Annotated in this window: 97 protein-coding genes and 1 pseudogene (2 of these 98 only partly in view); 50 read left to right on the top strand and 48 right to left on the bottom strand. The window is 60.5% G+C overall.

Going from position 1 to position 113,587, the window contains the following annotated elements:
• Together macA and QYQ93_RS17230 are read left to right on the top strand one after the other, a co-directional pair.
• A protein-coding gene (gene macA, locus QYQ93_RS17235; RefSeq protein ID WP_217882291.1) for a macrolide transporter subunit MacA crosses the window boundary here: on the top strand, window positions 1–630 show its 3' portion. It extends 522 nt beyond the left edge of the window; only the last 630 of its 1,152 coding nucleotides appear in the window; its start codon lies off the left edge, out of view; the stop codon is at window positions 628–630.
• 3 nt (window positions 631–633) lie between these two features.
• Window positions 634–2,592 carry a MacB family efflux pump subunit gene (locus tag QYQ93_RS17230; RefSeq protein ID WP_043051793.1) on the top strand — a complete coding sequence of 653 codons (1,959 nt, stop codon included), beginning with the start codon at window positions 634–636 and terminating at the stop codon, window positions 2,590–2,592.
• Window positions 2,593–3,099: 507 nt separating this feature from the next.
• On the opposite strand, the gene QYQ93_RS17225 is transcribed toward QYQ93_RS17230, so the two are convergent.
• Both QYQ93_RS17225 and QYQ93_RS17220 read right to left on the bottom strand, forming a co-directional pair.
• Entirely contained in the window at window positions 3,100–3,771 is a 672-nt protein-coding gene (locus QYQ93_RS17225) for a helix-turn-helix transcriptional regulator (RefSeq protein ID WP_338475130.1), read from the bottom strand.
• A 228-nt stretch (window positions 3,772–3,999) separates the two neighbouring features.
• Window positions 4,000–5,244 carry a methionine gamma-lyase gene (locus tag QYQ93_RS17220; RefSeq protein ID WP_043051795.1) on the bottom strand — a complete coding sequence of 415 codons (1,245 nt, stop codon included), beginning with the start codon at window positions 5,242–5,244 and terminating at the stop codon, window positions 4,000–4,002.
• Window positions 5,245–5,367: 123 nt separating this feature from the next.
• Between QYQ93_RS17220 and QYQ93_RS17215 the strand changes: the two genes are divergently transcribed.
• Entirely contained in the window at window positions 5,368–5,838 is a 471-nt protein-coding gene (locus QYQ93_RS17215) for an Lrp/AsnC family transcriptional regulator (protein ID WP_043051796.1), read from the top strand.
• A gap of 516 nt (window positions 5,839–6,354) precedes the next feature.
• Here the strand turns inward: QYQ93_RS17215 and QYQ93_RS17210 are convergent.
• The 4 genes from QYQ93_RS17210 to QYQ93_RS17195 all read right to left on the bottom strand — a co-directional run bounded on the left by QYQ93_RS17210 (window position 6,355) and on the right by QYQ93_RS17195 (window position 14,978).
• Window positions 6,355–7,907, bottom strand: a protein-coding gene (locus QYQ93_RS17210; protein ID WP_124421718.1) for an IS3 family transposase whose coding sequence is annotated in 2 segments (ribosomal slippage) — window positions 6,355–7,445 and window positions 7,445–7,907 — 1,554 coding nt in all. Because the reading frame shifts where the segments join, the coding sequence is not laid out codon by codon here.
• Window positions 7,908–8,710: 803 nt separating this feature from the next.
• The gene (locus tag QYQ93_RS17205; RefSeq protein ID WP_338475129.1) at window positions 8,711–11,278 is read right to left on the bottom strand and encodes a M10 family metallopeptidase C-terminal domain-containing protein; all 2,568 of its coding nucleotides are present in this window, start codon (window positions 11,276–11,278) and stop codon (window positions 8,711–8,713) included.
• Window positions 11,279–11,335: 57 nt separating this feature from the next.
• The gene (locus QYQ93_RS17200; RefSeq protein ID WP_080889138.1) at window positions 11,336–13,237 is read right to left on the bottom strand and encodes a M10 family metallopeptidase C-terminal domain-containing protein; all 1,902 of its coding nucleotides are present in this window, start codon (window positions 13,235–13,237) and stop codon (window positions 11,336–11,338) included.
• Between the two features lie 334 nt (window positions 13,238–13,571).
• Window positions 13,572–14,978 carry a PLP-dependent aminotransferase family protein gene (locus tag QYQ93_RS17195; protein WP_338475128.1) on the bottom strand — a complete coding sequence of 469 codons (1,407 nt, stop codon included), beginning with the start codon at window positions 14,976–14,978 and terminating at the stop codon, window positions 13,572–13,574.
• Between the two features lie 158 nt (window positions 14,979–15,136).
• Between QYQ93_RS17195 and QYQ93_RS17190 the strand changes: the two genes are divergently transcribed.
• The 5 genes from QYQ93_RS17190 (at window position 15,137) to QYQ93_RS17170 (ending at window position 19,333) form a co-directional block, all read left to right on the top strand.
• Window positions 15,137–15,319, top strand: coding sequence for a rubredoxin (locus tag QYQ93_RS17190; protein WP_217882282.1), 183 nt, complete (start codon window positions 15,137–15,139; stop codon window positions 15,317–15,319).
• Window positions 15,320–15,346: 27 nt separating this feature from the next.
• A complete protein-coding gene (locus tag QYQ93_RS17185; protein ID WP_338475127.1) occupies window positions 15,347–16,216 on the top strand; it encodes a sugar phosphate isomerase/epimerase family protein in 870 nt (289 codons plus the stop codon).
• A 68-nt stretch (window positions 16,217–16,284) separates the two neighbouring features.
• Window positions 16,285–16,917 (top strand): LysE family translocator, encoded by a 633-nt coding sequence (locus QYQ93_RS17180; protein ID WP_338475126.1) that lies wholly within the window; start codon window positions 16,285–16,287, stop codon window positions 16,915–16,917.
• A 78-nt stretch (window positions 16,918–16,995) separates the two neighbouring features.
• Window positions 16,996–18,054, top strand: coding sequence for a diguanylate cyclase (locus QYQ93_RS17175; RefSeq protein ID WP_338475125.1), 1,059 nt, complete (start codon window positions 16,996–16,998; stop codon window positions 18,052–18,054).
• A 49-nt stretch (window positions 18,055–18,103) separates the two neighbouring features.
• Window positions 18,104–19,333, top strand: coding sequence for a M20/M25/M40 family metallo-hydrolase (locus tag QYQ93_RS17170; protein WP_338475124.1), 1,230 nt, complete (start codon window positions 18,104–18,106; stop codon window positions 19,331–19,333).
• 226 nt (window positions 19,334–19,559) lie between these two features.
• Here the strand turns inward: QYQ93_RS17170 and QYQ93_RS17165 are convergent, their stop codons facing one another.
• The 6 genes from QYQ93_RS17165 to QYQ93_RS17140 form a co-directional block, all read right to left on the bottom strand.
• Entirely contained in the window at window positions 19,560–19,976 is a 417-nt protein-coding gene (locus tag QYQ93_RS17165) for a hypothetical protein (RefSeq protein ID WP_124378308.1), read from the bottom strand.
• Window positions 19,970–20,254, bottom strand: coding sequence for a hypothetical protein (locus QYQ93_RS17160; RefSeq protein WP_080889140.1), 285 nt, complete (start codon window positions 20,252–20,254; stop codon window positions 19,970–19,972). Before QYQ93_RS17160 ends, QYQ93_RS17165 begins: the two co-directional genes overlap by 7 nt.
• Before the next feature lie 21 nt (window positions 20,255–20,275).
• On the bottom strand, window positions 20,276–20,653 hold the full coding sequence (locus QYQ93_RS17155; RefSeq protein ID WP_043051556.1) for a hypothetical protein: 378 nt from the start codon (window positions 20,651–20,653) through the stop codon (window positions 20,276–20,278).
• A gap of 2 nt (window positions 20,654–20,655) precedes the next feature.
• A complete protein-coding gene (locus QYQ93_RS17150; protein WP_338475123.1) occupies window positions 20,656–25,446 on the bottom strand; it encodes an RHS repeat-associated core domain-containing protein in 4,791 nt (1,596 codons plus the stop codon).
• Between the two features lie 146 nt (window positions 25,447–25,592).
• Window positions 25,593–28,667 carry an efflux RND transporter permease subunit gene (locus tag QYQ93_RS17145; RefSeq protein WP_338475122.1) on the bottom strand — a complete coding sequence of 1,025 codons (3,075 nt, stop codon included), beginning with the start codon at window positions 28,665–28,667 and terminating at the stop codon, window positions 25,593–25,595.
• 2 nt (window positions 28,668–28,669) lie between these two features.
• Complete coding sequence (locus QYQ93_RS17140) at window positions 28,670–29,776, bottom strand: efflux RND transporter periplasmic adaptor subunit (RefSeq protein ID WP_338475121.1); 1,107 nt, start codon at window positions 29,774–29,776, stop codon at window positions 28,670–28,672.
• A 100-nt stretch (window positions 29,777–29,876) separates the two neighbouring features.
• On the opposite strand from QYQ93_RS17140, the gene QYQ93_RS17135 reads away from it, so the two are divergent.
• The 4 genes from QYQ93_RS17135 to QYQ93_RS17120 all read left to right on the top strand — a co-directional run bounded on the left by QYQ93_RS17135 (window position 29,877) and on the right by QYQ93_RS17120 (window position 34,125).
• Complete coding sequence (locus tag QYQ93_RS17135) at window positions 29,877–31,082, top strand: Bcr/CflA family efflux MFS transporter (protein WP_338475120.1); 1,206 nt, start codon at window positions 29,877–29,879, stop codon at window positions 31,080–31,082.
• 75 nt (window positions 31,083–31,157) lie between these two features.
• Complete coding sequence (locus QYQ93_RS17130; RefSeq protein WP_338475119.1) at window positions 31,158–32,024, top strand: pirin family protein; 867 nt, start codon at window positions 31,158–31,160, stop codon at window positions 32,022–32,024.
• Window positions 32,025–32,148: 124 nt separating this feature from the next.
• Window positions 32,149–33,594: a mechanosensitive ion channel family protein gene (locus tag QYQ93_RS17125; protein WP_124378300.1), complete on the top strand. Its 1,446-nt coding sequence runs from the start codon at window positions 32,149–32,151 to the stop codon at window positions 33,592–33,594.
• Window positions 33,595–33,687: 93 nt separating this feature from the next.
• Complete coding sequence (locus QYQ93_RS17120; protein ID WP_057014381.1) at window positions 33,688–34,125, top strand: carboxymuconolactone decarboxylase family protein; 438 nt, start codon at window positions 33,688–33,690, stop codon at window positions 34,123–34,125.
• Between the two features lie 19 nt (window positions 34,126–34,144).
• Here the strand turns inward: QYQ93_RS17120 and QYQ93_RS17115 are convergent, their stop codons facing one another.
• The gene (locus QYQ93_RS17115) at window positions 34,145–36,295 is read right to left on the bottom strand and encodes a TonB-dependent siderophore receptor (protein ID WP_338475118.1); all 2,151 of its coding nucleotides are present in this window, start codon (window positions 36,293–36,295) and stop codon (window positions 34,145–34,147) included.
• Window positions 36,296–36,486: 191 nt separating this feature from the next.
• On the opposite strand from QYQ93_RS17115, the gene QYQ93_RS17110 reads away from it, so the two are divergent.
• Window positions 36,487–37,266, top strand: coding sequence for an acetoin reductase (locus QYQ93_RS17110; protein WP_043051567.1), 780 nt, complete (start codon window positions 36,487–36,489; stop codon window positions 37,264–37,266).
• 686 nt (window positions 37,267–37,952) lie between these two features.
• Here QYQ93_RS17110 and QYQ93_RS17105 read toward each other — a convergent pair.
• Window positions 37,953–39,809, bottom strand: coding sequence for a sigma-54-dependent Fis family transcriptional regulator (locus QYQ93_RS17105; protein ID WP_338475117.1), 1,857 nt, complete (start codon window positions 39,807–39,809; stop codon window positions 37,953–37,955).
• Window positions 39,810–40,118: 309 nt separating this feature from the next.
• On the opposite strand from QYQ93_RS17105, the gene QYQ93_RS17100 reads away from it, so the two are divergent.
• The 3 genes from QYQ93_RS17100 to QYQ93_RS17090 are packed head-to-tail and all read left to right on the top strand — an operon-like array spanning window position 40,119 to window position 43,242.
• Complete coding sequence (locus tag QYQ93_RS17100; protein WP_043050379.1) at window positions 40,119–41,096, top strand: thiamine pyrophosphate-dependent dehydrogenase E1 component subunit alpha; 978 nt, start codon at window positions 40,119–40,121, stop codon at window positions 41,094–41,096.
• 26 nt (window positions 41,097–41,122) lie between these two features.
• Complete coding sequence (locus QYQ93_RS17095) at window positions 41,123–42,142, top strand: alpha-ketoacid dehydrogenase subunit beta (RefSeq protein WP_338475116.1); 1,020 nt, start codon at window positions 41,123–41,125, stop codon at window positions 42,140–42,142.
• Window positions 42,139–43,242 carry an acetoin dehydrogenase dihydrolipoyllysine-residue acetyltransferase subunit gene (locus QYQ93_RS17090; protein WP_338475115.1) on the top strand — a complete coding sequence of 368 codons (1,104 nt, stop codon included), beginning with the start codon at window positions 42,139–42,141 and terminating at the stop codon, window positions 43,240–43,242. Before QYQ93_RS17095 ends, QYQ93_RS17090 begins: the two co-directional genes overlap by 4 nt.
• Before the next feature lie 219 nt (window positions 43,243–43,461).
• Here QYQ93_RS17090 and QYQ93_RS17085 read toward each other — a convergent pair whose 3' ends face one another.
• Window positions 43,462–44,358 (bottom strand): helix-turn-helix domain-containing protein, encoded by an 897-nt coding sequence (locus QYQ93_RS17085; RefSeq protein ID WP_338475114.1) that lies wholly within the window; start codon window positions 44,356–44,358, stop codon window positions 43,462–43,464.
• Between the two features lie 138 nt (window positions 44,359–44,496).
• Here QYQ93_RS17085 and QYQ93_RS17080 point away from each other — a divergent pair, with 138 nt between their 5' ends.
• The 4 genes from QYQ93_RS17080 to QYQ93_RS17065 all read left to right on the top strand — a co-directional run bounded on the left by QYQ93_RS17080 (window position 44,497) and on the right by QYQ93_RS17065 (window position 49,359).
• Window positions 44,497–45,855: a glutamine synthetase family protein gene (locus tag QYQ93_RS17080; RefSeq protein ID WP_046072492.1), complete on the top strand. Its 1,359-nt coding sequence runs from the start codon at window positions 44,497–44,499 to the stop codon at window positions 45,853–45,855.
• A gap of 25 nt (window positions 45,856–45,880) precedes the next feature.
• Window positions 45,881–46,969 carry a polyamine ABC transporter substrate-binding protein gene (locus tag QYQ93_RS17075; RefSeq protein WP_043050383.1) on the top strand — a complete coding sequence of 363 codons (1,089 nt, stop codon included), beginning with the start codon at window positions 45,881–45,883 and terminating at the stop codon, window positions 46,967–46,969.
• On the top strand, window positions 46,966–48,258 hold the full coding sequence (locus QYQ93_RS17070) for an FAD-binding oxidoreductase (protein WP_338475113.1): 1,293 nt from the start codon (window positions 46,966–46,968) through the stop codon (window positions 48,256–48,258). The genes QYQ93_RS17075 and QYQ93_RS17070 overlap by 4 nt, the downstream gene beginning before the upstream one ends.
• Window positions 48,259–48,474: 216 nt before the next feature.
• Entirely contained in the window at window positions 48,475–49,359 is an 885-nt protein-coding gene (locus QYQ93_RS17065; RefSeq protein ID WP_338475112.1) for an EamA family transporter, read from the top strand.
• A gap of 220 nt (window positions 49,360–49,579) precedes the next feature.
• Here the strand turns inward: QYQ93_RS17065 and QYQ93_RS17060 are convergent, their stop codons facing one another.
• The gene (locus tag QYQ93_RS17060) at window positions 49,580–50,476 is read right to left on the bottom strand and encodes a LysR substrate-binding domain-containing protein (protein WP_338475111.1); all 897 of its coding nucleotides are present in this window, start codon (window positions 50,474–50,476) and stop codon (window positions 49,580–49,582) included.
• A 110-nt stretch (window positions 50,477–50,586) separates the two neighbouring features.
• Here QYQ93_RS17060 and QYQ93_RS17055 point away from each other — a divergent pair, with 110 nt between their 5' ends.
• From QYQ93_RS17055 to QYQ93_RS17045, 3 genes are read left to right on the top strand one after another with little or no spacing between them, the layout of a single operon-like run.
• Complete coding sequence (locus QYQ93_RS17055; RefSeq protein ID WP_043050387.1) at window positions 50,587–51,591, top strand: aldo/keto reductase; 1,005 nt, start codon at window positions 50,587–50,589, stop codon at window positions 51,589–51,591.
• Window positions 51,592–51,609: 18 nt separating this feature from the next.
• A complete protein-coding gene (locus QYQ93_RS17050) occupies window positions 51,610–52,407 on the top strand; it encodes an SDR family NAD(P)-dependent oxidoreductase (RefSeq protein WP_043050388.1) in 798 nt (265 codons plus the stop codon).
• A gap of 25 nt (window positions 52,408–52,432) precedes the next feature.
• Window positions 52,433–52,849, top strand: coding sequence for an SRPBCC family protein (locus QYQ93_RS17045; protein WP_043050389.1), 417 nt, complete (start codon window positions 52,433–52,435; stop codon window positions 52,847–52,849).
• A gap of 6 nt (window positions 52,850–52,855) precedes the next feature.
• Here the strand turns inward: QYQ93_RS17045 and QYQ93_RS17040 are convergent, their stop codons facing one another.
• Window positions 52,856–53,374: an AAA family ATPase gene (locus tag QYQ93_RS17040; protein ID WP_338475110.1), complete on the bottom strand. Its 519-nt coding sequence runs from the start codon at window positions 53,372–53,374 to the stop codon at window positions 52,856–52,858.
• Window positions 53,375–53,531: 157 nt separating this feature from the next.
• Here QYQ93_RS17040 and QYQ93_RS17035 point away from each other — a divergent pair.
• Window positions 53,532–53,618 (top strand): annotated as a pseudogene (locus QYQ93_RS17035) (diaminopimelate epimerase); the annotation flags it as partial.
• Window positions 53,619–53,663: 45 nt separating this feature from the next.
• Here QYQ93_RS17035 and QYQ93_RS17030 read toward each other — a convergent pair.
• Window positions 53,664–54,797, bottom strand: coding sequence for a PAS domain-containing sensor histidine kinase (locus tag QYQ93_RS17030; protein ID WP_043050391.1), 1,134 nt, complete (start codon window positions 54,795–54,797; stop codon window positions 53,664–53,666).
• The gene (locus tag QYQ93_RS17025) at window positions 54,790–55,602 is read right to left on the bottom strand and encodes an alpha/beta fold hydrolase (RefSeq protein ID WP_043050392.1); all 813 of its coding nucleotides are present in this window, start codon (window positions 55,600–55,602) and stop codon (window positions 54,790–54,792) included. Before QYQ93_RS17025 ends, QYQ93_RS17030 begins: the two co-directional genes overlap by 8 nt.
• A gap of 131 nt (window positions 55,603–55,733) precedes the next feature.
• On the opposite strand from QYQ93_RS17025, the gene QYQ93_RS17020 reads away from it, so the two are divergent.
• Entirely contained in the window at window positions 55,734–56,933 is a 1,200-nt protein-coding gene (locus QYQ93_RS17020) for a TPM domain-containing protein (RefSeq protein ID WP_043050393.1), read from the top strand.
• Window positions 56,934–57,039: 106 nt separating this feature from the next.
• Here the strand turns inward: QYQ93_RS17020 and QYQ93_RS17015 are convergent, their stop codons facing one another.
• The 4 genes from QYQ93_RS17015 to QYQ93_RS17000 form a co-directional block, all read right to left on the bottom strand.
• Complete coding sequence (locus QYQ93_RS17015; RefSeq protein WP_338475109.1) at window positions 57,040–57,261, bottom strand: hypothetical protein; 222 nt, start codon at window positions 57,259–57,261, stop codon at window positions 57,040–57,042.
• A 418-nt stretch (window positions 57,262–57,679) separates the two neighbouring features.
• Window positions 57,680–58,171: a GNAT family N-acetyltransferase gene (locus QYQ93_RS17010; protein WP_043050395.1), complete on the bottom strand. Its 492-nt coding sequence runs from the start codon at window positions 58,169–58,171 to the stop codon at window positions 57,680–57,682.
• 581 nt (window positions 58,172–58,752) lie between these two features.
• Window positions 58,753–59,046, bottom strand: a complete 294-nt coding sequence (locus tag QYQ93_RS17005) for a hypothetical protein (protein ID WP_043050396.1) — start codon at window positions 59,044–59,046, stop codon at window positions 58,753–58,755.
• 288 nt (window positions 59,047–59,334) lie between these two features.
• Window positions 59,335–60,750 carry a purine-cytosine permease family protein gene (locus QYQ93_RS17000; protein ID WP_043050397.1) on the bottom strand — a complete coding sequence of 472 codons (1,416 nt, stop codon included), beginning with the start codon at window positions 60,748–60,750 and terminating at the stop codon, window positions 59,335–59,337.
• A gap of 251 nt (window positions 60,751–61,001) precedes the next feature.
• Here QYQ93_RS17000 and QYQ93_RS16995 point away from each other — a divergent pair, with 251 nt between their 5' ends.
• Window positions 61,002–61,913 carry a LysR substrate-binding domain-containing protein gene (locus QYQ93_RS16995; RefSeq protein WP_043050398.1) on the top strand — a complete coding sequence of 304 codons (912 nt, stop codon included), beginning with the start codon at window positions 61,002–61,004 and terminating at the stop codon, window positions 61,911–61,913.
• Between the two features lie 119 nt (window positions 61,914–62,032).
• Here QYQ93_RS16995 and argE read toward each other — a convergent pair whose 3' ends face one another.
• The 5 genes from argE to QYQ93_RS16970 all read right to left on the bottom strand — a co-directional run bounded on the left by argE (window position 62,033) and on the right by QYQ93_RS16970 (window position 66,435).
• On the bottom strand, window positions 62,033–63,178 hold the full coding sequence (argE, locus tag QYQ93_RS16990) for an acetylornithine deacetylase (RefSeq protein ID WP_338475108.1): 1,146 nt from the start codon (window positions 63,176–63,178) through the stop codon (window positions 62,033–62,035).
• A complete protein-coding gene (locus QYQ93_RS16985; RefSeq protein ID WP_043050400.1) occupies window positions 63,175–63,852 on the bottom strand; it encodes a DUF1028 domain-containing protein in 678 nt (225 codons plus the stop codon). The genes argE and QYQ93_RS16985 overlap by 4 nt, the downstream gene beginning before the upstream one ends.
• A gap of 11 nt (window positions 63,853–63,863) precedes the next feature.
• The gene (locus QYQ93_RS16980) at window positions 63,864–64,274 is read right to left on the bottom strand and encodes a RidA family protein (protein WP_046068537.1); all 411 of its coding nucleotides are present in this window, start codon (window positions 64,272–64,274) and stop codon (window positions 63,864–63,866) included.
• A gap of 24 nt (window positions 64,275–64,298) precedes the next feature.
• Complete coding sequence (locus tag QYQ93_RS16975) at window positions 64,299–65,630, bottom strand: flavin-containing monooxygenase (protein WP_422394025.1); 1,332 nt, start codon at window positions 65,628–65,630, stop codon at window positions 64,299–64,301.
• A gap of 202 nt (window positions 65,631–65,832) precedes the next feature.
• Complete coding sequence (locus tag QYQ93_RS16970) at window positions 65,833–66,435, bottom strand: response regulator transcription factor (protein WP_338475106.1); 603 nt, start codon at window positions 66,433–66,435, stop codon at window positions 65,833–65,835.
• 183 nt (window positions 66,436–66,618) lie between these two features.
• Between QYQ93_RS16970 and QYQ93_RS16965 the strand changes: the two genes are divergently transcribed.
• Window positions 66,619–68,232, top strand: coding sequence for a hybrid sensor histidine kinase/response regulator (locus tag QYQ93_RS16965; protein WP_338477270.1), 1,614 nt, complete (start codon window positions 66,619–66,621; stop codon window positions 68,230–68,232).
• Here the strand turns inward: QYQ93_RS16965 and QYQ93_RS16960 are convergent.
• Window positions 68,222–68,557, bottom strand: coding sequence for a hypothetical protein (locus QYQ93_RS16960; RefSeq protein ID WP_043050405.1), 336 nt, complete (start codon window positions 68,555–68,557; stop codon window positions 68,222–68,224). The two genes, QYQ93_RS16965 and QYQ93_RS16960, sit on opposite strands and share 11 nt — an antisense overlap.
• Window positions 68,558–68,732: 175 nt before the next feature.
• Here QYQ93_RS16960 and QYQ93_RS16955 point away from each other — a divergent pair, with 175 nt between their 5' ends.
• A complete protein-coding gene (locus tag QYQ93_RS16955; protein ID WP_043050406.1) occupies window positions 68,733–69,215 on the top strand; it encodes a GNAT family N-acetyltransferase in 483 nt (160 codons plus the stop codon).
• On the opposite strand, the gene QYQ93_RS16950 is transcribed toward QYQ93_RS16955, so the two are convergent.
• The 3 genes from QYQ93_RS16950 to QYQ93_RS16940 all read right to left on the bottom strand — a co-directional run bounded on the left by QYQ93_RS16950 (window position 69,199) and on the right by QYQ93_RS16940 (window position 71,011).
• Window positions 69,199–69,690 (bottom strand): HIT family protein, encoded by a 492-nt coding sequence (locus QYQ93_RS16950; protein WP_338475105.1) that lies wholly within the window; start codon window positions 69,688–69,690, stop codon window positions 69,199–69,201. The genes QYQ93_RS16955 and QYQ93_RS16950 overlap by 17 nt on opposite strands.
• 230 nt (window positions 69,691–69,920) lie before the next feature.
• Window positions 69,921–70,403: a copper chaperone PCu(A)C gene (locus QYQ93_RS16945; RefSeq protein ID WP_338475104.1), complete on the bottom strand. Its 483-nt coding sequence runs from the start codon at window positions 70,401–70,403 to the stop codon at window positions 69,921–69,923.
• Window positions 70,403–71,011 carry an SCO family protein gene (locus tag QYQ93_RS16940; protein ID WP_043050409.1) on the bottom strand — a complete coding sequence of 203 codons (609 nt, stop codon included), beginning with the start codon at window positions 71,009–71,011 and terminating at the stop codon, window positions 70,403–70,405. Before QYQ93_RS16940 ends, QYQ93_RS16945 begins: the two co-directional genes overlap by 1 nt.
• A 194-nt stretch (window positions 71,012–71,205) precedes the next feature.
• Here QYQ93_RS16940 and QYQ93_RS16935 point away from each other — a divergent pair, with 194 nt between their 5' ends.
• From QYQ93_RS16935 to QYQ93_RS16920, 4 genes are all read left to right on the top strand, one after another.
• Entirely contained in the window at window positions 71,206–71,589 is a 384-nt protein-coding gene (locus QYQ93_RS16935; protein ID WP_338475103.1) for a DUF2946 domain-containing protein, read from the top strand.
• Window positions 71,590–71,651: 62 nt separating this feature from the next.
• Window positions 71,652–72,197 (top strand): putative natural product biosynthesis protein, encoded by a 546-nt coding sequence (locus QYQ93_RS16930; protein ID WP_338475102.1) that lies wholly within the window; start codon window positions 71,652–71,654, stop codon window positions 72,195–72,197.
• A gap of 151 nt (window positions 72,198–72,348) precedes the next feature.
• Window positions 72,349–72,906: a cytochrome b gene (locus QYQ93_RS16925; protein ID WP_338475101.1), complete on the top strand. Its 558-nt coding sequence runs from the start codon at window positions 72,349–72,351 to the stop codon at window positions 72,904–72,906.
• A gap of 178 nt (window positions 72,907–73,084) precedes the next feature.
• A complete protein-coding gene (locus QYQ93_RS16920; protein WP_043050413.1) occupies window positions 73,085–73,291 on the top strand; it encodes a hypothetical protein in 207 nt (68 codons plus the stop codon).
• A gap of 157 nt (window positions 73,292–73,448) precedes the next feature.
• Here the strand turns inward: QYQ93_RS16920 and QYQ93_RS16915 are convergent, their stop codons facing one another.
• From QYQ93_RS16915 to QYQ93_RS16905, 3 genes are all read right to left on the bottom strand, one after another.
• Window positions 73,449–73,925: a hemerythrin domain-containing protein gene (locus QYQ93_RS16915; RefSeq protein ID WP_338475100.1), complete on the bottom strand. Its 477-nt coding sequence runs from the start codon at window positions 73,923–73,925 to the stop codon at window positions 73,449–73,451.
• A 389-nt stretch (window positions 73,926–74,314) separates the two neighbouring features.
• On the bottom strand, window positions 74,315–74,875 hold the full coding sequence (locus tag QYQ93_RS16910; protein ID WP_124400949.1) for a type 1 glutamine amidotransferase domain-containing protein: 561 nt from the start codon (window positions 74,873–74,875) through the stop codon (window positions 74,315–74,317).
• Window positions 74,876–74,905: 30 nt separating this feature from the next.
• On the bottom strand, window positions 74,906–75,409 hold the full coding sequence (locus QYQ93_RS16905) for a DUF4142 domain-containing protein (RefSeq protein ID WP_043050416.1): 504 nt from the start codon (window positions 75,407–75,409) through the stop codon (window positions 74,906–74,908).
• Window positions 75,410–75,605: 196 nt separating this feature from the next.
• Here QYQ93_RS16905 and QYQ93_RS16900 point away from each other — a divergent pair, with 196 nt between their 5' ends.
• The 4 genes from QYQ93_RS16900 (at window position 75,606) to QYQ93_RS16885 (ending at window position 78,248) form a co-directional block, all read left to right on the top strand.
• Window positions 75,606–75,830 carry a hypothetical protein gene (locus QYQ93_RS16900; protein WP_043050417.1) on the top strand — a complete coding sequence of 75 codons (225 nt, stop codon included), beginning with the start codon at window positions 75,606–75,608 and terminating at the stop codon, window positions 75,828–75,830.
• Between the two features lies 1 nt (window position 75,831).
• Window positions 75,832–76,263 carry a hypothetical protein gene (locus tag QYQ93_RS16895; protein WP_043050418.1) on the top strand — a complete coding sequence of 144 codons (432 nt, stop codon included), beginning with the start codon at window positions 75,832–75,834 and terminating at the stop codon, window positions 76,261–76,263.
• Complete coding sequence (locus QYQ93_RS16890) at window positions 76,260–77,006, top strand: DUF72 domain-containing protein (RefSeq protein ID WP_235387852.1); 747 nt, start codon at window positions 76,260–76,262, stop codon at window positions 77,004–77,006. The genes QYQ93_RS16895 and QYQ93_RS16890 overlap by 4 nt, the downstream gene beginning before the upstream one ends.
• A gap of 81 nt (window positions 77,007–77,087) precedes the next feature.
• On the top strand, window positions 77,088–78,248 hold the full coding sequence (locus QYQ93_RS16885; RefSeq protein WP_043050419.1) for an alpha-hydroxy acid oxidase: 1,161 nt from the start codon (window positions 77,088–77,090) through the stop codon (window positions 78,246–78,248).
• 192 nt (window positions 78,249–78,440) lie between these two features.
• On the opposite strand, the gene QYQ93_RS16880 is transcribed toward QYQ93_RS16885, so the two are convergent.
• Window positions 78,441–79,367, bottom strand: coding sequence for an alpha/beta hydrolase (locus QYQ93_RS16880; RefSeq protein ID WP_043050420.1), 927 nt, complete (start codon window positions 79,365–79,367; stop codon window positions 78,441–78,443).
• 184 nt (window positions 79,368–79,551) lie between these two features.
• Between QYQ93_RS16880 and QYQ93_RS16875 the strand changes: the two genes are divergently transcribed.
• The 8 genes from QYQ93_RS16875 to uvrA all read left to right on the top strand — a co-directional run bounded on the left by QYQ93_RS16875 (window position 79,552) and on the right by uvrA (window position 92,923).
• Window positions 79,552–80,139, top strand: coding sequence for an NUDIX domain-containing protein (locus QYQ93_RS16875; RefSeq protein WP_338475099.1), 588 nt, complete (start codon window positions 79,552–79,554; stop codon window positions 80,137–80,139).
• Between the two features lie 471 nt (window positions 80,140–80,610).
• On the top strand, window positions 80,611–81,786 hold the full coding sequence (locus QYQ93_RS16870) for an IS481 family transposase (RefSeq protein WP_338474990.1): 1,176 nt from the start codon (window positions 80,611–80,613) through the stop codon (window positions 81,784–81,786).
• Window positions 81,787–82,732: 946 nt separating this feature from the next.
• A complete protein-coding gene (gene lexA / locus QYQ93_RS16860; protein ID WP_043051269.1) occupies window positions 82,733–83,350 on the top strand; it encodes a transcriptional repressor LexA in 618 nt (205 codons plus the stop codon).
• On the top strand, window positions 83,350–83,964 hold the full coding sequence (imuA, locus tag QYQ93_RS16855) for a translesion DNA synthesis-associated protein ImuA (protein WP_043051268.1): 615 nt from the start codon (window positions 83,350–83,352) through the stop codon (window positions 83,962–83,964). Before lexA ends, imuA begins: the two co-directional genes overlap by 1 nt.
• 7 nt (window positions 83,965–83,971) lie before the next feature.
• Window positions 83,972–85,387 carry a DNA polymerase Y family protein gene (locus tag QYQ93_RS16850; protein WP_338475098.1) on the top strand — a complete coding sequence of 472 codons (1,416 nt, stop codon included), beginning with the start codon at window positions 83,972–83,974 and terminating at the stop codon, window positions 85,385–85,387.
• 133 nt (window positions 85,388–85,520) lie between these two features.
• Window positions 85,521–88,592: an error-prone DNA polymerase gene (locus QYQ93_RS16845; protein WP_338475097.1), complete on the top strand. Its 3,072-nt coding sequence runs from the start codon at window positions 85,521–85,523 to the stop codon at window positions 88,590–88,592.
• Window positions 88,593–88,694: 102 nt separating this feature from the next.
• Complete coding sequence (locus QYQ93_RS16840; protein WP_217882802.1) at window positions 88,695–90,407, top strand: ATP-binding protein; 1,713 nt, start codon at window positions 88,695–88,697, stop codon at window positions 90,405–90,407.
• Window positions 90,404–92,923, top strand: coding sequence for an excinuclease ABC subunit UvrA (uvrA, locus tag QYQ93_RS16835; protein WP_338475096.1), 2,520 nt, complete (start codon window positions 90,404–90,406; stop codon window positions 92,921–92,923). The genes QYQ93_RS16840 and uvrA overlap by 4 nt, the downstream gene beginning before the upstream one ends.
• Before the next feature lie 113 nt (window positions 92,924–93,036).
• Here uvrA and tkt read toward each other — a convergent pair whose 3' ends face one another.
• Complete coding sequence (gene tkt / locus QYQ93_RS16830) at window positions 93,037–95,091, bottom strand: transketolase (protein WP_338475095.1); 2,055 nt, start codon at window positions 95,089–95,091, stop codon at window positions 93,037–93,039.
• A 175-nt stretch (window positions 95,092–95,266) separates the two neighbouring features.
• Here tkt and QYQ93_RS16825 point away from each other — a divergent pair, with 175 nt between their 5' ends.
• On the top strand, window positions 95,267–95,491 hold the full coding sequence (locus QYQ93_RS16825) for a YdcH family protein (RefSeq protein ID WP_043051262.1): 225 nt from the start codon (window positions 95,267–95,269) through the stop codon (window positions 95,489–95,491).
• A gap of 139 nt (window positions 95,492–95,630) precedes the next feature.
• Here the strand turns inward: QYQ93_RS16825 and QYQ93_RS16820 are convergent, their stop codons facing one another.
• Window positions 95,631–97,007 carry a 2-oxoadipate dioxygenase/decarboxylase HglS gene (locus tag QYQ93_RS16820; RefSeq protein ID WP_338475094.1) on the bottom strand — a complete coding sequence of 459 codons (1,377 nt, stop codon included), beginning with the start codon at window positions 97,005–97,007 and terminating at the stop codon, window positions 95,631–95,633.
• A 237-nt stretch (window positions 97,008–97,244) separates the two neighbouring features.
• Here QYQ93_RS16820 and QYQ93_RS16815 point away from each other — a divergent pair, with 237 nt between their 5' ends.
• Window positions 97,245–99,881 (top strand): MGH1-like glycoside hydrolase domain-containing protein, encoded by a 2,637-nt coding sequence (locus QYQ93_RS16815; protein WP_338475093.1) that lies wholly within the window; start codon window positions 97,245–97,247, stop codon window positions 99,879–99,881.
• Window positions 99,882–100,010: 129 nt separating this feature from the next.
• Here QYQ93_RS16815 and QYQ93_RS16810 read toward each other — a convergent pair whose 3' ends face one another.
• On the bottom strand, window positions 100,011–100,325 hold the full coding sequence (locus tag QYQ93_RS16810; RefSeq protein WP_043051259.1) for an SCP2 sterol-binding domain-containing protein: 315 nt from the start codon (window positions 100,323–100,325) through the stop codon (window positions 100,011–100,013).
• Window positions 100,326–100,381: 56 nt separating this feature from the next.
• Window positions 100,382–101,092: a histidine phosphatase family protein gene (locus tag QYQ93_RS16805; RefSeq protein ID WP_124412482.1), complete on the bottom strand. Its 711-nt coding sequence runs from the start codon at window positions 101,090–101,092 to the stop codon at window positions 100,382–100,384.
• Window positions 101,093–101,285: 193 nt separating this feature from the next.
• On the opposite strand from QYQ93_RS16805, the gene sohB reads away from it, so the two are divergent.
• On the top strand, window positions 101,286–102,311 hold the full coding sequence (gene sohB, locus QYQ93_RS16800) for a protease SohB (protein ID WP_124378241.1): 1,026 nt from the start codon (window positions 101,286–101,288) through the stop codon (window positions 102,309–102,311).
• 466 nt (window positions 102,312–102,777) lie between these two features.
• Here the strand turns inward: sohB and QYQ93_RS16795 are convergent, their stop codons facing one another.
• Entirely contained in the window at window positions 102,778–104,286 is a 1,509-nt protein-coding gene (locus tag QYQ93_RS16795) for an MFS transporter (RefSeq protein WP_338475092.1), read from the bottom strand.
• Between the two features lie 150 nt (window positions 104,287–104,436).
• Between QYQ93_RS16795 and QYQ93_RS16790 the strand changes: the two genes are divergently transcribed.
• Complete coding sequence (locus tag QYQ93_RS16790; RefSeq protein ID WP_338475091.1) at window positions 104,437–105,333, top strand: LysR family transcriptional regulator; 897 nt, start codon at window positions 104,437–104,439, stop codon at window positions 105,331–105,333.
• On the opposite strand, the gene dhaL is transcribed toward QYQ93_RS16790, so the two are convergent.
• The 7 genes from dhaL to QYQ93_RS16755 form a co-directional block, all read right to left on the bottom strand.
• Window positions 105,290–105,937 carry a dihydroxyacetone kinase subunit DhaL gene (gene dhaL, locus QYQ93_RS16785; protein WP_338475090.1) on the bottom strand — a complete coding sequence of 216 codons (648 nt, stop codon included), beginning with the start codon at window positions 105,935–105,937 and terminating at the stop codon, window positions 105,290–105,292. The two genes, QYQ93_RS16790 and dhaL, sit on opposite strands and share 44 nt — an antisense overlap.
• A gap of 3 nt (window positions 105,938–105,940) precedes the next feature.
• The gene (locus tag QYQ93_RS16780) at window positions 105,941–106,942 is read right to left on the bottom strand and encodes a dihydroxyacetone kinase subunit DhaK (RefSeq protein ID WP_338475089.1); all 1,002 of its coding nucleotides are present in this window, start codon (window positions 106,940–106,942) and stop codon (window positions 105,941–105,943) included.
• A 141-nt stretch (window positions 106,943–107,083) separates the two neighbouring features.
• Window positions 107,084–108,199 (bottom strand): MDR/zinc-dependent alcohol dehydrogenase-like family protein, encoded by a 1,116-nt coding sequence (locus tag QYQ93_RS16775; RefSeq protein WP_043051437.1) that lies wholly within the window; start codon window positions 108,197–108,199, stop codon window positions 107,084–107,086.
• A 28-nt stretch (window positions 108,200–108,227) separates the two neighbouring features.
• Window positions 108,228–108,983 carry an SDR family oxidoreductase gene (locus tag QYQ93_RS16770; protein WP_338475088.1) on the bottom strand — a complete coding sequence of 252 codons (756 nt, stop codon included), beginning with the start codon at window positions 108,981–108,983 and terminating at the stop codon, window positions 108,228–108,230.
• A 149-nt stretch (window positions 108,984–109,132) separates the two neighbouring features.
• Window positions 109,133–110,140 carry a substrate-binding domain-containing protein gene (locus QYQ93_RS16765; RefSeq protein ID WP_338475087.1) on the bottom strand — a complete coding sequence of 336 codons (1,008 nt, stop codon included), beginning with the start codon at window positions 110,138–110,140 and terminating at the stop codon, window positions 109,133–109,135.
• Window positions 110,141–110,174: 34 nt separating this feature from the next.
• The gene (locus tag QYQ93_RS16760; protein ID WP_043051434.1) at window positions 110,175–111,152 is read right to left on the bottom strand and encodes an ABC transporter permease; all 978 of its coding nucleotides are present in this window, start codon (window positions 111,150–111,152) and stop codon (window positions 110,175–110,177) included.
• On the bottom strand, window positions 111,149–112,636 hold the full coding sequence (locus tag QYQ93_RS16755; protein WP_338475086.1) for a sugar ABC transporter ATP-binding protein: 1,488 nt from the start codon (window positions 112,634–112,636) through the stop codon (window positions 111,149–111,151). Before QYQ93_RS16755 ends, QYQ93_RS16760 begins: the two co-directional genes overlap by 4 nt.
• 283 nt (window positions 112,637–112,919) lie before the next feature.
• Here QYQ93_RS16755 and rpiB point away from each other — a divergent pair, with 283 nt between their 5' ends.
• Window positions 112,920–113,381 (top strand): ribose 5-phosphate isomerase B, encoded by a 462-nt coding sequence (rpiB, locus tag QYQ93_RS16750; RefSeq protein WP_338475085.1) that lies wholly within the window; start codon window positions 112,920–112,922, stop codon window positions 113,379–113,381.
• A gap of 63 nt (window positions 113,382–113,444) precedes the next feature.
• Window positions 113,445–113,587, top strand: the 5' portion of a protein-coding gene (locus QYQ93_RS16745; RefSeq protein ID WP_005788844.1) for a sugar-binding transcriptional regulator. Its footprint extends 838 nt past the window's final position; 143 of the gene's 981 nt are visible here — the first part of the coding sequence; its start codon is at window positions 113,445–113,447; its stop codon lies off the right edge, out of view.

Genomic DNA, 113,587 nt, shown 5'->3' with positions numbered 1-113,587 from the left:
ACCGCCAAGGTCAACCTGGCCTATACCCGCATCAATGCGCCCATCGACGGCGATGTGGTGGGTATCGTCACCCAGGAAGGCCAGACCGTGATCGCCAACCAGCTGGCGCCGGTGCTGCTCAAGCTGGCCGACCTGGACACCATGACCGTCAAGGCCCAGGTCTCGGAAGCGGATGTGATTCACATCAGCCCTGGCCAGCAGGTGTACTTCACCATCCTCGGCGAGGCGGATAAGCGCTATTACGCCAAACTGCGTGGCACTGAGCCGGCACCGCAGAACTTCCTCGAAACCCAGACCGCCGGCACGCCCAAGCAGAACACCGCGGTGTTCTATAATGCGTTGTTCGACGTGCCCAACCCCGACCACCGCCTGCGTATCGCCATGACCGCCCAGGTGCGCATCGTGCTCGACACCGCCCAAGCTGCGCTGATGGTTCCGGTGGCGGCACTGGGGGCGCGTAATGCCGATGGCAGTTACTCGGTGCGGGTGCTGGATGCCAAGGGCAAGGCCATAGCGCGCAACGTCAAGACCGGCATCAATAACAACGTCAAGGTGCAGATCCTCGACGGCCTGGTCGAGGGCGACAAGGTGGTGATCGGTGATGCCACACCGGCCGTGGCGGGGAGCTGAGCCATGACCCAACCCCTGCTGGAACTCAAGGGCATCACCCGCAGCTTCATGGCCGGCGAGCGCGAATTCATCGCGCTCAAGGGCATCGACCTGAGCATTCATGCCGGGGAAATGCTCGCGATCATCGGCGCCTCCGGGTCGGGTAAATCGACCCTGATGAACATCCTCGGCGGCCTGGACTACGCCACCGCCGGCAGCTACAAGATCAACGGCACCGAAACCCGCTCCCTGGGCGATGAGCAACTGGCGGAGCTGCGGCGTGACTACTTTGGCTTTATCTTCCAGCGCTACCATTTGCTCGCCCACCTGAGCGCGTTGCACAACGTGGAAATGCCGGCGATCTACGCGGGTACGCCGGAGAGCCAACGGCACAGCCGCGCCCGTGAGTTGCTGGCTCGTCTGGGGCTGTCAGGCCACGTCAGCCACCGGCCAAGCCAGTTGTCCGGTGGGCAACAGCAGCGGGTGAGTATTGCGCGGGCCTTGATGAACGGCGGCGAGGTGATCCTGGCCGACGAGCCCACCGGCGCCCTTGATACCCACAGCGGCAAAGAGGTGATGCGCATCCTCGCCGAGCTGCATGCGGCCGGGCACACGGTGATCATTGTCACCCACGACCCCAAGGTCGCAGCGAATGCCCAGCGTATCGTCGAGGTGTGTGACGGCCAGATCATCAGCGACAAGACCAACGACAGCGTCGGCCTGGAGCTGCCCAGCGAGGCGCCGATGGAGCCCAGGCGCAGCGGCGCTCGGCGCCTGGTGGCAAGCCTGGGGTTGTTCAAGGAAGCCTTCAACATGGCCTGGGTCGCGCTGATTTCCCATCGCATGCGCACCTTGCTGACCATGCTCGGCATCGTCATCGGTATCACCTCGGTGGTGTCGATCTCGGCCATCGGTGAAGGGGCCAAGCGCTATGTGCTCAAGGACATCCAGGCCATCGGCAGCAACACCATCGACATCTTTTCAGGTACCAGTTTTGGTGACAGTCGCGCATCGGCCATCGAGACCCTCATGCCCTCGGATGTGGATGCATTGAACCAGCTGTATTACGTGGACAGCGCCACGCCGGTGGTGGGCCGCAACCTGCTGCTGCGCTTCGGCAATATCGACCTCGATGCCCAGGTCAACGGGGTCAGCGATCGCTACTTCAAGGTCAAGGGCCTCAAGCTCGAAGCGGGCATCGCCTTCAGTGAAAGCGATGCGCGACGCCAGGCCCAAGTGGTGGTGATCGATCACAATACGCGCCACCGTTTGTTCGGGCCGAACATCGACCCGCTGGGCCAGGTGATCCTGGTGGGCAACCTGCCGTGCACGGTGATCGGTGTAACGGCGGACAATAAAAACATGTTCGCCGCCAGCAAGGCGCTGAACGTCTGGGTGCCTTACGAAACGGCGGCGGGGCGCTTGCTGGGCCAGCGCCACCTGGACAGCATCACCGTACGCATCAAGGACGGCCAGCCAAGCAAGGTGGTGGAAGACAACGTCAACAAGCTCATGCTGCAACGCCACGGCACCAAGGACTTCTTCACCAACAACCTCGACAGCATCATGCAGACGGTGCAGAAAACCAGCCGTTCCCTGGCGTTGCTGTTGTCGTTGATCGCGGTGATTTCGTTGCTGGTGGGCGGCATTGGCGTGATGAATATCATGCTGGTGTCGGTCACCGAGCGCACCCGCGAAATTGGTATTCGCATGGCGGTGGGTGCGCGTCAGTCGGATATTCGCCAGCAGTTCCTGGTGGAGGCGGTGATGGTGTGCCTGATCGGCGGGATCATCGGGATCTCGTTGTCCTACGCCATCGGCTATCTGTTTTCGCTGTTTGTGAAGGAGTGGGAAATGGTGTTTTCGCTGGGCTCGATCATTACCGCGTTTGCCTGCTCGACGTTGATTGGCATTGTGTTCGGGTTTGTGCCGGCACGGAATGCGGCGCGCCTGGACCCGATCGAGGCGCTGGCCCGGGACTGATTTCTACCTGCTAATGAGGACTGAATGTGGGAGGGGGCAAGCCCTAATGCCAGTCAGTTAAGGCTTTTTTGTAGGAGCGAGCTTGCTCGCGAAAAACTTACAGGCGCCGCGTTCATTCAGCAAATACGCGTTATCGTTGACGTTTTTCGCGAGCAAGCTCGCTCCTACAGAAGGCGATGACCGCTTAACTGACGGGCATTAGGGCTTGCCCCCGATGGCGGCCTTGGGGCCGACCAGGATGTTGGATCAGACCGAGTACATATCCATTGCTGCGGTAACGGCTTCTATGGGTTCCGCCTTGACGGCCGCTAAACCGGCATCCCTGCCGGTTTACCCCCCAAATCCCTGTCGAATTACGGCCAGCGTGGTTTAACGGGGCGCCTGAGATCAAAAGCAGATCAAGATCAAGAGCGGCTCGCTGCGCATCGTGGTTACGGTCGGCTGCTTCGTGTAGGTACTCATGCTCATCGGGAGCAAGTCCCCTCTCACATTTCGAGCGATGTCGGATTAGAAGCCTGTGCTGTCTTCGGTGGCGTACATCCACCGCAACAACGAATGCCGCCCGCTGATGCCCAGCTTGATTGCGGCGCGCTTGAGGTAGCTTTCGATGGTGTTGACCTTCAACGCCATTTGCTCGGCCAGTTCCGGCGCGGTGCGGCCGGCCAGCAGGCCCACGCATACTTCCAGTTCACGCTTGGACAGGCTCAGCCCCGATTGCACCAGGCGTTCCTGGATGCGTCGGCGCAGGGTGTCGATGCCCTGGTTTTGCGGTACCGGCGACTCATTGTCCTGGCGGCACGGCTGGATCGCGGTGATGTGCTTTTCCACCATGGGCAGCAGCAGCGTGGAGAAATCCTGCAGCATGCTGCGCTCCTGGGCGGAAAAACTCTCGGATTGGTGCGAGCGGTACACCGACAGCACATAGCGCACATCGTCCTTGCGCCGTGTGAGGTGCAGTTGTGCCGCAGGTTGCTCAGGCCCCAGGGCAGCCACCGAGTCGGTGTACACCGGGCTGATCTTGCGGCGGCTGTGGCCTTCGCTGCTGACCCGCAGTTGGGTGATATGGGTGGCATCCACCGCCAATTGAGTGAGGATAAGGTCATGCAGCATGCGTGGGAAATGGCGGCTGCCGGTGCTGGCGATGACCTTGCCTATATGAGGGAACAGGTGTGAGTTCATCAATTCGTCCATGAGTATCGAGCGCGGGCATCCAGCCATATAGCGACGGGGTTTAACGAGGTGACCAATATGAATAACCCGCAGTGATAATGCTTCCCGCCGAAACCCATGCTAGTACAGGCTGGCGAAGGGAGGGGGATCCAATCGAAAAAAAACAGATTTAAGCCTACAACGACGATCGATAAGTCCGATCATCGCTTGTAGGAAAGAATAACGCCTGATGAGGCGTTATCTCAGGACGTGGGCTGCCGTTGCGGCACGGCGCACGCTGGGGCGGCTGCACTTGGCCAGGGCCTGGTGCACGTCCGCCAGCAGGTCCGCGACATCCTCAAGCCCCACCGACAAACGCACCAAGCCTTCGCTGATACCGTGCTGCGCCCGTTCCTCGGGGGTGTAGGTGGAATGAGTCATGCTCGCCGGATGTTGGGCCAGTGACTCGGCGTCCCCCAGGCTCACCGCGCGGGTGAACAGGCGCAATGCGTTCATGAAGCGCCGGCCCATCTCGATGCCGCCCTTGAGTTCAAAGGCAATCATGCCGCCGGGCAGCTTCATCTGTCGTTTCGCCAGCTCGTACTGCGGGAAAGACCGCAGGCCGGGGTAGGTTACCCATTGCACGGTCGGGTGCGCCTGCAAGGCTTCCGCCACTGCCTGGGCGCTGCTGCAATGGCGGTCCATGCGCAGGGCCAGGGTCTTGAGGCCGCGCATCAGCAACGACGCGTCCTGGGGCGACATCACGGCACCGGTCAGGTCCTTGAGCCCTTGCAGACGAATGCGCTGCGCCAGGGCATGACTGCTCACGGCAATGCCTGCGGTGATGTCGCCATGGCCGCTGAGGTATTTGGTGGCCGAGTGCACCACCACATCCGCGCCCAACTCCAGCGGACGTTGCAGGTAAGGGGTGCAGTAGGTGTTATCCACCACCAGGGTGATATTCGGCTGGCGGTGGGCAAGCTCGGCCACGGCGGCGATGTCGATCAGGCGCAGGTTGGGGTTGGCTGGGGTCTCACAATAGATCATGCGGGTCGCCGGGGACAGCGCCGCTTGCAGGGCGGCCAGGTCAGTCAGGTCGACGTGCCGCACCTGGATGCCGAACTCACCGATGCCGTGGTGCAACAGCGCGAAGGTACAGCCGTAGAGGGTCTGGCTGACGATGATCTCATCGCCCGGGCGCAGCAGGGTCCAGAACGTCGCGGCAATCGCGCCCATGCCGGAGCTGAACGCCACCGCGGCCTCGCCGTTTTCCAGGCTGGCCATGCGCGATTCCAGCACGGCCAAGGTCGGGTTGGAAATGCGCGTGTAGAAGTGGCCGCTGGCTTCACCGGCAAAGCAGGCGGCGCCATATTCGGCGGTGGGAAAGGCGAAGGTGGCCGACAGGTAGATCGGCGGCACCAGGGCGCCGTGGTGGTCCTTGGGGTCATAGCCGTGATGAATCGCACGGGTAGAAAAGCCGGATGCGGGGTGTTTATTGTTCATGTCGGGCGCTCCTTATTTCCTACAATGCTATGCTCATAACCGCAGACGAACCTTGCAAAAAATGCAGGGAAAAACCGCGTTTGTGGATCAAACACCGATAAAAACAAGGATTAGAGGCACGTCATGCCCATCAAGCTGGATCGCACTGATAAAGCGCTGTTAAACGCATTGCAAGGCAACGCTCGCCTGACCGTGGCCGAACTGGCCGAGCGGGTAGCCTTGACCACTTCGCCGTGCTGGCGGCGGGTGCGCGCGCTGGAAGACAGCGGGGTGATCAGTGGCTACCAGGCGATCCTCTCACCCAAGGCGCTGGGCTACGGGGTGACGGCCTTTGTCAGCATCATGATGGACAGCCACACCCAGGACATCGCCCGGGCGTTCGAGCAGCGGCTGTTGGAAATTCCGGAAATCGTAGCCTGCCATAACGTGTCGGGGCGCTATGACTTTTTGCTGGAAGTGGTGGCTAAGGACCTGGAGTCTTTTGGCGAGTTTACCCGCGAAGTGTTGCAGACCTTGCCCTGCGTCAAGGAGATCTACTCGAGCTTTTCCTATAAGTCGGTGCGGCCGTTGCGGGTGATTCCGCTGCCGGTCTGATCCAACATCCTTGTCGGCTGTCAGGCCGCCATTGGGGCATGGGTATCTACACAACTTTGTTACGCCGCTGCTCCTCTGGCAAGGGAGCTTGCTGCCTGGCAGCTTATAGCTATCTAACTGATGCACCGCGATCCAAATGTGGGAGGGGCGGTGCGACGATTCGACTTGCCACCGATGGCGGCCTGACAGCCGACCAGAATGTTGGAGTTTGATCGAGTACATATCCGTTATTTGGGTAACGGCTGCTATTGGTTCCGCCCTTACGGCCAGCCCTTTCAAGGTCTTTGGAAAAAGCCCCAAAACATGATCGTTTTTTGACCAAAAGAGATGCTGGCTGAGCCAAATTCAACTCGTTTATTTCTTAATTTCAGCCTGGAATTGGCGTAGGACGCGATTTAGGCAAAGACCTTGAAAGGGCTGGCCCTTACGGCGGGTCACTTTGGAAAAGAGCCCCAAAGTAACCAAAGGGCTCTTACCCACGGCGTTTTTCAAGGTAGTTGTCGCGTCAACCGTCTGCTATGCCGCTTTTTGTTCGGTCTGCTGTTCCCTATCCGGATTCAGCAGCACCGTTCCTACTGGTTCCCAGTTACGTGTTTGTCCTGACCACCGTTCAGGTCTTTTCCGGCGCTCCCGCTCATACAGCTCATGACGCAGCGCCAGTATCTGATGATCTTTCCCTCCATGGCGCTCTGATGGGGTGACGAAGCGGATCCGGCTGTGCCTGTGTTCGCTGTTGTACCACCGCATAAAATCCCTCACCCAAGTCCGTGCAGCGTCTAAGCTGGCGAAGCCTTCCAAGGGCCATTGCGGGCAGTATTTCAATGTTCTAAACAGTGATTCCGAATACGGGTTGTCATTGCTTACACGTGGACGACCGCGAGAAGGCGTGATACCCAGCTCATACATTTTGCTTAACAGCGTCACCGATTTCATTGGCGCTCCGTTATCAGAGTGCAATACCAAGGGCTCACGCAGGCACTTCTCATTGATCACGCTACGTTGCAACAGCGCAGCAGCTTTTTCACCACTTTCTTCATCATAAACTTCCCAACCTACCGCCTTGCGGCTGTAAATATCTTCGATCAAATACAGGTAAAAATACTTACCGCGTATGGGCGAAGGAAGATACGTGATGTCCCACGACCACACCTGATTAGGCCTCTGAGCTGCGTGCGTTGTCGGCATTACTACGCGCCGAGGTCGTCGACTACGACCTCTGTGGTGTTGTTGGCCGGCTGCTCGCAAGATGCGATAAAACGTAGCTTCCGACGCCAGATACCGTGCTTCGTCTGCCAGGCGCGGAACGATCTGGCTGGGAGGTAAATGGGCGTATAGCGGGCTGTTGCACAGGGTTACGATGGCTTGTCTTTCAATTTCACTCAGCGCATTACGCGGCTTGGGCCGCAAGGTGGTGGTGCGCGCATCGGCCTGTAACTCTGGCGCCTGAGTCCAGCGCTGCAAGGTTCGCAGCGACAGTCCAACCTCTTGGCAAGCGCGTAATTTTCGGGCGCCTGCGACGATGGCTTCAATCAACCAACCCACCAACAACTGCCGTTCCGGCAAAGAAGTCAGTTGTCCTCGCCGTCGGTCCCCCAGTAATCGTTGAGCTTTTTTCGCAGCACTAACAACGCTGCGGTTTCGGCCAATGCAGCGTCTTTACGGCGCAGATCGCGCTCCAGCTCCAGGATGCGTTTTTTGTCTTTACGCGTCTGCTCATGGTCAGCCATTTTTTGGATCTGCACCGCCTCTTGACCGCTAATACAGGCTTGACGCCAAGCATTGATCTGCTCGGGGTAAAGGCCGTTTCGACGGCAGTACTCACCTAATTCAAGTTGCGTCAGGCTGGCTGTTTCAATGACAGCGGTCAACCGGGCCTCAGCAGACCATTTATCAGAAAGCGATATATCTTCTGGCACTTTGCTTCCTTGGACACTGGCCATCTTGCGCCAGGTATACAGCGATACATCGCTGACCCCTTCACGGCGACAAACTTCGGCTACCGTCAGGTTCAGCGGGGGAAGCAACATCTTAAGCAATGTGGCTTTACGTTCGGGTGAATAGTACGTCACAACCTGTCTCTTTCCGCCCTCGGTATGCTTTTTTGGGGGTAAATCAGGAGAGGCGACAACTATCCTGACACCGGGGGACCCACCACTCGGCACCTCGCTTAGGCTCGGTGTGCCCGTAATCCGCCATGGATTTGGGGGGCCGCCGCCACGCGCCATCCATGGCGCGGGGCGGCTAAACCGACATCCCTGCCGGTTTACCCCCCAAATCCCTGTCGAATTCCGGCCAGCGTGGTTTAACGGGGCGCCTGAGATCAAAAGCAGAGCAAGATCAAGAGCGGCTCGCTTCGCATCGTGGTTACTGACGGTGCTACGTCAGAGTTGTGTAGATACCCATGCCTATAGCCGCAGCCGAATCTCTGCACACAGACCGCAGCTTCGACTCACCCAGCAGTGGGGCGCCTGTCTGGAACGATTATGAAGTTCAACCGCAAGAGCGTCACCGTGGTCACTGATAATGGACAGCGTTGGAATATCTCGCCGCACCTGCTCTCGCCGATCAAAGATGTACAGACAGGGACGGTGGTGGATATTAAGCACAAGAAAAGTGGGAGGAGTGTTCAAGTGATGCCGTGCGGTCCGGCTGTGCGAGGGGGGCGTGCCCCAATGTCAGTCAGTAGGAGAAGTGGCGCCACAGGTTATCGATTACCCGCGCCATCTCTTAGCTGAAGGAAATTAGGGCTCGCCCCTGATGGCGGCCATACCGCGTAGCAATGCACTTCGGCACCTGCAGCCCCCGCTGGATCAAGGATGTGATACCCATTCAAGTGCAACGAGTCGCGTGATGTGTAGACGCGGTGTCCTTATCATGTCCACTCGCCCGTGCGGGCGAAGTGATTCAGTCCCTGTCTCATATAGAGGTGTCCCAGGTAACTGTAAGGTGGCTGTTCCCTGGTCCACTGCCCGTTCTTATCGGCACGGAATGTAGCCGTCTCTCCCGCGCCAATTGTATAACTGACTTGGTTTGTATTGATTTTGATGTTTTTGTCAGCCGTTGATTTGACCACCACTTGCTGCCCTTCGCGTAGTCCTTTGGTAGGTAGGGTAATGGAAGACCGCCAGTTTTTTTCGTCTGCTTCAATATAGGTTCGTTTATAAACGGGCGTAGGCAGTACACCATTGACCAGTGCCTGTGCGCGGTAAAACTGTTGAGTAGGGCGCCTCATCTCCCATGTCTCGGTTTTGGCACTGTAGATAAAGTCAATGGAGTCACCTTTGGTCAACTGCCATACGGTTGGATCGTTGATGTCAGATGTCTTGATGTCGATGGGAAATCTCAAGTCTGAATGCACTGTCAAAACATCACCGTCTATGGCCTCGCTGGGCAATATGGCTTCAGGCCTCCATTGGCTGGGTACGTTTTGCCACGCTCCGTTCTCGAATACTTGCCCTCCCTCCGAACTCAGTGAAATTAGGGGGTGGGAAGAGCCAAGCAGAATTTTTGAACCAACCCATTGCGTCTCGTCGCCAGCGGGTTCAAGGCGCCAGGTATCGGTATATTCGGAATACCTGAGTGCACGTTTTTCACCCGGTTTGATCTCAAGATACTGTGTACCCTCCAAGCTGTCGTATATGACTTTGGTGGCATCCGATGCCGTCATATTGATAACGACCAGGTCGTTATCCTTGGGGTGCTCTGGCATATCAATGTATCGGTTCCAGTTACCATTTCTCACTGAGAGTATTGTGATCGGCGAGTCCGTGTCTGGCACGCGCGAACTACCACTTGCAGTGGGGCCAAATTCGATATTCGGCAGTAATCGATAGGCGACGTTATCAGGCTTTACAACCGAGTCATCTGTCGGAGCTTGCGAGAGGGGCGACATCATGTTCTGGCGTATCTGCCTCGGTTGAAACGCTTTTGATAAGCCGGCAGGCGCTGGATGAATCAACGGCGGTTCTTGGCTTGATATCGCAGCTACAGGAGGTTGTAGCTGCGAGGAAACCAGCACATCCCCGGGGTGTATCTGGCCCACGGTTTTGATCAAAAGATCGGCTTGGCCGTTGCCTGTCAAATCTATTGCAAGGCTGCCGCGACCGCTTTTGGCGTCGTAATTCAGGACGATCTCTCCCGCCTTGCTGGTAAAGCCTTCAACAAAAGCCGGATTGCTGGCTCCACTGCTTTTTAGCACGCCAGAAAGATCGATTTTGTCAGTCCCACTGCTGAAGTCTGTGATCAGGTCGGGGTTGTCGGGGGCGGAGTCGCTGGCATGGTCGTAAATAAAAGTGTCCGCGCCATTGCCACCTTCCAAGGTGTCCGCGCCGGCGCCGCCCTTGAGTCGATTGTCGACGTGATTGCCAATCAATAAATCGTCGCCTGTTCCCCCAATGGCGTTTTCCAGCGTTACCCCCCTGGCAATAGAGACATTGCCTTTCATGCCGCCCACGTCGGAAAACGAGCGTTCATATAGGTTGATTTTTTGGTTTTGAGAAAACCCCGAAAAGTCCAGGGTGTCATTACCACCCCCGTCCCACACGCAGAAAAGCGGCTTGTCTTTCGCAGAGTTAAGGCTGAGAAGGTCGCGATCGGTATTTGAATTGAAACCGTAAACAGTATCAGTGTTTCTGGTTTCTAAGTTGGCGCCATAGATTTTTTGGACAGCGGCTATGTCATGCATCATGGCGGCTGCGGGCCGGACCTCCTCACGCGCTTTTAAATACGTCGACTCGGTGATTGAAGAGGTACGTGATTCATAGCCAATATGGGAGTTTTTACCCGCATGGGAGCTCATTATCGTGTAGTCAAGGTTGTCTTTGGTGTGAAATGCGGTGTCGCCAGGGAGCGTTTTTGCGGTTGCGTCGATGTGGCTTCTGGTGGGGATTTGAAGTGGAGTACCCAAGCCGATGGCATTGCCAATTGCGCGAGTTAACAAGCCACGTTTAAAGTGTTCGTGGCCATAATCGGGAGCCTCAGTTGTATTGTCTAATACAGCCCCAACGGCATTCCACCCCTCATCGTTCCACGTATTCGCGTTGAAATCATTATTGGCAAAAACAATTCGTTTGTCGTAACGAGTGTACTTTTCCGTGACGGGTTGGACTTCAACCAAAGCTGTAGGCTCTGGACGCTCAGTAAAGCGGATATTCGCCAAGTCTTCCCATGATTGCAGTGCGCGCCGGGTGTGGTCTTTTTGATTTTCGTTAAAGGCGCTCGGGCTATGATATGTGTGATTTTCGCTTTTTGCCGGGGAAAAGAAATCATAGAGTATGTTGATGGTGCCGTCTCGGTTTAAGTCACTTAATCCCCGCTGTATCAGTAGATTCGCGGCCTGCTCGGTAGACAGCGATTGTTTCCCGTTGACCAATGGAGCTATGGGTCGTGTATTGGAATCTGGAAGGGCAATAGTTTGAGGAGCGTGGGTGGGCAGATTCATCGATAAGGTCATTGAAGAATAATCCAAGGTGTGAGTGGAGTCAGGTAAGTGTTGGAGCTATTTGCTTATGATGTCGTCAGCTTTTATTTGACCCCTGGATACAATATGCAAATCTGCTTTGCCATTACCTGTCATATCAACCGCGAGACTGCTTTCTTTGTTTTTTGCATTGTAGCGAATAACCGTTTCGCCTATTCGGCCGGTAAACTTTTCCACAAATATCAGTGTGTCAGTGCCTGCGGCCTGGAGCGCTTTGGATACGTCAATTTTGTCTATGCCCGTTGTAAAGTCGAGTATTTGATCGGGACGCTTAACGCTGGAGTCGCTGGCTTTTTCATAAATAAAGATGTCTTTTCCTGCACCGCCAAATAATACGTCCGCCCCTGCTCCGCCTGTAATGTTATTGTCCCCATGGTCACCTCGAAGTACATCATTACCTTGAGTGCCTGTCATGAACTTGACCGTGGGTGGCAGCACCAACGGTGGTGGTGGGGGTGGAGGTACATAACCATCGGTTCGGGCTCCGTCCGGGGTGAAGCGTGGTGGTGATGTATCAACAGTTTTATGCAGAGACGGAGTGCTTAATACATCGGAGGGGTAGATTCTGCCGTTGGTTGTGACCATGAAATTTTCTCGACCCTTGCCGCTGAGATCCACCTTCAAGCGACCTAGATTACGGTCCTCGTCGAAGTCCAGCAAAGCTTCCCCGGCTCTCCCTGAAAATTGGCTGACGAAATGCAAGTCTTTCAAACCGTTTTTTTTCAGCATAGCGGACAGGTCGAAACTGTCGGTGCCGCTGACAAAGTCAGTAATCAAATCGGGTTTTTCCGGGGTCGAGTCGGAAATGTCCTTATAGATGAAGGTGTCCTTTCCTTTGCCGCCTGTCAGTTGGTCTGCGCCAACACCGCCCGTCAGGCGATTATCTGCATCATTGCCCAGAATCTGGTCATTACCATGGCCCCCAACGGCGTTTTCGAGGGTGACGCCCCTGGCGATTGAAATATTACCTTTCAGGCCTGCCACATTGGAGAATGTCTGCTCGTTCAAGTTGATCTGTTGATCAGCTGCGAATTTGGAACAGTCCAGTGTATCGTTGCCACCCCCGTCCCATATACAAAGTACCGGACGGTCCCTGGAGGACTTGAAGGTCAGAGCCTCGCGCCCGGTGTTTGAATTGAAGCCGTAGGTGGTGTCTGTATTTCGAGTATTATAGTTTGCACCGTAAATTCTTTGGCTGGCGCTGATGTCATCCATCATGGGCGTGCGTACAACGGACCCTTTAAAGTCGTAACCGTTATTTTTTTCGGAGAAATAACTCATGATGCTATGAGCTATAGTATCCTCGTTGTAAGCGGCGTCTTTCTCATAGTCGCTCCCTCTTCCGTTGTAATTTCCGGGGTGAGGTAAGCCCAGATGGTGACCTAGTTCATGTATGGCTACGCCAGCAAACTCGGTGTTAGGAAGTGTGGATTCTCCTGCGTAGCGAAATGTTATGCCAACATGACTTGTCCCTATACCAGCGTATCCACCTGGGTCGTGAGAGTTTACACGTTTGAGTAGGCTGAGCGTTGCTTCTGCGTCCCGGGTATCCTTACCCGATTTGCCGTCATCCACCCATTCTCCTTTTGGTGGTTTCTCCTTGTAGGCAACGTTGGCGATATCAGACCAACTTTGCATCGCAAGTCGAAGGCCATTTTTTTGTGATTCAGTAAAATTAGTGTTTATGTCGTGTTGATCAGTATAGTTGTGTTGACCGAACTTGTAATAAATTGTGGTGTGTCCGTCGCGGTTTTGGTCACCCCATACAGCGCCGTTACGCGAAATGATTCTTCCGGCCTGAAAAGTATCCAGCGACATTTTTACACTTTTACCAGCGTCGGTTTCCTCTTCAGGCTCATATTGTGAAACACGAGCCGCTGAAAGGCGTAGCGGAGTGGGAGAGGGCGGGATTCCGTTCATAATGACTCCGTAATGATGTTTGTTTTTTTCGAAATGAATTTACTCTGGTGCCCAGCTGTTGCTAAGGTTTATCGCAAAGAATAGTGGCGGAACAAAGCAATAAGTTCCAGAGGGTGGATGTTGCGAAATGCTGTTGAAGGGGGAATACTGTTTTATTGTTACAGTTGTATAGACTTTATAGGGGGGGTGGTGTTGGACGATATAATGATTCTGCGGCTGTGCTGAGTTTTATGGTGCGGGGGGTGGGGTTTTAAACCGCCTTGCAGAAACCGTTGTTATTGTTTTTCCGATGCCTCAATGCCATTGAGGCTCCCAGAGATCGAATCAAAACAAGTCAGCGCGGCGCCCCCCTCAACAGCGCCTCAAACACCCGCTGCACCCGCGGCTCATCACTGTGGGCCACATTGAAGCGCATTGAGTCGCGATGGGCCGGGTCGTAGCCAAACAGCGCGCCGGGCGCGAGCACCATGCTGCGCTTCAATGCCTCCTGGGCCAGCAGTTCACCGTTGACCCCCGGCGGCAGGCGCGCCCAGATGAACATCCCGCCTTCATAGGCCATTGGCAGTTCGCAGCCGCAACGCTTGAGCCATTGTTCGACGCGCCCGCCGGCCTCCATCAGGCGTTGCACCATGCGCTTGCGATGCTTGGCGTAGCTGCCTTCGCTGAGCATGCGGTAGACGATCTGCTCGAACAGTTCCGAGGTCACGCCGCCGCTCATCAATTTCATGTTGGTGAGGTTGGCGGCCAGTTGCGGCGCGGCCACCACGTAGCTGACTCGGGTGTTGGCGCTGAGGATCTTCGAGAACCCTGACAGGTAGGTAACCTGGTCCAGTCCGGCGACGGCGGCCAGGCGCGGTGGCGGGTTGGGGTGCAGGTCACCGTAGAGGTCATCCTCGACGATATGGCAGTGGTACTGCTGGGTCAGTTGCAGCAGGCGAAACGCCTGGCTTGGGCTGAAGGAGTGGCCGGTGGGGTTATGTAACACGCTGGTGGTCAGGTACAGGCTGGGGCGGTGTTCGGCGAGCAAGGTTTCGAGGGCGGTGAAGTCGAAGCCGTCGGGGCGGCGCTCGATAGTGACGACCTTGACGCCGTGCAGCGCCAGGTTGGCGTGGAAGTTGAAGTAGCACGGCGCATCGAGCAGCACGGTGTCGCCGGGCCGGGCGAGCAGGCGCATAAGCATGTCCAGGCCCTGCACGGTATTGGGCGTCGTGATGATTTGCTCCACCGGTACCGACAAGCCCTCGCCATGCAGCTTCTGTTGCAACGCCTGGCGCAACGGCAGCAACCCCGCTGGCGTGCCCAACCCGGCGATGCGCAACGACGGCGCGCGCACCACGCTGCGCATGGCCTGGCGAATGGCCTCGCCATTGAGCCATTCCTCCGGCAGGTGCCCGCCACCGGGACGCAGCTCGCCACTGGCGGTGACCAAGGGGCGGCGCAGTACGCTGAGCAGGTCCTGGGGCAACAGGTCGACCCAGGTCACCGAGGCCGGGCGGGCGTTGTCCATGGCCACGAAATACCCACGGCCCTGGCTGGAGGTGAGCAGGTGGCGCCCGCGCAGGCGGTCCAGCGCTTCGTTGAGGGTGAACTTGCTGACGCCCAGGACCTGGGTCAATTCACGCACCGACGGCAACTTGCTGCCCGGTGCCCATTCGCCGTTTTCGATGGACTGGCTGAACGCCTCGACGATCTGTTGCACCTTGGGCGTGCCGTCCACAAAGGCGATAGCCGATACAAACATGAACCTTCCTTGTCTTTGCTGGTGCTTTTACCGGTGAAGTTAGGCCGGATTAGGCACTACTTTACCTGCCTTGTGCAATGCCAGTCCCCTAGACTGCGCGGCATCTCGCCAGGAGTTGGCGAAGTTTCCTACAAGCGGGCAATGGATTCTGCATTCTCATGAAGACTTATATGTGTGCTCCCTGCGGTTTTATGTACGTAGAAGAATTGGGTATCCCGGAAGACGGAATACCGGCAGGCACCCCTTGGGAAGAGGTACCTGAAGACTGGACATGCCCGGATTGCGGCGTGACCAAGGCCGACTTCATGGCCATCGAGCTCCCCGAATCTCTAGAAGCCTGACGCTCCATCCACGAAAGGAATCGCCCCATGGAAAGCAAACTAATCAACGCCACCGTGCCGTTCTGCACCGGTGTAGCCCACCAGAAATACCTGGGCGCCGAGAAGGGCCTGGAAACCGCCATCGAAGGCAACTGCACCCACTGGTACATCGACGGCAGCCTGTTTGGTGAGATGGTCGATGACTGGACCGAGGCACGCATCCAGAGCCTGCAGGCGCAAATTGCGGCCACCGGCATCAAACCGATCTTCCATGGCAACTTCAAGGCGCCGTTGGGCAGTGACGTCGAAGCGTTCCGTGCCGCGGCCGTGGAATATGTGAAGAAAGAAATCGATATCGCCAGCCGCCTGGGCGCGCCGCTGATCATTCATGGCGGTTGCATCGTCGAACCGAAAATGGTGCTGATGGCCAAAAAGGTCGCCCTGGAACATTACCTGAAGTCGGTGCAGGAGCTGGCGATTTACGCCGAGGCCAAGGGCACGGATATCTACCTGGAAAACCTGTCCAACTACGTCAACTACCGGCCGTTCCACTACATCTTCACCCATGAAGCGGAATACGCCTTTGTGTTCGAGCGCCTGCAAGCCCACAGCAATCTGTACTTTTTCCTCGATGCCGGCCATGCCAACATCGAGAACGGTCTACCGGCGGAAGTGGTGCGCAAGTATCACCACCTGATCAAGGGCATTTCCTTCAGCAACAACAACGGCGTGCAGGATCAGCACTTCGGCATCCATGACGGCAACTGTGACTATGCCGACGTCATGCAGGCCATCGTCGAGACCAACTGGAAAGGCCTGGTGGCCTTCGAAACCCGCAACCAGACCGCCAAGGCAGCCCTGGCCGATCTGGCGGTGATGTACCGCGAATCCCTGACGACCGAAATCGCTGTCGCCTGACGGGCCCTGCGGCGGGCGTTCGCGGCGCTCGCCCTGTTGCTGTTTCTATCCACTCAAGGTCCCTGGCCATGACAAGTGCGTTAACCCTGTCTTCGTTTCTCTACTTCCTGCTGTTTTGCGCCACCATGACTTTCAGTCCCGGCCCCATGACCCTGCTGTTGCTGAGCCTGGGCTTGAAGGACGGCCTGCGCAGTTCGATCCCGGCGCAGATCGGCGCCAGCGTGTCGTACCTGATTTCCATCCTGATCTTTGCCGTCGGCTTCTCGGAGTTGATCAAGGGCAACCTCGCCATTACCCAGACCATCCAGTTTGTCGGCGTGGCCTACATCCTGTACCTGGCCTACAAGCAGTGGACCAGCAGTGGTGTGGCAATCAACAACGCCGGCACCGTGGAGGGCTCGCGCAGTCTGTTTGGCAAGGGGCTGTTGACCGGGTTTTCCAACCCCAAGACCATCATCATGTTCAGTGCGGTGTTCCCGCAGTTTGCAGGTTCCGGGGAGCACAGTTCAGCGGCGGATATCGCCATCCTCGGCCTGACCTTCCTGCTGCTGCAATTTGCCAGCGGCTGCCTGTATTGCTATTTCGGCCAGCGTATCAAGCACGTGTTGGAAAACCCCAAGCGGCGGGTGTTGTTGCAGCGCGCCACCGCGGTGTTGTTGTTGGGCGTGGCGTTGATGCTGGCACGTGGTTTTTCACACTGACGTCAGCTTCTAGGCGGTAGTGGCGATTTGCCGTTACCCTGATAGACTCCAGGCACTCACCCAGGATCGCACCCCACCATGCCAGCCGTCGGAGGAAATGGACTTCCGCTCGCTTCGCGCTTGTACAAATCACGCCTGCTGGGGCTTACGCTCGGCTTTATCTGCGTCGCGTTTGGCATGTATCCGCTGAGCCCCCCCATGTGGGTGTGGGCCTGGATGCTGATCAACGCGTTTGTGTGGCCGCATGTGGCTTTTCAAATTTCGTTGCGTGCGGCCCACCCGTTGCGCAGTGAGCGCCGCAGCCTGCTGTTCGATTCCTTCTGCGGTGGCTTCTGGGTCGGCGCGATGCACTTCAACCCGCTGCCCAGCGTCACCACCTTGTCGATGATGAGCATGAACAACGTCGCTATCGGCGGCCCGCGCTTCATGTTCGTTGGCTGGGTGGCACAGGCGCTGGGGCTGGGCACGGCGCTGCTGATATTCGCCCCGGCGTTCATCACCGTGACCACCCAAGCCCAGGTGTATGCCTGCCTGCCGATCCTGATGCTGTATCCGATGGCCCTGGGTTGGATCTGCTATCGCCAGGCGGTAACCCTGGCCCGTCACAAGCGCGAACTGCTGGCCCTGAGCCGTACCGACAGCCTCTCCGGCCTGCTCAACCACGGGGCCTGGAAAGACCACCTGGACATCGAATTCCAACGCTGCCGCCGAGGCCCGGCGGGTGCAGCCATCGCCCTGATCGACATCGACCATTTCAAGACCATCAACGATACCTACGGCCATGTGACCGGCGATATCGTGCTGCGCCAGTTGAGCAAGGTGCTGCGCCAGAACCTGCGCACCACCGACCTGGCCGGACGTTACGGCGGCGATGAGTTCTGCGTGATTCTGCCAGACATGCCGCTCAACCGTGCCACTGAGGTCATGGAGGCGCTGCGCGATCGCTTCAACGCCTTGGCCTACACTCAGGACCCGGCGCTGCGCGTCAGCTTGAGCATCGGCCTGGCGCTGTATCAGCCGGCCCATGCCGACGCCATCAGTTGGCTCAACGATGCCGACCAGGCGCTGTACGAAGCCAAGAGCAGCGGGCGCAACCGCGTCAGCGCGGGGCAGGGGAGTTGGTTGCGCTCGGTCTAGTGGGGTAGGGTATTGGCGCGCCTTCCAACAAAAAAACAAGGATCGGTCCATGCTCTTCACTTTCCCGCGTACCCTCCTGGCCGCCACCCTGGCCTTTTCCTTCGCCCTGCCGGCCTACAGTGCCGAACCCCACAAGCAGGTCCAGGCTGATGCCGAACAGTACAAGGCCGAGGCCCTGAAACTGCTCGAACGCCTGGTGAACATCGATTCAGGTTCAGGCTACGAGCCGGGCCTGACCCAAGTGCGCGACATCGCCGTGGACGAGTTGAAACAGTTGGGTTTCAGCATTGAACTGGTGCCGGACAAAGCCGCCAACAACAGCCATGTGGTCGCCACGCTCAAGGGCACCGGCAAGGCCAAAATCCTGCTGATGGCCCACATGGACACCGTGTTCAAGGAAGGTTCGGCCGCCGAGCGCCCGTTCCACATCAAGGACGGCCGCGCCTATGGTCCCGGCGTTATGGATGACAAGGGCGGCATCGTCGCCGGCATCTACGCACTGAAGGTCCTGAAGAACCAGGGCTTCAAGGACTATGCGCAAATCACCTTCCTGCTCGACGCCAGCGAAGAAACCGGCTCCGAAGCCGCCTCCGAACTGATCCGCAACACTGCCAAGGGCCACGACGTGACCCTCAACCTCGAACCCGGCCGCCCAGCCGACGGCCTGGTGGTGTGGCGCAAAGGCAGCGCCACCGCCGTGGTCGAAGTCAAAGGCAAGGCCGCCCACGCCGGCGTCGCCCCGGAACTGGGACGCAACGCCGCCATGGAAGCCGCGCACCAGATCCTGCAGCTGGGCAAGCTGGGCGATGAAGACAAGAAAACCACCATCAACTTCACCGTGCTCAAGGCCGGCGACCGCACCAACGTCATCCCCGACCAGGCCACCGCCAAGGCCGACGTACGCGCCGCCTTGCCGGAAGAATTTGACCGGATCGAAAAGGACCTGGCCCGGGTTTCAGCCAACAAACTGATCCCCGAAACCGACGTGAAGACCAGCCTGCAACGCGGCTTACCGCCGATGCCGCAGACGGCCGAGTCGGATAAGTTGGTGACGATAGCCCAGGGCATTTATGCCGAGTTGGGACGCAAGTTGACCATCGAAGGCAGTGGCGGGGCGGCGGACGCGAGTTTGTCGGCCGGGGTAGGTACGCCGACGTTGGATGGGTTTGGGATAGTGGGCGGGAATATTCACACACCGCAGGAATATGCCGAGGTGGAGAGTGTGGTGCCGCGGGTGTATTTGTTGAGCCGGATGATTATGGAACTGGCCAAGCGCTGATCAGATCCGGGATTACAGAACGAAGTAGGTTTGAATGTGGGAGGGGGCTCGCAGCAGTGGCGATATCTCAGCCGCCGAATATTTACCTGATATGCCTCAATCCAAATGTGGGAGGGGGCTTGCCCCCGATGGCGGTGGGTCAGCTTGCATATGCATTGACTGAACTACTGCTATCGGGGGCAAGCCCCCTCCCACATTGGATATTTGGTGTATTCAATATTGGGGGTCACCATGTGGCAGGGTCTTCGAGACTGGCTTTTTGGAGATCTTCTTTCCACCACTCATTAGTTAATCTGTAAATCTCTTCGAAAAAGCCTCTTGGATTGTCCATTTCACTCCATCCCCAAGGCAGGTTGCAATAATAGCCAGGAGCCTGTCTAAATAATTGCGAAAAATCATAGGTTTTGTCGCTAAGTGCTGCCTCTAATGTATCGCATAGGACTTTACGATGCCGATAATTTAAGTCTGAGGATTTATCAATTATATATTTTTTGATTAATTGCGTTCTGTCGATGTCAGTATTGATATCGTAACATGCAAGCTCCTCACCTAGAGTTTCTTCGCGATCATAAATGTCGAATGGGCCTAGAAAATGCCGAAGTTTTGGTGCGTACGGTATATTCAGAAAAGGGTGTTTCAGCATTGGTCATTGCTCACAGGGAAAACGGTATAAAGTTTTTTTGTCTCACGATCAAACTTCGCGATCGCTGTATCCATATTTTCATCAAGTATTGGATTGTTCAGGTCAGCAGGGTTAGGTATGTATCCTCTTCCACAATCCTGCATTTCGATTCGGACGATTGGATTGCCATAATAATCCTCTCCTGTAAAAGGAGGTAGATTACGTTCTGCTCTTGTGGTTGCTTCATTTAGGACAGCGAATTGAGCGCGATAACTTTTAAACTGGGTGCTTAGCTGCATAGGGTTTTCCTTTCTAGTGGGTTATTTATTTGTTTGGGAGCATCCGCTCGCATCGGTTTCTAACCTGTAATGCTGCAAGCAGCGTAGTAGCACTCTCATGAATTGCCTGTGGTCAGTTATCTCGTCATCGAAATAGGTGTCGAGAAGATAAAAAACAGAACTAAAATTTTCATCAATATTTAGGTAGTGTTGAAGTGTCTCAATATGCCATTGTTGAATTTCAATTTTGTATGATAGGAATTCTGGCTTGGTTAGTTTTTCAAAAAGCTCAGCGAGTTCTGTTTCGTCGTTGACATTTTTTGAAGCGATGAAGCGCTCTCTTTCAGGGTCGTCGTAGTTTTCAATGCTATAGGTGAATAGTAGGCTTTTGAGTATTGATAGATCTGGTTTGAGCTTCATGTTTAGAATTCCGTGTACGCAGTAATTGGGTTGCCATCATTGTCAAGTATTACAATGGCTTTGTTTTGCCTTCCATATTCAAAATTATTTTTTTTGTATCCTTCTCCAATTATTTTTCCCATGTTAATTGGCCTGCGAGATGTTTGAAGATTTGTATACTTAAATATAAGTTGTGCGCGATAAATAGCGTTGAGTTGGTCCCGATGGCTGAAATATCTAGTAGCTGCAGTAGGTATCTTGGGTTCACCATCTTTTCTTCCACCAATGTATCTTTCGATTTCCTCTGTTGTTGGGTTTTTACCTGACCTTACTCTTTCGAGTTGGGAGCCGGGGGTTGTCTGCGCGCCGTGCTTCTCCAAAAAATGTGCTCTTGGAAATGCTTGTTCGATCTCTTTCAAACGTCTGTAGGCGTTTGCCTCTGCAAGCTCATCAATTCGCGCCTGTCGCTGCGAGCGGGGCAGTTGCGGTAAGGCCGGTCCTCCGTGGTTAACACTCGCTGTAGGGTTCTGAACGCTAGCGCTGGGTTTACATCCGTTCTCATCTGGGCATGTATTCAAGCCCAGCGGGTCTATCCAGCCTGTCGGATTTGGCGCGTATCGGTACCCATTGACCCCACCCGCCAACTTCACCGGATCCGGCGTCAGGTAACGACCAATATCCGGATTGTAGTAGCGATGGCGGTTGTAGTGCAGCCCGCTTTCCTGATCGAAATACTGTCCCTGAAAACGCAGTGGATTGTCGATCTTGCCTACGTCGAGTCGGGCGATCTGGCCGTAGGCGCGGTAGTGGGCGGACCAGACGATTTCGCCTGCGGTGTCGGTGAGTTCCTGTGGTGTGCCGAGGTGGTCGAGCTGGTAGTGGTAGGGCGTTGTGGCTTTTGGGCCGAAGCCTTCCAGCAGTGCCAGTGGGCGGAAGCTGCCGGGCTCGTAGATGTAGCTGCGGTGGCGGTCCGCATGATGCTCGGCAATCAGCTTGTCGCCTTGCCAGAAAAACTCGGTGGTCTTGCCGTCCACGGTCTTGCTGATGCGCCGCCCAAACGGATCATAACGATAACTGGCGGTTTCGCCGTTCGGTTTTGTGACGCTGATCAGCCGGTGCTGGCAGTCGTAGCGGTATTCAGTGACGAGTTGCTGGCCTTTGCCGCGTCGTTCGCGGATCAGGTTGCCGAAGGCGTCGTAGTCGTAGTGGCGGTCGCCCTGGATCACCAGGCGGTTCGCCGCGACGATGTCCGGGCCGGGGCGGTCTTGCATGAGCAGGTTGCCGGCCGGGTTGTGGGCGAAGCGTTCCTGCACGTCCTGCGAATGGTCGGCGCGGGTCAGGCGGGCGAGGGGGTCGTAGTGGTAGCGGTGTTCGCCTTTGCGCGTGTCGAGCAGGCGGGTGAGATTGCCGCTTTTGTCGTAGTCGTATTGGCGCTGGTAAAGGTAATTTTCCTGCTGTGTGACGGCGTGAGCGTGCAGGCGGTTTTGGTCGTCGTAGTGGTAGTGGCTGAGCAGCTGGCCTTGTTGGCGCTGGTGTTCGCGACCGGCGCGGAATAGGTGAGAGGTGAGCACTTCGCCGTTGAGCTCGACGGTGGCGAGGTGGCCGCCTTTGTCGTGGTTGAAGGTGAGGCGGTTATTGTCCGGCAGGCGCAGTTTTTGTAGCTGGCCGCAGGCGTCGTAGCCGTAGCGCAAGGTGCCCCAGCCTTGGTGTTCGGCGGTGAGGCGGTTTTGGCGGTCATACTCGTAGGCCAAAGCCCAGTGACCGTCCTCGACGCTGAGGAGGTTGCCTTGGCGGTCGTAGGCATAGTCGACCACGCTGTCATCGGGCAGGGTTTTTCGTACGAGGCGTCCGGCGTGGTCGCGCTCGTAACGGGTGATTAGCTGACTGCCGTCGTCGCCGTATTCGGTCTTTTCCTGCAGATTGCCGTTGAGGTCGTAGGCATACGCGGTGCGCTGGCCGTCGAAGCCGGTTTCCTGTTGGAGCAGGCCGTTGGGGTGGTAGTCGAGCTGGTAGGTTTCGCCGACTTCGTTTTCGATCTCGGTGAGCAACAGCCGGGCGTTGTCGTAGCGATACTTGACCTGGGTGCCGTCGGCATTGATGCGGCGGCTGATCAGGTGCAGGCCGCCTTCGTATTCGTAGCGGGTGACGTGGCCGAGTTCATCGCGCTCGGCGATGATTTTTCCGTAGGGGTTGTAGCTCAATTCCCGGCAGGCGCCGCCGGGCTGGGTCAGTTTCAGCAGACGTCCTACGGCGTCCCATTCATAAAGAATCTGCGCGCCATGTTCATCCTCACGCGCAATCTGCCGCCCTAAATCGTCATAGCGATAACGCTTGATCCCGCCATTGGGCAGTTGTTCTTCGAGCAACTGCCCACGCTCGTTCCACACCAGCCGATGACAGCTGTGATCGGGGTACCAAACGCCCGTCAGTTGCCCACGTTTGTTGTAGCTGTAGTCTGTGACCTGCCCGTCAGGATCAGTCCTACGCGTAACATCGCCCTGGCTATTACGCTCATATTTCCAGACCGCCTCGCCACGCCTGACAACCCGTACGAAACCGTTGTCATGCTCGTAGAACGTCGGCTCGTCATCCCCCGGAAACAACGCCACCAAGCGTCCGGCTTCGTCGTACTGATAGGCCGTCACCGCACCCAGCGGGTCTTGCTCGACGGTCAGCCGACCTTTGTCATCGTAGGATTTAAAATGCTGGGCGCCGTCGGGATCGATGCGCTGCACCAAGCGCGCCCGATCATCGTGGACATACACTTCCTGGCTACCATCGGCGTTATGCACGGTGACACGGCCGTCATCCCCCCAGGCATAACGCGTGTCCATCTGCGAAAAACTTGCCCAATGCCGGACACAGCGTGCTGCCTTGCCAGAGCCTTCCCACTCCCAGAAGAAACTCGCCCCACCGGCCAACTGCCGCTCAAGAATGACGTGCTGCTCGTCGTAGCGATAACGCTCGCTTTCCCCGACAGCATTGGTCGCGCAAACCAGTCGTCCATCTTCGTCATAGGCGTAGGAAACGACGTTCTGCTCGGTCTCCCAGACGTAGGGCTCACGGCCTTTGGCGCGATGAACCTGGTAGTCCACCGCGACGATGCGATCCATTTCATAACGCAGCAGCAGCGAACGGCCGGCACCGTTATCCAACCGCTCAATCCGCCCGGAACGATCACGCACAATGCGCAGGCGGTTGTCATACGCATCGCTGATCGAGACCAGCACACCGTCACGAAAGTGATAGAACCGCGACGCCTGGGCCAACACCAGTTCATCAGGCGCCGAGCCCAGGTAGATCGCCGCTTCGGCCAGGCTATTGGTGATCGCGGGTCGAGCAGATGTGGGCAACGGAAACTGCGTACGGCGATTCTCATGGTCCGTCCACACCACCGAATCGCCCGACACAGCAAGCCTGTGCGCCAGCGCGTGACTCCAGCCAAACCCCAACCCACAATCCAGTTCCACCGCACTGGTGCGATACAAGCGCGTCCACTCAAACGGTAAAACCCCGTCCAGGGCACCATCGGTGAGGGTCAGCAATTCCTCCCCGGTAACCATCGACACCGGGCAGCCATTGGTAACGGTCTTGTCCGCTGGCGCCGCCGCATCCCCCTTGGGATTCGACGCCATGGCCGGCGCATCATCGACGTGCTCCTGCCGCACCAGCACCGTCTGCCGGGCCTTGCTGCGCACAGCCGGCAGCGGATTCGAAACCAGTTGATCCCCAGCCTTCAACGGTACAGCCGGCACCACCTTGACCGGCGTCGCCGCACTGCTCAGCAACACAGGCTTGGCCGCCTCTACATGAGCCTCCAACCGCGGCCCCGTTGCCTGCTTGGCCAGCAACTCCAACAACGCCCGCGCTTGCCCGGACTTGACGCGACTGAGCATCTGCGCACCCAGGCGCAGCTGTACCCCAATGCCCCGCGTGGCCCAGATCAGCAGCAGGTTGATCAAGACTTCGCCGGTGATTTCACCCAGCAGCTCATACATCTGCGGCGGCGGCAGCATGCGTATCCACGCCACCATCGCCGCCAGGTAGATAAACAACAGCGGCTCATCACTGAGCACCAGCAAGCCCTTGGCCAGCGTGTCTTTGCCCAGCGTGAGCAACTCGTCCAGTTCGGCCTGGGAGATGTACTTGAGTAGTTTCTCGCTGTTGGATTTGAGGTTCGCGAGCAGGTCATACAGCTCGGTGATGTTGTCCCACAGGTTGTAGAAGGCCTTGCCAATCCCGGTTGCAAAGGCAATGCCCTGTAGGCCGCTGCGCTTGTAGGCTGGCGCCTGGGCAAAGTCTGCCCATTGCAGCTTGAAACGCTCGTCCCATTGTTTGCACAGTTCAGCTTCCAGCCCGGCAATCACTGACCCGTAGGAGGCATACAGCGCCTTGACGTGATCCTTGGAAACATTGGGGTAAAAGGTGATCTGGTAGCGCTGGTCGCGGCTGCAGTCGTTGACTTCAAGAATGCCGGTGGGGCCAATGGTGTGGTGGATCGGCGTGCCCACCAGGCTGCCATCTGTGGCCAGGGCTTGCAGCATCACCCGGGTGTTGCCGATGGGAACGAACTGGGTACTTTCGAACAGATGCACCAGGGTCAACCCACCCTGGGCTTTGCATTGAGCGACCGTGCGGCTGGGCTTGTCGGAAGAGATCGGCGCGACCAGTGCGACGTCTTCCCCAACCTTGAACACCTGCTCCACAGTCAGTGCCGAGCCACTCAACAGGCTGTCGGCCCACTCATCGAAGGTGTTCAGGCAGGTGCGAAAATCGGCTAAAACCCGACTGACGTCCGGGGCCTTGGGATCCATGGGCGCCAGCACAAAGCTGGCAAACGCCGGGATCAAGAGCCAGCCCTATCAACCAGGGCTGTAACGAAAAAAACCATCTGCAATCCCTCGCACTGTTCAATCAGGCGAGGGACTTTGCAGAGGTTTTCAGGGCGGGGGAGTAGAGCTTATCCGGCGCTTGCGTGGGACGTTTCGGCAACTGCGTCGCGCAGCACCAGGCTGCACAGCGCCGGCAGGAACAACAGCGTCAGCACCGTGCCCACCAACACCCCGCCAATCAACACATAGGCCAGGGACGACCAGAACACCGACAGTGTCAGCGGAATAAACGCCAGCGCCGCCGCCAGTGCGGTGAGGATCACCGGTCGCGCTCGACGTACCGTGGCTTCGATGATTGCCTCGCGAATCGCCATGCCGTGGTCCTGGTTCTGGCGAATCTGGTCGGTGAAGATCAGCGTGTTGCGCATCAGGATGCCGCCGATGCCGATCAAGCCCAGGATCGCATTAAACCCAAACGGCTGGTTGAACAGCAGCAAGGTCGGCACCGCGCCGATCAAGCCCAGGGGCGCAGTGGCGAAGACCATCAACATGACGCCGAAGGAGCGCACCTGGAACATGATCACCGTGAGCGTCAGCAGGATCATGATCGGGAACAACGCCGCCAGCGCCACGTTGGCCTTGGCGCTTTCTTCCACCGGGCCGCCGATGTCGATGTGGTAACCGGTCGGCAGCTTGGCGATCAGGGGTTGCAGGTCTTTGTACACGGCCATTTCCACATCGGGCGGTTGTACCCCGTCGATGATGTCGGCGCGCACCTCCACTGTGGTTGCACGGTTACGGCGCTTGAGGATCGGCTCTTCCATCACCGCCTGGAAATGCCCGACCTGGGCCAGCGGCACCGATGTACCGGCGCTGTTGGTCAGGGTCATGTTGTTGAGGTTGGCGAGGTCTTCGCGCTGGCTGCCTTGGGCGCGGGCCACCACGGATACGGTGCGGTTGCCTTCGCGCACTTCGGTGATCGGGTTGCCGCTGAGCAGGGCGTTGAGCTGGGATTTGACCTCATCGGGGGTGAAGCCGAGCAAGCGCAGGCGATCCTGGTCCAGCACCAGGCGATAACCGCTGGTGCGCTCGCCCCATTCGAGGAAGGTGTCACGGGTCAGCCGATTGGCGGCCACCACTTGGCGCACTTGCTCGGACAGCCCGCGCAACTCGTCCAAGTCCGGCCCGGACACACGGAACACCACGGGAAACGGTACAGGCGGGCCGAACACCAATTGCGTGACGCGCACCCGCGCCGCTGGAAACTCACCCGCTGCGATGCGCTCGCGCATGCGCACTTTCAACGCGTCACGGGCGTGGGAGTCCGGGGTTTGCACGATCAACTTGGCGAATGCCGGGTCAGGCATTTCCGGGTTCAGCGACAGGAAAAACCGCGGTGCGCCGCCGCCGACATAGGTGTCGACCATGCTCGTCTGCGGCTCCTGCAACAGGGCTTTCTCCACCTGCGCCGCCACCGCTTCAGTGCTTTTGAATGCGCTGCCGGGCGGCATATACACTTCCAGGATCAGCTCCGAACGGTCGGAGTCGGGGAAGAACTGTTTCTTCACCACCGCCATACCCAGCCCGCACAGCACAAACGCGGCCACCACCAGCCCGGTCACCAACCAGCGCCCGCGCACGCAGGCCTCCACCAGACGCCGAAGTTTCTGATAGTAGCGCCCGGCATAAATCGCATCATGCCCACCGGGCACAGGCTTGATCTGCGGTAACAGCTTCACGCCCAGATAGGGCGTGAACACCACCGCCACCAACCACGATGAAATCAATGCAAAGCCGACGATCCAGAAGATATTCCCGGCGTACTCGCCTGCACCGGAGCGCGCAAACCCTACGGGTAAAAAGCCGATAATTGTCACCAACGTACCGGTCAGCATGGGCGCAGCCGTGGAGCTCCAGGCATAGGTCGCCGCATGGATACGATCAAAGCCTTCTTCGAGTTTCACCACCATCATCTCGATGGCAATGATCGCGTCATCCACCAGCAAGCCCAGGGAAATGATCAGCGCGCCGAGGGTGACGCGGTCGAATTCGCGCCCGGTGACCAGCATGATCACGAACACGATCGACAGCGTCAGCGGCACGGCCGCCGCCACCACCAGGCCCACGCGAAAGCCCAGGGCCAGCAGGCTGATCAGCATCACCACGGCCAGGGCGACGAAGAACTTGAGCATGAACTCATTCACCGCCAGGCTGATGTTTTTCGCCTGGTCGGAGACCTTGACGAAGTTCACGCCCAGGGGCAGGTCGGCGCGGATTTTGGCCTCCTGGGCCTGCAGGCTCTGGTCCAGCTCCAGGCCGTTCCAGTGTTTCTCCATGATCACCCCGAGCATCAGCGCCGGGTCGCCCTGGTGGCGGATACGGTAGCTGGGCGGGTCCTCATAACCGCGGCTGACACTGGCGACATCGGCGATGCGCAGCACGCGGCCATTGACTTGTAGGGGCACGTTTTCAATCAGCGCCAGGCTGTCGAAGGCGCCGTCGATACGGATATACGCACGGGCACCGGCGGTCTCGACAAAGCCTGAGGGCGCCACCGCGTTTTGCGCGGCGAGGGCGGCGAAAATCTGCTCGGGCTTGATGCCCAGGGTCGCCAAGCGTTCATAGGAAAACTCGACAAACACCCGTTGGGCCTGCTCGCCAAGAATATTGACCTTCTTCACCCCCGGCAGGTTGAGCAAACCCTGGCGCAGGGTCTCGGCCATTTGCACTTGCTGGCGATGGGGCAGGTGTTCGGCTTCCAGGGCGTACAGCGCGAAATACACATCAGAGTATTCATCGTTGAAAAACGGGCCGATCACGCCTTTGGGCAATTGCGCGGCTTCGTCACTGAGCTTCTTGCGGGTCTGGTAGAACAGTGCCTGGATTTCGCTCGGGCGCGTGGATTCGAGAAAGGTCATGCGCATCGACACAAAACCCGGCTGGGCGATGGTCTCGACGCGGTCGTAGTAGTCCAGCTCCTGCAGGCGTTTTTCCAGGCGGTCGGCCACCTGTTCCTGCATCTCCTGGGCGGTGGCGCCCGGCCAGGCGGCGGTGATGGTCATGACCTTGACGGTAAACGAGGGGTCTTCGGCGCGCCCCAGTTTGCCGAACGCGAACATTCCGGCGACCAGGATTGCAATGAGCAAGAACAGCGTCACTGCGCGGTGTTTGACCGCCAGTTCAGAGAGGTTGAGCCCGCGCATGGTCATTGGTCCTGCTTGCGGTTGAGGGCCAGGGCCTGGGCGGGCAGCAAGCGTACCTTGTCACCGCTGTGCAGCAGGTGCGCTCCCAGGGCGACGATGGTTTGCCCCGCTGTCACGCCGCTGTCGAGCAAGGCGTCTTCCTGGCCGAGGCGGGCGACTTTCACCGGCGCGAAGGTCAGCGTGTTGTCATCGCCGATCAGCCACACGCCGGGGCCCTGGCCTGCGTCCTGCAATGCGCCAATTGGCACGCGGGTTTGCGCGGCCTGGCCGTTGACTTGCAGGCGTACGGTGATGGTGGAGCCGAGGGCGAAACGCTCGACGGCGCCGTGCAACACATAGCGGGCGCGGTAGGTGCGGGTGATGGGGTCGGCGCTGGCGGACAGTTCGCGCAGGCTCGCGGCCACGGCTTGGTCGGGGGCGCCGAAGGGAAAGGCCAGGGCTTTTTGCGCAGCCAGGTCGCGCTGGTTTTCCGGCAGGTTGACGATGGCTTCACGGGCGCCTTCGTGGGCCAGGCGCGCGACGATTTGCCCTTCGGCCACCACTTGGCCGCGGTCGGCTCGCACGTCGGTGATGATGCCGTCGCCATCGGCCTTGAGCACCGAGTAGGTGCGGCGGTTTTCGATCTGGCTGGCATCCGATTGCGCCGCGGCCAGTTCCGCCTCGGCAACACGCAGGTTGGTGGCCGACTGGTCGAAGATCTGCCGTGACACTGCGCCGGTACTGGCCAGGCGCTGGTAGCGGTTTTCATCGTCGCGGCGTTGGCGCAGCTGGGCCTGGGCGGCGTTGACGCGATTCTTGGCCGAGCGCAGCGCCAGTTCGAAGTCGCCGATGTCCAGCACCAGCAAGGTATCGCCACGGGCAACGCGCTGGCCGGGGTCGACCTTGCGCTCGATCACTTTGCCGCTGACCCGGAAACCCAGGTCGCTTTCGGTGCGGGCAGCGACCACACCGGTATATGCGCTTTGCTGGGTGCCGGCGGCTTCAACGGTGGCCGCCAATACGGGACGTGGCTGCGGCGCTTGAGCGGCGTTGTCAGCTTGGCTGTGGCAGCCACCGAGCACCATCAACAGGGCCAGGGGCGTGAGAAGACGCAGGGGGAGAGGGGGCATGGCGGGCTCCAGGGGTAACCATCGGGCAAAAAATTATGGACATAATTTTTTACGCATATTATGGTCGAAATATAAATTAATCCAGCCCCGGATAATCCCCATGGCAATCGCCCCGGCACCTTCACGCAGCTTGTTGTTATTACTGGTTGCCCTTACGGCCTTGGGTGAAGTCTCGACCCAGTTGATCATTCCGGGCCTGGGCGCCATCGAGCAGGCGCTGGCGGCGCCGGTGGGTTCGGCACTGCTGGCGCTGTCGGCGTTTGTCGGTGCCTTTGGCCTGGGGCAGTTGCTGTTCGGGCCGCTGTCGGACCGTATTGGTCGACGCCCGGTATTGATCGCCGGCCTGGCGTTGTATGTGCTCGCCACGCTATCGATGCTGCTGGTCAACGATATCCAGCAATTTATCATCGCCCGCGTGTTCCAGGGCCTGGGCGCGTGCGCCGCGTTGGTGTTGGCACGCACGGTGGTGCGGGATGTGTGGAAAGCCGAGGCGGGCCCGGCCCTGGCGCTGACCATGATCGGCATGCTGTATGCCATCGTCGTCGCGCCGATGCTTGGCGGCCTGTTGATCAAACTATTGGGTTGGCGCGCACCGATCAGCCTGGCGTTGGTGATCGGCAGCCTGGTGCTGGTGCTGGCGCTGCTGTTCTTTCGCGAGAGCAACCACCACCTCGATCCCAAGGCCGCGCACTGGCGTACCCTCGGCGGGCAATACCTGGACCTGCTCAAGGGCCGCCAGTACCGGGCCTATGCCGTGGCCCTGGCCTGCACCTACGGTGCGATGTTTGCGGTGATCGCCGGCTCCTCGGCGGTTTTCATCAACCTGCTGGGGTTCAGCAGCCTGGAGTACGGCCTCAACTTCGGGTTGATCGTGTCGATGCTGATCGTGGGTTCCACCTATACCCGGCGTAATATCCAACGCCTGGGGCCGCAGCGGATTGTGGCGATGGGCGTGACAATGGTCGCGCTCGGCGGGGTGGCAGCGCTGGTGATTTACGCACTGTTCGGGCTGTCGGTGGTGGGACTGGACGTGCCCATTGCCCTGGTCACCCTCGGCGGTGGCCTGGTGTTGCCAGGCGCAGTTACCGGCGCGGTGATGCCCAACGCACATCGTGCCGGTTTGGCGGCGGGGCTGATGGGGTTCGCGCAGATGTTCGGTGCCACCTGCAGCGGTTTGCTGTTGAGCCAGCTGCGCGATGGCAGTGCTGCACCGATGGTGATGATTCAAGCCGGGTTTGCGCTGTCGGCCTTTGTTGCATTCCAGCTGTTGCGCCAGCGCCAGGTTAAAGCATTGTCCTATACATAGAACGATCAGGGCCGGTTTTGCCGTCTAGTGCTCAGGGATGAGGCGATTTATTGTGTACCCACTTTGGAGGTACACATGAAAAAGCTGATTGGTATCTACACCAGCCCCCGCGCCCACTGGGTCGGCGATGGCTTCCCGGTACGCACTTTGTTTTCCTACGACACCATGGGCAAGCACATCAGCCCATTCCTGTTGCTGGATCACGCCGGGCCGGCTGAATTCACGCCCACCGAACAGCGTCGTGGCGTCGGTCAGCACCCGCATCGCGGCTTTGAAACCGTGACTATCGTTTACGACGGCGAAGTCGAGCACCGCGATTCCACCGGTGCCGGCGGCAAGATCGGCCCCGGTGATGTGCAATGGATGACCGCGGCCAAGGGCATTCTCCACGAGGAGTTCCACTCCCAGGATTTCGCCCGTCGCGGCGGGGCGCTGGAAATGGTGCAACTGTGGGTCAACCTGCCGGCCAAGGACAAAATGGCCGATGCCGGCTACCAGACCATCGTCGATGGCGATATTCCGGTGCTGCCACTGGCGAACGACGCTGGCAACCTGCGCTTGATCGCTGGTGAATTCGCTGGTGCTCATGGCCCGGCCCATACCTTCACGCCGATTGACGTGTGGGACTTGCGCCTCAATGCCGATAAGGCGGTCACACTGGACCTGCACGCCGGGCGTAATACGGCGCTGGTGATCCTCAGTGGCACTGTGCTGGTCAATGGCGAGGAAGTTGCGCGACAAGGGCAGCTGGCGCTGTTCGAGCGTGACGGTGACCAGCTCACCCTGGAGTCGAATGACGACGCCAAGGTGTTGCTCCTCAGCGGCGAACCCATCGACGAGCCCATCGTCGGCCACGGTCCGTTCGTGATGAACACCGAGCAGGAGATCCACCAAGCGTTCGCCGACTTCCAGTCGGGCCAGTTCGGGCAGATGCACGCCTGAATGCCGGGTAGGTTTAAATAACCCATGTGGGCGGGGGCTTGCCCTCTCTCACATTTTTTCCTGCGCTATACCCGTCTTATCGATTTCATGCGATCTTCTCGGCATTCGCCCTGGAGTCGCCTGGATGCCCTCATTTATCGCTGATCACCCGATGCTGTGCGCCGTGGCGTTGATCTTTATCGACATCGCCGTGTGGCGTCTCATCTCCGCCGACCTGGCCAACTGGAAACTCGCCGCGCGGTTGGTGATTTTCGCGGTATTCAGCGTCGTGTTGTTCAACGACGGCATGAACCCCATGCAAACGGCGCCCTATGCCGACGACACCACCTTGCACCTGGCCGCCACGGCGTTGCAGATCGGCTGGTGGTTGTTCGCCGCACGCACCCTGACGGTATTGCTCGGCGCAGTGATGATGCAGCGGGTCGGGCATACCGGGCGCTTGCTGCAGGACCTGATGGGCGCGGTAATCTTCCTGATCGCGATCATCGCCGCCATGGCCTACGTGCTCGACCTGCCGGTCAAGGGCGTGCTGGCCACTTCCGGTGCGGTAGCGATCATCGTCGGCCTGGCGTTGCAAAGCACCCTGAGCGACGTGTTTTCCGGGATCGTCCTCAATACCACCAAGCCTTACCAGATCGATGACTGGATCTCCATCGACGGCACCGAAGGCCGTGTCACCGATATCGACTGGCGCGCCACGCGTTTGCAAACCTCCCAGGGCAGCCTGGCGGTGATCCCCAATTCCCTGGCGGCCAAGGCCAAGATCATCAACTTCTCGCGCCCGGCGGACATGTTCGGCCTGGCAGTGAGCCTGCAAGTCAGCCCCCACGCACGTCCGCAAACCGTGATCGAGGCCCTGGAACGGGCAATGCAGGGCTGCCGGCCATTACTGGCCCAGCCCGCCCCGAGCGTGGCGTTCAAAGCCTCGACCAGTGGCGGCGTCGAATATGAAATCAGCGGGTTCGTACCGGCCATGGGCCTCAAGCGCGAAACCCGCAACCTGCTTTACGATTTGGCCTACCGTCACTTGCAGGCGGCGGGCGTGGGCCTGTTGTCTGCCACCGAGGGCAGCACGCCGCCAGCGGTGTCCGGCGCGCGGGCGTTGCTTGAACGCTCGTCGATTTTCTCCACCTTGCGTCAGGAAGAAAAAGACACCTTCAGCCAGAACATGACCCTGCACACCTACCGCGCCGGCGAGATGATCCTGGCGGCGGGGGAGGTCAGCGATCACTTGTTCATCATCGAATCCGGGGTGGTCTCGGTGCTGTTGGTCAAGGACGGGCACACGTTCGAGGCCGGGCGCATGGGGCCGGGGGAGGTGATCGGCGAATCCGGCGTGCTGTCGGAACAGGCAGCGCTGGCGGATTTTTCGGCCAAGACCTACTGCACGCTTTATCGCATCGAAAATGAATACCTCAAGCCCTGCCTGGACGCACGGCATGACATCGGCGAAGCCATGAAGGCGCTGCTGGACTTCCGTCGACATGCCGCCCAGGCCCTGACCGAAGACGCGCCCGTGGTGCCGGTGAAGAAGGGTTTCCTGCAATGGCTGCGCAAGCGTGGCCTGTAGATTGGTCACCTGTTCTTCGCCCGGATTGGCTATTCCTCCAGGACGCCCTGGTGACTAACCTGCTCACCAATCCCAACGTTCTGGAGCTACACCATGCAAACCCGTACTGATTTCTACACCGCTTCCCCCGACGCCATGAAAGCCATGCTTGCCCTGGAAGCGGCGGTCGGCAAACTTTCCATCGAATTGCCGCTGCTCGAACTGGTGCGCCTGCGCGTCTCGCAGATCAACGGCTGCGCGTTCTGCCTGGACATGCACACCGCCGACGCCCGCAAGGGTGGCGAAACCGAGCGGCGTTTGTACACCGTGTCGGCCTGGCGCGAGACCCCATTCTTTACCCCGCGTGAACGCGCTGCGCTGGCCTGGGCTGAAAGCCTGACCCTGCTGAGCCAGACCCACGCCCCGGATGAAGACTTCAATGCCCTGGCCGCCGAGTTCAGCCCGCAGGAACAAGTCGACCTGAGCGTGGCCATCGCCACCATCAACAGCTGGAACCGCCTGGCGGTGGGCTTTCGCAAGATGCCCAAGTAATTTCTGCAGGGCGGGTGAATCAGAAATTCACCGATGCACTCAAGCGCGCCGTCAACGGCGCGCCCTGGAACAGGTAATCATCGCCCATGTACTCGCCCGCATCGCGCCAGTAGCGTTTGTCGAACAGGTTGTCGACGCTCAGGCGAAACACCGTTTCATAGCCATCGACCTTGGTGGTGTAGCGGCTGCCGAGATTGACAACTGCATAGTCGCCCACCTCCACAGTGCCATTGCGGTTGGCCGACTTCCTGGCGCTGTATTGCACACCGCCCAGCACCGCCAGGCCATTGACCCACGGCAACGCATAGTCGGCGTACAGGCTGGCGCGCAGCTTGGGTACGTTGATCGTCTGGTGGCCTTCATAGTCCGGGGTGCCGCTGCTGCTCACCCGTGCGCGGATAGCCGCGACGCTGGTTGCTATTTGCAGGCGCTCGGTGGCCCAGCCGTTGGCGGACAGTTCCAGGCCGGTGTTTTTCTGCTGGCCCTGTTGTACGTAGGTAAAGTTGCCCGCGCCATCCGGCTTGGAATACTGGTAGGCCTGGCGTGTCTGGAACACCGCGGCGGCGAAGCTGATGCGGCGCCAATCGTACTTCACCCCGGCTTCGATCTGCCGTGAAGTGGTGGGCGCCAGGGTTTCGCTGCTGTTGGTGGCGAACCACGGCGCGGTGCCGCCCAGGGACAGGCCCTTGCTGTAGCTGGTGTAGAGCGAGATGTTCTCAATCGGCTTATAGATCAGCGAGGCCTGGGGCAGGAACACGTACTGCTGGGTATGCCGGGACTCAGTGCCGTTCTTGTCGAAAGCCTTTTCATCCAGGCGCACTTCACGCCCACCCAGAATGGTTTGCCATTGCTCATTGAAGCGAATTCGGTCGGTGACGAACAACCCGTACTGGCGGCTGTCGAGGTTGCGATGGCTATCATTGAGCGGCTTGGCGGTGGGTGGGAAGCTCGGTGCATCCTGATGGATATTGCCGCTGCCGATGTATTCATTGACCGAGTCGCGCTTGTCGACCACCCGGCGAAACGCGCTGGTGCCGAAGGTCAACTCATGGCCCAGACCGACGGTGTCGAACAGCCCGGTCATGGCCGCCTGGACTTCATCATCGCGGCGGGTGTCGTCGGGGCTGCGGTAGTCGTAGATGTCGTAGTCGCCTTCGGGGCTGAAGGTGTTGGCGTTGCAGTTGCTGACGTAATAACAGCCCCAGGCAAACGAACTGTAGTCATCAATCACCACCTTGCTACGCGCCGCGCTGATATTACCCTTCCACTGGTCGCTGAAACGGTACTCGAACTTGCCGTTGAGGTTCAGCGAATCAATCCCCACTTGCTTGCCGCCGCTCTGGTGCCCCAGCAGTTTCTTCGGCGAGGCGTCGTGGGGTACTTCGGTGCCACCCAACAGTTGGTAACCCGGCACCGAGCGCTGTTGCTTGTTCTGGTATTCGGCATCCAGTTGCAGCCGGGCGTCGGGGCTGATGTTCCAGTCCAGGGCCAGGGACACAAAATCGCGCTGGCCATTGGCGTGTTCCACATAGGAATTGAGGTCTTCACGGGCGACGTTGGCGCGCAGGCCCAATTGCTGCTCGCTGCCAAACCAGCCACCGACGTCCGTGGCGATATAGCCGCTGCCGCGATCATCGGTAGAGACGGTTACCGAGCGTACATCCTCGGGGCGCTTGGTCACATAGTTGATCACGCCGCTGGGCTCGGAAATGCCGCTCTGCAACCCGGCCAGGCCCTTGAGCACTTCCACCTGCTGCTTGTTTTCCAGGGCGACATTCTGCTCGCCGGTGATGGTACGCCCGTTGATCTTGTAGCTGCTGGCCGCATTCAGCGAGAAGCCACGCACCACGAAGTTTTCGTAGTAGCCGATGGGGGCATAGCTGTCGCCCACCGACGCATCGTTGCGCAGCACTTCACTGAGGAGGCGCGCTTGCTGGTCCTTGATCAGGGCGGCGTTGATCACCGTGATCGAGGCCGGTGTGTCCAGCAGCGGTGCTTCATCGAACCCGCCCACCGAGGCAGTTTCGTTACGGTAGCCGGACTCATCCTGCCCCTGGACCTTGACCGCCGGCAGTTCAATCTCCGCGGCCAGGCTGCTGCCGATGCCACCGCTGAGCAGCAGGCCGAGAGCCAAACGTGTACTGACGACGGGACGAAAACGCAAAACCATGGGGCAGGGCCTTATAGCGCAGGGCGGGGGCGCATAAGCTAGGCATAACGGCCAGCTTTTACAAGCGTTCGGTACGCGCGCGCGTGCTGAGACACAGCGTCTCAACCTCTACGCCAAACCCCTTGCGCCTCGACAGCCCCTGCGGGCATCTGCGATAGACAAGGCTTTCTCAATCGTTGCAGGAGATTGTCATGAGTATTGCTGGAAAAGTCGCGCTGGTGACCGGCGCCGGGCAGGGCATTGGCCGGGCCATCGCCCTGCGCCTGGCACAGGACGGTGCCGACATCGCCCTGGTCGACATCAATGGCGCCAAGCTTGAAGCCGTGGCCGCAGAAGTGCTGGCCCTGGGGCGCAAGGCCTCGGTGTTTATCGCCGACGTGTCCAAGCGTGATCAGGTAGTAGCGGCGGTCGAGCATGCGCACCAGACCCTTGGCGGTTTCGACATCATCGTCAACAACGCCGGTATCGCGCAGATCGACTCGTTGCTGGACGTCAGCCCGGAACAGGTCGAGCGCACCCTCGGTATCAACGTGCAAGGTGTGTTGTGGGGTATCCAGGCCGCCGCCAAGAAATTCCAGGCGCTCAAGCAAAAGGGCAAGATCATCAATGCCTGCTCTATTGCCGGCCATGAAGGCTTTGCGCTGCTGGGCGTGTACTCGGCCACCAAGTTCGCCGTGCGTGCCCTGACCCAGGCGGCGGCCAAGGAACTGGCAAGCGCCGGGATCACGGTCAATGCCTACTGCCCAGGCGTGGTGGGCACCGATATGTGGGTGGAGATCGACAAGCGCATGGCCGAGATTACCGGGGCCGAAGTGGGGGCGACCTACAAGAAGTACGTAGACGGGATTGCCTTGGGCCGTGCGCAAACGCCCGAGGATGTGGCGGGATTGGTGGCCTACCTGGCCGGGCCGGATGCGGACTACATGACCGGGCAAGCGCCGTTGATCGACGGTGGCCTTGTCTACCGCTGATCTCTCAAGAGCTGCTCGGTCAAATGTGGGAGGGGGCTTGCCCTAATGCCAGTCAGTTAAGGCTTTTTGTAGGAGCGAGCTTGCTCGCGAAAAACTTGCAGGCGCCGCGTTCATTCAGCAAACACGCGTTATCGTTGACGTTTTTCGCGAGCAAGCTCGCTCCTACAGAAGGCGATGACCGCTTAACTGACTGGCATTAGGGCTTGCCCCGGTAACCACGATGCGAAGCGAGCCGCTCTTGATCTTGCTTTTGATCTCAGGCGCCCCGTTAAACCACGCTGGCCGGAATTCGACAGGGATTTGGGGGGTAAACCGGCAGGGATGCCGGTTTAGCCGCCCCGCGCCATGGATGGCGCGTGGCGGCGGCCCCCCAAATCCCTGTCGGATTACGGGCACACCGAGCCTGGGCGAGGTGCCGAGTGGTGGGGCAAGAGCGTTTTGGTTACTTTTGCGCTTTTCAAAAGTGACCCGCTGTAAAAGCGGAACCAATAGCAGCCGTTGCCCAAATAACGGATATGTACTCGGTCAAAGTCCAACATCCTGGTCGGCTGCCAGGCCGCCATCGGGAGCAAGTCGAATCGTCGCACCGCCCCTCCCACATTTGGATCGTGGTGCATCAGTTAGATAGCTATAGGCTGCCAAGGAGCAAGTTGCACCGCCCCTCCCACATGTTTGACCTCGATGTATCAGTGCTTGCCGGGCATGTCGATGCCCAGTTGGTTGACCCGGCGGTACAGGGTCGCCCGGGAAATACCCAGCGCCTGGGCCGTCGGCAACGGCTTCCAGCGGTGCCGGACCAACGCGTCCAGCACCACCTGACGTTCCGGGCTCACGCTAGGTTCAGCAGCCAGCGAAACCTGTTCGCCGCGCACCTGCACCGGTAGATCCGCCAACTGGATAGTCCCGCCCTCACACACGGCACAGGCATACGCCAGTACGTGGTGCAACTGGCGCACATTGCCCGGCCAGGCGTAGCCCAGCAGCCGTTCCAGTGCGGCCTGGCCGATGCCCACCGAGACGCCGCCGCGTGCTTGCTGCTCCAGCAATCGGTTGATCAATGCCAGCTTGTCACTGCGTTCGCGCAGCGGCGGCAGGCAGAAGCGCGCGCAGCCGAGGCGGAAGTACAGGTCTTCGCGAAAACGCCCGTCGCTGACCAACGCGGCCAGGTCGCGGTGGCTGGCGCAGATCACCTGGATGTCCACCGTGCGGCTCTTGGCCCCGCCCAGGGGCGCGACTTCACCTTCGGCCATCACCCGCAGCAGGCGTGTCTGCAACGCCAGCGGCATATCGCCGATTTCATCGAGGAACAACGTACCGCCATCGGCCTGCACCAACAGCCCCGCCATGCCTTTGCTGGATGCACCGGTAAAAGCCCCGGCCACATAGCCGAACAGCTCGCTTTCAATCAGGTTCTCGGGGATCGCTGCGCAGTTGACCGCGACAAAGGGCCCCGTACGCCGGGCGCTGCGTTCGTGCAGTTGGCGAGCGAAAACTTCCTTGCCGGCGCCGGTTTCCCCCTGCACCAGCACCGGCAGGTTGCGATCCTTGACGCGTACGGCCAGACGCAGGTGTTCTTCCACCCGCGGGTCGACTTGAGTGTGCGCAATGGCTCGCGGCGGTTTGCGTCGCGGGGTATTGACCCGCACATGCATTACGCCAGGCTCGCCCAGCCATTGCAGGTGTTGGGTCGACTGGTCCGTCACCGAGCGCAACGCATCCAGGTCGAACACTTCACCGATGTAGTCGGGCACCTGGCCGAAACGCCGGCGCAGTGCCTGGCGCGCCTTGCTGTTCAGGGCCTGTAGCCGGCCGTCCTGATCCCAGGCCAGCAGCAGGTCCGGCTGGCTGTCCACATAGCCCGGTGTGCTGTGGGCCTGGAGCACCCAATGCTCGCGGGCGCTGTGCATGAAGAAAGCGTTTTCGATCGCTTGCGCACTCTGCGCCACCATCTGCCGCACCAGGTGCTGGCTGCGCCGGTCATCCGGGGATTTGAGCGCCGAAGCATCCATTACCCCCAGCAGGTTGCCCTGGGGGTCGAAGATCGGGGCGGCGGAACAGGTCAGGCCGATAAAGGCGGCACGGAAATGATCGCGCTTGTGCACGGTCACGGCGGCTTTGCTGGTCAGCACCGTGGCCACGCCGCAGGTACCTTCCTCGGCTTCCGACCAACAGGTTCCGAGGTACAGGCCGGCTTTGCGACAGTCGCCGCGAATGGCGGTGTCCACGCGGTGGTCGAGGGTCTGGCCCTGGGCGTCGGTGAGCATCACGCAGTAGTCGGCGTGGCGCACACGGTGGTGCAGTTGCCCGACTTCTTCGCCGGCGATGCGCATGAACAGCTCAGCGCGCTCGCGACATTCCTTGAGCAAGGGTTCGGTGAGAATGCGCGGCCCCTGCAGCGACCCGGGGTCGAGGTGGTATTGCTCCATGGAACGGCGCCATGAATCGAAAATCAGCGCCGGCACCGGCGCCTGGGGCAGTCGATCGGCATTGCGGACCACGCGACTGACGCAGTCGACGTGTTCTCTGGAGTTCGCGGCGAGCATAAGGCCTCCGGTTCTCGATCCTTGTTGTTATGCCCGTCATTAAGCGCCCATGGGCGCCGACCGACAAGGTCGGCCTGACCAACAGCCAGCGCTGAGACGCAGCGTCTCAGCCCGCCTGAGACGGAGCCTGCACCGTGCAATGCCGGGTCTCATTCTGCGCTGGCATGGCGCAGCGGCACAACCGCGCGGCACTGCTCTGGGTCAAGGCTTTGCCGGTTTTTCGTGGGCCTTGGCACAGCCTGTGCTCAAGCGCTTACAGCTGGCCGCAGCCAGCCTTTTGTGTGTCGAGACAACCTGGAGAACAACAAGATGTCCACTCACCTGTCCACCGATCAATTGCTGCATGCCTACACGGTGATGCGCACCATCCGTGACTTCGAAGAACGCCTGCATGTGGAATTCGCCACCGGCGAGATCCCCGGTTTCGTGCACCTGTATGCCGGCCAGGAAGCCAGCGCCGCCGGGGTCATGGCGCACCTCAACGATGAAGACTGCATCGCCTCCAACCACCGTGGTCACGGCCATTGCATTGCCAAGGGCGTGGATGTGTTCGGCATGATGGCCGAGATCTACGGCAAGAAAACCGGCGTGTGCGGCGGCAAGGGCGGCTCCATGCATATTGCCGACCAGGAGAAGGGCATGCTCGGCGCCAACGGCATTGTCGGTGCCGGTGCGCCGTTGGCGGCAGGCGCTGCGCTGGCCTCCAAGCTCAAGGGCAGCCAGGGCGTGGCCGTGGCGTTCTTCGGCGACGGCGGCGCCAACGAGGGCGCGGTCTTCGAGGCGATGAACCTGGCGTCGATCATGAAGCTGCCGTGCCTGTTCGTCGCCGAGAACAACGGCTATGCCGAGGCCACCGGTTCCGGCTGGTCGGTGGCGTGCAAGGACATTGCCGAACGGGCAGTAGGCTTTGGCATGCCGGGGGTGATTGTCGATGGCAATGATTTCTTCGCGGTGCACACGGCGCTGGGCGTGGCGGTGGCGCGCGCACGCCAGGGCGAAGGACCGACCTTGGTGGAAGTGAAGCTCAGCCGCTTCTATGGCCACTTCGAAGGCGATGCGCAAACCTACCGCGGCCCGGATGAAGTCAAGAACCTGCGCGAATCCCACGACTGCCTCGTCCTGTTCCGCCAGCGCTGCAATGCCGAAGGCTGGCTCGATGCCGCGCAGTTCGAACGTATCGACGGCGAGGTCGCGCAGTTGATCGACGACGCCGTGCGCCTGGCCAAGTCCGATCCCAAACCCCAGGCCGCCGACCTGCTCAGTGATGTCTACGTCGCTTACCGCTAATAACAACAACAGGTGGAGAAAATCCCATGGCTCGCAAAATCAGCTATCAGCAGGCAATCAACGAAGCCCTCGCCCAGGAAATGCGCCGGGACCAGAGCGTGTTCATTATTGGCCAGGATGTGTCCGGCGGCACCGGTTCGCCCGGCGAGCAGGACGCCTGGGGTGGTGTGCTGGGGGTGACCAAAGGCCTTTACCCTGAGTTCCCGGAGCGCGTACTCGACGCGCCGTTGTCCGAAGTCGGCTACGTCGGCATGGCCGTCGGCGCCGCCACCCGTGGCATGCGCCCGGTGTGCGAGTTGATGTTTGTCGATTTTATCGGCTGCTGCCTCGACCAGTTGCTCAACCAGGCCGCCAAGTTTCGCTACATGTTCGGCGGCAAGACCACCACGCCGCTGGTCGTGCGCGCCATGTACGGCGCCGGCCTGCGCGCGGCCGCCCAGCATTCGCAGATGCTCACCTCGATGTGGACGCACATTCCCGGCCTCAAGGTGGTTTGCCCGGCCACGCCGTATGACGCCAAGGGCATGTTGATCCAGGCGATCCGCGACAACGACCCGGTGATCTTCCTCGAACACAAGATGCTCTACAGCCTGCAAGGCGAAGTGCCGCAAGAGCTCTACACCGTGCCGTTCGGCGAGGCCAATTTTGTGCGCGAAGGTCGCGATGTGACCCTGGTGACCTACGGGCGCATGGTGCACGTCGCCCTGGAAGCCGCCGCCAACCTGGCGCGCCAGGGCATCGACTGCGAGGTGCTGGACCTGCGTACCACCAGCCCGCTGGACGAAGACAGCATCCTTGAGAGTGTGGAAAAAACCGGGCGCCTGGTGGTGATCGACGAGTCCAACCCGCGTTGTTCCATCGCCACCGACATCAGTGCGTTGGTGGCCCAGCAGGGCTTTTCTTTCCTGCGTGCGCCGATCGAGATGGTTACTGCGCCGCATACGCCGGTGCCGTTTTCCGATGCACTGGAAGACCTGTACATCCCCAACGCGGCGAAGATCGAGGCCGCGGTGCTGAAGATCGCCGACAGGAGGAGTGCCGCATGATCCATACCTTGACCATGCCCAAGTGGGGGCTGTCGATGACCGAAGGCCGCATCGATGTCTGGCTCAAGCAGCCCGGCGACCGGGTGGAGAAGGGCGAGGAGGTGTTGGACGTGGAAACCGACAAGATCTCCAGCAGTGTCGAGGCGCCGTTCAGCGGTGTATTGCGCCGAGTGCTGGCGCAGAGCGACGAGACCTTGCCGGTGGGCGCGCTGTTGGGGATCGTGGTGGAAGGTGAGGCCAGCGAGGCGCAGATCGATGCGGTGATCGAAAGCTTCAACGCCGGCTTTGTCTCCAGCCGCACCGAAGCCGAAGCCACCGGGCCGAGTGCGCAGAAGATCGAGGTGGGCGGGCGCCTGTTGCGCTATCTCGACCTGGGCGAAGGCGCTACGCCGCTGGTGCTGGTGCATGGTTTTGGCGGCGACTTGAACAACTGGCTGTTCAACCAACCGGCCCTGGCCGCCGAACGCCGGGTGATCGCCCTGGACCTGCCAGGGCATGGCGAGTCGGGCAAGGCCCTGCAAACGGGAAACGCCGAGGAACTGAGCCAGGCCGTACTGGCCTTGCTCGATCACCTGCAACTCGACCGTGTGCACCTGGCCGGGCACTCCATGGGCGGGCTGGTCAGTCTGACGGTCGCGCGCCAGGCACCCGCGCGCGTTGCCTCCCTGACCCTGATCGCCAGCGCCGGGTTGGGTGCGGCTATCAATGGCGATTACCTGCACGGTTTTACCGAGGCCAACAACCGTAATGCGCTCAAGCCGCAACTGGTGCAACTGTTCAGCGACCCGGCGCTGGTGACGCGGCAGATGCTGGAGGACATGCTCAAGTTCAAGCGCTTGGAAGGCGTGGATCAGGCCTTGAAGCAACTCAATGCGCAGTTGTTTGAAGGCGGGCGCCAGCGCCTGGATTTGCGCAACGTGGTGGGGCAGCAACCGAGCCTGGTGATCTGGGGCAGTGACGATGCAATCATCCCGGCCGGCCATGCCCAGGGCCTGGAGGCCCAGGTGGAGGTCCTGCCCGGCCAGGGGCATATGGTGCAGTTGGAAGCGGCGGAACAGGTCAACCAACTGATTGCAACCTTCCTCAAATCCCAGCCTTGAAATGCAGCCAAATGTAGGAGGGGGCTTGCCCTAATGCCAGTCAGTTAAGCGGTCATCGCCTTCGGTAGGAGCGAGCTTGCTCGCGAAGAACGTTAACGATAACGCGTGTTTGCTGAATGAACGCGGCGCCTGTAAGTTTTTCGCGAGCAAGCTCGCTCCTACAAAAAAGCCCTAACTGACTGGCATTAGGGCTTGCCCCCTCCCACAAATGACTGGATTTCACAGTGAGCGCTTGAGCGTTTCGCTGGGCAGTTCCTTGAACAATGTTCGATAGCTGTTAGAGAACCGCCCCAAATGCCAGAACGACCAGTTCATCGCCACTTCGGCAACCGTCGTGTTCGTCGCGCTCAACAGCTCCCGCCGCGCCCCATTCAACCGGCGCAACCTTAACCACTGCGCCGGGCTCATTCCGGTATAGGTCTTGAAGCCTTGCTGCAATTGGCGCAACGGTACGCCGGCAATCTGCGCCAGTTCCAGCAGGTTGACGCTTTCATCCGGCGCATCCGCCGTCCATTCACCGATGCGTGCCATCAACCGGCGTGCCTCGCTGCGCTTTTGCAATGAACCGCGGTCCAGGCACACGCAGGCGTTGTCGAGGATAAACAGGCAGTCGTCGAGCAGTTGCTGGGTGAGGGCATCGCGGCTGATGGGGTCGGTCAGTGCCGACAGACGCGTCAGCGTGCCACTGAGCCAGCGGGTGAACAGTGCGTTCTGCTGGCACCTCAGCGGCGCCATGAACAACCCTTCAAGTTTTGCTACGTCCAGCCCATGACGCTGCACAAACTGCGGGCCGAACACCACTGCCACTTCACGGTAGTTTTCCGGGGTGATCCAGGTGTTGCGGCTTTCGCCATTGAGCATATACAGGCTGTTGTCGCTGCCGTCGAAACAGAACGCCAGGGCCCCGGATGGTGCGTTGAACTGCTGTTCCACGCGGGTGTTCATGCACTCCTCGTACACCTGCACGCCTTGCAGGTCGAGGTAGCGTACCCGCCCGGCAAAATGCCCGGGGGACATCTGCTGGTACTGCTGCACCCAACCGGGTGTCGCACTGCATTGGGCGGCCACATCGCCGGTAGCGAAGGCCTGTACGCGCAAAGCGGTTGCCTGTGTCATGGGTGATCCGTGCGCACTCTATTGGTGCGTTGTGCTGCGTGCAAAGTGGATAGATGCGGTTTGAAGGCTGGCCCAAGATAGACCTCAATGCGCCGCAAGTACAAGCCGGCGTCGCATCCCACCCAAGACGAGGTCCTTATGAACGCCCCCTTCGATCAGCTCTCCACCTGGCTGAAAGAACACAAGATTACCGAAGTCGAATGCGTGATCAGTGATTTGACTGGCATCGCGCGCGGCAAGATTGCACCCACCAACAAGTTCCTGCATGAGCGAGGCATGCGCCTGCCGGAAAGTGTGTTGCTGCAAACGGTAACCGGGGACTTTGTCGACGACGATATCTACTACGACCTGCTCGACCCGGCCGATATCGACATGATCTGCCGCCCGGTGGCCAACGCCACCTACGTGGTGCCCTGGGCCATCGAACCCACTGCCATCGTGATCCACGACACCTTCGACAAGCAGGGCAACCCCATCGAACTGTCGCCGCGCAATGTGCTCAAGAAAGTCTTGCAACTCTACACCGACCAGGGCTGGCAGCCGATTGTCGCGCCGGAAATGGAGTTCTACCTGACCCAGCGCTGCGAAGACCCGGACCTGCCGTTGAAGACACCTATAGGCCGTTCCGGGCGCGCCGAAACCGGGCGCCAATCGTTTTCCATCGACGCCGCCAACGAATTCGACCCGCTGTTCGAAGATGTCTATGACTGGTGCGAAGCCCAGGGCCTGGACCTCGACACGCTGATCCACGAAGACGGCCCGGCGCAGATGGAAATCAACTTTCGCCACGGCGATGCCCTGGACCTCGCCGACCAGATCACCGTATTCAAGCGCACCCTGCGTGAGGCCGCGCTCAAGCACAACGTCGCCGCGACCTTCATGGCCAAGCCGGTGGCCGATGAACCGGGCAGTGCCATGCACCTGCACCAGAGCGTGGTGGAGATCGCCACCGGCAAGCCGGTGTTCGTCGATGCCGACGGCCGCATGACACCCTTGTTTTTGCATCACATCGGCGGCTTGCAGAAATACATCCCCAAGCTGCTGCCGATGTTTGCGCCCAACGTCAACTCGTTCCGCCGCTTTCTGCCGGACACTTCGGCGCCGGTCAACGTCGAGTGGGGCGAAGAGAACCGCACCGTCGGCCTGCGTGTGCCCACCTCAAGCCCGGAGGCAATGCGCGTGGAAAACCGCTTGCCGGGCGCCGATGCCAACCCGTACCTGGCGATTGCCGCCAGCCTGTTGTGTGGCTACCTGGGCATGATCGAGCAGATCGAACCCAGTGCGCCGGTGGAAGGCCGCGCCTATGAACGGCGCAACCTGCGCCTGCCGTTCACCCTGGAGGATGCCCTGGCGCGCATGGAGGACTGCGACACGGTCAAGCAGTACCTGGGAGAAAAGTTCGTGCGCGGCTACGTCGCGGTCAAGCGCGCCGAGCATGAGAATTTCAAGCGGGTGATCAGTTCCTGGGAGCGTGAGTTCCTGCTATTGAGTGTCTAAAAACAATCATAAAAGGGGTGACGATATGCGTCTTGTGAACAAGCTTTTCCCGCTGGCCCTGGTGGCGGCATTCAGCAGTGCAGGGCAGGCCGCGCCGACGGTCAGCGTCTATAACTGGACTGATTACATTGGCGAGACCACCTTGGCGGATTTCCAGGCGAAAACCGGGATCAAGGTGATCTACGATGTGTTCGACTCCAATGAAACCCTGGAGGGCAAGTTGCTGGCCGGGCGCACCGGCTATGACGTGGTGGTGCCGTCCAATCATTTCCTGGCGCGCCAGGTGAAGGCCGGTGCGTTCCTCAAGCTCGACCGTGCGCAGTTGCCCAACTTCAAGAACCTCGACCCCAAGCTGCTCGAGTTGCTGGAGCAGAATGACCCGGGTAACGCCCACTCGGTGCCGTACCTGTGGGGCACCAATGGCATCGGCTACAACGTCGACAAGGTCAAGCAGGTGCTGGGCATCGATCATATCGATTCGTGGGCGGTGCTGTTCGAGCCCGAGAACATCAAGAAACTCAACCAGTGCGGTGTGGCCTTCCTCGACTCGGCGGACGAACTGTTCCCGGCGATCCTCAACTACATGGGCAAGGACCCACGCAGCGAGAACCCCGAGGACTACAAGCAAGCCGAGGCCAAGCTATTGACGTTGCGGCCGTACGTTACCTATTTCCATTCTTCCAAGTACATTTCGGACCTGGCCAACGGCGATATTTGCGTCGCGTTCGGCTATTCCGGCGATGTATTCCAGGCCGCCAACCGCGCCAAGGAAGCCAAGAACGGCGTGAACATTGCCTACTCGATCCCCAAGGAAGGCTCCAACCTATGGTTCGACCTGCTGGCGATCCCGGCAGACGCCACCAACCCCAAGCAGGCCCACGCCTTTATCAACTACCTGCTCGACCCTGAAGTGATCGCCAAGGTCAGCGCCTCAGTGGGTTACGCCAACGCCAACCCGGCGGCCAAGCCGTTCATGGCCCCGGAACTGGTGGACAACCCCGAGGTGTACCCGCCCCAGGCAGTGCTCGACAAACTCTATATTTCCACCACGCCGACGCCGGCAACCATGCGCCTGATGACCCGCGCCTGGAGCAAAGTGAAGACCAACAAATGATGCTGTCCCATGACCACGCCCAGTCCTATTACCGCGCCTCGGCCCACGCATTGCCTGAGCGCGCCGCCCTGGGTACAGACCTGAGCGCCGATGTGTGTGTGATCGGTGGCGGTTTTACCGGGGTCAACACCGCCATCGAATTGGCCCAGCGCGGGCTCTCGGTGATCCTGCTGGAAGCTCGGCGCATTGGCTGGGGTGCCAGTGGGCGCAACGGCGGGCAGTTGATCCGCGGCATCGGCCATGATGTCTCGGGGTTTGCCAAATACGTGGGTGAGGAGGGCGTGCGTTACCTGGAGCGGGCCGGCATCGACTCGGTGGCGTTGGTGGGCCAGCGCATTGTCGAGCATGGCATCGATTGCGACCTGCGCTGGGGCTTCTGTGAGCTGGCCAACACGCCGGTACAGTTCGCGGCGTTCAAGGGCGAACAGGCACATTTGGCGGCCATGGGGTACGCCCATGAAACGCGACTGGTCGGCCCCCAGGACATGGCGCAGGTGGTGGACTCGACGGTGTACGCCGGTGGCCTGGTCGACATGGGCTCAGGGCATCTGCACCCGCTCAACCTGGTGCTGGGCGAGGCCCAGGTGGCCGAGGCCCTTGGCGTGAAGATCTTCGAGCACACGCAAGTTCTGGAACTGATCCATGGCGACACCGTGCAGGTGCGCTGCGCCGCGGGCACTGTGCGCGCCGCCCAACTGGTGCTGGCGTGTAATGCGCATCTGGAAGACCTGGAGCCGCGTTTGAGCGGCAAGGTGCTGCCGGCCGGCAGTTACATTATCGCTACCGAGCCGCTGCCTGAGCACGTGGCGCAACAGTTGATCCCACAGAACCTGGCGCTGTGCGACCAGAAGGTCGGGCTGGATTACTACCGGCTTTGCGCTGACCGACGCCTGTTGTTCGGTGGCGCCTGCCATTACTCGGGGCGCGATCCCCAGGACATCGCCGCGTATATGCGCCCGAAAATGCTCAAGGTGTTCCCGCAACTGGCCGACACCGCCATCGAGTTCCAGTGGGGCGGCAAGATCGGCATCACCGCCAACCGCTTTCCCCAGGTCGGGCGGCTGCAGCAGTACCCGAATGTGTTCTATGCCCAGGGCTATTCCGGCCATGGCCTCAACGTAACGCACTGGTGCGCACGGCTGCTGGCCGAAGCGATTCACGCCGGCAGCAGCCGCGGCCTGGATATCTTCAGCCAGGTGCCGCACATGACCTTCCCGGGCGGCAAGGCACTGCGCTCGCCGCTGCTGGCGCTGGGCATGTTGTGGTATCGGTTACGCGAGATGCTCTGACCCCAGGTGGTGTTTAAAGGGGCGGAGCAGTGTGGCGAAAAGCGGAAGGGCTTTTTTCAAGACACTTTTTCCGTCCCTTGCCTACTGACCGTACGGTTAGTTACCCGCGTGCAAATCTTTGCGTAAATTGCGCCCCGCATAAGCTGCGGTCCAGGGAGACGCTTATAGACAGTCCCCATGCCGCCCAAGACGCTGGCATAACGGGGGGGAAGGGCCATGCGCCTGAGTAAATCCGATCTAGTCGCAGGGCTGGCGGTGACGATAATCTGGGGCGCCAACTTCTCGGTCATTGGCCTGGGCCTGGAGGATTTGGACCCGTTTGTGCTGACCCTGCTGCGGTTCACCTTCTGTGCGCTGCCCCTGGTGATGTTCATTCCCAAGCCGCAGGGTGTTTCCTACGTCTTGTTGGCTGCCTATGGCGTGCTGTTCGGTGCCGGGCTGTGGGGCGTGGTCAACGTAGCCATGCACAACGGGCTGTCGGCGGGAATGTCTTCGGTGTTCCTGCAGTTCAGTGCGTTCTTCACCCTCATCATGAGCCGGTTGTTTCTCAAGGAACCCATAAGCAGGGGCCACGGGGCGGGAATGCTGTTGTCTGCGCTGGGGCTGTTCATGATCCTGCACCTGTCGGCACACGCCTCGACCACGCTGGGCATTCTGCTGGTGTTGCTGGCGGCGCTGTCGTGGTCGTTGTGCAACTTGATCGTCAAGGTCAACCAGCCTGAGGACATGGTGGCCTTTATCGTCTGGTCCAGTCTGTTTTCGATCCCCGTCCTGTTGTTGATGACCTTGTGGTTCGAGGGGGCCGAGCCGCTCACGCACCTGGTCACCGACCTGACCTGGGGGGCGGGCTTCTCGATTGTGTTCCAGTGCTATATCACTACCATCGTCGGGTACCGGGTATGGAACAACCTGACGAAGAAATACCCGGCTTCGCGGATGGCGCCGTTGTTGTTGATGGTACCGGTGTCGGGGCTGTTCACGTCCTATGTGTTCTTCGGCGAACAGCTGAGCCTGGGGCAGTGGGTTGCGATTGGGCTGGTGTTTGTGGGGATTGCGATTTTCGTCAACTCGGCGGGGATCATGGAGAGGTTGGCACGTTAGAAATGTGGGGCTGGTGTGATGATTCGATGGCGGTGGGTCAGTCACGGATATGCTTGCTGACACTCCCTCATCGGGGGCAAGCCCCCTCCCACAGTTGATCGCATTTATTCAGGCAAAACGCGGTTGAAATGTGGGAGGGGGCTTGCTCCCGATAGCGGTGGTTCAGGGACAGGGATGTTGACTGACCCACCTATATCGCTGCAAACCTCCTCCCACATAGTTAGATAGCGGTAGGTTCAGTCAGCACCTTGCGAAACGTTTCCACCAATGGTCGCAGGTTGACCCGGTGCCACGCCGCCCACAGCGGTGTGGTGTAGCTCAGCCATGGCAGCTCACGCAACACCACGCCGGGCGGTGCGTTGCGGCTCAGGCCCTTCTGCACCATCGCCACTCCAAGCCCCGAGGCTACCAGGCCCAATGCGGTAAAGGGCTCGCTGGCTTCCATGGGAATCTGCGGGGTGAACCCGGCACGGATGCAGGCGGCGACGAAATCATCGGCGGGGTTGGCGCCGGGTTTGCGCTGCACGCCGATCCATTGTTGTTCGGCCAGGTGCTGGGGCAGCAACTCGTTTTGCCTGGCCAGTGGATGCTGTTCGGGCAGGGCCAGCAGCATCGGGTCGTCGAGCACTTGCAAGGCGGTCAGGTCCGGGTCGTCGGCGGCAGGCGGTTCGCCCACCAGGGCGATGTCCAGGCTGCGTTGGCGCAGGCCCTCCAGTTGCTCCAGGGACGGCAGGTTATACAGCTTGATGTGCACGGTGGGCCGATCATCGCGCAGGATGCGCAAGGCATTGGGCAGTACGCCGGCATGCATGGCATTTTCGATATAGCCAATGCACAAGCCGCCTTCTTCCCCACGGCCCAGGCGCTTGCCCAGGGATTCCAGGCGATTGGCGTGGGTCAGCAGCGCTTTGGTTTCGGCCAGGAAGGTCTGGCCGTCGCGGGTCAGGCGGATGCGCTGCTGGCTGCGCTCGAACAGGGTCAGGCCCAGCCGCTCTTCGAGCTGGGCGATCTGGCGGCTCAGGGGCGATTGAGAGATGTGCAGGCGCTCGGCGGCGCGGCCGACGTGTTCTTCCTCGGCGACCACTTCGAAGTAGCGCAGTTGGCGTAGATCGATCATGTAAGACCTATGGGGACTCAAGTTGGTCGCAGTATGTCTTGGACGGTCTAACTAACGCAATCTAGGATCTGCTCAACGGTAACCCCCCTGAACCGATTGAGGACCCCACCATGAGCTTGAAAGACAAACTGCCCGGCGTACTGGGCTTTGGCACCGCGCCCCTGGGCAATATGTTCCGCGCCATTCCCGAGGACGAAGCCCAAGCCACCGTCGAGGCCGCCTGGAACCACGGCGTGCGTTACTTCGACACCGCACCCTTCTACGGCTCGGGCCTGTCGGAAATCCGCCTGGGCCAGGCCCTGTCTAACTACAACCGCGATGACTACGTGCTCAGCACCAAGGTCGGCCGGGTGATTCTGGATGAAGTCGAAGCCGGCTCCCGCGACCTCGGCGAAAAAAGCGGCGTGTTCGAACACGGCCTGCCGAACAAAATGCTCAATGACTACAGCGCCGACGCCACTTTGCGCTCCATTGAAGACAGCCTCGAACGCCTGCAGACCGATCGCCTGGACATCGTATGGGTTCACGACATCGCCCAGGACTTCTACGGCGACCAATGGCTGGAGCACTTCAACCAGGCCCGTACCGGCGCGTTCAAAGTGCTGACCCGCTTGCGTGAAGAGGGCGTGATCAAGGCCTGGGGCCTTGGTGTCAATCGCGTCGAGCCTTGCGAACTGACCCTGGACCTGGCTGAGGCCCAGCCCGACGGTTTCCTTTTGGCCGGCCGCTACACCTTGCTGGACCACGAGCGCGCCCTGCAACGCTTGATGGATTCGGCGTTGGCCCAGCACGTCGAAATTGTCGTAGGTGGCCCCTACAGCTCCGGCATTCTTGCCGGCGGCACGCATTTCGAATACCAACCAGCCAGCCCGGCAATCATCAGCAAGGTCGAGCAGATCAAGGCGATCGCCCAGGTGTTTAGCGTGAGCGTGAAAGCCGCGGCGCTGCAGTTTTCCCTGGCGCACCCGGCCGTGGCGGCAGTGATTCCCGGTGCCAGTCGTCCGGGACGGATTGCCGAAGATGTCGCCGCGTTGTCAGAGAAGATTCCAGCAGCCTTCTGGCAAGCGTTGCGCGAGGCCCGATTGATATCGGACCGTGCGCCTTTGCCCCTCTAATTCTTAAGGAGTCTAAGCATGAAAATCGATGTGAGCGGCAAAGTAGCCATCGTCAGCGGCAGCACCGCCGGTATCGGCCTGGGCATCAGTCAGGCGCTGGCGCAATCCGGTGCTACGGTGGTGGTGATCGGCCGGGACGCGGGCAAGGTCGACGACGCCTTGGCCAGCATCCGCCAGGTGGTGCCCGGCGCCGACCTGCGTGGGCTGGTGGCCGACCTTGGCACCCTTGAGGGCGCCGAGAAACTCTTCGCTGCCGAACCTCGCGCCGATATCCTGGTCAACAACCTCGGCATCTTTAACGATGTGGATTTCTTCGAGGCGCCAGACAGCGAGTGGACGCGCTTCTATGAGGTCAATGTGATCTCCGGCGTGCGCCTGTCGCGCCATTATGCGCCGGGCATGGTCGAGCAGGGCTGGGGCCGGGTGATCTTTGTGTCGTCGGAGTCCGGCGTGGCTACGCCGGCCGACATGATCAACTACGGCGTGACCAAAAGCGCCAACCTGGCGGTATCCCACGGTTTGGCCAAGCGCTTGGCAGGCACCGGGGTCACGGTGAATGCGATCCTGCCGGGGCCGACCTTTACCGACGGCCTGGAGCAGATGCTCAAGGACGCTACGGCCGAGTCCGGGCGCAGTGCACGGGAGGAGGCCGATGTGTTCGTGCGTAATGCGCGGCCCACCTCGATCATCCAGCGCGCCGCCAATGTGGATGAAGTGGCGAACCTGGTGGCGTACATTGCTTCACCGCTGTCGTCTGCCACCACCGGTGCCGCGTTGCGGGTCGACGGCGGCGTTGTCGACAGCATGGCGATCTGATTTTTCTCTGTTTGGAGTATTTATCGTGGCAACAGCATCTTCTGTGATTGAAATCCCGGCATCGGCCGACCACGTCTGGCAACTGATCGGCGGCTTCAACAGCCTGCCCGACTGGCTGCCCTTTATCGCCAAGAGCGAGCCAGGCGAAGGTGGTCGTGTGCGTCACCTGACCACGGCTGACGGTGGCCAGATCGTCGAGCGCTTGCAGAGCTTCGACAACGTGGCGCGCACCTACAGCTACACCATTGAGGCGTCGCCGTTTCCGGTGAGTGCTTATCTGGCGACCTTGCAGGTTGAAGCGCTGACTGAGACGTCGGCGAAAGTGACCTGGTCCGGCGTGTTCACCCCAGTGGCAGACACTACGGACGCGGCGGTGGAGGAGTTGTTTGCCGGCGTCTATAACGGTGGTCTTGAGGCGTTGCGCGGCAATTTCCCCGACTGAATCCGGCTAAAGCTCGACAGCTCCCACATTGAACAAATGTGCGTGGGCTGTCGCGATTGTCTGTGCCGGCGTCATCCGCGCTGTATCAAGCCTGAACGCCGGTTCATCCCAGCTTTCATACTCATGCACCAGCACCGACTGCCAGGTCGGCGACGCCAGCCCGGGAACATCGCCCACACGGTTTTCCACACGGCGCCGGTGCTCTTGCTGATCAGAACACACCACCTGGATATTGATCAGTTCTACCCCCGCTGTCGTCGCCACCGTCTGCCACGCTAGGCGGCTCTCCTTGACCGGGTTCACGCAATCGGCAATGACCCGCTGCCCCAAGCGCAAATTACTCAGCGCCAGCGCATTCGCTACGCCATAGCCACTGGCACCCACATCGCCGGCCAATACCGCGGCATCACGCAGTGCCTGTTCGATCACGTCGATGCGCAGGTAAACCGCGCCGGTCTGTCGCGCCAGTTGGCTGGCAATCGTAGTCTTGCCACTGCCGGGCAGGCCGCTGAATACGATAAGCATGACCATCAATCCTTTGTAGGAGCGAGCTTGCTCGCGAAGAACGTCAACGATAACGCGTACTTGCAGGTAAAACGTGTCGTCTTCACGATTTTCGCGAGCAAGCTCGCTCCTACAGTGTTATTAGAACTGCTTCACTTCGACAACAGGACCTGCGCCCATGACCTTGCCGTTCGTGAAGATGCACGCCCACGGCGACGACTTCATCATCATCGACCGCCGTGGCCAGAACAACCCCATTACTGCTGACCGGCCGTGTCGAACCGATCATGCAGGGCACCGCGCACCTTTACTAGAACGTCACGGTAAAGGTGGTGCCGGCCATCGCACAGGAGCGCACCGCCACATCGCCGCCATGCACCCTGGCCAGTTCGCGCACGATATACAGGCCCAGGCCGACGCTGCGCACATCGCTGCCCTGGTCGGTGCCACGGGTCATGGGTTCGAACAGCCCCGCCAGCAGTGATTCGGGAATTGCCGGGCCATGGTTGTGCACGGCGACGGCACAGGCGTTGTCGCCCAGGCGCGAGGTGATGGTGATCGGTTGCAGCAGGTCGCCATAGGCCACGCTGTTGGCGACGAGGTTGCCGATGATCTGCTGCACCCGGTCGGCATCCAGACACGCTTGGCCAAGGCCTTCGGCGTGGTGCACCAGCGTGGCGGCAGGGAAGGCTACGCGCAGTTCGTCCACCGCATGCTGGATCACATTGTGCAGATCCAGCGGAACCGCCTTGATGGTGATGCCTTGGCCGACCCGGGCCTGGGTGAAGTCCAGCAGGTCGGCGATCATGCGATGGGCGCGTTCCGACGATTGGCCGATATGCCCCAGCAACTGGCGCTCCTTGGCCGTACGCTCGCCACGCTGGAGAAAGTCCGAGGCCATGCGGATGGCGGTGAGCGGGTTTTTCAAGTCATGGCTGACAATCGCCACCATCTGTTCGGCGAACAACGCCCGGCGCTGGGCGATGGCATAGGCCTCGCTCAATTCGGCCTGGGCCTGTTGCAAGGCCAGTTCGGTGGCGGTTTTTTCCTGGAGCAGGGCTTCGGCCAACTTGCGCGCATTGAGCAGTTCGCGCTCGTATTTGTCACGGTCGGTGGTGCCGAACAGCGCCAGGTCATGCACCACGCCATCGGGCTGCTGGCGTTGGTTGGCGTTAAGCAAGACGGTGACTTTATTCCCGGCGCAATGGCGGATATCGAGCTTCACCTCGTTGACGCTGCCATGCATGCGCAGCATTGGTGCCAGGTGGGTCTGGTAGAAGATCCGCCCGCCAATGGTCAGCAGGTCCTGGAACCTGCGCCCCTGCAACTCGGCCGCGCTGAACCCGAGCCAGTCGCTCAGGCGCGGGTTGACGTGCAGGATCGTACCGTCCTCCCGGGTCACGGCCAGGGCGCAGGCGGCGCTGTCAAACAGCGAGTCAGGCATCGGCAGCAGCCCATGGTGCCAGGAACGCGTCCATCGCCGCCGCGCACGCCTGGGGCGCGCTCATATGGGGGCAATGGCCGATATTGTCCACCAGGCAATAGGTGCTGTTGGGCATCACGGCATGCAGGAATTCACCCACCGCCACAGGCGCGATCAGGTCGTCGCTCGATTGCAGGATCAGTACCGGAGTGGCCAGGCCCTGCACGTCTTGGCGGTTGTCCGAGAGGAAGGTCACGCGGGCGAACTGCTTGGCGATGTCCGGCTCGGTGCGGCAGAAGCTTTCGGTGAGTTCGGTGCTCAACGTCGGTTGCGTGGGCGCGCCCATGATCACCGGGGCCATGGCGCTGGACCAGCCCAGGTAGTTGCTGTCCAGGGTGTCGAGCAGGTCGTCGATATCGTCGTGCTTGAAGCCACCGACATAATCCTCGCTGTCGATATAGCGCGGCGATGGGCCGATCATCACATGCGCGGCAATGCGCCCGGGGGCGAAACGGTCGGCAAGGGTGCCGATCATCGCGCTGACTGAATGGCCCACCAGAATCACCGGGCCTTCGGCGTAGGCGTCGATAATTTCGTTCAGATCATGGGCATAGCCATCCAGGCGGCTGTATTTGGTTTTGTCGAACGCACTCAGGTCCGACCGGCCGGCGCCGACCAAGTCATAGAGCACCACGCGAAAGCGCTCGAGAAAGTGCGGCGCCAAGTAATTCCACATCGCCTGGTTGCAGCCAAAGCCGTGGGAAAACACCAGGGTCGAAGGCCCATGGCCCTTCACGCTGATATTGTTGCGTTGGCATAGATCCATGGCGTTCTCGTAGATGGCAAATAGCTATGTGGGCGTGGCGGCAGTTTAGATAGTCGAAGGCCTGGGGTCACGTGTTATACGTCGATAAGGTAAAGTCGGCGCCTTCAGGAAGAAACTTCAGGTAACAAAGCATGGTGATGATTCTGCGGCAATCGGTGTTGAGCCTGCTGGCCCTGTTAATTGTCGGTCTGATGAGCCTGGCCCGGGCTGACACTTCGCCCATCGGGGTGGCCCTCGACCAACGGGTGATCGACCTCACCAACACCCTCGACTCCACCACCACCCAGCGCTTGAAAAATCAACTCGCCGAGCTTGAACAACGCAAAGGCTCGCAAGTCGCGGTATTGCTGGTGCCGACCACCGGCAGCGACGGCATCGAGGACTACGCCAACCAACTGTTCCGCGCCTGGAAGCTGGGGCGTAAGGACGTCGACGACGGCATCCTGCTGTTAGTGGCCAAAGACGACCGCAAGGTACGCATCGAAGTGGGCTACGGCCTGGAAGGTACGGTCACCGATCTGCTGGCCCACCGCATTATCGAAGAGCGCATCACCCCGGCGTTTCGCCAGGGGGACTTTGCCGGAGGTATCCAACAAGGTGTTGATGCGCTGATTGTACTGGTGGACGGCGGCGACCTGCCCAAGGTGGCCGGGCCCGGGATCAACCCCCAATTTATCGCGATACTGGCGGCGTTTGTCCTGGGAGGCCTGGGTGGCGTGCTGATCGCCGCCGGCAAGCTGCGTTGGCGCAAGGGCTTGATCCTCGCGGTGGCGGCCACGCTGTTGCTGGCACTGCTCGGTGGCGGTCAACAATGGCCGATGTTCCTGTTTGTCATGCCGCTGACCCTGTTGATTGGCGGCGCCACATTTGGTGCCTTGTGGCAGGTACGCCCGCTGTTCTACGGCGTGATCGGGCTGCTGGCCTATAGCGTCGGGCTGGTGGTGGCGGACCACTACGTGGACGTCAGTTTTATCCATTGGCTGCTATGGCCGCTGTGCATAGGGGTAGTGCTGGGCTTGTACCTGGTGCTGCTGCTGATCATGAGGCACACCTGGAGGAGCAGCCGTACAGGATTTAGCGTGCGACTGTGGGCGGTAGTGGCCGTGTACGTGGTCGCCGGGCTGGTGATCGATGGCGGGCGCGATGGCTGGCTGCTGGCGTTTCCCATCGCATCGTTTGTCGCGCTGATTATCTTTGGCAAGGTTGGCGAGGGGGCGGGATCTGGCTCGGGCGGCGGATCCGGTTCGAGTTCCAGTAGCTCCAGCTCCAGCAGCAGTTCGTCTGGTGGCGGTGGTTCCAGTGGCGGTGGTGGGGCTTCTGGCAGTTGGTAGCGCTTCGGTTGATGCCCAGTCAGATATGGGAGCGAGCAAGACCGCTCCCACATACAGGCTAGGGCTTGGCGCTGGCGTGGCGTGTAGTTTTTTGCAGACTCCAGGATTACACCTTAACCCAACCGTCTTTGCCATCAGATTTGATTTCGAAGTCGATGGGCTCACGCTTGGCGTTGAGCTGAGCATCGTCGACAGTTTTTTCATCCGAGGGCAGGAGGTTGCCGTCCAACCGATTGCGGTTGGCCTGAGCCCGAGCCTCGTCACTGGCGCTTATTCCGGCCTTCTTGTCATCGAACACTTCGGCATCTTCCCCAGCCGTTTTATCCAAGGGGTTGTGCCTTGCCTGGTCGCTATCGATTCGGCTTTTGTCAGCGGGATGTTGGGCAGGTATGAATGGGACGAAACCATTGATTGAAGTCACAATTGCACCTCTTTGCTAGCTAGGAAATGGACCCGCCAGGATCTGATCCTAGCCGGGTATTTCGCAGGCTACAGCCCCGCTAGCGGGCGCTCAATCAGCGCATTTCGGGTGAATGTAACGGCGTGAAACCGTTGTATGTTCAGGCCGCCGACTCGCAAGAAGTGGCTGTAGGCACAGTCTTGAGGAACGCATGCAATGACTCGCTTAACGTAAGATCGCGGCGATCAATTCAAGGTTTTTACTCGGTGAAATACATTGATAGGCTGCGCGTTTGTTGGCGGATTCAAGCTTTGCAACATAAATACGATCATTCCCAGGAGGAGCGCTACAACACCATCACCATCTCATGCCAGGCCATTCCACCGTGGTCCGACGGCGAAGGGCGCACATAGGTGTAGCCCATGCGGGTGTACAACGGCACATGCTGTTGCTTGCACATCAGGTGAATGGTCTGCTTGCCCAGCGTACGCATGCGTTGCACGAACTCAGTCATCAGGGTTGTTGCATAGCCTTTGCCCTGATGCGCCGGGTCGACCACCACCGACATGATCACCGCATTCGGTGCCTCGGGTGAGTGACCGACCAACTCCTTGAAGGCCTCGTCCGACATCACTACCTCATGGGCGCAGCCCGAATTGATAAACCCGACCACATCGCCGTCTGCTTCCAGGATCAGAAACCCCTGGGGATACTGCGCGATGCGCGTGGCGATCTTTTCCAGGGTCGCGGCTTCGTCGCCTTCGTAGGCGCTGGTTTCGATTTCAAAGCAGCGGGCGGCGTCGGCGGGGAGGGCGTTGCGCAAGGTGAGGGCGGGCATAGGTGTTTCCTGGTGCGTTGAGCGAAAGGTCATATCATAACGCTAACTAACTGATGCGCCGCGATCCAAATGTGGGAGGGGCGGTGCGACGATTCGACTTGCTCCCGATGGCGGCCTTGGGGCCGACCAGGATGCTGGATCAGACCGAGTACATATCCATTATTTGGGCAACGGCCACTATTGGTTCCGCTCTTACTGCGGCTCACTTTTGAAAAGCCCAAAAGTAAGCAAAAGGCTCATGCCCCACCACTCGGCACCTCGCCCAGGCTCGGTGTGCCCGTAATTCGCCATGGATTTGGGGGGCCGCCGCCACGCGCCATCCATGGCGCGGGGCGACTAAACCGGCATCCCTGCCGGTTTACCCCCCAAATCCCTGTCGAATTCCGGCCAGCGTGGTTTAACGGGGCGCCTCAGATCAAAAGCAGATCAAGATCAAGAGCGGCTCGCTTCGCATCGTGGTTACGTATCGGGGGCAAGCCCCCTCCCACAGTTGACCGAGTTCGACATAGCCTGGCGGTAGGTTTGAGTTCTGCAAAACCAGAAAACCCGCCAAGGCGGGTTTCCTCACAGCTCACATCACATCAGGCAATAGCAGGCGAATCAAAGCCGCGCTTTTCAATCACGGTAAACACATCCGCCACATCCTGGACCATGATCCGGGCGGTATTGGCGACGGTGTTGATATCGTGCTCGGCATAGTCCGACACGTTGGAGCAGGCCATCAGGTGCAGGTAGGCGAGTGCGGCATTGAGCCGTTCGCTGGCACAGGCGTGCAACTCGCTCAGCGGCGCGTCGCTGTCGATCAGCAGCACGGGGTAGTCGGTTGCGGTTTGGGACATGGGGGTGAAGCGGCGTGGCGGGTGTTGAGTAGTCATAAGGTTCGATTCTATTTGGGTAAAAAGAACTGCCACCTTGCTGCTGCGAAACAGACTGGGTGGCAACTGTGCGCGGGTTCGCAGACCAGGAAGAATCACCCCCGGCAGACCCGAAGGTCTCCCACGCACAGCCGCCATAAACAAGACGCAAGCGGACTCCGCCTGAGGGTCTGATGACTGTGCAGGTTGATTCTATTTTGTAGGGCTGCGAAACCCTGTCGCCAGCCAACGCCAGCGACGGGGCGAACTATAAAGTGCCCTCCGCGAGGGCGCAACTAAGAGGTTGTATCAGACCCCACCCACCAACTTACCCCCATCCATGCGGCGCTTATACGCACTGTCGCGACTCGCCAGCCAGAAGTACAGCGGCGACGTCACCGCCAACCCCACCACCCAGGACAGGTCTGCGCCGTTGATGTGTTCGGAAATCGGGCCTACGTAAAGTGGTGTGTTCATAAACGGAATCTGCACCGCAATCCCCACCGCATACGCCAGCAACGCCTGTGGGTTGTACTTGCCGTAGATGCCACCATCGACGCGGAAGATCGAGGCGATGTCGTACTTGCCTTTGTGGATCGCATAGAAGTCGATCAGGTTGATCGCCGTCCACGGCACCAACACCACCAGCAGCACCAGCACCATGTCGACGAAGTGGCCGATGAAGTCCTTGGAGGCGAACACCGCCGCAATCGAACAGGCGGCCAGCACGATGATGGAGATCACGGCGCGGCTTTTGGCCGTGGGGATCCAGCGGTAGGCGAAGGTCTGCACCAGGGTGATGATCGACAGCACTGCGCCGTACAGGTTGAGGGCGTTGTGGCTGATCACGCTGAGCAAAAACAGCACCAGCATCAACGGGCCGATGGCGCCGGTGGCGAGTTTGACCGCGTCCATGGTGTCCATGCCTACCGGGGTGGCGAGCACGGCGACGGCGCCGAAGATGAAGGCCAGGCTCGAACCCAGGGCCGAGCCCAGGTAGGTGGTCCAGAAGGTCGCGGCGACGGGTACGTCAGCCGGCAGGTAGCGGGAGTAGTCCGACACGTACGGCGCAAAGGCGATCTGCCACAGCGCAGCCAGGGAAACCGTCGCCAGCCAACCGGAGATATTAAAGCTGCCGCGAGTCAGGAAGTCGGTGGTCTGCACGTGGGTAAAGATGTAGCCGAAGCCCAGCACGATGCCGGCGCCCAGCACCCAGGTGCCGATACGGTTGAGCACGTGGATAAAGCGATAGCCGATGATGCCGATAATGCCGGAGCCGATGGCGCCGATCACAATGCCCACCGGCACGGGCACCGCGTCGACCACGCCGTGCAGGGATTTACCGGCGAGCACGATGTTGGACGCGAAGAAACCGATGTACATCACCCCGGCAATCACCACCACCAGCAGCGCGCCGAGGGAGCCGAACTGGGCGCGGCTCTGGATCATCTGCGGGATGCCCATCTGCGGGCCCTGGGCCGAGTGCAACGCCATCAACACACCGCCAACCAGGTGGCCGACGAGGATGGCGACAATGCCCCATACCAGGTTGAGGTGGAACAGTTGCACCCCGAGTGCGCCGGTGACGATCGGCAACGGCGCGATGTTGCCGCCGAACCACAGGGTGAACAGGTCTCTTACCTTTCCATGGCGATCTTCCGGGGGCACGTATCCAATCGTGTGTTTTTCGATAAGTGGGGCGCTGGATGTTGCAGTGGTAACCATGACGAGCTCCAAGGCAAGGTGAGTACGTTGACGTACTTCGCTATGCGCTGCACGGGGCGGCGCTTTGTTGTTGGAGTGATCATCTGCAATGGGCGCGGGGAGGTAAATTAGTAAGTTTGTTGCTATAGACCTTAAAAAAAGTATCTCGCGCAGATTTTTGCTCCGGTATGTTGCATGGGCTCGAATCGATGAAAAAAGCGCGATTTTTTCGCACTTGTTTGGGGCGAAATCCCACGTTTATGGAGGTGCCGATGGCTGCCTATAACCTGCGCCAGCTTAGATATTTTGTGACCACGGCCGAATGCGGCAGCGTCGCTGAGGCGTCGCGCAAGCTGTATATCGCCCAACCGTCGGTGTCCACGGCGATCAAGCACCTGGAGGAGAGTTTTGGCGTTCAGCTGTTTATCCGCCATCACGCCCAGGGCGTTTCGCTCACCCCCAGTGGCGCGCGTTTTTATCGCAAGGCCCTGGAGCTGTTGCGGGTGGCCCATGAATTCGAGCAGAACGCCCTGGCGGACAACGATGTAGTGGCGGGGCAGATCGATATCGGCTGCTTTGAAACCGTGGCGCCGCTGTACCTGCCGCGATTGATTGCCGGCTTCAAGGCGCGCTGGCCAGGGGTGGAGATCCGTATTCGCGATGGCGAGCAGCAGGAGCTGGTGCAGGCGCTGACGGCAGGCAGTATCGATGTGGCGATGCTGTTCGAACACGATCTGGGCGGCACCATCGAGACCGCGCCACTGATGCCGCCGCAACAGCCTTATGCGTTGCTGCCGGCCGATCACCGTTTTGCGCAACAGGCCAAGGTGTCCCTGGCCGACCTGGTGCTGGAGCCGATGATCTTGCTCGATGTGCTGCCCAGCCGGACCTATTTCGTGAGCATTTTTGAAGAGCGCGGGCTGACGCCGAATATCGTGTTCAGCTCGCCGTCCATCGAGATGGTGCGCGGCATGGTGGGGCGTGGGTTTGGGTTCTCGATTTTGGTGACCAAGCCGTTCAGTGAGTACACCTATGATGGGCAGAAGGTGGTGTGTATTCCGTTGGCGGAAACGGTGACGGGGTCGGGGTTGTCGGCGGTGTGGCTGAGGCGGGCCCCGCTGACCAAGCCGGTGCAGTTGTTTGTGGATTACTGCCGTGAAGAGCTCGCACGGTTACTCGGCTGAATGCAGGACCCAATGTGGGAGGGGGCTTGCTCCCGATGAGGGAGTGGCAGTGAAAGCAGCTGTGACTGACACACCGCCATCGGGAGCAAGCCCCCTCCCACATTGGATCTGTATTTTCTTCAAATCTGAATCGAGCCCAGCATCCTTCGCAGCATGGCATCGCAGCCGTCGAGCTGTTCCAGGCTCACAAACTCATCCGGCTTATGCCCCTGGTCCATGCTCCCCGGCCCGCACACCACGGTCGGAATACCCACGGAATCAAACAACCCACCTTCGGTGCCAAACGCCACGGTGCCAAAGTCCCGCGAGCCTGAGAACGCGGCGATCAATTCCGCGGCTTGGCTGCGTTCATCCGTGACCAATCCCGGGTAGGCCGACAACTCGGTGAACCGAATCGAACTCTGCTTACTCACGGCCTGCATCTTCGGCAGCACCTGCTGCATTGCGTACGCTTGCAACTCTTCAGCCACTTCACCTGGGTCCATGGCGGGCAGGGCGCGCACTTCAAAGTCGAACCGGCAATCGGCGGGCACGATGTTCAACGCCTTGCCGCCGCTGATCATGCCGGTCTGTACCGTGCTGAACGGCGGATCGAACCTTGGGTCCTGGTGCGAGCGCAAACGCTGGCCAATACGGCCCAGCTCGCCGATCAATTCGGCGGCGTGTTCAATCGCATTCACCCCCGAGGGCGCATACGCCGAGTGGCATGCGTGGCCCTGCACATCGCAGCGCATAGCCAATTTGCCCTTGTGGCCCAGCACCGGTTTGAGTTCGGTCGGCTCGCCAATAATGCACAGCATGGGTTTTACCGGGCGCTGCTCCAAGACCGCGAGCAGCGAGCGCACACCGAGGCAGCCGACTTCCTCGTCATAGGACAGCGCTATATGCACCGGCAGGCGCAAAGGCGCCTTGACCAGCTCCGGCACCAACGCCAGCACACAGGCGATATACCCCTTCATGTCGGCAGTGCCGCGCCCGAACAGCTTGCCGTCACGCTCGGTCAACTCGAACGGCGACAGTGTCCAGGGTTGCCCATCCACCGGCACCACATCGGTGTGCCCCGACAGCACGATGCCTGGCAGCTCTGCTGGGCCGATGCTGGCAAACAGGTTGGCCTTGCTGCGCTGCGCGTTGTAGACGAGTTCACTGGCCACACCAAATCCGGCGAGGTAGTCGCGCACAAACTCGATCAACTGCAGGTTGGACTCGCGGCTGGTGGTATCGAACCCTACCAGCGTGCGCAGCAATTCGCGGCTGCGGCTCATCGGTCGTCTCCGGCCACACCGTAGCCGGGGGAGCGGTCGGGGGCGAGGGCGCGGTCGATATAGTCCTGCACTTGCGGCCGGTAGGCGTCCCAGAGTGCTTGCAATTCGACAAGGGGGGCTTCATCGGCCCAGTCCACGCGTAGGTTGATGATCGGCCAGGTCAGCTCGCCCACCACCACCAGCGCGGCGGAGTGTACGGGGCCGGCTTCGCCACCGGCGGCGATGGCGGCATGCATCGCCGCCAGCAGCCGGTCTGCCAGTTGCCCTTCACCCAGTTCAAAGGCGGTGACCATCGCCGTGATGACTTCGCGGTCAGCAAGCATATTGCCCGCCGCCACGCATTGCTCGCCCGATACCGCATGATGGGTACCCAGGGTCTGGCTGCCGCTGAAATGCACGCTGCGGCCCAGGTGGTCAATCGCCGTCACTTGCCGGTATTGGCTGTAGCCGTTGCGCGTTAGGGCTTGGTCGAGGGCCTCGGCCGGGGCCAGGCCCTGCTCGAGCAGGTCGAGCACGTCCGGGCCAAGGGCAGGCAAGGTGATGTTCTGGGTCGACACTGCGCCCACCCCGGGCCGCAGCCACGGGCAGCGGGCGCCCACGGCGATGCTCGATGAGCTGATGGCGATGCCCAGTTGGCCGGTTTCAGCACAACGGCCGACGATAGAAAAGGTCATGGCTAGCCTCCTTACTCTGGAATAACCGCGATCACATCGATTTCCATCAGCCACTGTGGCTGGCCGAGGGCCGAGACCACCAGCCCGGTGGAAATCGGGAACACGCCCTTGAGCCATTTGCCGACTTCCTGGTACACCGGCTCGCGGTAGCGTGGGTCGATCAAATAAGTGGTGGTCTTGACGATGTGGCTAAGGTCGCTGCCGGCTTCCTCGAGCAGTTGCTTGACGTTTTTCATCGCCTGTTCGGCCTGGGCGCGGGCATCGCCAAGGCCCACCAGGTTGCCGTCGAAATCGGTACCCACCTGGCCGCGTACATACACGGTGTTACCGGCGCGCACGGCCTGGCACAGGTCGTTGTCCAGGCTCTGATTGGGGTAGGTTTCTTTGGTGTTGAACATGCGGATGCGAGTGTGGGTAGGCATCAAAAAAACTCCAGGAAAAAGTGCTCAGGCGCTGACAGGGGTGTGGTGGGCAACCGGTGCGGGTTCGCGGTACTCAAGGTACTGACGCTGGATGGCGATGTGGTCGGCCACGTATTTGGCGTCGTGCCACACACCCCAGATGAATGACGAACCACGCCGCGATTGCCACGGCAAACCGAGGAAATAGATGCCCGCTTCACTGGACACCCCGCGCTGGTGCCGGGGCTTGCCGGCCGCGTCGAAGGTATCGACTTTCAACCAGCTGTAATCCGTGGCAAACCCGGTAGCCCAGATGATCGTGGTGATGCCGGCCTGGGCCAGGTCCAGTTGCAGGATCGGGTTTTTGATGCATTCGGCATCGGGGAATATGCGACGCGCTTGGGGCTCCAGCGGCAGGTCGAGGCCGTTGCGTTCGATATAGGCGTCAGCCGCATCCAGCAGGGCCAGGTAGTTTTCGTCGCCGCGCGCCAGGTTTTCCACCAGGTTGGGCTGGAAGCTGGCCACGTTGCCGTCAAAGGCTTGGGTCAGGCCGACCAGGGTCATGCCTTGCTGGGCCAGTTCACGGAAGTCGATGGTCTTGCCACCGTGGGCGCCGCTGACGGCGATGGTCACGTGCTCGCGGCCGGGCTTCATCGCCACCTGATCCCATTCACCCAACACCCCCAGCCACCAGCAGAAGTCGCGGTTGCGATAGGCGCGGGGCGGGCGGTCATGGGCACCGACCGACAGGTACACCTGGCGCCCGGCGCGCTGCAATTCATCGGCGATCTGTACCCCGGAAGAACCGGCGCCCACCACCAATACCGCGCCCGCCGGCAATTGCCCGGGGTTGCGATAATCGGCGGAATGGATCTGGTGCAGCGCGGTGTCTTTCGGCGCTATGGCCGGAATCACCGGCTTCTGGAACGGCCCGGTGGCAGCTACCACGCGATTGGCTTCGATCACACCTTCACTGGTGTGCACAGTAAAACCGGGGCGGCCGACGTTGCGCACCACTGAGGTGACGTCCACACCGGTGCGGATCGGTGCATTGAACTTGCGTGCATAGGTTTCAAAATAATCCGCCACCGTCTCTTTGGGCGCGAAGCCATCGGCGGGCACATCAATGAATTCCAGGCCAGGGAAGCGGTCATGCCAGGCCGGGCCGTTGGCGACCAACGAATCCCAGCGCCCGGTGCGCCAGCGTTCGGCGATGCGGCTGCGCTCCAGCACCAGGTGCGGCACGCCTTGCTTGCTCAGGTGCTCGCTCATGGCTACGCCAGCTTGACCCGCTCCCACTACCAGCGTGTCTATTTTTGTTATTGCTTGAGTCATGTGTCTGTCCTTGCGTAATGCAGTTGGATTCAGCTTGGGCATGACGTCAAGTTAGGCGGCGGGCGGTGATTAATAAAATATTATTAAGCTGGGAAGTGAGCATAAATATCGGATGCAGAGCGGCGCCTGACTGATGCGACTCGGTTTAATGTGGGAGGGGGCTTGCTCCCGATGGCGGTGGGTCAGTCCCAGATGCATTTACTGAGACTCCTCCATCGGGAGCAAGCCCCCTCCCACATTTGACCTAGAACTCCCCGGAATACTTCACCGCTGCCGCCGCCCGTGACGGCACGTCCAGCGTGCGCAGCAGCGATGACACATGGATACGCACGGTAAACGGCGAGATATCCAGCGCTTTGGCAATTTCCTTGTTGGTCTTGCCCTGGGCAATCAGGCGCAGCACTTCGCGCTGGCGGGTGGTAAGGGTGTGGGTGCCCAGCGGCAGCAGGCCCGAGGGCGCGAACTTGACCAGCACTTCGCCGTCGCGGATCGCCAGCAGCGCCTGGCCGATCTCGTCGGGGGTGATGTTCTTGCCGATAAAGCCGTCCATGCCCAGGGCCATGACCTGTTCGATCAGCGCGGCGTCGTCGACCATCGACACCACGATCAGGGTGGTACGTCGCAGTTGCTGGCGCAGTTCGGCCAGCTGGCTGATGCAGGTCAGGCCGGGGAAACGCAGGTCGAGCATCAGGGTGTCGATTTCGCCGGCCTCGCGCAGCAGTGCGTTCACTGCGGCAAGGTCACCGGCCTCTTGCACTTGGGCGTCGGGCAATAGGCGTTGCACGGTACGCGCCATGCCTTCGCGAAACATCGGGTGGTCGTCGGCGATGATGATCCGGCCGGTCATGGTGTGCTCCTTCCTGGGGCAAAGGTGTGCTGAGGCATGCTACTTTACCCCTCTCAATACTGTAGGAGCGAGCTTGCTCGCGAAGGACGCACAGGCACCGCGCACTGTCAGACAACACGCGTTATCGTTAGCGTTTTTCGCGAGCAAGCTCGCTCCTACAGTGGATATGTCAAGGATATGACTATGGGTCTCGAGACCAACTCTGAACTCGACCAGGCTAACCTGCGCATTGTGGTGGCCACTATCGCCATTGTGTATATCAGCCTACTGGGTTTCCTACCCGGGCACTCGCTGGACACCTACCTGCCGGTGATCCTGTATATCTTCCTGTTCCTGCTGGCGTCCATCGTGTTGCGCCAGGTCATCGCGCGCTGGCCCGGGCATTACCCGGCGCGGCGCATCTTCGGCATGCTCCACGACTACACCGGCACTTCGTTCGGCCTGGTGGTGGGCGGCGAAGCGGCGTTGCCGCTGTATGCGGTGATGGTCTGGGTGAACCTGGGCAACGGCATGCGCTACGGCTCGCGCTACCTGGCGATTGCCACGGGGCTGGCGTTGCTGGCGCTGTTGGTCGTGTACCGGCTCACGCCGTTGTGGCAGGCGCAGCCGTTCATGGTGCTGATGCTGATGATCACCAGCACGGTGATTCCGGTGTACGCCCATATCCTGCTGGAGCGTACGCGCAAGGCTTCCGAAGAAGCCATCGCCGCCAACCTGGAAAAATCCCGTTTTCTCGCCCAGGCCAGCCATGACCTGCGCCAGCCGATCCACTCCATCGGCCTGTTCACCGCCTGCCTGCGCGAAGCCCGGCTGGGGGATGACGAGCGGCGGCTGGTGGATAACATCGACCGTTCGCTGCTCAACGTGTCGCAACTGTTCCGTTCGATTCTTGATCTCTACACCCTCGACAATGGTCGGCTGCTGCCCAAATACCAAGTGATCCACCTGGGCGACTTCCTCGCCGACCTGATGCGCCAGAACGCCGAAGCCGCCCGCTGGGCCGGCGTGGAGCTGCGCTTGCGGCCCTGCACCCACTGGGTACTGGTGGACCCGGGTATGTTGGCGACCATGGTGCAGAACCTGCTCTCCAATTGCTTCAAATACGCTGCACAACGGCCAGTGCTGATCGGCGTGCGTATGCGCGATAACGGCCTGGTGGTGGAGGTGCATGACCAGGGGCGGGGGATTGCCAGGGAGCATCTGTCACAGGTCTTCGAGGAGTTCTATCGCGTGCGCCAACTGCGTGACAAGGACGTCGAAGGCGTTGGCCTGGGGCTGTCCATCGTCAAGCGCTTGGGGCAATTGATGGGGTTGCGCGTGAGCCTGCGTTCGCGGGTGGGCCGTGGCACCTCAGTAAGCCTGCATGGCCTGGCACTCGCCACGGCGCCGGTTCAACCGGCATTGCGCGCCGATGCGCGCCAGGCCGGCCTGCTCACGGGTTTGAAAGTGTGCCTGGTGGAAGATGACCACAACGTACTGCTCGCCACCCAGGCCCTGCTGGAGCGCTGGGGTTGCGAGGTGCAGGCCGAGTCCAGTGGGCAGGGCCTGGTCAGCGACTGCGACATCATCGTCGCCGACTATGACCTGGGCAACCACGCCACCGGTATCGAATGCATCGATCAGCTACGCCAGCAACGTGGCTGGGCGGTGCCGGCGTTGATCCTCACCGGTCATGACGTGGAGAAAATCCAGGCTGCGTTGCACGACCGTCAGATCGCAATACTCTCCAAGCCGGTGCGCCCTGCGGAACTGCGCGGCAGGTTGCGCGACCTCAGACGGGAAAACATTACTGCATGAATGGCGTCAGCCCGTTGCCACGTGCGCCTTTGGGCTGGCAGTAGGCGGCAGGTTTCATCAGGCCAAAGCTGGCGATTGCGAACGCACCGCCGCTGGCACCGCTGGGTACGGAGCAGTTGTATTCGCCGGATGCGGTGTTGGCCACGTAGTAGGTGGTCATGGAGTCGCTGCGCACATTGGAGATACGTTTTACTGGCTCGCCCAGGTTGGTTTCCGACAGCGTCTTGAGATGGTCTTCAGTGGGCTTGATATTGCTGCAACCGGCTACGCCGATCATCAGGGCGCCCAGCAGGGCAAGGCGAGTAACGGGGGAGTGGAGTTTCATGGTGCTTCTTCCTTGGGGTTGTTATGGTTTTTCCAACGCACAACGAACCCGCGCGCAATGGATGCGCGGTGCCGGAGGAGCGTTGGAAGTGCCGGGGAATATAGCGCCGCAGTTGGGAAGGGTCGATTAGCACAAATGGGCTAATGGCAAATTGAGGTCACACAAGGACATTGCAATGCTGGAGATAATCCGCGCGACACCCGAGGACGCCAACTGCGCGTTTGACATCCGCCGCGACGCCATCCTTGACCAGTGCATCGGCGCCTACAGTGCCGAGCAGATGGCGCTTTGGACGCGGGGCAAGGCCGCCGATGGCTACGATGTGCTGATGGACAAACTGTTTTACCTGGGCTGGGTGAACGGTGAGGCCGTCGCCACCGGCATGCTCGACCTTGATAACAATGAAGTGGGGGCATTGTTCGTGCGGCCTGGGTTCACTGGGCGTGGATATGGCAAGGCGATGCTTGACCATCTGGAGGACGTTGCGCGACAGAGGGCCATTGACGAGGTGGTGCTGGATGCAACCTTGAATGCTGTGGGTTTCTATCGGGGGTGTGGTTATGTGGGCGTTGAGCAGGCGGTGTATCGCTCGCCGTCGGGGCTGGTGCTGGCGTGTATTCCGATGGTGAAGCGGCTGCTGGTCATGACTGGGGCTTGAATGCCACACGCAATTGGTCAATCACCTGCTCAACCCCTGGCCCTTGAATCTGCGGGGGTGTAGTGCTTTCGCCAAATTCGCGCCATACAAACAGAGTCAGTTCGGCGCCATCGGTCAGCGTTTCCTGGAGTTCCTGGGCGCCAAAATGCTGCAGTGCCCGATAACGTTCATCCTGCCAGAACGCGTGCTCTACCCAGTCATAGACGGGAATGAAGTGAAAGTGCAGCGGCAAGCCTGGCATATGACCGTAACGGCTGATGTACAACCATTTTGGCTGGAGTTGGGCTTGCATCACGCGCTGGATATTGGCGAGCAAGCCGCCCAGTTCGGCCAGCGCGGCGTCAGGCATATCGGCGAGCGAATCGATCGGTGCCTTGGCGCCCAGCATGAGGTAGCCCGGCAGCTTTGACGCCTGGTGGTGATTGAGCAGCCAGTGCTCGGTCTGGTGCAGGATGAGGGCGGGGGCGATCTGCATAGGCGCGCGTCCATGTGGGTTGGAGCGGCAGGATAACAAGTATCTTTGGATTGGTTGTATTCGGTCAAAATGTGGGGCTTGTCCTAATGCCAGTCAGTTAAGGCTTTTGTAGGAGCGAGCTTGCTCGCGAAAAACTCACAGGCGCCGCGTTCATTCAGGAAGCACGCGTTATCGTTGACGTTTTTCGCGAGCAAGCTCGCTCCTACAGAGGGCCTTCTCCCACAGCCCAATCAGTGCATCTTGCTATGGTCCATCTTGCTAGGGGCCATGCCATCCAGGCCACGGGCGGCAGCCTTTACTTCAACCGTCTGCTTTTCACCCTTGGCATCCTGCACCGTAAGGGTCAGCGGCACCTGGTCGCCTTCCTTGATCTGGCCGGTCAGGCCCATCAGCATCACGTGGTAGCCGTTCGGGTCGAGCTTGACGGCTTTGCCAGCAGGCAGGGCCACCGAGTCCACCGGGCCCATGCGCATCACGTCGTCCTTCATGCTCATTTCATGGATCTGCACGTCCTTGGCCACCGGCGAGGCCACGCTGAGCAATTGGCTGTCGCTGTCGGCGGTGACGGTCATGAACGCGCCGCTGGACGGTTGGCCCGGCACGGAGGCGCGCACCCAGGCGTCGGTGACCAGCACCTGGGCGCTGGCGTGGGCGGCCAGGCCCAGCAGGGTGAGGCCGAGTGTCAGGCGCTTGAGATGTTGAACGGCAGTCATTAGCAGACCTCCATGACGGTGAGCAGGTCTTCTGCGCACTCTTGAGCGGTAAGGGATGCCTGCAAGCCAAGGCGCAGGTTGCCACGGGTGTCGAACACGAAACTGGTGGCGGTGTGGGACAGGGTGTAGGTATCGCCAGCAGGGATCTTTTCATAAAAGATCCCGAACTCCTTGGCGGCCACGGCGATTTCTTCCGGGGTGCCGTAGAGCGCTTCGAAGCTGGGGTCGAAGGCCTTGACGTATTTGTCGAGGATTTCAGGAGTATCGCGCTCGGGGTCCAGGGTGATGAACACCACCTGCATGATCTCACCGTCGCGGCCCATCAGCTTCTTGGCCTGGGCGGCGCGGGCCAGGGTGGTCGGGCAGACCGCCGGGCACTGGGTGAAGCCGAAGAACACCACCGGCATCAGGCCACGGTACGAACTCAGGGTGACGGTTTCGCCGTCGGTGTTCTTGAGCTTGAAGGTGCGGCCCATGATCTTGTCACTGAGGTCCTTGCCGTATTTGAAATTCAGCTTGGGGCTGTAGTCACAGCCGCCCAGCAGGCTGCCCAGGCCCAACAGGCCCATGCCGGTCAGCACTTTGCGGCGGGTGAATAACGTACTCATTAACTGTGCATCCTGTGAAACGCCTGCATTGCTCTGGATCTACACATCAGGCTTTGAAAGCCAGGCTTTGAAACGTAGAAACGAGGAGGGCCCACAGTCTAGCAACCCTGGCTGGCCGGCGTAATCTGCGACGTTCTGCCACAGGGGCGCGCCGTATTTCATCCTTTTGCGGCTTCGGTGGTAGAGTCGCCGCCATGAAATTGCGTTACTGTGACCGTTCGCTGATCGCCTGGGCCCTGTACTTCTGCGTGCTGATGAACCTGTTCGCCTGCGGTTTGGGGCATGGCCAGATGATGGGTCAGCAACTCAATGGCATCGGTGGCTTGTTCTGTTCTGCGGACGGCGGCCAGTCGCCGATTTCCGATAAAGGGTTGGCTAACCCGAATTCCAGCAACATCTCGAACTACTTTGCCTGCCCGGTGTGCAGCGCCGTTACCGTCGCCATCATCTTCCTGATCGGCCTGGCCTGGCTGTTGGGCCTGGCGCAAACCCCGCGTCCTGCCCATGAGCGGCGCAACAAGGCGCCACCGCGCTACTCCTGGCCCTCGGCCAACCCCCGCGCTTCCCCAGACTTCTGACGTGTGCCTTGGGCCCCCTGTGACCAGGGGGCGTTCTATCGTCACGACTGTGAGTGCAACCCATGAATCAACAATTGCCTGCAGGCGCCAACCGCCTGGTCAGCAAGGCATCTCGCCGCCTGCGCGCGGAGCCGCCGCTACCCGATTACCCGAGTAACTCCCGCTGTTTCGTGCACCTGGATGCACGCCTGTTGCCCCATTGGCACACGTTGTTTGATATCTGCCCGGCACTGCTCAAGCTTGACCCACCGGAGGGGCTGAACCTGTTCCGCAGTTTCATGACCTGGGCCTATCGCAATCGGCCAGCGCTGGATTGGACCTATCACCTGAACGTGTGTCGCTGGCTACTGGGCTCGACTTACCGTGCGCAGATCGGCGACGAGCCCATCGAAGCCTTTATGACGGCCTCGGCGGCGTGTTGGGTCAATACCGATCAAAGCCAGGCCCAGGGCGTGGTGCTGGCCTGGCAAGGGACAAGGGTTTTCGATTGGAAGGGCGCACCATTACTGGGCGCCGAACCCCAGGCGTTGCCCGACCCGGCAGGGGACTTTGCCTGGTGTCCGTTGACCCGCCAGGCGCGTTTCGGTGGTTGGTTGCCCGTGCCTTGAAGCACCGCGCGACGTGGGCAATGGCCTCGCCCGGGCGGTATTTCATAAGATTGTAGGAATCGCCTGATTTTTCCTACCTCCCGTGGGATCGGTGTTTTTTTACCGGCAGGAATGCGATGTTCACCTTCGATATCAAAAAAAAGAGGCCGCGATGAAGAATACTTTCGAGACTCCCCATTCCCCTGATGCTCACTACGATGCTGTCAGCCGAACGCTGCATTGGTTGATGGCCTTGCTCTTCACCTGGAGCTATTGCACTGCAGTGACCCATTACCTGGCGTCCGACTCCACACTGGACAAACTGCTATGGCCCTACCACAAGCCTGCGGGTCTGCTATTGCTGGTGCTGCTGATACTGCGGGCCGGCTGGAATCTGCTGCACCGCCATAACCGTCCGCCGAGCGTGAACCGCCTGGCGTCTTTCGGGCATGGTGCACTGTATGTATTGATGTTCCTGATTCCCGCTATCGGGTTGCTGCGCCAGTACGGTTCCGGGCGCGAATTCTCGGCGTTTGGCCTGACGATCATGCCAGGCCTGGAGGGTGAGAAAATACAGTGGATGATCGACCTGGGCCGAGATTTTCATAGCGAACTGGGATGGGCGATGCTGGTGTTGATTGTCGGTCATATCGGCGCCGTGATCCTGCACTCCCTACGGGGGGATTCCCGAGTGTTGCGGCGCATGCTTGGCAAACCCGGAGGGCTCTGAGCACGGCTGGTCCCGGTTCCGGCATTGACCCTTGCTCACAGAGTTACCGGAACCTCCCGCTGCCGTGATCATCGACATGAGGGTGTAATCAACCCTGGGAGAAGGCAGCGTCGTTGAAATCGGATGGAACCCTGAGGCCAGATACTTGACCTAATGCATAGACCTCAGGAGGTGATTCATGCAAGTAGACTATATCTGGATCGTATTGGCGGTGATTCTGCTGCTGGCGGAATTGTGGGCAATCAACGTCGTATTGCGCAGCACCGGTGGCTGGGAGAGCAAGGGGCTGTGGCTGGTGATCCTGATCTTCGTGCCGTTGCTGGGCTTGATTGTGTGGGCGCTGTTCGGACCCAAGCGCGAGATGGCCTCAGCGCGTAAAGACTGAGGTGCAGGGTGGCTACATCCTATGTTTAACAATGCCCCGTATCGCTAGATACGGGGCATTGTTGTGATAGCGGTAGAAAAACCACAGCGCGCAGAGTTAGTGGGCCGCAGGCCTCTGATTACTTTTGCCGCCATGGATTGGCACTTTGCCTTGGACCTCAAGCGGCCAACGGTTTACTGGCGTGGGCCTTTTTATACGCCGCTCTCATCGCTTCCATTTCAGCGCCCAGTTCGTCAAGCACCGTCTTGCCGAGCAATTTCCTGGCCTGGGGAAACATTTCGGTTTCTTCCTCTTCGATGTGGTGCTCAAGCAACTCTTTGACTACTTTGACCCGCCCGGAAAACTCGGTGGATGATGGGTCGGTCTGCTTCAGGTCGGGCAGCACCAACGAGTCGACGGTGCGGTGCTCTTCCTTGGCTTCGTGGTACATGATGTCCTGCTCCTTGCCGCCGGCTTTGCGGAAAGCAGGGTAGAGGATTTCCTCTTCGAGCTGGGTATGCAGGGTGATTTCCATCTCGAGCTTGGCCAGCAACTCGGTACGCTTTTTAACCCCGCGCTCGGTGGATTCGCTCAGTTGGGTCAGCAGGGTCTTTACGCGTTCGTGGTCGGCTTTGAGAAGGTCGATGGCATTCATGTAGAACCTCACGGTAGTGGACGGGCGTGTCGAAATGCACGCCTCGTGGTCAGGCTATTGCATCAGGCGTACCAACTTTTGCTTCTGAATATTTATGTTTAAAATCAATTATTTATAAGTTAAGCAATGCTTGGCTTTCGTGCAGCTTGCATGGTCGGGCTCCCTCAGGATTGCACAATGCTGCCTAGGGCCAAATGTGGGAGGGGCTTGCCCTGATGCCGGCCAGTTAAGCGAACGAAATGCTCAAAGCAGCGCAGGTCAATGTGGGAGGGGGCTTGCTCCCGATAGCAATGGGGCAGCGAAAAATAGGCTAGCTGACCCACTGCTATCGGGAGCAAGCCCCCTCCCACATTTTCATCTCCAGCGTCCTGGAGATTTTTATCTGGTGATCAGCCGGCGACAGCCTTGGCAATCGCCTCGTTGAACGCCGGCAAGTCGTCCGGCGTACGTGAGGTGATCAAGGTCCAGCCGTTGGCCTTGCACTCCTTGACCTCGGCATCGACCACGCCTGCGGCACCTGCGTTTTCAAGGTCGATGCGCACGCTTTTATAGGCAGTCAGGGTCTTGCCCTTGACCACGCCGGCATCGATCAGCGCCCATGGCCCGTGGCAAATGGCCGCGATGGTTTTGCCGGCTTCGGCGAAGTCCTTGATCAGGCGCAGCGCTGCGGCATCCTGGCGCAAGGTATCGGCATTCACCGTGCCGCCCGGGATGACCAGCGCATCGAAGTTGCCGCTGACCACATCCGACAGTTGCACGTCGGACTCCACGGTGCCGTCCTTTTCGGTATCGCCGACAAAGGTCTGGGTGGTACCGCCTTTGCTGGATGCGTGGGTCACGGTGGCACCGTAGCCACGCAGGGCTTCCAGAGGCTTGAGCAGCTCGTCGCGCTCGATACCGGTATTGGAGGTGATGATCAGGATTTTCTTACCGTTGAGTTGAGCACTCATGAGCGGATATCTCCTGTGTGGGTGAGTGAATTACTTGGCGTATTTACTTTGCAGCTCCTTGGCCATTTTCAGGTGTTTTTCCAGGGTCGGCAGCTTCTCGCTGGCAAAAGCCTTCAGCTCGGCGTTGTCCGAGGAAGTCGATTCTTTCTTGAACAGTTCGACGGCTTCTTCATGGGCATTGACCTGGTTGTTGGCATAAGCCTTGTCGAAAGATTCGTCGCGCATCTCGAGGATGGCTTTCTTGGCCTTGTCCATGAGCGCGGCATCATCCGGCACTTCAAGATCATGTTTCTTGGCCAGTGCCATCAGTTCCTGGTTGGCCTTGGTGTGGTCGTCGACCATGTGCTGGGCGAAGGTCTTCACGTCAGCCGAACTGCTTTTTTGCAGGGCCAGTTTGCCGGCCTCGACTTCGGTGATACCACTCTGCGCAGCCTTGTCGACGAAGTCATTGGAGGTCGCCGCCATGGCAACGGAAATCGAACCCGCAGCCAGTGCGAAGGTCAGGCCCATCTGTTTCATCAGCTTGCTAGTCATGGTGAATCTCCTTATGGATGACGTGATGTCGTTACCTGAGTGTTGAGCCGGCGGCCGCGCAAAAGGTTTAAATTTTTTTTGCGTTTTTTCGCCAGCGGTGACGAGGGCAATTTCCTTGAACTATCGAATTACGGCGGGCTCTGCTGCATAAGTGCCTGCCGATTTTCGCAGGCTCGCATCTGCCAGGAGAGACACCGTGACTGACGCTAAAACTGCCGACAAAACCCCCAACCCCATCAGCTCCGAAGACGCCCAGACAGGTGCCGCAAAACCCGTCAAGGGACAGACCCTCGGGCATCCGGACCCAAAGACAGAAACCGTCGACAAGGTCCTGACCCCGACGTCGATCAAGGACACCGAGCGCCAAACCGACGCCATCAATGAGCAGGCCGACAAGGCTGAGCGCAAGCTGGATCATTGAGATGGCCAAGTCGATCACGGCGTCTGAACTGGGTATCGAACTCAAGCCCGATGATGACGCCAGCCTGTTTAAATGGTTTATTGCCAGCTTTCTAATGGGCAAGCGTATCCAGGCGCCGATTGCGGCCCAGGCGTATCGGGTGATTATCGAAGAGGAGGGCCGCGATACCGCGCGCAAGCTGCAGCATTGCACCTCCCGTGAACTGGTTTCGATGTTGGGGCGTGCCCACTACGTACGTTACGACGAAACCACTGCCCAGCGCCTGCTGGACCTGAGTGCCAAATTGAATGCCGAGTACGCGGGCAAGATCACCCAGATCAAACACGCCAGCGAGGATCGTCACGCCTTCGAACAGCGCCTCGGCGAGTTTGACGGGGTCGGGCCCAAGACCATCGAGATTTTCATGCGCGATGCAGCCAAGGTGCTGTTTTGACGGCACCTGTGTATGTGGGATGTGCGGGGTGGAGCCTGCCGCGCGAACACTGGGCGGCGTTTGTCGAGGAGGGCACTCATCTGCAGCGCTATGCCTCGCGTTTCAACGCGGTGGAAATCAACAGCTCGTTTTACCGTGCGCACCTACCCAAGACCTATGCACGCTGGGCGCAATCGGTGCCATCGGCATTTCGTTTTTCGGTCAAGGTGCCCAAGCGCATCACCCATGAACTGCGCTTGCAAGGGTGCGCTACCGCGCTGGATGAATTTCTTGAACAGTGCCTGCACCTGGAGCAGAAGTTGGGTTGCCTGCTGGTACAGCTGCCGCCTTCGTTGCGCTATGAACCGGCGTTGGCCACAGGTTTTTTCATTGCACTGCGCCAGCGTTTTGCCGGCGCCGTGGTGCTGGAGCCGCGTCACCCCAGTTGGCTCGATGCCGAGGCCATGTTGCTGGACATGCAGATAGGCCGGGTAAACGCCGACCCGGCCGTGATCGACCCGGGCGCCGGCTGGCAAGGCGTGCAGTATTGGCGCTTGCACGGCTCGCCGCGCATTTATCACAGCGCCTACGGCCCGCAGCGTGTGCAGGCCTATGCGCGGTTGCTGGAGTCGTCGGCTGCGGCGGGTGTTCCCACTTGGTGCATCTTCGATAACACGGCCAGCGGCCATGCGGTGATGGACGCTCTTTTGATGGTGAACAGCGAACATCTGGCTATGTCGCACGCGGCACCTCTTAGCCAATAAAACCTTGGTTGCGAGCCAGTGGTTGGCTGCGCAGCCGATCGCCGGTTAATCTCTTCCCTCAGTTCAGGGAGAGGTGACCCGATGTCGTTGATCACAACCATCGAAGACTTACGCAAGCTGGCGCAAAAACGTGTGCCACGGATGTTCTACGACTACGCTGATTCCGGCTCCTGGACTGAGAGCACCTATCGCGCCAATGAGCGTGATTTTGCGCGCATCCAATTCCGCCAAAGGGTGGCGCGTAATATCGATGAACGCTCGATCCGCGCCACGATGATCGGCCAGGACATGGCCATGCCCGTGGCCCTGGCGCCCACCGGCCTGGCGGGCATGCAGCATGCCGATGGCGAGATCCTCACCGCCCGTGCCGCTGCCGCATTCGGGCTGCGCTATACCTTGTCGACCATGAGCATCTGCTCCCTGGAAGACATTGCCGAGCATGTTGGCCAGCCGTTCTGGTTCCAGCTGTATGTGATGCGCGACCGCGGGTTTATCGAGCGCTTGATCGAGCGTGCCAAGGCCGCGGGGGTGGATGCGCTGGTGCTGACCCTTGATCTGCAAATCCTCGGGCAACGCCACAAGGACTTGATCAATGGCCTGTCGGCACCGCCCAAGCTGACCCTGCCGAATATCCTCAACATGATGACCAAGCCGCGCTGGGTGATGGGCATGCTCGGCACCCAGCGCCGTGGTTTCGGCAATATCGTCGGGCATGTGAAGGGCGTGGCCGACATGAGTTCGCTGTCATCCTGGACCGCCCAGCAATTCGACCCGCGCCTGAGTTGGGACGATGTGGCATGGATCAAGAAATGCTGGGGCGGCAAGCTGATCATCAAGGGCATCCTCGATGTGGAGGATGCGCGGCTGGCCGCCGATTCCGGCGCCGATGCGCTGGTGGTAAGCAACCACGGCGGTCGTCAGCTGGATGGCGCGCCGTCGAGCATCAGCCAACTGCCGGCAATTGTCGAGACCGTGGGCAAGCGCATTGAGGTGTGGCTCGACGGTGGCATTCGCTCCGGCCAGGACGTACTCAAGGCCATCGCCCTGGGGGCCAAGGGCACCATGATCGGTCGCCCGCACTTGTATGGCCTGGGAGCGATGGGTGAGGCGGGCGTGACCAAGGCGCTGGATATCATTGCCCGAGAGTTGGACGTGTCGATGGCGCTGTGTGGCTATAACGATATACGTGATGTGAACCGCGAGATTTTGCTGCCCGGGAGCTTTCCTGAATGTGTTGCCTGAGCAAAAAAACCGTAAAAATATAAAAAGAGTTGTCCACGAAAACCGTGGGTATCTCTGTGGATAACTTTACGAAGACCCGGCAGCATTGGCGATTTCAATGCAGGTCATTATTTGATCAACTTCTGTTACGGGCCAGCATGGGCAGGGTTTGCGCTTGACAGCCAAGCGCGAACCCAGTGCCGAAAAGCCTGTTTATGACGCGTTGTCGCGCGCTGTGGAGTGACTCACCACCGGGTCGGGCATCTTGGTGCGCATCAGTCTGTCCAGTGCCTGGCCATAACTGCGCCCGGCCAGGCTCATGCTGTTGTTATGGCTGGCGCCCGGTACCAGCAACAGATGCTTGGGCTCCTGGGCGGCTTCAAACAATTGTTGGCTGAAACGCGGTGGCACGTAACGGTCGTCGAGGCCATGAACCACCAGCAACGGCATGTGGATGTCGGCAATCTTGTCGATGGAGTCGAACTTCTGTGACAGCAACCAGCGCACCGGCAACGAGGTATTGCTGACGGCTGTGGCCACATCTGCCAGGGAGGTGAAGGTGGACTCGATCACCAGCCCGCGTACCGGCAGCGGCGCCTGCTTGCCCAGTTCGGCAGCCAGGTCGATGGCCACCGCGCCACCCAGGGAATGCCCGTAGATCAGGCGCTTGCCGGGGTCCGGTTGCAGGGTCTGGAAGCGCTCCCAGGCGATGCGTGCATCCTCGTACACCGTGGTTTCCGAAGGCAGGTCGCCAAGGCTTTGACCAAAGCCGCGATAGTCGATGGCCAATACCGAGAAGCCCAGGGCATGCAATTGTTCGATGCGAAACAGCTGGCCTGTGAGATTCCAGCGCACCCCGTGCAGGTAGAGGATGGCCGGCGCATCCTTGTTCGCAGCCGGGTACCACCAGCCATGGATGTTCTGTCCCGATTTGAAACTGGCAGGCCTGAGTTCGAACTCCTGCACCGCCTTGGGCAGGCCGGTGTACCAGCCGGCAGTCCCCGGCTCGATGCGAAATACCAGCTCGCGTTCCTTGTGTTGCAGCACAGCGCAGCCGACGGGCAGGCCGACGATCAGCGCAGCCATGCACAGCAAGGGCAGCCAGCGCAGGCCCAGGCGGGCGATAAAGCGAGAAGACATGAAAGCTCCAGGACAAAAGCGAAGCACGGGTTTTACCAGATGGCCCGAGCGCGCAGGCATTAATGCGACGGTTGTAGCAGAGCAAAGTGTTACAGCATTGAACAATCCAGGCGCAGGTTGTTAGGGTGGTCGGCTCAACGGCAGCCATCGCCACTGAACCTGTTCCCACCTGCATAGGCCCACTATGGACAACAGCCCCGTTCGCATCACCGCCGAAGAAACCCTCTCGGACAGCTGGTACCTCTTGAAAAAATACAGCTTCGACCTGCGTCGCCGGGATGGCAGCTGGCAAGCCCAGACCCGCGAGGTATACGACCGCGGCAACGGCGCGACGATCCTGCTGTACAACCGCGGGCAACGCACGGTGCTGTTGATCCGCCAGTTCCGCATGCCCACCTTCGTCAACGACTACCCCGGCTACCTGATCGAAGCGGCGGCCGGGTTGCTGGATAACGCCAGCCCTGAAGAACGCATTCGCCTGGAAGCCGAGGAAGAGACCGGGTATCGCGTGGGGCATGTGGAGAAAATCTACGCGGCGTTCATGAGCCCCGGCTCGGTGACTGAGCGGATTCACTTTTTCATGGGCGAGTATCAGCCAGGGGATCGGGTGGGTGCGGGCGGTGGCCTGGCGGAGGAGGGCGAGGATATCGAGGTGCTGGAACTGGGTTTCGAGCAGGCACTGGAGAGGGTGCAGAGTGGGGATATTGTGGATGGCAAGACGATCATGTTGTTGCAGCATCTTGAATTGCGGATGCTGAAAGAAGGCTGGTGAGGGAGCTTGCTCCCGCAGCGGCCTGACAGCCGCCGATGATCCCACTGATGCGCCCGCGATCCAATGTGGGAGGGGGCTTGCTCCCGATGAGGGCGTATCAGGCAACGCATCTGGGACTGACCCACCGCCATCGGGAGCAAGCCCCCTCTTATCAAACTTCAAATAATCTACTGATTTTAAAGAGTTAAAATTTAGTCTTAACACTGGATATTTTGGAGGCGGCCCGGGTTGCTGCGCGACGGCGCCACGTCGACGATGTGACCGGGTTGTTGGGTTGTTGGGGCGAGTACATATCCGTTGCTTAGGTAACGGCCACTATAGGTTCCGCCCTTACGGCGGCTCACTTTTGAAAAGCGCAAAAGTAAGCAAAACGCTCTTGCCGGTATGACTCACCCACATGGGTTACAAATCAGTTCACGCACATAGGTAACAGTTATTAACTAGCACGGTTGACTTCGAGAGGATCTGACCGTGCCCTGGAAAGAGCTGAAACCAATGGATCTTAAAGTGATGTTCATAGCCTCCTATCTGGAGGGCAAACACACCTTTAGTAAACTGTGCAGCGACTATGAAATCAGTCGAAAGACTGGCTACAAATGGGTCGAACGATACGAATCTGAGGGGCCAGGCGGGCTTGAGGAGCGCAGTCGTTGTCGACACAATCAGAGCTATGTAGTGCCCGTCGCCGTCAGGCAGGCAATCATTGAGCTTCGCTCTATCGGAGAAACGACTCCAGGACCGAAGAAAATCCAGAATGACTTGCTCAAGCGTTTTCCGGATCAGGATCCACCGTCAAAAACGACCATCTACAACATCCTCAAAGCTGCTGACCTGATTACGCCCCAACGCATTCGGCGGCGTGTAGCGGTCTACCCCAAACCCTTGAGCAAGGCGGAAACGCCCAATCAGCTTTTCAGCGCTGACTATAAAGGCCAGTTTCTGACAGGCGCGGGGGTGTGGTGCTATCCGCTGACGATCATGGATCACGCCAGCCGTTTCCTACTGGCCTGTCAGAGCATGCCCAGCACTAACCTTAAGGAAACTCAACAGACCTTTGAACGGGTTTTTCGCGAGTACGGTTTACCGGAACGCATCAGGACAGACAACGGCGTGCCATTTGCTAGTACGGGCCAGGCCGGCTTATCGCAGCTGTCGATCTGGTGGCTGCGGTTAGGGATTATTCCTGAGCGAATTGAACCCGGCAGACCAGATCAGAATGGGCGTCACGAACGCATGCACCGAACGCTGAAAAGCACCCTGCCACAACCGCCAGCGATTCCTTGGGAGGCTCAGCAGAAACACTTTAACCGTTTTATGCAGCACTACAATTACGAGCGAGGGCACGAGGCGCTTGATCAAAAAACGCCTGCTTCCTGCTATTCGCCCTCGACCCGGGCTTACCCAGAAAAGCTACCCGAAATGAGTTATCCAAGTCACATAGAGTGTTACCTGGCTGACAGCAATGGAATTATCAATCGATCAGGTCTGCGGATTTACATCGCTAATGTGCTTAAGCATCAGACCATTGGAATGGAGATGATTGGTGAGGATATATGGGAGGTGATCTTCGGTCCGGTGATCCTAGGCCGGGTCTATGCTAGAGAGGCAAAGAACGGGTACGTTTCGATAAAAGTGTCACCTATGTAGAGATACTTTTTTGTAACCCATGTGGTTGTCCCGTACATGCCCCACCACTCGGCACCTCGCCCGGGCTCGGTGTGCCCTCACTCCGGCTTGAATCCGTGGGCCGCCGTCATGGGCCATCCTTGGCCCAGGACGGCTAACCCGGCGTCCTGCCGGGTTACCCACGGATTCAAGCCTGCGTTCGGCCAGCGTGGTTTAACGGGGCGCCTGAGATCAAAAGCGACTCGCTGCGCATCGCAGATACGCTGGCGGCGCTTCTGCTTCTCTCGTAGGAGCGAGCTTGCTCGCGAAAAACCTGAGAACGCCGCGTTCTGTCTGGTTTCCCGCGTCATCGTTAACGACCTTCGCGGGCAAGCCCGCTCCCACAGGGGTACGCGCACGCTTCAACGATCAGGTCGGCTATAAGGCCGCCTCGCTGTGTTTTTGATCTCAGGCGCCCCGTTAAACCACGCTGGCCGGAATTCGACGGGGATTTGGGGGGTAAACCGGCAGGGATGCCGGTTTAGCCGCCCCGCGCCATGGATGGCGCATGGCGGCGGCCCCCCAAATCCCTGTCGGATTACGGGCACACCGAGCCTAAGCGAGGTGCCGAGTGGTGGGGCAAGAGCGTTTTGCTTACTTTTGCCTGGGCCGGCATTCCGGCTTTTCAAAAGTGAGCCGCTGTAAAAGCGGAACCATAAGTGGCCGTTGCCCAAATAACGGATATGTACCCAGGACGAAAACCAACATCCTGCTCGGCTGTCAGGCCGCCACGGGAGCAAGCTCCCTAGTTTGCTGCGCGACAGCGTCACATCGAAGATGTGGTGGGGGCTCCCACATTTTTTACCGAGTGCAGCCAATCAGACCGTCATGAAATCAAGCCCCCATCCCAGATTCAGAGTCGCGCACCCACCTAGTTAACCCAACCCCGACTGACGGTAATTGTCAGAAATTTCCCAGAGGAGTACAAATGTACTCCATGACGACCCTGACCCCCCGCCGTACCGCCATCCTGACCTTTATCCGCGACCGCATCGCGCAACAAGGCCAGCCCCCCAGCCTCGCCGAGATCGCCGAGGCGTTCGGCTTCGCCTCGCGCAGCGTCGCCCGCAAGCATGTGGTGGCCCTGACCGACGCTGGCTTTATCGAGGTCAACCCCAACCAGGCCCGTGGTATTCGTCTGCTCAATCAACCCGCGCGTCCCGAGTGGCTGGATGTGCCTGTGTTGGGGCGAGTGGCCGCAGGCCGGCCCATTGGTGCCGATGCCGAGGTGCACAGCCGCTTGCAACTGGACCCTGCCACCTTCGCGAAAACCCCCGATTACCTGTTGCGGGTGCAAGGCGATTCGATGATCGAAGACGGCATTCTCGACGGCGACCTGGTGGGTGTGCGCCGCAGCGTCGAAGCCTTGAACGGGCAGATTGTGGTGGCGCGCCTGGACGGTGAAGTCACCATCAAGCGGTTCGAGCGCAGCGGCGACCGGGTTCGCCTGTTGCCACGCAATCCTGCGTATCAACCCATCGTGGTCGGGCCCGACCAGGACCTGGCCATCGAAGGGGTGTTTTGCGGCCTGGTGAGGCAAGGCTGATGGGCGCCGTGGTTGCCCTGGACTCGCTGTTCAATGGCGGGCGAGTCTGGAAGGGCCGGCCCGCCGCGCCACCGGCCAGCGTGCACCCTACGGGGCTGGCGACGCTGGATGCGGTGCTGCCCAGTGGCGGCTGGCCGGAAGCTGCCTTGAGTGAAATTCTGATGGCCAAGGACGGTGTGGGCGAGTTGCAGTTGGTACTGCCGACCCTGGCGCGCTTGTCGGCCCTGGGCGAGCGCATTGTGCTGGTGGCGCCGCCCTATACGCCGTACCCCCACGCCTGGCAGAACGCCGGGGTGGATGTGCGCAAGCTTTGCATCATCCAGGCCGAGGAGCGCGACGCATTGTGGGCGGTGGAACAATGCCTGCGTTCGGGCAGTTGTGGTGCGGTGCTGTGCTGGCCGCGCAAGGCCGATGACCGGGCCTTGCGGCGTTTGCAGGTGGCGGCGGAAACCGGCCAGACCCTGGCATTTGCCTGGCGCTCCTTGAGTGAGGCGGTCAATGCATCGCCCGCGGCATTGCGCCTGGCGGTCGAGGCCCGGCCCGCGCAAGTGCGGGTGCTCAAGTGCCGCGGCGGGCTGGCCCACCCGGCGCCGATTGCCCTGGCGGGGCATTGAGGTTGCCATGCGTTGGGTTTGTATTGTCTTCCCGCAATTGGCGCTGGACGGGGCCCAGCGTGTGCATCCCGAGCCCGACCAGCCGCTGGCACTGCTGGCCGGAACGCCGCAGCGGCGGGTGCTGCAAACCGTCAATGCCGCCGCCCGCGCACTGGGCCTGCGCCCCGGCCAATCCTTGACGGCGGCCCATGCCCTGGCCAAAAGCTTTGCCTGCGTCGAATACGATCCCCTGGAGATCGAGCGCCTGCAGCAGTTGCTCGCCGCCTGGGCCTACCGTTTCAGCTCCCAGGTCAGCCTGTATTACCCACGGGCCTTGTTGTTCGAGATCGAGTCGAGCCTGGGCCTGTTCGGGCCCTGGCCGCAGTTCGAGGCGCGTTTGCGCAAGGAGTTGGCCGAGCTTGGCTTTCGTCACCGCATCGTCGCTGCGCCCAATCCTGCGGCGGCAAGGGCGTTGGCGAACCTTTACGATGGCCTGGCCGTCGCCGATGACAACGCCTTGATGCAGGCCCTGGCGCTGCTGCCCATCGACCGTGCCGGCCTTGAACCCCAGGCCGCCACGGCCTTGTCACGCATGGGCCTGCGCACCCTGGCCCAGGTGCAGGCACTGCCCCGGCACACTCTGGCGCGGCGCTTTGACGCCAGCCTGCTCAAGCACCTTGACGCCTTGAGCGGGCAACGGCCGTTGGCCCTGGGTTTCTATCAGCCGCCGGACCAGTTCGATGCGCGCATCGAGTTGAACTTCGATGTGCAATCCCACCAGGCCCTGCTCTTTCCCTTGCGCCGCTTGACCGGCGACTTGTCGGCCTTCCTTTGCGGGCGCGACAGTGGCGTGCAGCGCTTCGACCTGCATCTGGAACATGCCCAGGCACCCGACAGTGTGATCAAGGTTGGCCTGCTCAGCGCCGAACGCGAGCCCTTGATGCTGTTCGAACTGGCCCGCGGGCGCCTGGAGCAGGTCCAGGTCACCTCGCCGGTGCGCGGCTTGCGCCTGGTGGCCGAGGACCTGCCGGTGTTCGTGCCGCAGCGCCAGGACCTGTTCGACGACCGCCCGCAACAAACCCTGCCGTGGGAACAATTGCGCGAACGCCTGCGTGCGCGCCTGGGGGATGACGCCGTGCAGGGCCTGCGTTTCCACGCCGATCACCGCCCCGAATGTGCCTGGCAAGCGGCGACCGACAGCCGACCATGTCCGAACTTGAGCAAGGTCCGGCGGCCCGGCTGGTTGCTGAACGAACCGACCTTGCTGAGCGAGCAGGGCGTGCGCATCCTGATGGGCCCTGAGCGCATCGAAACCGGCTGGTGGGATGGCGCCGATGTGCGCCGCGACTACTACCTGATCCAGACCCGCGCCGGCCAGCAAGGCTGGGCCTACCGCAACGTCGGGAACAGCGATGGGCTGTGGCTGCAAGGCTGGTTCGCATGAGCCTCCACAGGTCGGCTTCTGTAGGAGCGAGCTTGCTCGCGAAGGTCGTCAACGATGACGCTGGCATCCTGAAGGAACGCGGCGGCTTCACGTTTTTCGCGAGCAAGCTCGCTCCTACAGGAGTAAGTAGCGCATGAGTTACGCCGAGCTGCACTGCCTGTCCAACTTCAGCTTCCAACGCGGTGCCTCCAGCGCCCTGGAACTGTTCGAGCGGGCCAAAGCCCAAGGCTACAGCGCTTTGGCGATCACCGACGAATGCACACTGTCGGGCATTGTAAGAGCCTGGCAAGCGGCAAAGGCCGTGGACTTGCCGCTGATTATCGGCAGCGAGATGCGCCTGGAAAACGGCCTGAAACTGGTGCTGCTGGTGGAGGACCTCAGCGGCTATCAGCACCTGTGCCGGTTGATCACCCTGGCCCGGCGTCGCGCCGAAAAAGGCCGTTATCGCCTGCTGCAGGAAGATTTCGAGCAACCGCTGCCCGGCCTGCTGGCGCTGTGGGTGGCACAGGACGAGGACACCCAGGCCTCGATCCAATGGCTGCGCCATACCTTCGCCGAGCGCCTGTGGCTGGCGGTGCAACTGCATTGCAACCAGGACGACGAACGCCACCTGGAGCAGCGCCTGCAATTGGCCGCCAGCCTGCACATCCCTGCCGTGGCCTGCGGCGATGTGCATATGCATGCTCGTGGGCGTCGCGCCCTGCAAGACACCATGACCGCCATCCGCCACCACGTAACGGTAGCCGACGCCGGCACGCTGTTGCACCCCAATGGCGAGCGGCACCTGCGTAGCCTGGATGCCCTGGCCGGGCTTTACCCGCAAGCACTGCTGGACGAAACCCTGGCGATCGCCCGGCGTTGCACGTTCGACCTGAGCCAGCTGCGTTACCACTATCCGCGGGAGCTGGTGCCCAGCGGCCATGACGCCGCCTCCTGGCTGCGTGCGGTCACCGAAGAAGGCATCGCCCGGCGCTGGCCCAAGGGCGTCGATGCCAAGACCCTGGAACAGATCGATAAAGAGTTGAAGCTGATCAGCGAGCTGGGCTACGAAAGCTATTTCCTCACGGTGCACGATATTGTGCGCTTTGCCCGCAGCCGTTCGATCCTGTGCCAGGGCCGAGGCTCGGCGGCCAATTCGGCGGTGTGCTTTGCCCTGGGCATCACCGAGATCAACCCGAGCCTGACCAGCCTGTTGTTCGAGCGCTTCCTGTCCAAGGAGCGCAACGAGCCGCCGGATATCGACGTCGACTTCGAACACGAACGCCGCGAAGAAGTGCTGCAATACGTCTTCCAGCGCTATGGCCGCAACCGCGCGGCGTTGACGGCGGTGGTCAGCAGCTACCACGCGACCGGCGCGGTGCGGGATGTGGCCAAGGCCCTGGGGTTGCCGCCAGACCAGATTAATGCGCTGGCTGACTGCTGCGGGCGCTGGAGTGACGACGCGCCGCCCCTGGAGCGCCTGCGTGAAAGCGGCTTCGACCCGCACAGCCCACTGTTGCGCCGCGTGCTGACGCTGACCCAGCAATTGATCGGCTTTCCCCGGCACCTGTCCCAGCACCCCGGCGGCTTCGTGATTTCCGAATACCCACTGGATACCCTGGTGCCGGTGGAAAACGCCGCCATGGCCGAGCGCACCATCATCCAGTGGGACAAGGACGACCTCGACGCAGTGGGCCTGCTCAAGGTGGACATCCTCGCCCTGGGCATGCTCAGCGCGATCCGCCGTTGTTTCGACCTGCTGCGCCGTCATCGCAATCAAGACTTGAGCCTGGCAAGCATTCCCAAGGAAGACCCGGCGACCTACGCGATGATCAGCAAGGCCGACACCATCGGTGTGTTCCAGATCGAATCGCGGGCGCAGATGTCGATGTTGCCCAGGCTCAAGCCGCAGACGTTCTATGACCTGGTGATCGAAGTCGCCATTGTGCGTCCGGGGCCGATCCAGGGTGGCATGGTGCATCCGTATTTGCGCCGGCGGAACAACGAAGAACCCACGACCTATCCCTCGCCGGCACTCAAAGCGGTGCTGGAACGGACCTTGGGCATACCGCTGTTCCAGGAACAGGTGATGCAGATCGCCATGGTCGCCGCCGACTACAGCCCTGGCGAGGCCGACCAGTTGCGCCGCTCCATGGCCGCCTGGAAACGTCATGGCGGGCTGGAACCGCACCAGCAACGCCTGCGCGCCGGCATGCTCAGGAACGGCTACACCGAAGCTTTTGCTGCGCAGATTTTCGAGCAGATCAAGGGCTTTGGCAGCTATGGCTTCCCTGAGTCCCACGCGGCCAGTTTTGCCTTGTTGACCTACGCCAGTTGCTGGCTCAAGTGCCATGAACCGGCAGCCTTCGCCTGTGCCCTGATCAACAGCTGGCCCATGGGCTTCTACAGCCCGGACCAGATCCTGCAGGATGCCCGGCGCCATCGCTTGCAGATCCGCCCGGTAGATGTACAGGCCAGCGACTGGGATTGCAGCCTGGAACCCATCGACGGCCAGCAACCGGCGATACGCCTGGGCTTGCGCATGATCTCGGGGTTTCGCGAGGAAGACGCACGGCGTATTGAAGTCGTCCGCCAGCGGCAATGCTTCAGTGACATCGCCGATCTGGATGCCCGCGCCGGCCTGGATGCCCGCGCCCAGGCGCTGCTGGCGGATGCCGGTGCCTTGCGCGCCCTGGCCGGCAACCGGCATCAGGCGCGCTGGGATGTGGCCGGCGTGCACCAGCAGCTTGGATTGTTTGCCGGGCTGCCGAGTCCCGAGGAAGCGGTGGTGGCGTTACCCGCGCCCAGCTTAGGTGAGGACTTGCAGGCCGATTACGCCACGCTGGGCACGACCCTTGGCCCGCATCCCTTGGCCCTGCTGCGCAGCGAGTTGCGCAAGCGACGTTGCCGCAGTTCCCAGGAGCTGCTGGCGGTGGAGCATGGGCGCAACGTGAGCATTGCCGGGCTGGTCACCGGTCGCCAGCGCCCCGGTACGGCCAGTGGCGTGACCTTTGTCACCCTGGAAGATGAATTCGGCAACCTCAACGTGGTGGTCTGGCGTGACCTGGCCGAGCGCCAACGCCAGGCGCTGGTGGGCTCGCGGTTGCTCAAGGTGGACGGTCGCTGGGAGGCGGTAGGCGAGGTGCGGCACTTGATCGCCGGGCGCCTGACCGACCTGACACCGCTGCTGGCAGGGATCACTGTGCGCAGCCGGGATTTTCATTGAGCCCGCTGGTTTGTGCCCTCACGCTAATTCATCCAAGATGAAACCATCTCGCGCCGGTGCGCTCCAAAAGTTGCGATTGTCCTTTTTGCGCAGAGTTGAACCATGCCATTTTTATCCAACCCTCACGGCTGTGAAGGCTGGGCCGGCGAAATGGCCCAGCGTATTCGCGCGTTTGACTGGTCGACCACCGACCTTGGCCCCATTGGCTCCTGGTCCACCAGCCTGGCCTGTACCGTACAGATGATGCTGGCTTCGCCGGTGCCGATGGTGATGCTGTGGGGGCGCGCCGGCTACATGATCTACAACGACAGCTATTCGGCCTTTGCCGGTGGTCGTCATCCTTACCTGCTTGGCACACCGGTGGAACTGGGATGGCCGGAAGTGGCCGAGTTCAATCGCCATGTGGTGGATACCTGCCTGGCGGGCGGCACGCTGTCTTTCAATAACAAGGACCTGGTGCTGTCGCGTAACGGCAAGCCGGAAACCGTGTGGCTGGACCTCTATTACAGCCCGGTTGCCGGCGACGACCAGAAACCGGCCGGGGTACTGGCAATCGTGGTCGAGACCACCGAACTGGTGAAGTCCGAACACGTGCGCCAGGAACTCACCCACAACCTTGAACAGCGGGTGGCCGCCGAAGTGCAAGCGCGCTCCTCTGCCGAAGACCAGTTGCGCCAGTCGCAAAAGCTGGAGGCAATTGGCGGCCTCACCGGTGGCGTGGCCCATGACTTCAATAACCTGCTGCAAGTGATCGCCGGCAACCTGCATTTGCTTGCCCGCCATGAGCCGGATAACCCCCAGGTGCAACGTCGCGTCAACGCCGCGATTGCCGCGGTGGAACGTGGCGCCAAGCTGTCCTCGCAACTGTTGGCGTTTGCCCGGCGCCAGCCCTTGTCGCCGGCGGTGTACAACCCGCAACGCATCTACGCCGGCCTGGGCGAGCTGCTGCAAAGGGCGTTGGGGGAAACCATCCATATCGATGTGCAGTTGCCCCAGGATTCCTGGTGCATCAACGTCGACCGTAACCAGTTGGAAAACGCGCTGCTCAACCTGGCGATCAACGCCCGCGATGCCATGCAGGGCGAAGGCGTGATTCGTATCACCGGGGAAAACATCATCCTCAACCCCGGCGATTGCATCGGTAAAAGCATCAAGCCCGGCGAGTACGTGCGCCTGGCGGTGGCCGACACAGGGGTGGGCATGTCCGAGACGACCCTCAAGCGCGCGTTCGAACCCTTCTTTACCACCAAGCGTGAAGGCCAGGGCACCGGCCTGGGGCTGAGCATGGTGTTCGGCTTTGTGCGCCAGAGTGGCGGGCATGTGGACATGTGGAGCGAGGAGGGCAAGGGCTCGGTGGTGCAGATGTATTTTCCCCACAGCCTGGAACCCGAATGCCTCGACGCCCAGAGTGAGCTGGACCTGCAGGGCGGCGGCCAGGAAACCATCCTGGTGGTCGAGGACAATGAGGGTGTGCGCCTGACCGTGGTCGAGTTGCTGGAGCAGTCGGGCTACACCGTACTCACCGCCGAGGATGGCGATCACGCCATGCAAGCGTTGCACAATGGCTTGGCGCCCGACCTGATCTTCACCGATGTGGTCATGCCCGGCCGGGTCAAGAGTACCGACCTGGCTGACTGGGCCCGGGCGCAGCATCCGCCGGTGGCGGTGCTGTTCACCTCCGGCCACACCCGCGACATCCTGTCGTCCAATCATCTGCTCAGCGCCGATATCCATCTGCTGAGCAAACCCTACAGCCCCGATGCCCTGACGCAACGCGTACGCACGGTGCTCAACGCAAGACAAGGTTGCCCATGACTTCACAGCGCAACATCCCACTGATCACCGCCCAGTCGTCGGGCTTGGTGCGGGTGCGTGGCGCCCGCGAACATAATTTGCGTAACGTCGATGTGGACATTCCCCGGGATGCCTTGGTGGTGTTTACCGGCGTGTCAGGCTCCGGCAAATCGTCCCTGGCGTTTTCTACCCTGTATGCCGAGGCCCAGCGCCGCTATTTCGAATCGGTGGCGCCCTATGCGCGACGCTTGATCGACCAGGTCGGTGTGCCGGATGTGGACAGTATCGAAGGCTTGCCGCCGGCCGTGGCCCTGCAACAGCAGCGCGGCACGCCGAGTGCGCGCTCTTCGGTGGGCAGCGTCACCACCTTGTCGAGCTTGATCCGCATGCTCTATTCCCGCGCCGGCAGTTACCCGCCAGGGCAGGCCATGCTGTATGCCGAGGACTTTTCGCCGAACCTGCCCCAGGGCGCGTGCCCGCAATGCCATGGCCTGGGCCGGGTGTATGAAGTGACCGAGGCGCTGATGGTGCCCAACCCGTCCCTGACCATCCGTCAGCGTGCAGTGGCGGCCTGGCCGTTGGCGTGGCAGGGCCAGAACCTGCGCGACATTCTTGTGACCCTGGGCTACAACGTGGATATCCCGTGGCGCGAGCTGCCGAAAAAACAACGCGACTGGATCCTGTTTACCGAAGAAACCCCGACCGTGCCGGTGTACGCCGGCTTCACCCCAGAGCAGACCCGCGATGCGTTGAAGCGCAAGCTCGAGCCCAGTTACCAGGGTACGTTCAGCGGGGCGCGGCGCTATATCCTGCACACCTTCGCTCATACCCAGAGCGCGCTGATGAAAAAGCGCGTGTCGCAGTTCATGCAGGGCAGTGCCTGCCCGTTGTGCCACGGTAAACGCCTCACCCAAGCCGCACTGTCAGTGAAGTTTGCCGGGGTGGATATCGGTGAGTTGTCGCAACTGTCCCTGGCGCAACTGGCCGAATTGCTGCGCCCGGTAGCGGCGGGGCAGGACAAGATGAAGCTGTCGGTGGAAAAACGCCTGGCGGCCCAGCGCATCGCCCAGGACCTGCTCGAGCGGGTCAGTACCCTGACCGACCTGGGCCTGGGTTATCTGTCCCTGGAGCGCAGCACGCCGACCTTGTCGTCCGGGGAGCTGCAGCGTTTGCGGCTGGCGACCCAATTGGGCTCGCAGTTGTTCGGCGTCATCTATGTGCTGGACGAGCCCTCGGCAGGTCTGCACCCGGCGGATGGCGAAGCGCTGTTCACCGCGCTTGAGCGCTTGAAAGCCGCGGGCAATTCGCTGTTTGTGGTGGAACATGACCTGGAAACCATGCGCCGGGCCGACTGGCTGATCGACGTCGGCCCCGCCGCCGGTGAACATGGCGGGCAAGTGCTGTACAGCGGTCCGCCTGCGGGGTTGGCGCAGGTCAAGGCATCGCAGACCCGCGAATACCTGTTCGCCGAACAGCGACCCTCGAATCCGCTGCGCCGTGAACCTAGTGCCTGGCTGAAGCTGGAAGGCGTGACGCGCAATAACCTGAGCGATCTGAAAGTGGATTTCCCGCTGGGCTGCTTTACAGCAGTAACCGGTATTTCCGGCTCGGGTAAATCCAGCCTGGTCAGCCAGGCACTGCTGGAACTGGTGGGCCAGGGCCTGGGGCGTGTACTGGAAAGTGACGACGAGCCGAGCCTGGAAGACGCTGCCCCCCAAGCCAGTGGCGGGTATATCAGCGCCGGGCTGGAACACATCCGCCGCCTGGTACAGGTGGACCAGAAACCCATCGGCCGCACGCCGCGTTCCAACCTGGCGACCTACACCGGGCTGTTCGACAATGTGCGCAAACTCTTCGCTGCCATGCCAGCGGCCAAGAAGCGCGGTTACGACGCCGGGCAATTCTCCTTCAACGTTGCCAAGGGGCGTTGCCCGAACTGTGAGGGTGAAGGTTTTGTCAGCGTTGAACTGTTGTTCATGCCCAGCGTGTACGCGCCATGCCCGACCTGCCACGGCGCGCGCTACAACCCCGACACCCTGGCGATCAAATGGCAGGGCTTGAACATTGCGCAGGTATTGGGACTGACCGTGGAGCAGGCGGTAGAAGTGTTTGCCGAACAGCCTGGGGTGTTGCGTTCATTGCAAGTGCTGCGCGATATCGGCCTGGGTTACCTGCGCCTCGGCCAGCCGGCCACCGAGTTGTCTGGTGGTGAGGCGCAACGCATCAAGCTCGCCACCGAGCTGCAACGCAATGCCCGTGGCGCTACGTTGTACGTGCTCGACGAACCCACAACCGGGTTGCACCCCAAGGATGTCGACCGCTTGCTCATCCAGTTGAATCAGCTGGTGGATGCGGGGCATACGGTGGTTGTAGTGGAGCATGAAATGCGCGTAGTGGCCCAGAGTGACTGGGTGATCGATATTGGCCCGGGGGCAGGGGACTTGGGCGGGAAGGTAGTGGCGTGTGGTACGCCGCAGAAGGTTGCCAAAAGCAAGAACAGCCGTACTGCGCCCTATCTGGCCAGAGAGCTGGTCTAAAGCGTGATGATGTTCAAATGTGGGAGGGGGCTTGCCCCCGATGGCGGCGGGTCAGTCACAGATGTATCACTGACACTCCCTCATCGGGAGCAAGCCCCCTCCCACTTTTTTGATCAGTGCTTGGTCAGTTGGATTTGTTGCCTGGCCAGCTTCACCACATTCTCCACGGTGAACCCGAACTTCTCCTGCAACTTGGCCAGCGGTGCCGAGGCGCCGAAGCTGTTCATCACTATCTTGGCGCCGGTCTGCCCGACATAACGATCCCAACCCAGGGGACCTGCCTGTTCCACCACCACCCGAGCTTTTACTGCGGGTGGCAAGACGCTGTCGCGATAAGCCTGGTCTTGGTCTTCAAACAGTTCCCAGCTCGGCATCGATACTACTTGCGCGGCAACGCCTTCGCCCCTGAGCTGCTCATAAGCGGCCACTGCGAGACTGACCTCACTGCCTGTGGCGATCAGAATAACCTCAGGTTGATCCGCACCGGCCAGTACGTACGCACCCTTGGCCGCGCCGGAGGCTGGCGCGTACTTACTGCGATCCAGCGTAGGCAGCGCCTGGCGTGACAGCACCACACAACTCGGCCGATGGGTTTGTGCCAGGGCCACTTTCCACAGTTCCAGGGTTTCATTCGCGTCGCCCGGGCGCAGGGTCAGCAGCCCCGGGGTGGCGCGCAGTTGGGTCAGGTGTTCGATAGGTTGGTGCGTTGGCCCATCCTCGCCTACGCCGATGGAATCATGGGTGAATACGAAGATCACCGGCAGCTCCATGATCGCCGCCAGGCGGATCGGCGGTTTCATGTAGTCGCTGAATACCAGGAAGGTCGAGGTGTACGGGCGCAGGTAGGACAGCGCCATGCCGTTGGCAATCGCGCCCATGGCGTGTTCGCGGATACCGAAGTGCAGGTTGCGCCCACTGTAGTCGTCGGCGTTGAAACGCCCGGCGCCGTCGAAGGTGAGGTTGGTCTTGGTCGAAGGTGACAAATCCGCCGAGCCGCCCAGCAACCACGGAATCTGTTGGGCAAAGGCATTCAGCACTTCGCCACCTGAAGCACGACTGGCGACGCCTTTGGCATCTGCGGCGAAGCTCGGCAGGTGCGCTTGCCACTGCTCGGGCATTTCCCCGGCGCGCATGCGCTGCAGTTCATCGGCCCGTTGCGGGTCGAGGGACGCCAGGCTCTGGTTCCACTCGGCGTACAGCGGTTCGGCGCGTTCGTACAGGGCATCGCGCAATACCGTGCGGGCCTCTTCGGGCACCAGGAAACTCGAATCCTGCGGCCAGCCATAGGCAGCCTTGGTCAAGCGAATCTCATCTTCGCCCAACGGCTCGCCATGGGCGGCGGCGGTGTTGTGTTTGTGTGGCGAACCGTACCCGATCACGCTGTCGACCACGATCAGGGTCGGTGCGCCGGTGTTGGCCTTGAAGGTTTCCAGGGCCACGCTCAAGGCCTGCAAGTCATTGGCATCGGTGACGTGCACGGTGTGCCAGCCGTAGGCCTGGAAGCGCTTGATCACGTCTTCGCTGAACGCCAGCTCAGTGTGGCCCTCGATGCTGATGGTGTTGTTGTCGTAGATCCAGCATAGGTTATCCAGCTTCAAGTGACCGGCCATCGATGCCGCTTCGCTGCTGATGCCCTCCATCATGTCGCCGTCACCGCACAGGGTGTACACGTCGTAGTCGAACAGCACCTGGCCGTCGCGGTTGAAACGCTCGGCCAGCCAGCGTTCGGCCATGGCCATGCCGACGCTGTTGGCGCAGCCCTGGCCCAGCGGGCCGGTGGTGGTTTCTACGCCGGTGGTCATGCGGTACTCGGGATGGCCTGGCGTCTTGGAACCCATCTGCCGGAACTGCTTGATATCGTCGAGGCTGATGGCCGGCTGGCCGGAGCGCTTGCCGTGGGCGTCAATCTCCACCACACCGGCCAGGTGCAACAGCGAATACAGCAACATCGACGCATGCCCCACCGACAGCACAAAACGGTCGCGGTTAGGCCAGTCCGGATGCTCAGGGTGATAGCGCAGGAAGCGACTCCACAATGTGTATCCCACTGGCGCCAGGCCCATGGGCGTGCCCGGGTGGCCCGAGTTGGCCTTCTGCACGGCATCCATGGCCAGGGTGCGAATAGTGTTGATGCATTGGGTGTCGGCAGCAGTGGCAACGTGATTCATAAAACCGTTCTCCCTCGGGTGGCGATCTACAGTGGAGGGCAGGGCACGGCAAAGGTTTGATCCCATCGCCAGGGTTACGACGAACGGGCGGGTATTGACCTGGCACATGACAAGACCGGTTGGAATGGGCTAGTTTCAAGGGCGTAGGCCATTGAATAACTTGTGGAGGTACGCCATGCCAGTGAAACACGACCTGTATCAGGACTTGGGTTTTAGCAAGGAAGCCGTTCACGAACGCAGGGCGAGTGACAGGCGGCTGGACGCGTTGCTCACGCAATATGACGTTGCGGACGGGGAGGTGCTCAAGGCAGAAAAAGCCAGTGCCAGCGATGAGGATGTGGAAAATCTGAAGAAGAAACGGCTGCTGATCAAAGACGAGATTGCAGGGCGCTTGGGTTAACAGCAACGCGGCAATATTTGTTCAGATTTACCTGCGGGACATTGTAGGACTCAGTCTTTATGATGCGCCCCGTCCACCCGGCTCTGGGGACTGTTGTGGCGCAAGGATTGTGCTGCTGAGCCGGGGAGGACACCCTATTTCATGCCAGCAGTGTGCCCAAACATTCATCAATGGAACGCTGCTGCGTCTGGCCGTAAAGCTGCAGCTCATCAATCGTCTTGCGCCCCAGCGCCTGTTCGAATTGCGCCTGGTTGGCGTTGGCCGCGTAATGACTTTGCGCCGCATCCCCCAGGTTTGACTGGAAGATCCCCGCCGCACTCACCGGCAGGAAATCCTCGTACACCAATGGCTCCACCGCCACGTGACCGGCGTTGACCAGCGCTTGCAACTCAAGCGGCTGGACGGCCTGGCCGCGGGCTGCCAGGCCTTTGTCGGTGACGAAGTAGCGATAGTACGCCAGGCCCTGTTCCCGCATCTGCCCATGATCATCGGGGAACGCCTGGAAGTGCTGTTCCAGCAATTGCACATAGCGTTGGGCATTGGACTCAGTGGGAAATGCGCCAAGTTCATCGCGGGCAGCGTTCAGCAGTTGGTCGTAAAGCGCACGGCCCTTGGGCGTCAATGCGACACCGCGTTGTTCGATTTCGCCGAAACGTGCGCTGTGGCTGCCGTGGGCATCGGTGAAGGCAATGGGTTCGTCGAGGGCCTTGAAGCTGGTCTGGCGCAGCAGGATCGGGCATTGGCGCCGCGGTGGGCCTTCGATCACCGCCTTGGGCGTGATGCCTTTGCCGGGCATGGCAGCTTGCACCTGGTCAATGTCCAGGGTGCGCGGGGTGAGGTGGTTGATATGCGGACCCTTGAACGCCACCACGTCGGCAATCAGGCGGTGTTGGTCGCTGAGTTGCTGGTACTGCGCGCGCGTCACCGTGGCGGTGTGGTGCCAGCGGAACGTTTCCAGGGCCTGGCTGATAAAAGCTTCGGCGTCACTGGCATTCAGGCCACCTTGTGTTTCGGCTTGTTCGATCAATGCCAAGGCGCCGGGGGTGAAGATTGAGCGCTTGGCCAGGGCGTTTTCGGCGAACGTGCGCAACGTTGGGTTTTCGATCAGTTCCAGGCGCAGCAATGAGGTAAACACGCGAAACGGGCTGGTTTGCAGTGCGTGTTCATGCACGGCGCGAAAGGCGGTGGAATGTACCGGCACCCCGGCGGGGGTGAGGTCGTAGTAGCCCACCGGTTGCATGCCCATGACCGCGAACAAGCGGCTGATGGTCGCCAGTTCCGCAGCGGTGCCCAGGCGGATGGCGCCGTGGCGCTCCCTGTCCAGGCGCTGGATTTCCCCGGTGCGTTGCAGCTGCTGCGCCAGGCGCGGTTCGCGGTCGAGCACGCCGGCATTGGTCTCGGCCACCAGTTCCAGCAGCGCGCCGTACAGCGGAACTTCATCGCGGTACATGTCGGACATGGCCTTGGAAAAACCCTTGCGGATCTCATCGGGGCTGACATGTGCAGTGGCGTGCATAGAAAAATTCCTGATGGCTATGGCGATGAAAGTGGCCTTTACCTGATTTTGTTGAGCCGCAGCCCGGCTTGCAAACGAAGATTCCTCTGGACTTCATTCTGCAAATGAATGATGACCTGAACATGAGAGAACCAACTCGTCCGGTCTTCAACTACACCCACTTCTCAAGTCTTCATGTGCAACCGGGCGTCATTGGGTTTTACACTGCCCCTCACTGTGTAGGTGATGGAGGACTCAATGACGGCCGTACCCGTAACCCGCCTGCTGGACACGATTGAAGGCCAGCGCCTGCTCACGCAAGACGCCGAGCGTTGGCGCGAGTGGGGCCCGTACCTGAGCGAACGCCAATGGGGCACGGTGCGCGAAGACTACAGCGCCGATGGAGACGCCTGGGCCTACTTTCCCCATGAACAGGCACGCAGTCGCGTCTATCGCTGGGGCGAGGACGGATTGGCCGGTTTCAGCGATAAAGCCCAACGCTGGTGCCTGGGACTGGCGCTATGGAATGAGCGCGACGCGATTCTCAAGGAGCGCCTGTTCGGCCTCAACAACGCCGAGGGCAACCACGGTGAAGACGTCAAGGAACTGTACTTTTTCGTCGATGGCGTACCGAGCCATGCTTATATGCGCATGCTGTACAAATACCCCCATGCCGCTTTTCCCTATGCCGATTTGATCGCCGAAAACGCCCGCCGTGGATTGGGCGATGCCGAGTATGAAATCCTCGACACCGGTGTGTTTGAAGATAACCACTACTGTGACGTCAGTATCGAATACGCCAAGCACCAGCCCGACGATATTTTCATGCGCGTTACCGTGCACAACCGCTCGGCCCAACCAACCCGCCTGCAGGTGCTGCCCCAGCTGTGGGCGCGCAATGACTGGAGCTGGACCTTCGATGCGCCCAAGCCCAGCTTGAGCCTTGAGGGCGACCGCGTGCTGGCCCGTCATCATGAACTGGACGATCGTCATCTCAGCGCCTGGGGCCAGGACGGCGTGCAATGGCTGTTCTGCGAAAACGAGAGCAACTTCGCCAAACTGGGCGGGCAGCCGACGCCCGGGCCGTTCAAGGATGGCATCAACGATTACGTGGTGGAGGGTGATCAAGGGGCCATTCGCGGTGACGCGGGCACCAAGGTGGCGGCGCGATTCAGCCTTGAGCTGGCGGGCCTGGAAAGCCAAAGCCTCTATCTGCGCTTTGCCCCTGTGGGCGCCCCCGAGGTCAACGCACGCAAGTTGTTCGAACAGCGCCGACAGGAGGCCGATGACTTCTACGCAGCCTTGCAACAAGGCATCGCCGATGAGGATGCGCGCAATGTGCAGCGCCAGGCCCTGGCCGGCTTGCTGTGGTCCAAGCAACTGTACTATTTCGACGTCAACCAGTGGCTCGACGGCGACCCGGCCCAGCCTGCGCCGCCGCCCGAGCGTTTGCATAGGCGCAATACCCATTGGCGGCACCTGTCCAACTTCGACATCCTGTCCATGCCCGACACCTGGGAATACCCGTGGTACGCCTCCTGGGACCAGGGCTTCCAGGCGGTGGCCATCGCGCTGATCGACCCGGGCTACGCCAAGCAGCAGCTGTTATTGCTGGTGAAGGACCGCTTCATGCACCCCAACGGCCAACTGCCCGCCTATGAGTGGCGCTTCGACGACGCCAACCCACCCGTGCACGCCTGGGCCAGCTGGCGCGTGTATCAGCAGGATAAGGCGCTGACTGGCGTCGGCGACATGGACTTCCTCGAGCGGATCTTCCACAAGCTGCTGCTGAATTTTTCCTGGTGGGTCAACCGCAAGGATGCCGAGGGCCGCAATCTGTTCCAGGGGGGGTTCCTGGGCCTGGACAATATCGCCTTGTTCGACCGCTCCGCCGCGCTGCCAGCGGGTTACCAGTTGGATCAAGCCGACGGCACCGCCTGGGTCGCGGCCTATGCATTGGACCTGATGCGCATCGGGCTGGAATTGGCCAAGCGTAATGCCGTGTATGTGGACATTGCGGTTAAGTTTTTCGAGCATTTTCTGTATATCGCCGGCGCCATCAACCGCGTTGACGACAGCGCCGAAGGCCTATGGGATGAGCAGGATCTGTTCTTCTACGACGTACTGCACCGCCCCGACGGCCAGAATGAACCGGTGCGTTTGCGTTCGATTGTCGGCCTGATGCCGTTGTTCGCGGTGCTGGTGCTCGAGCAGCGCGAGCATGAGGGGCTGGAAGGGTTGCGCGAGCGCCTGCTGGGGTTTATGCATCACCGACCGGACCTGGCCAAACTGGTCTCACGCTGGAACGAACCGGGGCAGGGCAATCGCCTGTTGCTGGCGTTGCTGCGCGGCGAACGCACTAAGGATCTGCTGCGGCGTATGCTGGATGACAATGAGTTCTTGTCGGCCTTTGGTGTGCGCTCCTTGTCCAAGGCCTTCGCAGAACAGCCCCTGGCGCTGAAGATGAATGGTGACACCCTGTGCGCCAGCTACCAGCCCGGCGAATCCGATTCACGCTTGTACGGCGGCAACTCCAATTGGCGCGGGCCGCTGTGGATGCCGGTCAACTACATGCTGATTGAATCGTTGCGGGAGTTTCATCGGTACTACGCAGATAATTTTTCCGTGGAGTACCCGACGGGCAGCGGTTATCTGTCGTCCCTGGAAGAAGTGGCCGACAGCCTCAGCGAGCGTCTGACGCGCTTGTTTCTGCGCGATGAAAATGGCCTGCGACCGTCAATGGCGGGGTATGCGCAACTGGAGGCGGACCCGGCCAGCCGTGACCTGGTGCTGTTCCATGAGTATTTTCATGGGGAGACGGGGCGGGGGTTGGGGGCATCACACCAGACAGGGTGGAGTGCACTGGTGGCGTTGTTGCTGCAACCCAGAATCTGAATACCACGGCAGACCCAATGTGGGAGGGGGCTTGCTCCCGATTGCGGTGGGGCAGTCAACTGAGAGGCGACTGACAAACCGCGATCGGGAGCAAGCCCCCTCCCACAGGGATCCAGGATTGCTCTTGGATCAGGAAGGGAACAGCTCGCTCAGCTTCATCGCCAGCATCATGTCGCCTTCGGTGCGCAGCTTGCCGCCCATGAATGCCTGCATGCCGTCGGTGGAACCGTCGACGATGCCTTCCAGGGTGTCGCTGTCCATGACCAGGGTCACTTGGGCGTCAGGGTTTTCGCCTTCTTTCAGTTCGCAGGTCTTGTCCTTGACCACCAGCGAAAAGTTCTTGGTGTCGTCGATGCGGAAACCGAATACCAGGTCCAAGCCTTCGGCAGCGCTTGGGTTGAATTTGGCTTTCATTGCTTCTACAGCTTTGGCTACGTCAGTCATGGTTTCGATCCTTTTATGGTGAGTCCAGTGACCTTGGGGTCACGGTTGGCCGCAGTTCATCGGAAAGTGATGAGCTGCGGCGCCTTCAACAGTTGCAAGTGGGCATGGTTGTTGAAGGAAGCCAGTGCCACCTCGCGACCGCGGAATTTCAGCTGGTTGAGCGAGGTGTTAACAATTTGCCAGTTCATTTCGAACGCCTGGGCGGCGGGCATTCGGGTAATCAGGTGGAGCAGGGCGGTGATGGTGCCGCCGGAGGTGAATACGGCGATTTTGTCGGCGTTGTCGGCGGCTTCGAGGATACGCTGCAAGCCGCCCTGGACGCGTTCGACAAACCCCAGCCAGCTTTCCAGCCCCGGTGGGTCATAAGTGCCGGCCAGCCAGCGCTCGACGATCAGCGCGAAGATACGCTGGAACTCGCTGCGGTTCTGCGGGCCGTTACGCAGGATGTGTACGGCATCGGGCTCGCTGCCGAGCAGGTCGGGCAACAGGCCGCGGATGATCGCTTCGCCGTCGAATTCGTTGAAAGCGCTGTCGGTCTCCAGCGTCGGGACCGGCAGTCCAAGGGCGCTGTATTGATCGAACGTGGCGCTGGCGGTGTGTTGCTGGCGACGCAGGTCGCCGGCTATACAGCGATCAAACGTCAGGCCCAGGTCTGCCAGATGGCGTCCGAGCACTTGCGCCTGTTCCACACCGAGGGGCGACAGTACGTCATAGTCGTCTGCACCGAAGGAGGCCTGGCCATGTCGAATCAGATAGATGCTGCCCACGTCCGTTTTCCCGGTACGTTGAAAGTCTGGCGAGGTTATGAGGATGCCTGCGAGCTGTCAATGAAAAAACATACGCTTGTTTTAAAAGCTCGTTGGAGCCCGCCTGCTGGCGGTTTGATCACTGGCTCCGGCGCGATGGCGTCGGTATGCTGGGGCCATCCGCGCCTGGCGCAGTGCATTCTTAAGGAGACATATGGATTTTTTGGCCGAATACGCGAGCTTTCTGGCGAAGACCGTCACCCTGGTGGTCGCTATTCTGGTGGTACTGATCAGCTTCGCAGCCCTGCGCAGCAAAGGTCGTCGTAAATCCGCCGGCCAATTGCAGGTCAGCAAGCTGAATGATTTCTACAAGGGCCTGCGCGAGCGCCTGGAGTCGAGCCTTCTCGACAAGGACCAACTCAAGGCCTTGCGCAAATCCGAGAGCAAGACTGAAAAGAAAAAGACCAAGAAGAAACCCGAGCCCAAGCCGCGAGTGTTCGTGCTGGATTTCGACGGCGACATCAAGGCCTCGGCCACCGAGAGCCTGCGCCATGAAATCACCGCGCTGCTGAGCCTGGCCACACCCAAGGATGAAGTGGTACTGCGCCTGGAAAGCGGCGGCGGCATGGTGCACAGCTATGGCCTGGCTTCGTCGCAACTGGCGCGCATCCGCCAGGCCGGTGTGCCATTGACCGTGTGCATCGACAAGGTGGCGGCCAGCGGCGGCTACATGATGGCGTGCATCGGCGAGAAGATCATCAGCGCACCGTTCGCTATCCTCGGCTCCATCGGCGTGGTCGCGCAGTTGCCCAACGTCAATCGCTTGCTGAAAAAGCACGATATCGACTTCGAAGTGCTGACTGCCGGCGAATACAAACGCACCCTCACGGTGTTTGGCGAAAATACCGAGAAGGGCCGGGAGAAGTTCCAGGAAGACCTGGATATCACCCACCAGTTGTTCAAGAACTTCGTCTCGCGGTACCGCCCGCAATTGGCGATTGACGATGTAGCGACCGGTGAAGTGTGGCTGGGTGTGGCCGCCCTCGACAAACAGTTGGTCGACGAGCTGCAAACCAGCGATGAATACCTGGCCACCAAGGCCAAGACTGCCGAAGTGTTCCACCTGCACTATGCCGAGCGTAAAAGCCTGCAAGAGCGCGTGGGCCTGGCGGCCAGCGGTTCGGTAGACCGGGTATTGCTGACCTGGTGGAGCCGGCTGACCCAGCAGCGGTTCTGGTAACCATCCTCAGGTTGTAGGCGGTCCCCTGTGGGAGGGGGCTTGCCCCCGATGGCGGCCTGACAGCCGACCAGGATGTTGGATCAGACCGGGTACATATCCGTTATTTGGGCAACGGCCACTATTGGTTCCGCTTTTACAGCGGGTCACTTTTGAAAAGCGCAAAAGTAACCAAAACGCTCATGCCCCACCACTCGGCACCTCGCTTAGGCTCGGTGTGCCCGTAATCCGACAGGGATTTGGGGGGCCGCCGCCACGCGCCATCCATGGCGCGGGGCGGCTAAACCGGCATCCCTGCCGGTTTACCCCCCAAATCCCTGTCGAATTCCGGCCAGCGTGGTTTAACGGGGCGCCTAAGATCAAGATCAAAAGCCAGATCAAGAGCGGCTCGCTGCGCATCGTGGTTACATTTAGCTGCTACAAAGTTGTGTAGATACCGATGCTCATCGGGGGCAAGCCTTTCCCACATTTAGCTGTGTGTGGGTACCGGCTTGCTCATCAGGTTCCCCACCACCAGCGCGCCCAGCAACCCCAATAAACCCGCCACCCACAACACCCCGCTGAACCCACCCACAAACGCCTGCCGCGCCAGCGGTTGCACTGTTACTCGCGCTGCTTCGGGCACCAGGTCCAGCGCCGCAGGCATATCACCGGCTACCACCCGCGAAGCAATGCCCGCCACCTGCGCCTGCCACTGCGGGTCGATACTCGCGCTCAGCAACTGTTCGCTGTGGCTGCCCAGCAACGCGCCATACACGCCGATGGCCAACATGATTGCGCTGAAACGCATGGTGGTGCTCATGCCCGAGGCCATGCCTGCGCGATCTCGCGGCACGCAGGCCATGATGTTTTTCTGCGTGTCGCCATTGAGTAACCCCGCGCCTGCACCGGTGACGGCGATTGCCAGGGCAAAGGGCAGATACTCGCCAGCCTGCACGGCCCACGCACTCAACAAATTGCCGCAGCCCACCAGGGTCAAGCCGCTCGCCATCATGGTCGCCGGTGTGAAGCGGCCCGCCAGGCGTGCACCGATGCGTGGGCAGAGCAGCATGGTCAAGGCAAACGGCAACATGCCCAGGCCCGAGGCAATCGCGGAGAAACCCAGGCCGTTCTGCAGGTAGAACGGCAGCAGTGTCATCATCACCTGGGCGCAACCGGCGTAGGCAAACATGCCCAGTAAGGCGCCGATAAAGCGTGGGTGCCGAAACAGCTGCAAGTCCACCATGGGTCGCTGCTGTAGGTGCTCGACCAGCACAAACACACCCATCAGCAGCCCACCGCCGAGCAAGCGGGCGTAGGTCAGCGGGCTATCCCAACCGATGCGATTGGCCTCGATCAGCCCCCAGATCAGGCACAGCAAGCTGCCACTGAACGCCAGGCTGCCCCAGGGATCCAGGCGCGCCGATCGGGTATCGCGGGACTCGGGAATCGCCCGCAGCACCAGCGCCATCAGCCCCAGGCCTACCGGCAGGTTGAGGTAGAAAATCCAGCGCCAGCCCAGGTACTCGGTGATCAAGCCACCCAGGGTCGGCGCGGCAGTCATCGCCACGCCCATGCACGCGCCCCAGAACGCCCAGGCCTTGGCGCGTTCTATTTCATCGTGGAACGTATGCCCGATAGACGCCAGTGCCGAGGTCAGCAACAGCGCCGCACCCACTCCTTTCACGGCTCGGGCGATGTCCAGCCACAGCGCGGTGGATGCCGCGCCGCAGCCCAGGGAGGCGAAGATGAAAATACCCAGGCCCCAGATTAGGGTTTTCTTGCGGCCAAAGCGGTCGGCGATACTCCCGGCCGGCAACAACAAGGCGGCGAACGCCAGCATATAAGCGCTGACTACCCACTCGATATCGGCAAAGTTGGCGCCCAGGTCGCGGGCGATGCTCGGCAGCGTGACGGCAACGATGTTGGTATCCAGCACGATCAACGAGCAGACGGCGGAGGCGGTCACCAGCGTCAGGCGTGGACTGATCCGGCTCATAGGCAAATTACCTGGCAAGCAATACGGAAATCTCGGTTGACTTGCATCGCAAGGGCTCTCTAGTGTTCAGGTACTGCGAGCTTATCCCTGGCTAATCACATTTTTGTTAGGCGCCAGGAAGTACTTCATTACCTTTGAGCTAATGCTGCCATGGAAATCCGCCATTTTCGTTACTTCCTGGCCGTGGCCCGGCAGCGCAACTTCACCCGCGCCGCCGAGCAGTTGGGCATTGCGCCACCGACCTTGAGCCGGCAAATCCAAGACATGGAAACCAGCCTGGGCACGCGTTTGTTTATCCGCCAGCAGCGCGAAGTCAGCCTCACCGAGGCGGGTGCCGCGCTGCTGAGCGAAGCTGAAGCCACCGTGCGACAGTTCGAGTTCGCCCAGCGCAATGCCCAGCGTGCCGGGCGGGGCGAGATCGGGCATATTGAGTTGGGGTACGTGGCCTCGGCGCTCTACTGCGGACTGTTGCAGCGCCAGGTGCGGGGGTTCAGCCAGGCATTTGCCGATGTGAACGTAAACCTGCGCGAATGGGCCATGGCTGCGCTACCGGGGGCGGTGGCCGATGGGCGCTGCGATATCGGTTATATCCGTTCGCCGATGACCCTGCCGGACGGCGTGGAGGCGGTGCGCCTGGACAGCGAAGGCTTTGTGCTGGCGCTGGCCCATGATTCCTGGCTGCTGGGGCTTAAGGCGATCACCTGCGAGTGCCTGGAAAACGAGACGTTTATCCTGCCGGAACAAATCAGCGGCACCTTGCATGTAGCCGCCCAGGGCGGCTATGCACCGCGTCTGGGCGCGCAGCCGGGCGGGTTGGTGGCGGTGGTGGCACTGGTGTCGTTAGGGCAAGGGGTTGCGGTAGTGCCGGCATCGATGGTCGGGCATGTGAGCCTGCCGGGCGTGGTGTATCGCACTATCCAGGGTAATGAGGCCTCGTCGTGGTTGTCGTTGATTTACCGGCGCTTTGAAAAAGCGCCGGCGGTGGCGCGGTATATCCAGCAGGTCAAGCAGTCAGTCGCGGCTGCACCGAGTCGGCCAGGCGCGTAAGGATCAGGCAGCACGACACTGCCCCGGCGTCCAGCGCCCCGAGGGAACGCTCGCCCAAGCGACTGGCGCGGCCGATCTTGGCCACCAGGTCCCTGGTCGAATCGCGCCCCTGAGAGGCGGCTGTCTTCATCGCCTCCAGCGCATCGTTGAAAGACGCCCCGGATGCATGCGCCTGTTCAAACGCCTCTACCGCAGGAATCAGCGTGTCCATCAGGCACTTGTCACCCACGCCCGCCTCGGTGATGTCCTGCAGTGAGGTCAAGCCGCCGCGCAACAGGTGGGCGAAGGTGGCGGCATCGATGTCTTCACAGTTGCGCACTTCGTCGGCCATGCCGATAAACAGGCTGCCATACAGCGGGCCCATGGAGCCGCCGATGCCTTCCATGAGGCTCAGGGTCAGTTCATCCAGGGCCTGGGCCAGGCTCAGTTGGCGGCCTTCGATGGTGCGACCGCAGTGGGCGAAGCCCTTGGCCATGTTGATGCCGTGGTCGCCGTCGCCAATGGCGCCGTCGACTTCGCTGAGGTATTCGCGATTGGCCACGATGACGCTGACCAGGTCGGCAACGATGGTGCTGCCGTCACGGGTGGAAAAGTGCTGGCTCATGGTTCACTCCGCCTGGGTCATGCCGATGGAACGGCAGGGTTGGTCGATCAGGGTTTTCAGCTCGGCGTCGAGGCCGAGCAGGGTCAGGGTCACGCCCATCATTTCCAGGGAGGTGAAGTAGTTGCCGACGTAGCAACGGTGGATCTTCAAGCCCTTGGCCTTGAGCTGTTTTTCCACCTCGGCGTAGAAAATGTACAGCTCCATCACCGGCGTGGCGCCCAGGCCCGAGACCAGCACCACCACACTGTCGTCCTGGCTGAAATCGCGGTCGGCGAGGATCGGGGCGAGCATGCGCTCGGCCATGGCCGCCGCCGGTTCAATCGGAATGACTTCGATGCCCGGCTCGCCATGATGGCCGATGCCCAGTTCCATCTGGCCGTCAGGGATCTGGAAGTTCGGCTTGCCCACGGCGGCGATGGTGCAGGGCGTGAGGCCGATGCCAATGGAGCGGCACTGGTCGACGGTTTTCTGCGCGACGCGAATCACCCCGTCCAGGTCGTAATGCTGGGCGGCGGCGGCACCGCCGATCTTCCACATGAAGATTTCCCCGGCGACCCCGCGACGCTTGGCAATATCGGCCTTGGGCGCCGAGGCCACGTCGTCGTTGGCCACCACGGTGCGGATGCGCATGTCTTTGCTGGCGGCCATTTTAATCGCCAGCTTGACGTTCATATTGTCGCCGGCGTAGTTGCCATACAGGCAGGCTACGCCCGCGCCATGGTCGGCGGCGCGGAAGGCGTCGAAAAAGCTCTTGGCGGTGGGCGAGGAGAAAATCTCGCCGACGGCCACGGCATCCACCAGCCCCGGGCCGACATAGCCGAGGAACGCCGGCTCATGCCCGGAGCCGCCACCGGTGACGATGCCGACCAGGCCCTGGCCGGAAGGCCTGGCCTTGACGATGACCCGTGGGTTGGTCTCGTACTGGCGCAGTTCGGGGTGCGCGACCAGGATGCCGCGCAGCATGTCCTCGACCACTTGGTCGGGATCGTTGATGACTCGATTCATAACGCCGGTTCCTGTTGTTGTTCTGTTGGTTCAATGTGGGAGGGGGCTTGCTCCCGATGGCGGTGCAACAGAGATAAATCAGTTGACTGACACACCGCTATCGGGAGCAAGCCCCCTCCCACATTTGGATGTTTGGTGTTCTTAAGGCTCGAGTACAACTTTGAGCGACTTGTCGCCACGCTCCATCACCGCAAATGCCTCCTTGAAATCCGCCAGGGCAAACTTGTGGGTCACCACATCGCGCATGTCGATCTTGCGGTTGCCGATAAAGTCGATGGCCCGCGGGTACATATAGGGCCCCAGGTGCGAGCCGAGGATGTCCAATTCCTTGCGGTCGCCGATGATCGACCAGTCCACCGTGGCTTCGTCGTTGAACACGCTGAATTCGACGAAGCGCCCCAGCTTGCGCAGCATCGCCAGGCCCTGGTTGACCGCCTTGTGGTGCCCTGTGGCTTCGATATAGATATCGCAGCCGTAACCGTCGGTGATCGCGCGGATTTTCGCCAGCACATCCACCTCAGCCGGGTTCCAGACTTCGTCTGCGCCCATGCGCAGGGCGAGGGCGGCGCGTTCGGGTTTCATGTCCAGCACGATGAGTTTTTTCGGGTTGCGCAATCGCACCGCGCCGATGATGCCCAGGCCCAAAGTGCCGGCGCCGGCGACCACTACGATGTCGTCATGGTCGACATTGGCGCGCTCCGCCGCGTGCAGCGAGCAGGCCAGCGGCTCGATCAGGATCGCTTCGTCGGGCGCGATGGATTCAGGCACTTTGTGGATGATGCCTTCTTTGGTGAAGATCATGTATTGGGCCATGGCGCCCTGCACATTATTCTGGAAGCCATACAGGTCATGCTTCTGGCACATCCAATACTGGCCGTGGTTGCAGAAGCGGCAACCCCAGCACGGCACGATCTGTTCGGAAATCACCCGGTCGCCGACCGCCACGCCACGCTTTTCGGCGCCTGGGCCAAGGGCGACCACCCGGCACACGAACTCATGCCCGGGAATCATCGGCGGCTTCACATAACGCGGTTGCTCGGCATCGCCCCAGAACGACGGCGCGCCGCGATAGGTCTTGATATCGCCCATGCAGATGCCGCACAGCTCGACCTTGGTGAGGATCTCATCGGGGCCGGGCGTGGGCACATCGACGGTTTCCAGGCGATAGTCTTCCGGGCCATGGCAGACCACGGCCTGCATGGTTTTCGGGATGCTCGGGGCGAGTTGTTGCGGTGTGCGTTCGGTGACGGTGGACATGACAGGACCTCACGACATAAAGATGGAATTACTGAATGCTGTAGCCGCCATCGATCACCATATTGGCGCCGGTGATCATCTGCGCGGCATCGCTGAGCAGGTACATTGCCAGCCCGGCGATTTCTTCAGGCAATGCAAAGCGCCCCGCCGGGATCTGCAATTTGGCCCGCTCGCCCACTTCACCGGCCCAGGCTTGTTTGCCCAGGGCGGTTTCGACGATGGTCGGGGAGATGGCGTTGACGTTGATCTGCGGCGCCCATTCCATGGCCAGGACCTTGGTCATGCCGACGATGGCCGCCTTGCTGGCGCAATAGGCGACGTGACGATCCAGGCCAATGACGGCAGCCTGGGACGCGAGGTTGACGATGCGCCCGCTGCCCTGGGCCAGCATGTGCTTGGCGCACGCCTGGGTCACGAAGAAACTGGCCTTGAGATTGATGTCCAGGGTGGTGTCCCAGGCGCTTTCACTGACCTCGATGGCCTTGTCCAGCAGCACCACGCCGGCGCTGTTGATCAGGGAATCCAGGCGTTGAAAGTGTGCGAATACGCGGTCGATGGCGGGTTGTATCTGGCCGGTCTGGCCGAGGTCCACAGCGATGCCCAGGTGCCCGCTACCCAGGCTGGCGGCGACTTCAACCACCGCCGGGTCACGGTCCAGCAATGCCACGCGGGCACCGCGTTCCACCAGCAGGGTGGCACAGGCCAGGCCGATGCCGGCGGCACCGCCGGTGATCACCGCGCAACGACCGCTGAGGTCGAAGGCTTGGTTCCAGAATCCAGACATGAACAGACTCCATTTTGAGTAGGGTGGAGGTCAAGTGTGGGAGGGGGCTTGCTCCCGATAGCGATTTAACAGTGATAAATCGGTCGGCTGACACACCGCTATCGGGAGCAAGCCCCCCTCCCACATTTGGCTGTATTTCAAGTCAATAACTACTTGGCTCCGCTGACTTGCTTGTACAGCGCATCCGCATTGGCATTGGTCACCGGCACCCATGGCAGGATGTAATTCTTCGCCGTGCCGTCGGCCCATTTCACGTCCTTGGCATAACGCTCCCAGATCACCGACTGCGGCTTGTAGTCCTTGCCGGCCAGGGCACGCAGGGCTACGTCCAGCGCGCCTTGGGACTGGGCCTGGGCGTCCTGGAGGAAAGTGGTGACTTCATCTTTTTTCGCCGCCTGGATAGCATCCGGCATGCCGTCAATGGAAGTCACGGGCACGTCCTTGGAGGTAAGGCCGTGGGACTTCAGGGCCTGCACGGCGCCGAGGGCCATGTCATCGTTCTGTGCGATCACACCGTTGATGCCCTTGGGGTGAGCGTTGAGCCAGTCTTCGGTGAGGGTCAGCGCCTGGGCGCGGTCCCAGTTGGCGGTTTTCTTTTCGATGATCTTGATATCCGGGTGCTTGCCCAGCACTTCCAGCTCGCCTTTTTCCCGGTCGATCTGTGCTGACTGGCCAATCGGGCCCTGGATGATCACCACGTTGCCCTTGCCGTTGAGCTTGTCGACCATGGCCTGGGCCTGCAGGCGGCCACCTTCCACGTCGTCGTTACCGACATACGGCACGTTGGCATCGGCTACTTTCGTATTGGAGGCGATGACCACCACGTCGTTGCCCATGGCGGCCTTGACGGTGCCGACACCGGCCTTGGTATCGATCGGCACGAACAGGATCGCGTCGTAGCGTTGGGTCACCATGTTTTCGATCTGGTTGTTCTGGGTCAGGGCGTCGTAGTTGCCGTCGAACACGGTCAACTGCACGGTGCCATCCTTGACCGCCGGATGTTCCTTGAGCTCACGCACCCAGTTCTGCATGAACTGGCCCTTGAGGCCGTAGACGGCCGCGCCGATCTTGTAGGTCTTGCCATCGGCAGCCAGGGCGATGCTGCTGGCAAGCAAGGTGAGGGTCGCCGCAGCGGCCAAAGTGGTACCAAGTTTCATGAGTAGAACTCCGGTTATTGTTGTGGGTCGTTCTCTAGCGTTTTTTCTTGCGCCACACGTCGATCAGTACTGCGAACACGATGATCAGGCCCTTGGCGACCTGTTGGTAATAGGAGGACACACCGAGCAGGTTCAGGCCGTTGTTGATCACGCCGATCAACAACGCACCGAACAAGGTGCCGACGATGCTGCCGGTGCCACCCGACAGGCTGGTACCACCGATCACCACCGCGGCAATTGCGTCCAGCTCGTAGGAAACCCCGGCCTGGGGCAGGGCAGAGGTGGTACGTGCCGACAGCACCACGCCGGCTAATCCGGCGAGCAGGCCCGACACCACGTACACCGAGAACATCACCTTGCGCACGCCGATGCCGGAGGTGCGCGCGCTTTTTTCATTGCCGCCCACCGCGTATACGTAACGGCCATAGGTGGTGTAGCGCAGGACCATCCAGAAGATCAGCGCGACCACGGCGAAGATGATGATCGGCACGCCTATCGGGCCGATCTTGCCGATACCCAGGGCCAGGTAGGCGTCGGGCAGATCGGTGATGGGGCTGCCGTCGTTGAGGATAAAGGTCATGCCCCGGGCGATGCTGAGCATGCCCAGGGTCGCCACGAAAGGCGGGATCGACAGGTTGGCGACCATGAAGCCATTGACCACGCCGAGCATCGCCCCGGCAAACATCCCGGCGCTGACCGCTGCCAACAGCCCGTAACCCTGGGTGGCGACCATGGCGCTGCACAGCCCGGCAAACGCCAGGATCGAACCCACAGAGAGGTCGATACCCTTGGTCAGGATCACATAGGTCATGCCCACGGCAAGGATGCCGTTGATGGAGGTCTGGCGCAGGATGTCCATCCAGTTGCGCCAGGTCATGAAGTATTCGCTGGAAAACGCCATCACCACGCAGAGCAGGATAAACACCAGCGGCAGGCCGAAGCGGTCGAGGGACAGGCGCAGGCGGCTGCGTGGGGCGGTAGTAATAGGTGCGGCGATGGTTTTGGCATTCATGAGGCAAGACTCAACAAGGCTTCCTGGGAAAGGGCGGTGTCGGTGCTGATGGTCACCAGCCGGCCACCCTTGAATACGGCGATGCGATCGCTCAGGTGCAGCAGTTCCGGGGCTTCCGACGACACCACGATGGCCGCGCCGCCAGCCCGTACGAACTGGTCGAGCAGGCGGTAGATCTCCTGCTTGGCGCCTTCGTCGATGCCCCGGGTCGGTTCGTCGCAGAGCAGGCACACCGGCTCGGTGGACAGGCATTTGGCGAGCACCACTTTCTGCTGGTTGCCGCCGCTCATGGACGCCACCGGCAAATCCAGGGAGCTGGTCTTGATCTGCAGGCGCTTGACCATGTCCTCGGCCAGTTGGGTTTCCTTGCGTGCGTTGATCAGCGACCAGCTCGACAAGCGCTTGTAGGCCGACAGCGCAATGTTCGAGAGGATGCTGCCGGTCAGTACCAGGCCGCTGTCCTTGCGGTCTTCGGTGACCAGGGACATGCCGGCGTCGATGGTGGCCTTGGGCATGCCGATCGGCATGGGCTTGCCTTGCAGGGTGACGCTGCCGGAATCCGCCACGGTCAGGCCGTAGATGCAATTGAGGAATTCGCTGCGCCCGGAGCCCATCAGCCCATAGATGCCGAGGATTTCGCCTTGGCGCAGTTGCAGGCTGATGTCGTGGAACTCGCCGTTGCGGCTCAGGCTGTCGACTTGCAGGCAGGTGTCGGCGGCGCATTCGCGGCCGACCTTGTGGTCGATGCGCGTCAGCTCCTGGCCGACGATACCGCGCACCAGGTGGTCGCGGTCGATATCGGCCATGTGCCCGCTTTCCACAAAGGCGCCATCGCGAAAGATGCTGTAGTCATCGGCGATCTGCGCCAGTTCGCTCAGGCGATGGGACACATACACGATGCCGGCGCCGCGGGCGGTGAGGCGGCGAATGGCCTTGAACAACGTTTCGGCCTCGCGCTCGCCGATGGCCGAGGTGGGCTCATCCATGATCATCACCTGGCAGTCATGGCTGAACGCCTTGGCGATTTCCACCAGTTGGATCTGCGCCACGCTCAAGCGGTGCATGGGGCTGGTGGCGTCGACCTCGAATTCCAGGCTTTCCAGCAGTTCACGTGTACGCCGATTGAGGGTCTTGCTGTCGACGATGCAGCCTGCGCGGCGTGGTTCGCGGCCCAGCCAGATATTTTCGGCGACGGTCATGTAGGGGATGGGCTCCAGCTCCTGGGTGATCATCGCGATCCCCGCCGCCAGGGCTTCACTCGGGCGGTTGAACTGTACCGGCGCACCGTTGAGCAGGATGCTGCCGGCGTCACGCTGGGTGATGCCCATCAGAATGCTCAGGAAGGTCGACTTGCCGGCACCATTGCCGCCGCACAGGGCGTGGACGCTGCCGGCCCGCAGAGAAAGGCGCCCGTCACGCAGGGCGGGCACCCCGGCGTAAGCCTTGGCGACGTGTTCAGCCTGGAGCAGTAATGGCGTGGCCATCGGCGTGTCCTCGTGCTGTGAATTCTTATTAGGTCGCACAGTCATGTTTCGCTGTGATCATATGTGTATCAAATGAAATTCTGATCAGTCAATCTCTTTCATTTAAAAGCGATGATTCTCATCTCTAGCCGCCATATCGGCTTCTAAAGCCGCATTGACTGGGAGGTCAGTTAAATCAAGCTTGACAGGAAGGGTGAAACGCCTGCGAAATGACTGAGCGAAATTTCATTGAGTGATCATATGATCAGTCTTAATCAGGATCTCGGCAGCGGAGCCAGACGCTATGAACACACCTTTCCCGGTGGCTATCGGATGTGATGAAGCGGGTTTTGAGCTTAAAGAGATGTTGAGGCGCCATATCGAAGCGCTGGGTTACCCGGTGACCGACTTCGGCACTCACTCCACCGCGCCGGTGCTTTACCCGGACATCGCCCTGGCCGTGGCCAATGCCATCAACGCCGGGCAGCAGCGCCTGGGTGTGCTGGTGTGCGGCACCGGGATCGGCATGGCCATTTCGGCCAATAAGGTCATGGGTATTCGTGCGGCCCAGGCCCATGACACCTATTCGGCGGAGCGGGCACGCAAGAGCAACGATGCGCAGATCCTGTCCATCGGTGCGCGGGTGATCGGCGCAGAACTGGCCAAGAGCATCGTCACTGCGTTCCTGGCCTCGGAGTTCGAGGTGGCGCGTTCGGGGGCCAAGGTCGAACGCATCAATGCGATTGAGCGCGATGGGCATCAGTAGTGGACGGCACGGGGCAAGAGTCGGGAGAATGCGCCTTTGACGCCGAAACGGAAGCCCGTCCCCATGAGTGACAGTACCCAGCGCATGGCCAGTGATATCGATCAGATGACCGAAGTGGCGATGCTCTATTACCTTGAGAACGTCACTCAGGAGGCCATCGCCAAGCGCTTCGACCTGTCGCGGGCAAAAGTCAGTCGTCTGCTCAA

This window comes from Pseudomonas khavaziana (assembly GCF_036704165.1).
GTDB classification, from domain to species: domain Bacteria; phylum Pseudomonadota; class Gammaproteobacteria; order Pseudomonadales; family Pseudomonadaceae; genus Aquipseudomonas; species Aquipseudomonas khavaziana.
The sequence above is the reverse complement of the archived record's forward strand: the minus strand, read 5'-3'. Positions and strand labels throughout refer to the sequence as shown.

What these genes read in the sequence shown, in the direction of transcription:
- QYQ93_RS17230 (WP_043051793.1), top strand. Translation starts at nt 634, where the DNA reads ATGACCCAACCCCTGCTGGAACTCAAGGGCATCACCCGCAGCTTCATG.
- QYQ93_RS17225 (WP_338475130.1), bottom strand. Translation starts at nt 3,771, where the DNA reads ATGAACTCACACCTGTTCCCTCATATAGGCAAGGTCATCGCCAGCACC.
- QYQ93_RS17220 (WP_043051795.1), bottom strand. Translation starts at nt 5,244, where the DNA reads ATGAACAATAAACACCCCGCATCCGGCTTTTCTACCCGTGCGATTCAT.
- QYQ93_RS17215 (WP_043051796.1), top strand. Translation starts at nt 5,368, where the DNA reads ATGCCCATCAAGCTGGATCGCACTGATAAAGCGCTGTTAAACGCATTG.
- QYQ93_RS17205 (WP_338475129.1), bottom strand. Translation starts at nt 11,278, where the DNA reads ATGAATCTGCCCACCCACGCTCCTCAAACTATTGCCCTTCCAGATTCC.
- QYQ93_RS17200 (WP_080889138.1), bottom strand. Translation starts at nt 13,237, where the DNA reads ATGAACGGAATCCCGCCCTCTCCCACTCCGCTACGCCTTTCAGCGGCT.
- QYQ93_RS17195 (WP_338475128.1), bottom strand. Translation starts at nt 14,978, where the DNA reads ATGTTTGTATCGGCTATCGCCTTTGTGGACGGCACGCCCAAGGTGCAA.
- QYQ93_RS17190 (WP_217882282.1), top strand. Translation starts at nt 15,137, where the DNA reads ATGAAGACTTATATGTGTGCTCCCTGCGGTTTTATGTACGTAGAAGAA.
- QYQ93_RS17185 (WP_338475127.1), top strand. Translation starts at nt 15,347, where the DNA reads ATGGAAAGCAAACTAATCAACGCCACCGTGCCGTTCTGCACCGGTGTA.
- QYQ93_RS17180 (WP_338475126.1), top strand. Translation starts at nt 16,285, where the DNA reads ATGACAAGTGCGTTAACCCTGTCTTCGTTTCTCTACTTCCTGCTGTTT.
- QYQ93_RS17175 (WP_338475125.1), top strand. Translation starts at nt 16,996, where the DNA reads ATGCCAGCCGTCGGAGGAAATGGACTTCCGCTCGCTTCGCGCTTGTAC.
- QYQ93_RS17170 (WP_338475124.1), top strand. Translation starts at nt 18,104, where the DNA reads ATGCTCTTCACTTTCCCGCGTACCCTCCTGGCCGCCACCCTGGCCTTT.
- QYQ93_RS17165 (WP_124378308.1), bottom strand. Translation starts at nt 19,976, where the DNA reads ATGCTGAAACACCCTTTTCTGAATATACCGTACGCACCAAAACTTCGG.
- QYQ93_RS17160 (WP_080889140.1), bottom strand. Translation starts at nt 20,254, where the DNA reads ATGCAGCTAAGCACCCAGTTTAAAAGTTATCGCGCTCAATTCGCTGTC.
- QYQ93_RS17155 (WP_043051556.1), bottom strand. Translation starts at nt 20,653, where the DNA reads ATGAAGCTCAAACCAGATCTATCAATACTCAAAAGCCTACTATTCACC.
- QYQ93_RS17150 (WP_338475123.1), bottom strand. Translation starts at nt 25,446, where the DNA reads ATGGATCCCAAGGCCCCGGACGTCAGTCGGGTTTTAGCCGATTTTCGC.
- QYQ93_RS17145 (WP_338475122.1), bottom strand. Translation starts at nt 28,667, where the DNA reads ATGCGCGGGCTCAACCTCTCTGAACTGGCGGTCAAACACCGCGCAGTG.
- QYQ93_RS17140 (WP_338475121.1), bottom strand. Translation starts at nt 29,776, where the DNA reads ATGCCCCCTCTCCCCCTGCGTCTTCTCACGCCCCTGGCCCTGTTGATG.
- QYQ93_RS17135 (WP_338475120.1), top strand. Translation starts at nt 29,877, where the DNA reads ATGGCAATCGCCCCGGCACCTTCACGCAGCTTGTTGTTATTACTGGTT.
- QYQ93_RS17130 (WP_338475119.1), top strand. Translation starts at nt 31,158, where the DNA reads ATGAAAAAGCTGATTGGTATCTACACCAGCCCCCGCGCCCACTGGGTC.
- QYQ93_RS17125 (WP_124378300.1), top strand. Translation starts at nt 32,149, where the DNA reads ATGCCCTCATTTATCGCTGATCACCCGATGCTGTGCGCCGTGGCGTTG.
- QYQ93_RS17120 (WP_057014381.1), top strand. Translation starts at nt 33,688, where the DNA reads ATGCAAACCCGTACTGATTTCTACACCGCTTCCCCCGACGCCATGAAA.
- QYQ93_RS17115 (WP_338475118.1), bottom strand. Translation starts at nt 36,295, where the DNA reads ATGGTTTTGCGTTTTCGTCCCGTCGTCAGTACACGTTTGGCTCTCGGC.
- QYQ93_RS17110 (WP_043051567.1), top strand. Translation starts at nt 36,487, where the DNA reads ATGAGTATTGCTGGAAAAGTCGCGCTGGTGACCGGCGCCGGGCAGGGC.
- QYQ93_RS17105 (WP_338475117.1), bottom strand. Translation starts at nt 39,809, where the DNA reads ATGCTCGCCGCGAACTCCAGAGAACACGTCGACTGCGTCAGTCGCGTG.
- QYQ93_RS17100 (WP_043050379.1), top strand. Translation starts at nt 40,119, where the DNA reads ATGTCCACTCACCTGTCCACCGATCAATTGCTGCATGCCTACACGGTG.
- QYQ93_RS17095 (WP_338475116.1), top strand. Translation starts at nt 41,123, where the DNA reads ATGGCTCGCAAAATCAGCTATCAGCAGGCAATCAACGAAGCCCTCGCC.
- QYQ93_RS17090 (WP_338475115.1), top strand. Translation starts at nt 42,139, where the DNA reads ATGATCCATACCTTGACCATGCCCAAGTGGGGGCTGTCGATGACCGAA.
- QYQ93_RS17085 (WP_338475114.1), bottom strand. Translation starts at nt 44,358, where the DNA reads ATGACACAGGCAACCGCTTTGCGCGTACAGGCCTTCGCTACCGGCGAT.
- QYQ93_RS17080 (WP_046072492.1), top strand. Translation starts at nt 44,497, where the DNA reads ATGAACGCCCCCTTCGATCAGCTCTCCACCTGGCTGAAAGAACACAAG.
- QYQ93_RS17075 (WP_043050383.1), top strand. Translation starts at nt 45,881, where the DNA reads ATGCGTCTTGTGAACAAGCTTTTCCCGCTGGCCCTGGTGGCGGCATTC.
- QYQ93_RS17070 (WP_338475113.1), top strand. Translation starts at nt 46,966, where the DNA reads ATGATGCTGTCCCATGACCACGCCCAGTCCTATTACCGCGCCTCGGCC.
- QYQ93_RS17065 (WP_338475112.1), top strand. Translation starts at nt 48,475, where the DNA reads ATGCGCCTGAGTAAATCCGATCTAGTCGCAGGGCTGGCGGTGACGATA.
- QYQ93_RS17060 (WP_338475111.1), bottom strand. Translation starts at nt 50,476, where the DNA reads ATGATCGATCTACGCCAACTGCGCTACTTCGAAGTGGTCGCCGAGGAA.
- QYQ93_RS17055 (WP_043050387.1), top strand. Translation starts at nt 50,587, where the DNA reads ATGAGCTTGAAAGACAAACTGCCCGGCGTACTGGGCTTTGGCACCGCG.
- QYQ93_RS17050 (WP_043050388.1), top strand. Translation starts at nt 51,610, where the DNA reads ATGAAAATCGATGTGAGCGGCAAAGTAGCCATCGTCAGCGGCAGCACC.
- QYQ93_RS17040 (WP_338475110.1), bottom strand. Translation starts at nt 53,374, where the DNA reads ATGCTTATCGTATTCAGCGGCCTGCCCGGCAGTGGCAAGACTACGATT.
- QYQ93_RS17030 (WP_043050391.1), bottom strand. Translation starts at nt 54,797, where the DNA reads ATGCCTGACTCGCTGTTTGACAGCGCCGCCTGCGCCCTGGCCGTGACC.
- QYQ93_RS17025 (WP_043050392.1), bottom strand. Translation starts at nt 55,602, where the DNA reads ATGGATCTATGCCAACGCAACAATATCAGCGTGAAGGGCCATGGGCCT.
- QYQ93_RS17020 (WP_043050393.1), top strand. Translation starts at nt 55,734, where the DNA reads ATGGTGATGATTCTGCGGCAATCGGTGTTGAGCCTGCTGGCCCTGTTA.
- QYQ93_RS17010 (WP_043050395.1), bottom strand. Translation starts at nt 58,171, where the DNA reads ATGCCCGCCCTCACCTTGCGCAACGCCCTCCCCGCCGACGCCGCCCGC.
- QYQ93_RS17005 (WP_043050396.1), bottom strand. Translation starts at nt 59,046, where the DNA reads ATGACTACTCAACACCCGCCACGCCGCTTCACCCCCATGTCCCAAACC.
- QYQ93_RS17000 (WP_043050397.1), bottom strand. Translation starts at nt 60,750, where the DNA reads ATGGTTACCACTGCAACATCCAGCGCCCCACTTATCGAAAAACACACG.
- QYQ93_RS16995 (WP_043050398.1), top strand. Translation starts at nt 61,002, where the DNA reads ATGGCTGCCTATAACCTGCGCCAGCTTAGATATTTTGTGACCACGGCC.
- argE (WP_338475108.1), bottom strand. Translation starts at nt 63,178, where the DNA reads ATGAGCCGCAGCCGCGAATTGCTGCGCACGCTGGTAGGGTTCGATACC.
- QYQ93_RS16985 (WP_043050400.1), bottom strand. Translation starts at nt 63,852, where the DNA reads ATGACCTTTTCTATCGTCGGCCGTTGTGCTGAAACCGGCCAACTGGGC.
- QYQ93_RS16980 (WP_046068537.1), bottom strand. Translation starts at nt 64,274, where the DNA reads ATGCCTACCCACACTCGCATCCGCATGTTCAACACCAAAGAAACCTAC.
- QYQ93_RS16975 (WP_422394025.1), bottom strand. Translation starts at nt 65,630, where the DNA reads ATGCCCAAGCTGAATCCAACTGCATTACGCAAGGACAGACACATGACT.
- QYQ93_RS16970 (WP_338475106.1), bottom strand. Translation starts at nt 66,435, where the DNA reads ATGACCGGCCGGATCATCATCGCCGACGACCACCCGATGTTTCGCGAA.
- QYQ93_RS16965 (WP_338477270.1), top strand. Translation starts at nt 66,619, where the DNA reads ATGGGTCTCGAGACCAACTCTGAACTCGACCAGGCTAACCTGCGCATT.
- QYQ93_RS16960 (WP_043050405.1), bottom strand. Translation starts at nt 68,557, where the DNA reads ATGAAACTCCACTCCCCCGTTACTCGCCTTGCCCTGCTGGGCGCCCTG.
- QYQ93_RS16955 (WP_043050406.1), top strand. Translation starts at nt 68,733, where the DNA reads ATGCTGGAGATAATCCGCGCGACACCCGAGGACGCCAACTGCGCGTTT.
- QYQ93_RS16950 (WP_338475105.1), bottom strand. Translation starts at nt 69,690, where the DNA reads ATGCAGATCGCCCCCGCCCTCATCCTGCACCAGACCGAGCACTGGCTG.
- QYQ93_RS16945 (WP_338475104.1), bottom strand. Translation starts at nt 70,403, where the DNA reads ATGACTGCCGTTCAACATCTCAAGCGCCTGACACTCGGCCTCACCCTG.
- QYQ93_RS16940 (WP_043050409.1), bottom strand. Translation starts at nt 71,011, where the DNA reads ATGAGTACGTTATTCACCCGCCGCAAAGTGCTGACCGGCATGGGCCTG.
- QYQ93_RS16935 (WP_338475103.1), top strand. Translation starts at nt 71,206, where the DNA reads ATGAAATTGCGTTACTGTGACCGTTCGCTGATCGCCTGGGCCCTGTAC.
- QYQ93_RS16930 (WP_338475102.1), top strand. Translation starts at nt 71,652, where the DNA reads ATGAATCAACAATTGCCTGCAGGCGCCAACCGCCTGGTCAGCAAGGCA.
- QYQ93_RS16925 (WP_338475101.1), top strand. Translation starts at nt 72,349, where the DNA reads ATGAAGAATACTTTCGAGACTCCCCATTCCCCTGATGCTCACTACGAT.
- QYQ93_RS16920 (WP_043050413.1), top strand. Translation starts at nt 73,085, where the DNA reads ATGCAAGTAGACTATATCTGGATCGTATTGGCGGTGATTCTGCTGCTG.
- QYQ93_RS16915 (WP_338475100.1), bottom strand. Translation starts at nt 73,925, where the DNA reads ATGAATGCCATCGACCTTCTCAAAGCCGACCACGAACGCGTAAAGACC.
- QYQ93_RS16910 (WP_124400949.1), bottom strand. Translation starts at nt 74,875, where the DNA reads ATGAGTGCTCAACTCAACGGTAAGAAAATCCTGATCATCACCTCCAAT.
- QYQ93_RS16905 (WP_043050416.1), bottom strand. Translation starts at nt 75,409, where the DNA reads ATGACTAGCAAGCTGATGAAACAGATGGGCCTGACCTTCGCACTGGCT.
- QYQ93_RS16895 (WP_043050418.1), top strand. Translation starts at nt 75,832, where the DNA reads ATGGCCAAGTCGATCACGGCGTCTGAACTGGGTATCGAACTCAAGCCC.
- QYQ93_RS16885 (WP_043050419.1), top strand. Translation starts at nt 77,088, where the DNA reads ATGTCGTTGATCACAACCATCGAAGACTTACGCAAGCTGGCGCAAAAA.
- QYQ93_RS16880 (WP_043050420.1), bottom strand. Translation starts at nt 79,367, where the DNA reads ATGTCTTCTCGCTTTATCGCCCGCCTGGGCCTGCGCTGGCTGCCCTTG.
- QYQ93_RS16875 (WP_338475099.1), top strand. Translation starts at nt 79,552, where the DNA reads ATGGACAACAGCCCCGTTCGCATCACCGCCGAAGAAACCCTCTCGGAC.
- lexA (WP_043051269.1), top strand. Translation starts at nt 82,733, where the DNA reads ATGTACTCCATGACGACCCTGACCCCCCGCCGTACCGCCATCCTGACC.
- imuA (WP_043051268.1), top strand. Translation starts at nt 83,350, where the DNA reads ATGGGCGCCGTGGTTGCCCTGGACTCGCTGTTCAATGGCGGGCGAGTC.
- QYQ93_RS16850 (WP_338475098.1), top strand. Translation starts at nt 83,972, where the DNA reads ATGCGTTGGGTTTGTATTGTCTTCCCGCAATTGGCGCTGGACGGGGCC.
- QYQ93_RS16845 (WP_338475097.1), top strand. Translation starts at nt 85,521, where the DNA reads ATGAGTTACGCCGAGCTGCACTGCCTGTCCAACTTCAGCTTCCAACGC.
- QYQ93_RS16840 (WP_217882802.1), top strand. Translation starts at nt 88,695, where the DNA reads ATGCCATTTTTATCCAACCCTCACGGCTGTGAAGGCTGGGCCGGCGAA.
- uvrA (WP_338475096.1), top strand. Translation starts at nt 90,404, where the DNA reads ATGACTTCACAGCGCAACATCCCACTGATCACCGCCCAGTCGTCGGGC.
- tkt (WP_338475095.1), bottom strand. Translation starts at nt 95,091, where the DNA reads ATGAATCACGTTGCCACTGCTGCCGACACCCAATGCATCAACACTATT.
- QYQ93_RS16825 (WP_043051262.1), top strand. Translation starts at nt 95,267, where the DNA reads ATGCCAGTGAAACACGACCTGTATCAGGACTTGGGTTTTAGCAAGGAA.
- QYQ93_RS16820 (WP_338475094.1), bottom strand. Translation starts at nt 97,007, where the DNA reads ATGCACGCCACTGCACATGTCAGCCCCGATGAGATCCGCAAGGGTTTT.
- QYQ93_RS16815 (WP_338475093.1), top strand. Translation starts at nt 97,245, where the DNA reads ATGACGGCCGTACCCGTAACCCGCCTGCTGGACACGATTGAAGGCCAG.
- QYQ93_RS16810 (WP_043051259.1), bottom strand. Translation starts at nt 100,325, where the DNA reads ATGACTGACGTAGCCAAAGCTGTAGAAGCAATGAAAGCCAAATTCAAC.
- sohB (WP_124378241.1), top strand. Translation starts at nt 101,286, where the DNA reads ATGGATTTTTTGGCCGAATACGCGAGCTTTCTGGCGAAGACCGTCACC.
- QYQ93_RS16795 (WP_338475092.1), bottom strand. Translation starts at nt 104,286, where the DNA reads ATGAGCCGGATCAGTCCACGCCTGACGCTGGTGACCGCCTCCGCCGTC.
- QYQ93_RS16790 (WP_338475091.1), top strand. Translation starts at nt 104,437, where the DNA reads ATGGAAATCCGCCATTTTCGTTACTTCCTGGCCGTGGCCCGGCAGCGC.
- dhaL (WP_338475090.1), bottom strand. Translation starts at nt 105,937, where the DNA reads ATGAGCCAGCACTTTTCCACCCGTGACGGCAGCACCATCGTTGCCGAC.
- QYQ93_RS16780 (WP_338475089.1), bottom strand. Translation starts at nt 106,942, where the DNA reads ATGAATCGAGTCATCAACGATCCCGACCAAGTGGTCGAGGACATGCTG.
- QYQ93_RS16775 (WP_043051437.1), bottom strand. Translation starts at nt 108,199, where the DNA reads ATGTCCACCGTCACCGAACGCACACCGCAACAACTCGCCCCGAGCATC.
- QYQ93_RS16770 (WP_338475088.1), bottom strand. Translation starts at nt 108,983, where the DNA reads ATGTCTGGATTCTGGAACCAAGCCTTCGACCTCAGCGGTCGTTGCGCG.
- QYQ93_RS16765 (WP_338475087.1), bottom strand. Translation starts at nt 110,140, where the DNA reads ATGAAACTTGGTACCACTTTGGCCGCTGCGGCGACCCTCACCTTGCTT.
- QYQ93_RS16760 (WP_043051434.1), bottom strand. Translation starts at nt 111,152, where the DNA reads ATGAATGCCAAAACCATCGCCGCACCTATTACTACCGCCCCACGCAGC.
- QYQ93_RS16755 (WP_338475086.1), bottom strand. Translation starts at nt 112,636, where the DNA reads ATGGCCACGCCATTACTGCTCCAGGCTGAACACGTCGCCAAGGCTTAC.
- rpiB (WP_338475085.1), top strand. Translation starts at nt 112,920, where the DNA reads ATGAACACACCTTTCCCGGTGGCTATCGGATGTGATGAAGCGGGTTTT.